This is a genomic window from Pseudomonas sp. AC239 (assembly GCF_979258545.1).
Genome location: NZ_OZ409864.1, coordinates 5,440,997 through 5,551,547 on the forward strand (window position 1 = coordinate 5,440,997; position 110,551 = coordinate 5,551,547).

Here is a 110,551-nt window from a genome sequence, read left to right on the forward strand (position 1 = left end):
GACTGATGAAAAGGACTTCATATGTGCAATTTGACTCATTTCGCCACGTCGGCCGAGGCACACATCAGCACACCTGCGACGGTGCAGGTTGCCAACGTCAGCAATCTTCCGACATCTTCTAACAATCACCAGATCCCGCACTTTCAGGTAGTGCCAGCGGGCATCGCCTTCTTTCACATCAAGGAGATATCCACCGGGCGTGTCAGAGGTTTCCGCGGCAATCATAACGAAGCATGCGCTCTCGCCCGCTCGCTTGAATCAAAAATCGAACTCCGCGCCTCCGGCTGCCTCTGATAAGGGAAGTGAACGAACAAGCCGCAACGGCACCGACCCAGGAGTAGATATGGAACTGCCAACCGAGCTCAACCTGACCACCCTTTTCGACCAGTTGGGCCTGCCGTCCGATGAAGCGTCGATCAATGACTTTGTCGAAGCCCATCCGCTGGACTCTGAGACCAAACTGATCGATGCCGATTTCTGGACGCCCCAACAGGCGCAATTACTCAAAGAGTGGCTGCGTGCTGACGGGGAAGAAGCGCCGATTGTCGATGAGCTGAACGTACGTTTGCATCGCGGTAAGTAAGGGCGTTCAGTGCAGGCTATGGCCGGGCTCGATGTTCAATTGTTCGAGCCAGGCAGCCTTGCACTCCTCCGCCTCATCGCGACTGGCGAAAGCCGTGCCGCGTCGCTCACCATTGAGCAAAACCACCCAGCACACACTGCGCCCCATCGCGCGTAATCCTTCCGGAACGCCGCTGCCGATCATTACTGCCACGTCTACCCTGCACTGCATGTGCCCTCCGAAATAATTAGCTGCCTAACTAAGTCGCCAGGTTAAAGCTTTCTCTCCAGAGGAAACAGCAATTGCCGTGCACAGATTCATTGCGTCAACGGTAACAATCTCAGCGCGGATTCTCTGGTTTGTAACCCAGACGCAAACCGCCCCAGTGTCGGCCGTTGATCAAGATTGGCACCGATAAGTCATGCATCAGCTCACCGGTGTCACGCGTGTAAGTCTGCAACAGCACCGGTTGCTGATGGCTGCCGCAGCGGATACCGGTGCGATCAGTGAATTTGCGTTTGGTGCGGTTGTTCACCGTGTCGACCTGCACATCGCCGGTCAATGGCTGGCTGAATGCCTGGTTATGCGTCGGTACATAGCCCTGCTGCGTGCAGGCGATCGCAAACACCAAACCTTCATGACGAGCTAGCAGAGGCTCTTGAATCGCCGGCAAGACCTGATCGGTGTATCGATCAAACCGGGTCTGAAATTTGGCGGGTTCGGTGCCCGGAATCGGTTCGTAGCTGCGATCAAACAAATCATCCAGGCTGATCCGCCCCTGCTCGACATCCGCCTCGAAGCGCGCCGCGATCTGACTCGCACCTTCGCGGGCCAGGTCATAGATTCGCTGGTGATAGTCATCCAGACCCACTTCGGCCAGGCGCTCGCTGATGGTTTCCGCCTGCCCTTCCATCTGCACCGCTGCGTCGGCGAGGCGACGGGTCTGCTGATCGCTGATCGCCAGGTCGCTACGCATTTGCTCGATAGCATTGAACAATGCGTCGAGCTGCTCTCGATTGGTTTGCGCGCCACGGGCGATTTCACTGACCTGAGTTTCCACCCCGGCCGCGAGTCGCGCGATGTTCTCCAGCTGCTGGCCGGTGTGTTCGACCTGTTCGACGCCGGTGTGCAGATCGCTCGACAACTCACGAATCTGCGCCACCACTTGCGCGGTACGTTGCTGAATGTCAGCGACCATCCCACCGACCTCACCCGTGGCCGCCGCCGTACGCGCGGCCAGTCCGCGCACCTCGTCGGCGACCACTGCGAAACCGCGACCATGCTCACCGGCCCGGGCTGCTTCAATCGCAGCGTTCAACGCCAACAGATTGGTCTGGCTGGCAATCGACTGAATCACCAGCGTCACCCGCTGAATGTCGTCGCTGCGCACACTCAAGGCCTCGATCAATTCGCGACTGGCGTTGGCGCGTTGACTGAGTTGCTGCATGCGCGCAATAGAGTCGAGCAGTTCGCTGCGCCCCGCCGCGCTGCTGTGATGCGCTTGGCTGGCGGCATCCAGTGCGTCGCGACTGAGCTGTGAAGTCGCCTGTTCAGTAGCGATCATCACCTCGGCGTTGCTGACGATCTGCGCCGCCGCGTCGAGTTGCGATTCAAGTTTGCTTGCAAGGGCTTTTACCGAGAACGCGACACTGGCCGCAGAGAGTGCGTTGTGACTGGTGGTATAGGAAAGATCGCGGGTCAGTGCGGACAATGCGCTCGCACTATCGACCGGGGCAGCAGCAGGAGCACTGCGCGAGCGCAGGCGCGGCAGCCAGACAATCAACACCGCCAGCGGCATGCCGATGTACAGCGACCACTCAGCCATAGCCATGCCGGCGAGCAAGAGCATCAGGGCGATGCTTTGCAGGGTCGGCGCGATCCAGCGGTTTTTCGGCAAAAGCACTGGTGCAGGCAGCGCCGCAACCAGAGATCCATCTCTCGTCATCTTGATCACCCCACGTTTGTTCTCATTGTTGTGACTGCATTAAACGCCACTACAACGCCATTATCCATGGTCCGTTAGTCGTGGGGTCTGTGGCAGGTCAATGGAACGACGGGGAAATATCGCAGACGAGCAAAAACAAAGATCGCAGCCTTCGACGACGCCCGAATAGGAGCTGCCGAAGGCTGCGATCTCTTCAAGGTGCCCTGTTGACAGGGTCACCCCACAGAATCAGGCCTGACGCTGGTGCTTGTCGATCTGCTCGTGACGCTCTTGAGCTTCGATGCAGTACTTGGTAGTCGGGCTGATCAGCAGGCGCTTCAGGCCGATGGCCTCACCGCTGTCGTCGCACCAGCCAAAGCTGTCATCCTTGATGCGCTCAAGGGCTTGTTCCAGTTGCGGCAGCATGCGCTGGTCGCGATCGATCGCGTTGACCAGCCAGGTGCGCTCTTCTTCAACCGAAGCCGCGTCCGCCGGGTCAGCCGGAGTGTCCAGGCTTTCGATGGCGATACGATTTTGCTCAATTCGCTCGTGGGTTTCGACTTTCATGTTCTGCAACAGCTCAGTGAAGAAAGCATGTTGCTCTGCATTCATGTAGTCATCTGCCGGCATGGCCAGCAACTTGTCCTTTGTCATTGATATCTCTATAAAAAAACGTGCATTAAGGCGAATAAGGGAGCGTTTCGGCGAACCGTGTCGGCCGTCGAAAAGGCATCGTTTTATTGCAAACGCCACCCGGCACTCAATTTACGAGGGGCGGCAGTCTAAGGCCCGATCAAGACCTCAGCAACTGTAAATACAGGGAATTTGTCCGACAGGACCTGGAAACTGCTCTGACACAGGCTTCACACGGCCATCGGAGTGCGTTTATAGCAAGAAATTCAGTCCAGCGGCTGTATATAGAAGACAAACGGCTAACCACACCCCGACGCACCGCGAAAACTTTTTATCGCAAGGTGCATCGTTTCACCCCGGCAGCTCCCGCACAGCCCTTCTATTATCAGGCCCACCGCGCGATCAACCTGCCTGAAGGACGGATCTATGCCCCGCCTCGATCTGTCGGCCGCCGACGAGCTTTCCCTCGTCAGCCCCCCGATCACTGCCGAGCGCCTGTTGCAGACGATCAGCGAAGAATACGACGCCCTGCCGCGCCAGCTCAAACGCGTCGCCAGTTACATCAGCCAGCAGAGCGAGCGGATCATGGTCGACCGCATCAGCGACATCGCCCGCGAGTGCGAAGTGCCTCCGTCAGCCATTGTGCGTTTCTCGCAACGCTTCGGGTTCAGCGGCTCCAGCGAGATGCAGGCGCTGTCCCGCCAGGCCTGGGCGGACAAAACCACGCCGGTGCAAAATTATCAGCAGCGCACAGCCCCCTCTCGCCACTGGCGAAACTCGCCAACAGTGTATTGCTGGTCAATGAAGGCAGTGCTCTGGCATTTCGTTCGCTGAGTGCAACGCTGTGTTTATGTCAGGCGCTGTTTGTGGCGGTGGCCTTTCGGCTGGGCCTGGACATCGATGAGATTCACGAGCAGCCCGGATTCGACGACTGACAATTGCCTCTCGCTCCGCTAGGTTATGCGTTCCCACCGGTTCGACTTGAAGGAACGCGTCATGAAACTGATCGGCATGCTCGACTCCCCTTACGTGCGCCGCGTAGCGATTTCCGCCAAATGCCTGGGCATTGACCTTGAACACGAGTCGGTCTCGGTGTTCCGCCATTTCGAGCGATTCCAGCAGATCAACCCGGTGGTCAAGGCGCCGACGCTGATCCTCGATGACGGTCTGGTGCTGATGGACTCGACGTTGATTCTCGATTATCTCGAAAGCGCGTCCGGCAAAAGCCTGCTGCCGAAAGAATTGTCACAGCGCGCCCACGCCCTGCGTCTGATCGGCCTCAGCCTCGCCGCCTGCGAAAAAGCCGTGCAGCTCTACTACGAACGCAACCTGCGCCCGGCCGAGATTCAATATCGGCCGTGGGTCGAACGCGTCGAGGGCCAACTCGCCGCCGCGTTTACCGCGCTGGAAAAAGAACTTGAACACAGTGACTTGCCTGTCGACGGCTCCCTCGCCCAGACCGGCATCAGCCTGGCGATTGCCTGGAGCTTCACCGAATTCGTCGTGCCCGATCAGATCGACGCAGCACGATTTGCGCGTATCGCCGAGTACACTGCCTACGCAGAAGGCACCGATGCGTTCATCAGCACACCGATGAACTGATCATGAGCTCCACCGACACCGCCGCCCCGGCGTTAAAGGAAATCTTCAACGCCCAGCGCTTGCAGCACATCGCTGACGAAATGAGCGCGGTGTACCCGGCGTTCAAGGCCAAGGCGTTTCTCAAACACGCCCAAGAGGGACTCGCTGAACTATCGGTGATGCAACGCATGGCGCGTGTCAGCGAAAGCCTGCATGCCGTATTGCCACTGGATTACGAAGATTCCTTACATGTATTACGTGAACTCGCACCAAGGCTGAACAGCGGCTTCGTCAGCATGTCTTTGCCGCACTACGTCGCGAGCTACGGCGCCCACGCGTTCGACACTTCAATGGATGCGCTGAAATACTTCACCACCTTCGGCTCCTCCGAATTCGCCATCCGTTACTTTTTGCGCAGCGACCTCGAACGCTCGCTGGAACGAATGCATGACTGGACCCGAGACGACAACCACCACGTCCGCCGACTAGCCAGCGAAGGCAGCCGCCCTCGCCTGCCATGGTCGTTTCGCCTGGAAGCGATGCAAGCCAATCCGAAATTGGCCGCCGGGATATTGGATCGGTTGAAGGCGGACGAGAGTTTGTACGTGCGCAAGTCCGTGGCCAACCATTTGAATGACGTGACGAAGGTGCATCCAGAGTGGGTGCTGGACACGATTGAAGGTTGGTCTCTGGAGAACAAGCACACCGCCTGGATTGCGAAGCATGCGTTGCGCAGTTTGATCAAACAGGGGGATTTGCGCGCGTTGACGGTGATTGGCGCAGGCGCGAAGGCTGAGGTTGAGTTGTTGGATGTGCGGGTCGAGCCGGCGGTGGTGAGGTTGGGGGAAGCGATTACTTTGTCGTTTACGGTGAAATCCATGGTGGCGCACGAGCAAAGGCTGGTGATTGATTATGCGATTGAGTATGTGAAGGCGAATGGCGGGGTTTCGAGGAAGGTTTTCAAGTTGAAGACTCTGGGATTAGCGGGGTTCGGGACTGAGGTAGTGCGACGGAATCAAGTCATCAAGGATTTTACGACGCGCAAGCATTTTGCCGGGCGACATGGGGTGCAGGTGATGGTTAATGGGGAGGTGTTGGGGAGTGCGGCGTTTGAGGTTTTGATTTGAGGCGTGAGTTATTTATTCACCAAAACAGCCGGTAGAGGATCAGTGCACTGGCAGCCGTGCATCGATATTGAGCGCGGCGGTACAGTGGACGACTCACGGCTTCAGCGCTTACCAACTTCCGTATGGAATGCCGAATTTCTCGATATAGCGCTTGGACTTTTCGCTGACGGGATAGGCGTAGCGACCACCGTTTTTCCCAAGCTCCGGCCCTAGCGGCTCAATCTCGCCTTGCGCTCGAGCAACCTTTATCGGTCGATGACATGAGTCTCTCACCCACACCTGAACAACACCGCCCGGAGCAAGTCCCAAGTAAACAGAGGCCATGAAGCGTGCTGTCCTGTCAGGTCTCTCGGGGCACCGTTGATTGGTGGAAGTCACCATTATCTGCCTGGCATTCTCTGGAATATCCACCCACGCTTGCCACGTTTTCTGTTCAACGATTGATTGCCAGCGAACATAGATACGAATGGGTAGATCGGCCCCCACCACTCTTTTACCGCTGCCCCCCACCCCTGTCCAGCCGCGGGCAGAGTCCGTACCGTCTTCAGGCTCTCCGCCAGCAGCAGTCCCTCCACCGGTTCTAAAGAAAACTCTGCCGGTTATGTCCTGCACCGAACTGTCCTCCACCCATACCTTCATGTAATCCGGCTCAGTGAAAGCCAGCTCCCACCATTTCGATTTTGGATTGCTCTTGGATGAGAGCAGATCAGAAGACTGGCAACCCGTTATGCACACGCCAAGTAGCAGGGCGACAAATAATTTCATTACCAAAGAGTCCAATCAGGCACGTGGGGATGCTGCACGCGAATCGCGTCTGCGGTGGGCGCATTGATATAGACGGCGCGGACTCCACTGCCGTCTCTTCTTCCAAGAGGGTGATTCCAATTTGCGGACATGTGAATGTATTTCAACCTCAGCAGGTTTTCCTCTTGCTGAGTTGTGATGTAGTCACCTGCGACAAATCGATCGCACAACGCCTGAAGCTCTGACGGGACCGCCAAAGCAGCCGTGGCTGGAATATCATCGAAGCGAACCCCCTTCTCTTTTGCCAAGCTATGCATCACCCGAAGATATACCCTCGACAACAACCCGCTTACGGGACGTTTGAGTTGCAGAGCTGCATAGACGCGCTTTCTACGGGGACTGAGCCGATCCTGTTGATCCACGGGCAGGAGAAGCGCGTCCGGCGTAACAATTTCCAGCAGATCTTCGGGCCACCCCCTTGAGATCCACTCATTTTTAATAACCATGGCATCGCGGTAGATCGACGTAGTAGATACATCGGTAAACTTCGAGACTTCAAGCGTTTGCATTGGACTGACGAGTACACACTCTTGAATGTCATCGCGGTAACCGCCGCCGATATCGGAATGCACCCCAGGAAGAACGACTTCCAAGTGGTCGGCTTTAACACGACTCAATGCGAAATTAGCGCGATATTCGTCCCGCGCCGACAGCTGAACGACGTCAGTAAAAAACCGCCGGTCGAGGTAGAGCTTGATACCCGTGGCCACAGGACTTTTAACGTTGCCAAAATTCGACCAGCCAGCGACCGACGGCACGGTGTCGAACAGCCCGATGAATCCCATGTTGATGCTGCCTTGGTACTGATCGATAAAGGTGCGACTAAAGTCGCTCGCATTGTTGCGCAATACATCTCCGAGTGGCCCTTGTTTTCCACGGACGACTGCATTGGCAAAATGCCTCGCGGCAGCTGCGCCTCGACTAAAACCGAACGTATCGAAAGTCAGCGAGGTAATTTCACTGTTTGGATTTTCGTTGATTACATCTTCAATACGCGATTTGATCTCGCTAAATGATTGTTGGACACGACCCGCTATACCCGTGTCTCCGCGGCCCGTGCCTGCTCCGAATGTACTGTCCTCTTCTCCCGATTGAGTGCCAATCCCCTCTATGTACACCCTGCGAAACGCCCGCTTGTGCGAGCAGTCTCCTTCGGCTTTCTGAGGTGCGAAGTACAGTTCGCTCAGTTTGTAAACGTTGGTTGTTTCATTGGCATAGCTACTGTCTGGATTGCGCATATAGGGCTGGCAACTGGCAGGAATATCCTCAGGCGCAATCGGATGCTGAGCACCACACAACAGCCCCGCGGCAGAGTTGTTTGCGTTGTTGCCCGTGCCATCAAAGAACACCCCAATCCTCAATGCAATCCCGATTTTCTCAGGTTCGCGCGCGGGCTCTTTACCGTGTTTCTCATACTCGGCCCAATGCTGGGCGTGGATGTCGACGGGTTTGGCTTCTTCGTAACGATAGTTTTTCGGCGGGTTTGGAACGTAGCCACTCAATCCTTGATTCCTTCTGATCCTTGAAGAACGGCCGGAAGGGTGACAGCCGGAAGGGGACGGTGCAAGCCGTGGCGGTGTGCCAGCCATGGGTGCGTTAGTGCGCGCAGGCTCACTCCCAAAGGGGAATGAGCCTGGCTGGGGATGGCGGGTCAGATCGACCGCTGATTCACCCGCGCCATCAACTGTTCAGCGCTTTCCTTGCGCTCGGAATAGCGGTCCACCAGGTGCGCCTTCTGCCCCCGCAGCAGCACGGTGAACTTGACCAGTTCTTCCATCACATCCACCACACGATCGTAAAACGGCGAAGGTTTCATCCGCCCTTCTTCGTCGAACTCCATATAGGCCTTCGGCACCGAGGATTGGTTGGGGATGGTGAACATGCGCATCCAGCGGCCGAGGACGCGTAGCTGGTTGACCACGTTGAACGACTGCGAGCCGCCGCAGACCTGCATCACCGCCAGGGTTTTGCCTTGGGTCGGGCGTACAGCGCCGAGTTCCAGCGGGATCCAGTCGATCTGCGCTTTGAACACGGCGGACATCGCACCGTGGCGTTCTGGCGAGCACCAGACCTGGCCTTCCGACCACAACACCAGATCGCGCAGTTCCTGGACCTTGGGATGGTCAACCGGGACGTCGTCGGGTAAGGGCAGACCGGATGGGTTGAAGATCCGCGTTTCGGCGCCGAAGTGCTCAAGCAGGCGTGCGGCCTCCTCGACCAGCAAACGGCTGAACGAGCGCTCGCGGGTCGAGCCGTAGAGCAGAAGGATGCGCGGTTTGTGTTCGCCGACATTCGATGGCTTGGCCGCGTCGAACAGACTTGCGTCGAGGTTGGGCAGCTGGTCTGACATGAAGCCTCCTTACAGCGTGCCGATGCGGTCGAGTTCGGCTTTCAGTTGCTCGCGACTGAGCGAGTGAAACGGCAGATCGAGGAAGGCCTGGCAGCGCTGGCCGATGCGCATCAAAGTGGCGTGGAATGCCGCGTCGATTGACGCTTCGTCGCCCTGCACTTCGGACGGATCCTCCAGTCCCCAATGCGTTTTCAGTGCCACACCGAAATACACCGGACAGGTTTCGCCGGCGGCTTTGTCGCAGACAGTGATGACGATATCCGGCGGGTTGTTTGCGAAGGCGTCGTTGCCTTTGCTGTGCAACCCGTCGATGGCGATACCGTGCTTTTGCAAAGTCGACAGGCTACGCGGCAGAACCTGGCCTTTGGGAAAACTGCCGGCACTCACCGCTTGGAAACCAGCGGGGGCCAGGTGATTGAACATGCCTTCGGAAAGAATGCTGCGGCAGCTGTTGGCCGTGCACATGAACAGGACTCGCATCGTTGCGCTCCGTAAAAAGTGGAAGATTCAGCAGCAGGCGCGTTCGCGCACGGGACGGCCATCCATGTTTTGCAGGCGCGCGGCGTTGTCCTTGAGCCAATCGGCATTGGCCTTGACCGTCACCTGGAGTATTTCGCTGATCCATGCCGGCAGCTCCGGGTTCAGGCGGTAATACACCCACTGGCCCTGACGGCGGTCGAGCAGCAAACCATTGCTACGCAGTTGCGCGAGGTGGCGGCTGATTTTCGGCTGGCTGTCGTCCAGCGCGCACATCAGCTCGCAGACACAGAGTTCACCTTGCTCGGCGATGAGCAGGATGGCGCGGACGCGGGTTTCGTCGGCGAGGCTTTTGAAGACTTCGGTGGGGGTGATCATGGTGATTGGCTCGCCATATGCGGGAAATCGAATATACGGATATCCATATATTTATCAACCCGCGAAAGCAGCCACGGTGAATAACCCTGTGGGAGCGAGCCTGCTCGCGAAGGCGGTGGGTCAGGCGAGATTTGAGTATCAGATACACCGCTTTCGCGAGCCTGCTCGCTCCCACAGGGGGATTTGGATGCGGCAGGTTTAACCGCGTAAAAGCCCCTGCTCCGCCTCACACAACCCCACCACATAATCCCAGACCACCCGCAGCCGCACCGATTTGTGCAGCTCTCGCCGCGTGCTGATCCAGTAACTGCGCTCGATGCTTTCATCCGGCAACAGCGCCACCAGATCCGGGTCGGACGCGGCCATGTAACACGGCAGCACGGCGATGCCCAACCCCGAGCGCGCCGCTTCCTGTTGGGCAATGACGCTGGTGCTGTGAAACACCACGCGCGGGCTGCGGCAGAAGCTGTTGAGGAACATCAGTTCCTGGCTGAACAGCAGATCATCCACGTAACCGATCCACGCGTGTCGGCCGAGGTCTTCGCGGCTATGCAGCGGCGGCGATTTGTCGAGGTAACTCTGGCTGGCGTACAACGCAAGCCGATAGTCAGTCAGCTTGCGCGTGACCAGCATGTCGGCGGATGGACGCTCGAGGTGGATGCTGATTTCCGCTTCGCGGTTGAGAATGCTGACGAAGCGCGGCACGGCGACCAGTTCCACCTCGAGGCCTGGGTAACGCTCAAACAAGCCGATCATGCGACTGGCGAGAAACTTGATGCCCAGCCCTTCGGTGACCCCCACACGGATCTTGCCCAGCGGCGCGGTGGACTGCGTGATTTCTTCCTGCGCCAGGAGCGCGACGTTTTCCATCGCTTCGGCGTGCTTGAGCAGCGCCTCCCCCGCCGGAGTCATTTCATAGCCTTGGGCGTGCTGGACGAACAGTGCGGTGCCGAGGCTTTTCTCGATCGATTCGATATGCCGCGCCACGGTCGCGTGGGTGGTATTGAGCCGGCGCGCGGCGGTGAGCAGGCGGCCACTGCGTTGCAGCTCGAGAAAAAAGCGCAGGTCGTTCCAGTCGAACATGGCAGGTCCTTGTCAGCTATCGTCACTTCGGGTTGTTTGAAAACGCACAGCGGCTGCGCAAAAACTAACATTCTTTTAACGAAAGCTAACAACTAGAGTGTCCGACAATAAAAACAAAAAGCGAGGTCAGGGCATGCAGACGTCCCTGGATGAATTCGACTACATCGTGGTCGGCGCCGGCCCTGCCGGTTGCTTGCTGGCCAACCGGCTCTCAGCGGATCCCCAGCAACGGGTGTTGCTGCTCGAAGCCGGCGGACGCGACAACTACGCCTGGATTCATATTCCTGTGGGTTACCTGTTCTGCATCGGTAATCCGCGCACCGACTGGTGCTTCAAAACCGAACAACAACCCGGCCTCAACGGCCGCGCGCTAAGCTATCCGCGCGGCAAGGTGCTGGGCGGCTGTTCGTCGATCAACGGCATGATCTACATGCGCGGCCAGGCCGGCGACTATGACGGCTGGGCGGCCGCAGGCAATCCGGGCTGGGCCTGGAAGGATGTGCTGCCGCTGTTCAAACAGAGCGAAAACCACTTTGCCGGCGGCGCAGAGTTTCATGGTGATCAGGGCGAATGGCGAGTCGAGCAACAGCGCTTGTCGTGGCCGATTCTGGACGCCTTTCGCAGCGCTGCCGAGCAAAGCGGCATTGCCAGCATCAATGACTTCAACCAGGGCGACAACGAGGGCTGCGGCTACTTTCAGGTCAACCAGAAAGCCGGGGTGCGCTGGAACGCGGCCAAGGCATTTTTGAAACCGCTGCGAGGCCGGGCGAACCTGACTGTGCTGACCGGCGTAGAGGTTGATCGTGTGTTGCTGGAGGACGGCCGCGCGACGAAAGTCCGCGCGCAGCATGAAGGCGAGACCAGACAGTTCAAGGCGCGCAAGGAGATTGTTTTGTGCGCCGGCTCGGTCGGTTCACCGAGCATTCTGCAGCGCTCGGGAATCGGTCCGCGCCCGCTGCTCGAACGCTTGGGCATCGGCGTGATTCATGAGTTGCCGGGCGTCGGCAGCAACCTGCAGGATCACCTGCAACTGCGCCTTATCTACAAGCTGGAAAACGCCCGCACCCTGAACCAGATCGCCGGTAGCGTATGGGGCAAGATGGGCATGGGCCTGCGTTATCTGTACGACCGCAGCGGGCCGCTGTCGATGGCGCCGAGTCAGTTGGGCGCGTTCGCCCGATCCGGCCCGGAGCAAACTTCGGCGAACCTGCAATACCACGTGCAGCCGCTGTCGCTGGAGCGCTTTGGCGAGCCACTGCACAGCTTCCCGGCGTTCACCGCCTCGGTGTGCGACCTGCGCCCGCAGAGCCGTGGACGCATTGAAATACGCTCCGCCGATCCGCAAGCGGCACCGCTGATTCAACCCAATTACCTCAGCCATCCAGAAGATCTGCGCGTCGCCGCCGATGCGATTCGCCTGACCCGGCGCATTGTCAGCGCCCCTGCCCTGCAAGCGTTCAAACCGGTCGAATACCTGCCAGGCGACAGCTTGCAAAGCGAAGAACAATTGCATGAAGCGGCGGCAAAGATCGGCACAACGATTTTCCATCCGGTCGGCACTTGCCGCATGGGCAACGACGGAGACGCGGTGGTCGATGCGCAGCTGCGCGTGCACGGCGTGCCGGGGTTGCGCGTTGCCGATGCGTCGGTCATGCCAAGAATTACCTCAGGCAATACGTGTTCGCCTACGCTGATGATTGCCGAGAAGGCGGCACAACTGATTTTGTCCAGATCGGCAGATATTTCCCCTGTGGGAGCGAGCCTGCTCGCGAATGCGGTAGCTCACTCAGCCTAGGAGTTGACTGACAAAAAGCTTTCGCGAGCAGGGTCGCTCCCACAGGAATCATCACCAGACTCAGGCATCGCGCTTCACCCGGACACGCAACACCAGTGGAACAACAAAAACAATCACTGTGAGGGATACCGATATGTCAGAACACGTTCAGCCGCTGGACGCTGCGGGCAGCGCCGAGACCAGCAACGCCACGCAAAAAGTCATCTTCGCCTCGTCACTCGGGACGGTGTTCGAGTGGTATGACTTCTTCCTCTACGGCGCCCTCGCGGCGGTGATCAGCAAGCAGTTCTTCGCCGGGGTCAACGACACCACGGCGTTCATCTTCGCGCTGATGGCGTTCGCCGCCGGCTTTATCGTGCGGCCGTTCGGCGCACTGGTGTTCGGCCGTTTGGGCGACATGATCGGACGCAAATACACCTTTCTTGCAACGATCATTCTGATGGGCGTGGCGACGTTCTGCGTTGGCCTGCTGCCGACCTACGCCAGCATCGGCATCGCCGCGCCGATCATTCTGGTGGTGCTGCGCATGCTTCAGGGCTTGGCGCTCGGTGGCGAATACGGTGGTGCGGCGACTTACGTGGCCGAACACGCGCCGATCGGCAAACGCGGTTTCCACACCAGCTGGATTCAATCCACCGCGACCCTCGGCCTGTTGCTGTCGCTGCTGGTGGTGCTCGGTTGCCGCTACTTCACCGGCGACCAGTTTGAAGTCTGGGGCTGGCGCATTCCGTTCCTGCTGTCGATTGTGCTGCTGGGCATTTCCACCTGGATTCGCCTGAGCCTGCACGAGTCGCCGGCCTATCTGAAAATGAAGGAAGAAGGCAAAACCTCTAAGGCGCCGATTCGCGAATCCTTCGGCAAATGGGAGAACCTTAAAGTCGTGCTGATCGCCCTGTTCAGCATCAACGCCGGGCAGGCGGTGACCTTCTACGCCGCGCAGTTCTACGTACTGTTCTTCCTCACCCAGTTCCTGAAAATGGACCCGGCGGTGGCCAACAGTCTGCTGATCATCAGTGTGGTGATCGGCGCGCCGTTCTTCATCTTTTTCGGCTGGCTGTCGGACAAGGTCGGGCGCAAACCGGTGCTGATGCTCGGCCTGCTGCTGGCGACCGCGCTGTACTTTCCAATCTTCAAATCCTTGGCGCACTACGCCAACCCGGCGATCGATCAGGCCAGCCGTCAGGCGCCGATCACCGTGCTCGCCGACCCGGCCACTTGCACCTTCCAGTTCGATCCGGTGGGCAAGGCCAAATTCGACAGCCCGTGCGACAAGGTCAAGACCTTCCTGGTCAAGCAAGGCCTGCCTTATTCCAGCGTCGCCGCGCCTGCGGGCAGCGCCGTGCAAGTGAGTGTCGGCGATGTAAAACTCGACGGGTTTGATGAGGCGGCATTGCGCGGCGCGATCACTCTCGCCGGTTATCCGCAACAGGCTGATATGCAGCAGATCAACAAACCGATGATCGTTGCTCTGATCGTCGCACTGATCATCATTTCGGCCATGTGCTACGGCCCGCTGGCAGCGCTGATGGTCGAACTGTTCCCGACGCGCATTCGCTACACCTCGATGTCGCTGCCCTATCACATCGGCAACGGCTGGTTTGGCGGGTTCCTGCCGACGGTGTCGTTCGCGCTGGTGGTGTACACCGGGGACATTTTCTACGGGCTGTGGTATCCGGTGCTGATTACCGGGGTGAGCCTGGTGGTGGGGATGATCTGTCTGCGTGAGACGAAGAATATCGATCTCGATAAAAACTGAAAAACCCGCTGACACAATGGCGAGGGAAGCGATTCTCTCGCCCTTTTTTTTGGCTCAGGCGTCCGCCTTGATCACTTCGAATTTAACCTGGTCCGGATAAAAGGCCAGGTAGTCGCGGATCGGTGCGACGGAGACCTTCGGGTTTTCGTACGTCCACACCGCGTTGGCACCCTCATGTCCGGGCACTTGCAGGCTGAAATAGTTGGCGTCGCCCTTGTACGGGCAATAGCTGGTGTGGTCGGTGCGAGCGAAGTATTTTTCGTCGATGTCTTCGCGCGGGATGTAGTAGACCGGCGGGTAGTTGGCCTCATTGAGGATCAGCGCGTGGGAAGACGCGGCGACCTGGATGCCGTGGAATTTCACCAGCAGGCAGCCGCTGAGTTGTTCAACGCTGATCACGGGGCTGGGGCTTTTCATGGAGTTCTCCTGAAGACGGCGAAGAGACCGGTTCAGGTATAGCTGATGGATTCGCAGATCGAGTGGATTACGGCCGAACGGCTAAACCTCCTGCAACGTTTTATCTGTATATCCATACAGATAAAAGTTGCTCCTATCGCGAACTCCCGCCATCCTGTGGCCTCTCCACACACCAACCAGCGATGGTAGCTATGCGGCTGTACCTCTGTGAAAAACCTTCCCAGGCCAAAGACATTGCGGCCGTGCTCGGCGCCAGGCGTCGCGGCGATGGCTGCTGGCTGGGGACGGACGTCACAGTGACTTGGTGCATCGGCCACTTGCTCGAAACCGCGCCGCCGGACGCCTACGACGCGCGCTACAAACGCTGGGTGCTGGCCGATCTTCCGATCATTCCGGACAAGTGGAAAATGACCGTCAAGCCGCGCACTGCCAGTCAGTACAAAGCGGTCAAGCGCCTGCTCGGCGAGGCCAGCGAACTGATCATCGCCACCGACGCCGACCGTGAGGGCGAGATGATCGCCCGGGAACTGGTCGAGCACTGCCGCTATCGCGGGCCGATCCGCCGCTTGTGGCTGTCGGCGCTGGACGAGGCATCGATTTGCAAAGCACTGGCTGCGCTGAAGCCAGGAGCCGAAACATTCAGCCTGTATCACTCGGCGTTGGGTCGTTCGCGGGCCGATTGGCTGATCGGGATGAACATGAGTCGGTTGTTCACCTTGCTGGGCCGGCAGTCGGGTTATCAGGGCGTGTTGCCCGTGGGCCGGGTGCAGACGCCGACCCTGCGACTGGTGGTCGACCGCGACCGCAGCATCGCCGATTTCGTCCCCGTGCCCTTCTGGGCTATCGACGTGGATCTGCTGTACAACGGCACGGCATTTATCGCACAGTGGCGCGCACCATCAGACGTTTGTGATGATCAGGATCGCTGCCTGAATCAGGCGTTGGCGCAGCAAGCGGCAGCGGCGATCAAGAACGCTGACAGCGCTCGAGTGATCAAGCTGAAAACCGAGCGCATGCGCGAAGTCGCGCCCCTGCCCTTCGATCTCGGCACCTTGCAGGAAGTCTGCTCGAAAAAGCTTGGCCTCGGCGCCCAGGAAACCCTCGACATCGCCCAGGCCCTTTACGAAACCTACAAAGTCATCACCTATCCGCGCAGTGATTGCGGCTTTCTGCCGTTGAGCCAACACAGTGAGGCGCCATCGATCCTCACCGCGTTGCGGCAGGCTGATCCAAGCCTTGAAGCCTTGCAGGGTTTTCTCGAACCGCAGCGGCGCTCTCGGGCCTGGAATGACGCCAAGGTCAGCGCTCACCACGGCATCATTCCCACCATTGCCGCGAAAAACCTCGAACGCCTGACCGGCAAGCATCACGCGGTGTACACGCTGATTCGCGCGCGCTACCTGGCGCAGTTCCTGCCAAATCACGAATATGATCGCACCCAGGCCGATTTCGATTGCAACGGGCAGGCGTTGCGCGCGGTCGGCAAGCAGATCATCGAAGCGGGCTGGAAGCGCGCATTGCCCGAAGCGTTAGCCCCGGCCAAAGGCCGCGAAGCCCCCGCGCCGCAAACCTTGCCGACCCTCAGCCAAGGCGTCGAATGCGCTGTGGCGAAGGTGAATCTCAAGGATCTTTGGACGCAACCGCCCAAACCCTACACCGAAGGCGATCTGATCAAGGCAATGAAGAACGTTGCCAAACTGGTCGAGGATCCGTTGCTCAAACAGAAACTCAAAGACACCACCGGCATCGGCACCGAAGCCACCCGCGCGTCGATCATCCAGGGCTTGCTTGATCGCGGTTATCTGGTCAAGAACGGCAAGGCACTGGCGGCGACACCTGCGGCATTCAGCCTGATCGATGCGGTGCCGCGCGCGATCGCCGATCCCGGCACCACGGCGATCTGGGAACAGGCCCTGGACATGGTGCAGAGCGGCGAGATGAGTCTGGAAGAATTCGTCACCAAACAGGCCGCGTGGATGAGCAAGCAAGTCAGCCGCTGTTCCGCCCTCAGCCTGACCATCAGCGGCCCGCCGCCTGCCGGCAAAACCGCAGCGCCGTGGAAGAAAAAGCGCAAGTCGACGGCCAGCAAAACCACCGGTACGCGCAAGCGCACGGTGCGTCCGGCGACTCGCTGAATCCTTCGCGGTTCCCTTGTATACGTTGTCGAAGCGGATCTTTTCTCATTCCAAAACAGCTTTGTCCGACAATATGTAGTGCTTGAAAATAATCACTACAAAACCGTTGACGGCATCGTTTTGCTTTTGCATGATGAAGACGTTCCCCGATCGGGAGCACTGGTAACACGCTTGAGCAAACTCGTCTGACCGCCGAGTTGTTTTTTCCGGATACACGCTGCCCACAAGGCAGATTGAAGAAGCTGACCTGGCCTGAACGTCCAGTACAAGGACGAGAAGCGCTGGCGAAAATTCTCAAGACGCTTGTGGCCGACACTGGATTGTCGTCAAGGAGCCTCCCGGTTTTCGCTGCTTCTCCTCGTTGTGACGCTATTGCGTAGCAGTTATTCAACACGACTACATGCAACAGATGCATGACCCCGTACTTCACACGGGCGAGCGCTGACGTCCTGGTTTCGGTGCCAGGGATCAACTAACCGATGGGCTACCTGTATTAGCGAATCAACTTTGAAAGATCACCAGACTGGTCAAGGAGCATAACAATGAATCTGAACAATCAACCCACCATCGAAGAACTGGCGCGTATGTTCGCGGCGCAGAAAGACAGCCACGACAGCCATATTCTCTGGATCAGCAAGTCGGGCCAGGTACACATCGACTGCCTGTCGCCCCACGCTGGCGAAGAGGAATTCGACCGCAACCACCAGAACCTGCTGGCCCGCCTGAAGATGTACCGCCGCGGCCACGGTTATGTCGGCAAGAAGGCTGCGGCCGACAAGGACTTCATTGGCAGTGTGCTGCAGACGCTGAAACAGGCGTGGGATTCGCTGCAGAATCAGAATGAAGTTCGGGTGATTGATCGGTTGTATTGAATAACGCTTTAGTAAAAAAGGGCCTGCTTCGATAAGAAGCAGGCCCTTTTTACATCCAGAACTCACCCCGCAACTTTGTGGGAGCGAGCCTGCTCGCGAATGCAGTCTTCAGGCGCAAGCATCAGTGTCTGACATGCCACATTCGCGAGCAGGCTCGCTCCCACAGGTCTTGTTCATGTCATATGCGTTTGCAGAACAAGATCAACAAACGCCAACGCCGCCGCGCTGTGATAATTGTTCCTGCGCCGCAACAACGCCGCGCCACGCTGTGGCGCCTCCCCTTCGACCCGCAAGCGGCGCAACGCGCGGTCTTCACTGGCAATCGCCTCGGGCAACATAGTCGCCAGCGGCGCATGCCGCACCACTTCCAGCAACGTACTCACCGAATTCACTTCAATCCGCACCTGCGGCGTAATCCCGTGCTCACGGAAATACTTATCCACCAATAACCGCGTAATGAAGCCCGGCGCCAGCAAGGCGAAATCCATTGAAGCCAATTCCGTCGGCGTCAACACCGAAGGGCTGTCATAGAGCGGATGCCCAGGCCCGACCATGATCCCCAGCGTCTCGGTAAACGCCGGTATGCATTCGATATCGGCATTGCGCACCGGCGTAAACGCGATCGCGACATCCAGCGAGTCATCCGCCAGCCCTGCCTCGATGTCGTCCATCGACAGTTCGAACACTTCCAGATGAATCCCGGGAAACAGTGCCCCATAGTCGCGCACCAGTGGCCCGACCAGATACGCCATGAACGTCGGCGTCATCGCCAGGCGCAGGGTGCCGCGGGACAAGTCCTTCACGTCGTGCAAGGCGCGCTGCCCGGCCTCCAGCTCCACCAGCACGCGCCGCGCGCACTCGATGTAAGCCACGCCGGCATCCGTAAGCTTCACCGTGCGTGAGGTGCGATCGAACAGGCTCACGCCGAGGGTCTCCTCCAGTTGCCGGATCTGTTGCGACAGGGTCGGCTGCGACACGTGCAGCGCTTCGGCGGCGCGGGTGAAGCCACCGTGATCGGCAACGGCGAGCAAATAACGCAAATGTCGCAACAGCATGAGGGCACCATCTATAGGCAGGGCTTATGCGAAGCATTGTATATCGGTCTTGGACGCTATGAATCGACCGGCGCAACATTGCTTCCACACACAGCAAGCCAACCCCTGAAAGGAGTGACACCATGCAACAGTCCCACGTTTACAACGACAACAGCCTGGCCCTGACCACCCGCGTTCTCGACGCCAAGGCGAAAAAAGATCTGTCGTGGCAGGATCTTGCTGACGGCACCGGCCTCAGCCTGGCCTACGTCACCGCCGCCCTGCTCGGCCAGCATCCGCTGCCGGAAAACGCTGCTCGAGTGGTCGGCGACAAGCTTGACCTCAACGCCGATGACGTCGCCGCTCTGCAGATCATTCCTTTGCGTGGCAGCCTCAGCGGCGTGCCGACCGATCCGACCATCTACCGTTTTTACGAAATGATCCAGATCTACGGCACCACGCTGAAAGCACTGGTTCATGAACAGTTCGGTGACGGCATCATCAGCGCGATCAACTTCAAACTGGACATCAAAAAAGTCGAAGACCCGGAAGGCGGCTCCCGCGCCGTGGTGACCCTCGACGGCAAGTTCCTGCCGCTGCGTCCGTTCTGATACGCCCGGCCCGCACCCTGCGTGCGGGCCATCTCATTTCTGCCACGAGGACACGCCCATGAAAGCCCTGATCGACGGCTTCCTGAAATTCCAGAACGAAGCCTTCCCGCAACGCAGCGAACTGTTCAAACATCTGGCCACGACTCAGCAACCCGGCACGCTGTTCATCACCTGTTCCGACAGTCGCGTGGTGCCTGAGCTGCTGACCCAGCAAGAGCCCGGCGAACTGTTCGTGATCCGTAACGCCGGCAATATCGTGCCTTCCTACAGCCCGCATCCGGGCGGGGTATCGGCGACAGTGGAGTATGCGGTGGCGGTACTGGGGGTGACCGATATCGTGATTTGCGGCCACTCCGATTGCGGCGCAATGACGGCGATTGCCCAGTGCAAATGCATGGATCACCTGCCCGCCGTCAGCGGCTGGCTGCAGCATGCCGAGTCGGCGAAGGTGATGAACGAAGCGCGCGTGCATGGCAGCGACGCGGCGAAATTGAGCTCGATGGTGCGCGAGAACGTGATTGCGCAACTGGCAAATATTCAAACTCATCCGAGTGTGCGCCTGGCGCAGGAGCAAGGGCGGCTGAATCTGCATGGCTGGGTGTATGACATCGAGACCGGCTCGATCGACGCGCTGTCGGCCGACCGCCGCACGTTTGTGCCGCTGGTCGAGCAACCTGAGACTTGCGCGATCAGCGCGCAAGCCAGCCACGCTGCCTGACTCCCCACCGTGATCGTTCCCACGCTCTGCGTGGGAATGCCTCAAGGGACGCTCTGCGTCCAGTGACGCGGAGCGTCACGGGCTGCATTCCCACGCGGAGCGTGGGAACGATCAACAGATCAGCGTTTCACCGTGAGATCAACCTGAGTCATCCGGCTACGCACGGTAAACACCCCATCGCCGGAAAGAATGGCACTGCGCGCAAACAGGCGCCCGCTCTCCCAATTCGAAAGGCCCAGTTCCGGCTTGTTCAACGCGTACTGGCCATCGACCCAACGGGTGATGCCGTTGCCCACGAACGGCGCATTCACCGCGTTGTAGAAGCGTTCCTGAACCGCCGCCGCCTCGCTGATCAACGACACGGTGAATTGCGGACTGTAACAGTTGAAGAGCGCAATCGCCTGATCCAGATCGTCGACAATCATCAGGCTGACTTCCGGGGTTTCTTCCCATTCCCACTCGCGGCCCAGCTCCGACTCGGGCAAAGACTCGGCCAGCGCTTCGGTCTGGTAACCCTCGGCGCGATAAACCTCGACCGTTGCGTTCTGCCATTCGCTTGGCAGGCAACTTTCACTGCCCGCGACGATGTGCAATTTGCAGCCTTGGCCGCGTGCAGTACCGGCGTCTTTCAAGGCATCGAGGAACAGCCGCACCAGCTCATCGGCGCGTTCGCGCTGAATCAGGCAGACGTTCAGGGTGTTGCAGACCTTGCGGTCCAGCGAGTTGCGCACCACTGCCGCGAAGCGAGTGGCGTCGGCGTCACGGTCGGCGATCAGCCACGCGCCGCCGGTGCCATGCAGGCTGACGGCCGTGCCGGCCTGCTGGGCGATGCTGCCCAACTGACTGACCGCACGGCCCGAACCGCGCGCCACGGCCAATGACAAACGCCGGTCGGCGAACATCGCCCAACCGGCGGCGTGATTGACGCTTTCGACCAACGACACCGCCCCCACCGGCAAACCGGCTTCGGCCAGCGCCGGGTTCAAGGCGTGAGTGACGATGGCTTGCGCAGTGCCCAACGCATCGCTGCCGATGCGCAGCACAGCCGTATTACCGGTGCGCAACACCCCGGCGGCGTCGGCAAATACGTTGGGTCGGCCTTCGAAGACAAACGCGACGATGCCCAGCGGCGAGACCACTTGCTCAACCTTCCAGCCATCGTGCTCGACACTGCTGATCACTTTGCCCCGGGTCGGTGGCGCATCGCGCCAGGCGCGCAGCCCGGCGATCATGTCGCGGCGCATGCGTTCATCAGCGAGCAAGCGTGTGGTCGAGCGGCCGCGCGCCTTGGCCCGTTCGATGTCGGCGCGGTTGGCGGCTTCGATCTGCGTCCAGCATTCAGGACTTTCCAGGCGCTGAGCAAACAGATCGAAGAACCGGCTGATGGCTTCATCGGACACCGCTGACAACGCTGTGAATGCCGCAGCCGCACGCTCGATTGCCACCGAGGCGGCCTGTTGATCGGCCACGGGGATCAGCAACAACTCGCCACTGACCTGCTCGACCAGCAGATGGTCACCGGGCTGAAACCGCGCGGCCAGTTCGGGGCTGACCACGGTGACGCGGTTACCGGCGAAAGGGATCGGCGTGCCAGCGACTAGACGTTCGAGCGCAAGAGACATGAAGCGGATTCACCATGCAGAGGGCGGCCGGAAAATGTATAGAACACGATCCTGCAAAGCAACACTGCACCCGGAGGGAGCGAGCCTGCTCGCGAAAGCGGCCAGTGAGACGACATCGATGCTGAATGTACCGGCCTCTTCGCGAGCAGGCTCGCTCCCACACTGGAAATCGTGGTGTGTCTTCAGAACACCGACCAGCCAATCCGCGAGCTGAGCAACTCCAGCGCCGCCATCCCCGCCAGCGAGTTGCCGGCCGCATTCAACTCCGGCGACCACACGCACACACTGAACTGCCCCGGCACTACCGCAACGATGCCGCCGCCGACCCCGCTCTTGCCCGGCAGGCCGACGCGATAAGCGAAGTTGCCCGCCTCGTCATACAAACCGCTGGTAGCCATGATCGAGTTGACCTGCTGGGTCTGGCGGCGCGTCAGAATCTGCTCGCCGCTGTGCTTGCAGAACCCGTCATTGGCCAGAAAACAGAACGCCCGGGCCAGATCGATGCAATTCATCCGCAGCGCGCAGTGGCTGAAATAGCTGCGCAACACGGCTTCGACATCGTTGTGAAAGTTGCCGAACGACTGCATCAGATACGCCATCGCCGCATTGCGCGCGCGGTGCTGGTATTCGGAGTCGGCGACCTTGCCGTCAATCATGATCTGCGGGTTGCCGGACAGGCGCCGAACGAAGTCGCGCATCGACAGTGTCGGCGCGGCGAAGCGCGACTGGTTGATGTCGCAGATCACCAGCGCCCCGGCGTTGATGAACGGGTTACGCGGGCGGCCGCGCTCGAATTCCAGTTGCACCAGCGAATTGAACGGCTGGCCGGACGGCTCATGGCCGAGTCGCTCCCAGATCGCTTCGCCGGAGTGATCGATGGCCTGCACCAGGCTGAATACCTTGGAAATACTTTGCACCGAGAACGGCGTTTCAGCGTCGCCGGCGCAATACATTTCACCATCGTTACTGTACACGGCAATGCCCAACTGGTTGGCCGGCACCGTGCCGAGGGCGGGAATATAGTCAGCGACCTTGCCCTGCCCGATCAGGGGCCGGACCGCGTCAAGGATCTCATTCAACAGCGCTTGCATGCCGGGTTCCGAAAGTCTCGCCCCATGGGGATCGCGGGGACACTGGGGCTAGACGCTGCGCCCGCCGGTCGCATCACACCGGCAAGCGCCAAGCAAAATGTTCTAGGCTGAAGCGGACCATTCAGACACGGGAGAGCACCATGCACCTCGAAGGCTCCTGCCATTGCGGCGAAGTCACGTTCAGCCTCGACAGCGCCCATCCTTATCCCTATCAACGCTGCTATTGTTCGATCTGCCGCAAGACCCAGGGCGGCGGCGGTTATGCGATCAATCTTGGCGGCGACGCGACCACTCTCAAGGTTCGCGGACGCAAAAACATCAGCATCTATCACGCAAAAATGAAAGCCGACGGCGAGAAGCGCGCCCATCGCAGCAGCGCCGAGCGTCACTTCTGCTCGTTGTGCGGCAGCGGTTTGTGGCTGTTCAGCCCGGAGTGGCCAGAGCTGATTCATCCATTCGCCTCGGCGATCGACACGCCGCTGCCGGTGCCGTCGGAACACACGCACCTGATGCTCGGGTCAAAAGCGCCGTGGGTTGAGGTCGAGACGAAGCCGAAGGATCAGCAGTTCGATGAGTACCCTGAAGAATCCATCGCCCAATGGCATGAGCGACTCGGTGTAACTCGCTGAACACCGCGCCCTTCGCGAGCAGGCTCGCTCCCACATTTGGATGCGATCACCTGTGGGAGCGAGCCTGCTCGCGAAGGGGCCGGGTCAGGCAATATCAATCAGTCCAGATGTACCCAGGTCATCCTGAACAGCGCCCCACCCCACACCGAATCGCCAACGTCAACCTGCCCGCCATGGGACTGCGACACCCGCCGCACCAGCGCCAGGCCCAACCCGAAACCACCGGTGCGCCGATCACGGCTGGCGTCCAGGCGCGAAAACGGCTCGAAGATTTTCTCCCGTCCCTCCAGCGGCACGCCCGGGCCGTCATCGCAAACCCGCACTTCATAGTCATCACCATTGCGCAGCAGAGACACCTCGACGCGCTGCTCGGCATAACGAATGGCGTTGCGCAAAAGGTTGATCACCGCCCGCGCCATGAAGCGTGGCTCGATGCTCACCGTGTCAACCTGGCAACCGGCGATCAATAATTGCACCCCCGCCGCTTCAGCTTCCAGCGCCACGCTGCCGACGACGCTGTCGAGCCAGTCGACCGCCTGAACATTCTCCCGTTTGATCACTGTCGCGCCGTGCTCGAGGCTGGCGTAGGTCAGCAGCTCCGAGACCATTTCCTCCAGCTCACCGAGGTCGGCGTACATGTCGGCGATCAACTCGCGATTCTGGCCGGCGCCGGGCTGCTGTTTAAGCTGATCGAGTTCGAACGACAGCCGCGCGATCGGTGTGCGCAATTCGTGGGACACCGCGTTGGTCAGCTCGCGCTGATTGGCGATCAAGCCCTCGATGCGCGCCGCCATCAGATTGAAGTGCTCGGCCAGATCGCGGATGTTCGAGCGCCGCGACAACTGGATACGCACAGACAGATCGTTGTCGCCGAAACGCTCGGCCGCCAGGCGCAGTTTTTCCAGATCGCGCCAGTGCGGGCGCACCCAGAAAAACAGAACGATGCCGATCAACACCGCCAACATCATGTACGCCGCGGTGATGTAGAACGGCATCAGGCTTGGCTCCGGCGGCAACTTGATGCTGAGCAGCTGTGAGCCGCCATCGATATTGCTGATGAACTGTGTGTAATCGTCGCGGATCACCAACAGGTTCTGCGCCAGTTCGGCCTTTTCCTGCGGCGTCAGGGCCAGTTGATCGGCCTCCACCAGACTGAGCGACAAACCGTAATGCGCGCGCAATGAATCGAGTTTCTGCTCACGCTCGGCACCCTGGCGGCCTTGCAAATGATCGACCAGTGACCACGCTTGGCCGCGCACGGCTTCACGGTTGTAATCCTGCATCTGACTGTCGAGCAACGCGTTGAAGGTGTGCTCGACCGCCTGCAAGGCCAGCACCAGACCCACTGTCATCACCAGAAACAGCCCGAGAAACAAACGCAGCATCTACAACTCCCACGCGAACGGATTGAACAGATAGCCCTTGCCCCACACGGTCTTGATGCACACCGGCTCGCGGGGATTGTCCTTGAGTTTGTTGCGCAATTTGCTGATGTAGACGTCGACGCTACGGTTGAGGCCGTCGAAGGCAATGCCGCGCATGCGATTGAGAATGTCATCGCGAGAAAGGATTTTGCCCGCCGCGCTGGCGAGCAACCAGAGCAATTCGAACTCCATGGTGGTCAGCTCGATCAGCTCACCGGTCAGGCGCACTTCCCGGCAACTGCGATCGATGCTCAATTGCCCGAACTCAAGGAAACTGACCACGCTGGTGTCCGGCGTCTGCCGCCGTTGCAACGCCCGCAGCCGCGCGAGCAACACCGGCGGTTTGATCGGTTTGATCACGTAATCGTCAGCGCCGGACTCCAGACCGAGGATGTGATCGAGATCGTCTTCCTTGGCGGTGAGGATCACGATCGGCGTGTCCGAGACACTGCGAATTTCCCGACAGACCTGCAAACCGCTCTGCCCCGGCAACATCAGGTCGAGCACCACTACTTTCGGCTTGAATTCAAGAAACGCGGCCACGGCAAGATCACCGCGAAGCACCGTGCGCACCTCGTAGCCGTGTTGTTCAAGAAAGTGTGCGATCAGTGCGGCGAGACGCTCATCGTCTTCGACCAGCAGAACTTTGCCGAAACCCAGGTTATCCATAACAACCGTTGCCAAGCCAAACGTGGAAGGGCCGATATTATGCTGGCATTCATCGAACAGGCGATGACGGCAGACAGCAAAAACCGGCCACTCGGGCCGGTTTTCGGTGATGTTTCATACTCTTAAGAGTTTTTAACAAATTCAGGCGGGCACACCGCTGTGGAAGCGGAATTCCTCGTCCGGCGATTCGATCAGTTCCTGCTCGGCCGCACGGACGCGCTCGATCACCTGCGCGACATCCTTGGCATCACCATACTGATAGGCCAGTTTCAGATAACCCTGAAAGTGCCGCGCCTCGCTTTTCAGCAAACCGAAATAGAACTTGCCCAGTTCTTCGTCCAGATGCGGCACCAATGCTTCAAAGCGTTCGCAACTGCGCGCTTCGATGAAAGCACCAACCACCAGCGTATCCACCAGTTTCACCGGTTCGTGGCTGCGCACCACCTTGCGCAGGCCCGAGGCGTAGCGGCCGGCGTGCAGCTGACGCAGCTCGATCTTGCGCCGTTTCATGATGCGCATGACCTGCTCGTGGTGCACCAGTTCTTCCCGGGCCAGGCGCGACATCATGTTGATCAGGTCGACATGGGCGTGGTACTTGGCAATCAGGCTCAGCGCCGTGCTGGCGGCCTTGAACTCGCAGTTCTTGTGATCGATCAGCAAGGTTTCCTGATCGGCCAGTGCCGCCTGGACCCAGGCGTCGGGCGTGCGGCAGCCAAGGAATTCGTGGATTTCGGGAAGGATCATGGGGCTCACGGTAAAAGGTGTTCGAGCGAAGGGCGCCGATTATACCGGCCTGCCCGCAGACCACCAGCGGCGGCTGTTGATATGCATCAAGTCGCAGACGTTCGGGTAGCAACTATAGTTGTGCAACGCCGTGCCTTTTCTTTGCTGGAGACTCCGCTCATGCAAGCCATTCGCAGCATTCTGGTGGTCATCGAACCTGAACATGCAGAAAGCCTGGCGCTCAAGCGCGCCAAGTTGATCGCCGGTGTCACCCAGGCCCATCTGCATCTGCTGGTGTGTGACAAGAAGCATGACCACGCCGGCCTGCTCAGTGTGCTCAAGGCGGCATTGCTCGCCGAAGGCTACAGCGTGACCACCGAACAGGCGTGGAACGAGAGCCTGCACGAAACCATCATTGATGTGCAGCAGGCCGAGGGTTGCGGGCTGGTGATCAAACAGCACTTTCCCGACAGCTCATTGAAAAAAGCCTTGCTGACCCCGGCAGACTGGAAACTGCTGCGCCAATGCCCTACTCCAGTGCTGCTGGTGAAGACCGCTGGCTCATGGAAGGACAAAGTGATCCTGGCTGCAGTCGACGTTGGCAATGCCGACGGTGAGCACCGGCATTTGCACAGCACCATCATCGATCATGGCTATGACATCGCCAGCCTGGCCAAGGCGCATTTGCATGTGATTGCCGCGCATCCGTCGCCGATGCTGTCGGCGGCGGACCCGACGCTGCAACTGAGCGAAACCATCGCGGCGCGTTATCGCGAGCAATGTCGGGCGTTTCAGGCCGAATTCGATGTCGATGATGAACATCTGCACATCGAAGAAGGCCCGGCAGATGTATTGATCCCGTTCATGGCGCACAAGCTGCAGGCGGCGGTGACGGTGATTGGCACGGTGGCGCGCACCGGGTTGTCAGGCGCGTTGATCGGCAATACCGCTGAAGCGGTGCTGGATACGCTGGAAAGCGATGTGTTGGTGCTCAAGCCGCAGGAGGTTGAGGATCATCTGGTGGAGTTGACGGCAAAACACTGAGGATTGCCATGCCTGACTGGCGCTTTCGCGAGCAGGCTCGCTCCCACATCTGGAATGCATTTCCCTGTGGGAGCGAGCCTGCTCGCGAAGCTTCTAGGCGCCGAAGGCGTCTTTCAGGAAGCCCGGGGCGATGTAGCGTTGATAATGCGCTTCCGACAGCAGGAAGAATTCCCGATCAATGGCATCGCGCAGTTCCGGCAGGTTCCAGTCGCGGAACTCCGGCAGCAATACCATCCCGTACGCCTCAAGATTAATGATCACCCGCGCGCCCCGGGCAATCAGCTGATAGGCCCAGCAATATTCCGACTGATGCGGTACGAAGCGGATCTTGCGCTGTTCCAGTTGCTCGCGCAGGCGCGCCGGATCGAAGATCTCGACTTTGCTCGCCATCACTTGTGACAGCAATTGCTCCAGACGCAGCCACACCGCACGCTTTTCCTCCTCGTTGTACCCATTCCAATGGATCACTTCGTGGTGAAAACGCTTGCAGCCACGGCACACCAAGTCACCGTAAACGGTGGAGCAGAGGCCGACGCAGGGGGTCTTGATGGTCTGATTGGGCATAAATGGGCAAAACACTGAAACGCGGAACAGGCCGGCATGTTAGCCCTTTGTCGGGCATTGATCACCCCTCAAACAGCAAGGTCTCGCCAGCGCCGCAGGTTTGCTCCGGCCGCGCCGATTGCCACGAAAGTCCAATAGAGCGCGACTTACCTTTAAATTTTTTTTGCCGTAGAATCAGCCAGCCTTTTAAGGCGCCAATGTCCGTTAGAAGCTGTTTTCAAAGCGTCACGAGCACAGTCGTTCCTTCAGAGCGGTGTTGGCGAAGGGTTTTTCCAGCGGGGAAAAGCCCTTCGCCAACCCTCATCAGCTCCCCGTTCTGCAGGCGTAAAACTTTGAAAGCAGCTTCTGTAAGGAATTGCCGGTAATTCTGGCCGAACGACCCACAACGTCGTGAGGCGCATGAGTACGGCAATTTCGGGATGAGCGTCCCGGACACCCATTTGGGACCACTGATGAGGGTAATAACTGTGCTTGAAGCCTACCGCAAACATATCGAAGAGCGTGCAGCCCTGGGTATCGTTCCCCAGCCGCTTAACGCCGAACAAACAGCAGGCCTGATCGAGCTGCTGAAGAACCCTCCGGCTGGCGAAGAAGCTTTCCTCGTTGACCTGATCACCAATCGCGTACCACCTGGAGTGGACGAAGCCGCCTACGTCAAGGCCGGTTTCCTGTCTGCCCTGGCCAAGGGCGAAGCCACCTCCCCTCTGCTGGACAAAAAACGCGCTGTAGAACTGCTCGGCACCATGCAGGGCGGCTACAACATCGTCACCCTCGTTGAACTGCTGGACGACGCCGAGCTGGCGCCAGTCGCCGCCGAAGAACTCAAGCACACCCTGCTGATGTTCGACGCCTTCCACGACGTCGCTGAAAAAGCCAAGAACGGCAACGTTCACGCCAAGGCCGTGCTGCAATCCTGGGCTGACGGCGAGTGGTTCAAGAAGCGCCCGGTCCTGGCCGACAAGATCAGCCTGCGTGTATTCAAGGTCACCGGCGAAACCAACACCGACGACCTCTCCCCTGCGCCAGACGCCTGGTCGCGTCCTGACATCCCGCTGCACGCCCTGGCCATGCTGAAAATGGCCCGTGACGGCATCGTTCCGGACGAGCAAGGAAAGACCGGTCCGATGAAGCAGATCGAAGAAATGCGCGGCCAGGGTTTCCCGATCGCCTACGTCGGTGACGTGGTCGGTACCGGTTCCTCGCGTAAATCGGCTACCAACTCGGTGCTGTGGTTCTTCGGCGACGACATCCCGTACGTGCCGAACAAGCGCGCTGGCGGTTTCTGCTTCGGCAGCAAGATCGCTCCGATCTTCTACAACACCATGGAAGATGCCGGCGCCCTGCCGATCGAGTTCGACGTATCGAACATGAACATGGGCGATGTGATCGACCTGTACCCGCACGCTGGCAAAGTCTGCAAGCACGGTACCGACGAAGTCATCACCACTTTCGAAATGAAAACCCCGGTGCTGCTGGACGAAGTCCGTGCCGGCGGTCGTATCCCGCTGATCATCGGCCGTGGCCTGACCGAGAAGGCTCGCGCCGAACTGGGTCTGCCGCCGTTCGACCTGTTCAAGAAGCCGGAAGCTCCGGCTGAAAGCACCAAGGGCTTCACCCTGGCGCAGAAAATGGTCGGCAAGGCTTGCGGTCTGGCAGAAGGCCAAGGCGTGCGTCCTGGCACCTACTGCGAACCGAAGATGACCACCGTGGGTTCTCAGGACACCACAGGTCCGATGACCCGTGACGAACTGAAAGACCTGGCGTGCCTGGGCTTCTCCGCTGATCTGGTGATGCAGTCGTTCTGCCACACCGCGGCTTATCCAAAGCCTATCGACGTGACCACCCACCACACCCTGCCTGACTTCATCATGACCCGCGGCGGCGTTTCCCTGCGTCCGGGTGACGGCATCATCCACTCGTGGCTGAACCGCATGCTGCTGCCGGACACCGTTGGTACCGGTGGTGACTCGCACACCCGTTTCCCGATGGGCATCTCGTTCCCGGCCGGTTCGGGTCTGGTCGCGTTCGCCGCTGCTACCGGCGTAATGCCGCTGGACATGCCGGAATCGATCCTGGTGCGCTTCAAAGGCAAGATGAAACCTGGCATCACCCTGCGTGACCTGGTTCATGCCATTCCGTACTTCGCCATCCAGAACGGTCTGCTGACCGTTGAGAAGAAAGGCAAGAAAAACGCCTTCTCCGGCCGCATCCTGGAAATCGAAGGCCTGGAAGGTCTGACCCTGGAGCAGGCGTTCGAACTGTCCGACGCCTCGGCCGAACGTTCGGCTGCCGGTTGCACCATCAAGCTGTCGAAAGAGTCGATCACCGAGTACCTGCAGTCCAACATCACCCTGCTGCGCTGGATGATCGGCGAAGGCTACGGCGATGCCCGCACTCTGGAACGCCGCGCTCAAGCGATGGAAGCCTGGATCGCCAACCCGGAACTGATGGAAGCCGATGCCGACGCCGAATACGCCGAAGTCATCGAAATCGATCTGGCCGAGATCAACGAGCCTGTGCTCTGTGCGCCAAACGATCCGGACGACGCCCGTCTGCTGTCCAGCGTTGCTGGCGAGAAGATCGACGAAGTGTTCATCGGTTCGTGCATGACCAACATCGGTCACTTCCGCGCTGCCGGTAAACTGCTGGATCAGGTCAAGGGTCAGCTGCCAACCCGTCTGTGGCTGTCGCCGCCGACCAAGATGGATGCTCACCAACTGACCGAAGAAGGCTACTACGGCATCTACGGCAAGGCTGGCGCACGCATGGAAATGCCAGGCTGCTCACTGTGCATGGGTAACCAGGCACGCGTTGAGCCGAACAGCACCGTGGTCTCGACGTCGACCCGTAACTTCCCGAACCGTCTGGGCGACGGCGCGAACGTCTACCTGGCCTCGGCCGAGCTGGCGTCCGTTGCTTCGATCCTGGGTCGCCTGCCGACCGTCGAGGAGTACATGGAATACGCTGGCAAGATCGACAGCATGGCGGCCGATGTCTACCGCTACCTGTCCTTCGACCAGATCGCCGAGTTCCGTGAAGCGGCTGCGAACGCCAAGATCCCGGTCGTTCAAGCCTAACGCTGCAGGCAATAAAAAACGCCGCCCATCGTGAGATGAGCGGCGTTTTTTTTGATCGTTCCCACGCTCCGCGTGGGAATGCAGCCCCGGACGCTCTGCGTCCCCAAGCGTGACGCAGAGCATCACAAGAGGCGTTCCCACGCAGAGCGTGGGAACGATCAGTCGTTACACAGACAGCTTGTAAACCAATGCCGAAATCGCTACCAGCCCAACTGCAGTAACAAACACGTTCGACGCCTGACCGCGATAACGCGCCATCGCTGGCACCTTGCGAATCGCATACATCGGCATCAGGAACAGAATCGCCGCAATCACCGGACCACCGATGGTTTCGATCATGCCGAGGATGCTCGGGTTCAGCGTCGCTACGATCCAGCAGATCACCAGCATCAACGCCGCCACGATGCGATCCAGCGCCTTGGCGCCCGGGCGTTTGCCGCTCTTGACGATCAAGCCCTTGAGGCCTTCGCTGGCCCCGATGTAATGGCCGAGGAACGACTTGGAGATCGCCACGAACGCAATCAACGGCGCCGCGAAGGCGATGGTCGGGTTGCTGAAGTGGTTGGCCAGGTACGACAGGATCGACAGGTTCTGATCTTTGGCCTCAGCCAGTTGCTCCGGCGACAGGGTCAGCACGCAGCTGAATACGAAGAACAGCACCATCAGCACCATCAGTGCGTGAGCGCGGGAGAGAATCTGCGCACTGCGCTCTTCGGCATGCACGCCGTAGCGGCGCTTCTGATCGACCGCAAACGCCGAGATGATCGGCGAATGGTTGAACGAAAACACCATCACCGGAATCGCCAGCCACAGCGTGTGCAACAGCGCTGACGGCGCCGGCACTTGCGAGGCAGTGGCGAGGATGCCGCCGTTCCAGTGCGGAATCAGGTACACGGCGAGGAACAGCAGCGCGACGATGAACGGATAGACCATCAGGCTCATGGCCTTGACGATTGCCTGCTCACCGCAACGCACGACGGCCAGCAGGCCAAGAATCAGCACGAACGACAGCAACGCGCGCGGTGGCGGCGTGATGTGCAGTTGATGTTCGAGGAAACTGGCGACCGTGTTGGTCAGGCCGACGCTGTAGATCAACAGGATCGGGAAGATGGCGAAGAAGTACAACAGCGTAATCAGGGCACCAGCCTTGATGCCGAAATGCTGCTCGACCACTTCGGTGATATCGGCGCCTTCGCGACCGGACAGCACAAAACGGGTCAGGCCACGGTGAGCGTAAAACGTCATCGGGAATGCCAGCAGCGCGAGGATTACGAGCGGCCAGAAGCCACCCAATCCTGCGTTGATCGGCAAAAACAGGGTGCCGGCGCCAATGGCCGTCCCAAACAGTCCCAGCATCCAGGTGGTGTCCTGGCGATTCCAGCTCGAAAGTTCAGCGGGTGCTGCTGCGTCGAAACGCTTTTCGAGGCTATTGGCCTGATCATTCATCCGGTCGGATCTCCGCTTTCCGGTCACTTGCCACTCGGTCAGGATGCGTCGGAAAAAACCGACAGACATGCTCCGGCCGAAACAGGGGCGCGATTCTCCGTGATAAATCAATGCAAGCAAAGACTTAGCTGAGGAATGGTTGTGCGGAGCAGATCCAAGGATGGTCGTTTATGGAAAAAACAAGGTCGTTCACGGATACGTCAGATGCCGCAAACGGATACGTTTTGCACCCACCCATGCGTCATCGAATGCGCCTAGAGCGATATGCCGAGCATGAAACCCAATAAAACGCAGTACAGCCCGAAGCCGAAAAGCAACCAGAGCTTGCCATTTTCGCGCTTGTCCCTATTGCGCACCGCTTCTTCATATTCTGCGAACTCTCGCTCAATTTGCTCCAGTCGTGCCTTACGGTCATATGTGCTCATACTGATTAACCTTTGAATAATGCGCCTGACGGTCGTGTAGCATGAAGACTCACAACTTGAAGAAAAACCCTGCCACTGCGGTGATTGCAGTCAAGACTCCACCAAACACTGCAATTGGATAGAGCTTCGTCTCCCTTGATAACTTTTTCTCTTCAGCCTGAAGCTTTTTCCATTCAGCCACGAGTTTCCTTGATTCGTTTTCCAGCCTGTCGAGCTCCAGATTTTCGCGATCGTTATGGAACATTTGCCCTCCTTGGCTGCTGGCGGATCGGTGTCAGCATTTGCATGCACATCGACGGCTATCGTCATGCCCTTATCATCAAACTGTTCTATTCACGCTAACCAGCAGACGCATCTGCCATTCCCGTAGGGAAAATCCGCGAGTCACGTAAGCCGCCTCATACACGGAATTTGCGATATTCCAGACCAATTACCTGCCAGAACCCTGCCCTTGATCTAGCGTGTGAGGAGCCATAACCCAAGGAGCCTCCCATGCCACTGGTCCGCGTCGACATCCAGCAAAACCCCGACCCTACTTTCGCCAGGCGCATCGGCGAACAAATCTACGCCGCCCTGCGCAGCTGCATCGATGTGCCCGAGCACGACAATTTCCAGATTCTCAACGAGCACGACGGCCAGCACTTCGTATATGACCCGCAATATCTCGGCATCCAGCGCAGCGACGGCGTGGTGTTCATTCAAATCACCATCAGTGAAGGCCGCACTGTGGAGAAGAAACAATTGATGTTCAAAACCATCGCCGAAAGCCTGCATGCGCACGTGGGGATACGCCCGGAGGATGTGTTCATCAATCTCGTGGAGGTGAAAAAAGAGAACTGGTCGTTCGGCAATGGCATTGCGCAATACGTCACCTGATTGGCCGTACGCCATGGGTGCTTGCTTGTTCCACGAACCCGTCCAGAATCAAAGCACCACTGCGTGAATGCAACGATTGCCAAGCCGCTGCGGATTCAGCACTCTGAGTCGACTTTCGCGACCCACCCGCCGCCCATCACAGGAGCCGCGCAATGCCCGCAACCGTTCTGGTACTGGTTGAAACGATCAATGACTATCTGCCGATTCTCGAACACCAGGGATTCCATCTGATCCTTGCACCAACGCCGGCCGAACGTGCGCAAGCCATCATCACCCATGGCAGTCGTATCGATGCCGTGCTGACTCGCGGCCCGCTGGGCCTGACCGCCCAAGAGATCAGCGCCCTGCCCGCCCTGAAAATCATCACGGTGATCGGTGCGGGTTATGAACAAGTCGATCTGCAAGCGGCCAGCGACCGCGGGATCACCGTCACCAATGGTGCCGGGGTCAACGCCTCGTCAGTTGCCGATCATGCGATGGCGCTGTTGCTGGCATTGGTCCGCGACATTCCGCGCTGTGATGCAGCGGTGCGCCGCGGTGAATGGCCGAAAATCATGCGCCCGTCGCTGGCCGGCAAACGCCTGGGAATTCTTGGGCTGGGCGCGGTGGGCATGGCGATTGCCAAGCGCGCGGAATTGGGTTTCGACATGCAGATCAGCTACCACAACCGCCAGGTGCGCAGCGATGTGGCTTACGCGTTCTGCTCGACTCCGACCGATCTGGCGAGAGTTTCGGACTTTCTGGTGGTTGCCACGCCCGGTGGCATTACAACGCAGCATTTGGTCACACGAACAGTGCTTGACGCGCTCGGACCGAATGGATTCATCGTCAATATCGCCAGAGCCAGCGTGATCGCTACGGCGGACCTGATCACTGCATTGGAACAGCGGCGCATCGCTGGTGCCGCGCTGGATGTTTTCGATCACGAACCGGAAGTGCCCGATGCCCTGAAAAGCCTCAGCAATGTTGTGCTGACTCCGCACGTAGCCGGGCTTTCCCCTGAGGCTACACAAGGCACGGTTGAGCTGGTGGGCAAAAATCTGATGGCATTTTTTTCCGGACAACCGGTGCTGACTCCCGTCGCGCTGCCACCGAAACTGATTAACCAGCGTGTGCATTAAGGCGCTCGGGATCCTCGGTCTGCAGCGTTCATCGCCCCCATTCTCAAAGTTGATCATCCAGCAACACGCTAACCTATAAGACCGACCCGCGCTTGTGAGCATTCGAGCGCGCCATTAGATTAGCCAATGATGTCTGGCCTCCAAAATAAGCAGAAGGGATAAGCATGGCGCTTACTGACCAGTCCACCCGGATCCGCGCGGGCGAAGAACTCGATGCCAGCCTGATCGATCCGTACCTCAAGGCGCACATCCCCGGCCTGACCGGCAGCCCGCAGATCAGCCAGTTCCCCGGCGGTGCGTCGAACCTGACCTATTTGCTGGAATACCCGGAACAAGAATTTGTCCTGCGCCGTCCGCCGTTCGGCCACAAGGCCAAATCCGCGCACGACATGGGCCGTGAATTCCGCATCCTTAACCAACTGCGCGACGGCTTCCCGTATTGCCCAAAGGCCTACGTGCACTGCACCGATGAAACGGTGATCGGCGCCGAGTTCTATGTAATGGAACGGGTCAAGGGCATCATCCTGCGCGCCGAGCTGCCACCGGAGCTGGGTCTCGATTCGGCGAAAACCGAAGCACTGTGCAAAAGCTTCATTGACCGTTTCGTTGAACTGCACCGCGTTGATTACAACGCCTGCGGACTTGGCGATCTGGGCAAGCCTGAAGGCTACGTCGCGCGGCAGATCAAAGGCTGGAGCGAGCGTTACGAAAAAGCCCTGACCCCGGACGCGCCGCACTGGGAAGCCGTGAAAGCCTGGCTCAACGACAAGATGCCGGCCGACCACCCGACCTCAAGCATCGTCCACAACGACTATCGCTTCGACAACGTCATCCTCGACCCGGCCAATCCCATGCAGATCATCGGCGTGCTCGACTGGGAACTGACCACCCTCGGCGATCCGCTGATGGATCTGGGCAACACCCTCGCCTATTGGATCGAAGCCGGCGACCCGGCACCGGTGCAACTGATGCGCCGCCAGCCAAGCCACGCGCCGGGCATGCTCACCCGCCGCGAATTCGTCGACTACTACGCCGAGCGCTCGGGCATCCGCATCGACAATTTCGACTTCTACTACACCTACGGCCTGTTCCGCCTGGCCGGCATCGTGCAGCAGATCTACTACCGCTTCTACCATGGCCAGACACAGGACAAACGCTTCGCGCAGTTCATTCACATGAACAAACTGCTCGAGCAGATGAGCCTGCAGGTCATCCAGAAATCCAGCCTCTGATCCGGGCCAATAACAAGACCTTCAACAAGGGAACCCCATGTCCAAGACTCAGTTGTTCGACCTCGACGGCAAAATCGCTTTCGTCTCCGGCGCCAGCCGTGGCATCGGCGAAGCCATCGCCAAACTGCTGGCCCAGCAAGGTGCCCACGTGATCGTCTCAAGCCGCAAGCTCGAAGGCTGCCAGCACGTCGCCGACGCTATCACCGCCGCCGGCGGCAAGGCCACGGCCGTGGCCTGTCACATCGGTGAGATGGAGCAGATCAGCCAAGTGTTTGCCGGGATCAAGGAACAGTTCGGCCGCCTCGACATTCTGGTCAACAACGCCGCGACCAACCCGCAATTCTGCAACGTGCTCGACACCGATCTCGGTGCGTTCCAGAAGACCGTCGACGTGAACATTCGCGGCTACTTCTTCATGTCGGTCGAAGCCGGCAAGCTGATGCGCGAAAACGGTGGCGGCAGCATCATCAACGTCGCCTCGATCAACGGCATCTCGCCGGGGATTTTCCAAGGCATTTATTCGGTGACCAAAGCGGCGGTCATCAACATGACCAAGGTCTTCGCCAAGGAATGCGCGCAATTCGGCATCCGCTGTAACGCCCTGCTCCCCGGCCTGACCGACACCAAATTCGCCTCGGCCCTGGTGAAAAACGACGCGATTCTGAAACAGGCGCTCACGCAGATTCCGCTCAAGCGCGTAGCCGACCCAAGCGAAATGGCTGGAGCAGTGTTGTACCTGGCCAGCGATGCGTCGAGCTACACCACTGGTGTGGCGCTGAATGTGGATGGCGGGTTCCTGTCCTGATTTTCAGGACGGATACCTGACCCTTGTGGGAGCGAGCCTGCTCGCGAAAGCGTTGGGTCAGTCAGCTATGTCTTGACTGATACCACGCCTTCGCGAGCAGGCTCGCTCCCACAGGGTCAGTGCGGGATTCCAGCACCGGAACATCAGCAGCGTTATTGGGTTATGCAACGGGTAGTGGTGATGTGGCGCGTCACCTGCCCATCCACATACATATCCCCGGCAACCTCAGTATTCTCCAGCACCTCACACCGACGTTCCGGCGGTGGTGGCGGCGCGACAGGCGCAGGCGGTGGAGGACTGGCACAACCGGCCAACAACACTGCAAGAAAAGCCAACGGCAATACGCGTTTCCCAGGATTATTCATAGGGCGACCCGCGGTAAAGAGAGACAAACTCCCGCAACCCAACCGGCCGCGGAAGACCTGACCACTCGTTATTTATAGCTGAGCGCCTTGTTAGCGCCAGTGGATTGGGGAGATTGGCTGGGATTGGCTGTCGGTTTTGCGCGAATTTTCCGGCAGTGGGCTGGATTGAGACCATCGTTGCCGGCGAGGGCCTCATCGCGAGCAGGCTCGCTCCCACAGAAACGGAAGAAGCAAAGCTCATCCGCTCTTCACCACTCAAAACAATGAGCGTTAGCTCGAGTACCGCTTTTGATCTTGATCTAAGAGCCCGTCGGCAGGCTGAGTGGAGGGATTGATCCGGGCGTGGGAGCGCAGCGACCGTACGACGCAGTCGTACACAGCGGAAGGAGGTGCAGCGAAGCAAACCGTAGCCGCTGCGCCAGGATCGATCCCGGAGCGAAGGAACCCCGAGCTTCAGCGAGCGGGCCGAACGTCAGGGCGAAGACCTTTTGGTTACTTTGGGCTGGGCCGGCATTCCGGCGTTTGCCAAAAGTGACCCGCCGTAAGGGCGGAACCGTAACCAGTAGCACCCGCAGAAACGGATATACACCCAACCCCCCCACAACATGGCCGGCCCAAAGGCCGCCAAGACCAAAGCGCACTAAGCCAAATCCGGATCCCGCGAAGAACGCAAGGAATTGCTCTCAAGCTCATACCGCAACTCATCCACCAACGCCTCAACCGCCCCAGGCGTACGCAGCGAAGCCAGATCCAGACCGCTGATCACCAGATCCACCTGCCCCGAATCCCGGTGATACAACTTGACCGTCAGCGAATGATCACCATCCACCGAACACTCACAAGCCAGCGGCGCAAAACTGTGCTCGAGCCGAGCGCGCAACTGCGCAAGATTCATCATTGAGGTTGTTCCTATGGCTGTTTCAAAAGGGGCACGATCGCAGGCCGAAATGGCCCACACCGCACCCCACCAGCCTAAGAACACAACGCCCTCGCCAATACATGAATTTGCACCCTTGTAACTAGTGCATTTGCACCCCTTCAACGCTGGCCCTTGGTGCCCCACTCTCCCGAAAACAAGCCTCGCTCCCGAGCCCAGACAATCGCCTCGCTGCGGCTGTGCACATCAATTTTCGAATACACAGTCGCGACATGATTGCGCACGGTGTTCGGCGCCAATTTCAACCGCGCGGCAATCTCCTTGTCCGCCAGACCTTCACAGATCAAACCCAGTACATCCCGCTCACGCGCCGTCAGATCAGTGAACGAAGCGCTGGGCAGTTGCGGCGAGTTGATTTTCTTCACGTTGGCCAGCTTTTCGATCAACGTTCGGCTGAACCACGACGCATCCTTCATCACCTCTTCAATCGCCGCCACCAACTCAAGCTCAGTGCGCTTGCGCTCGGTCATGTCCATCAGCACCAGCAGATAACAGGAAACATCGTGGATATTTACGGTGTCAGCGGAAACTGCACACTCCAGCAACTCCTCATCCTTCTTGCGAACCGGCACGTCGACGCGATCCACCCGACCGTTCTTCGCCAGCGCCGACAACAGCCGCGTGCGCGCGCCGTCATCGTGGATGAAGCTCAATTGCGTCACGGTTTTCCCGAGTACGTCATCGCTGTCATAGGCCAGGGTATCGAGGAATGCCTGATTGACGTCGATGACCTCCTGCTTGTCAGCGGTGCAGATCAGAATCGGTACCGGTGTCAGACGAAACGCCTTTGCAAAGCGCTCCTCGCTCTGACGCAAGGCAACTTCCACGCGGCGCCGGGGCTCCATGTCGACAAAGGAGAACAGCATGCAATTCTCGTCATTGAGCAGCAGCGGCTGCCCGGCAACGATCACCTGCTTGCTGCCCCCATCCGGCAGACGCAATTCCGCCTGCATTTGCGGGATGGTCGCGACATCGCGCAAGCGCTGAACGGCCAGATCGCGCTGATCGGCCTGTTCGAAAATATCGATTTCATAGGCCGAAGTGCCGATCACTTGATCGCGGGTGTAGCCGGTCATTTCCAGAAAGCCCGGATTGACCTTGATGTAACGCAAATCGCTCAGACGACAGATCACTGCCGGCGCAGGGTTGGCATTGAAGGTTTTTTCGAAGCGCAACTCGGCGTTGGCCCAATCGGTGACGTCGCTCATGATCAGCACCAGCGACTCGGGCTGGCCGACGCGGTCGGTCAGCACCATGCTGCGCACGCTGTGCACCCAGATATGCTCGGGGTCATCCACGGAGGAGACTTCGATCAGCACATCACTGAACGCTTCACAGCGCGCCACGCGGCTGATCGGGTAGTTCTCGGGTGGCAAGACATGATTATTGCGATAGCGCAGCGTAAAGCGCTTGGCATACTCGTCAGCGTTGGTGCCCAGATCACCGATGGTGCTGACACCGTGCATGGTCAGCGCCGCTTCGTTGGCCCAGAGAATGCTTTTGTCGAGCTCCAGCAGAATCACCCCGTCCGACAGCCCGGCGATGATCTGCTGCAACTGGCGACGGTTGGTTTCGGTAGTCAGGACTTCCTGGCTCATTGGATCTCCACACTGTGATGCGGCTAGGTGAAAAGTACGACCGCAGCGGCTCAGGATCGTGCGACACCCGGAAAACCACTGCCCCTTGCGGGAGCGAGCCTGCTCGCGAAGCGGTGAGTCGGCTGGAGTATTTGTCACTGATACAAGGGTTTCGCAAGCAGACGTCGCAGCTAATCAGTGATGCTGAGTATCACCCGCTGCAGTATCAATACTGACAACCACTGACATCCCCGGCCTGAGCCGCTCTTCTTCCTGCTGATCCGGGTCAATCGTGATCCGTACCGGCACCCGCTGAGCAATCTTGACGAAGTTGCCGGTGGCGTTGTCGGCCTGCAGCAAGGCAAATTCCGACCCGGTGCCCGGCGAAATATGCTGCACATGGCCGGTGAATCTGCGGTGGTTCAAAGCGTCGACGGTGAAGCGCACCGGTTGCCCGACACGCACATTGGCCATCTGGGTTTCCTTCATGTTGGCGATCACCCATTTCTGATCCGGCACCAATGCCATCAACTGCGCGCCGGAGTTGACATAGGCGCCGAGGCGCACGCCGATCTGCCCGAGCTGGCCATCTCGCGGTGCAACAATCCGCGTGTTCGACAGATCGATCCGCGCCAGTTGCACCGCCGCTTCGGCACTGGCCACGGCGGCTTCCAGCGAGCCCCGATTGACGATCACCGTTTGCAGATCCTGGCGGGCGATTTCCAGATTGGCCTTGGCCTGCGCTACCGCCGCGGTGCTCTGCGCGTTGGCGGCGAGGGTCACGTCGAATTCACGTTTGGACACCGAGCCGTCACGCACCAGTTCCTGATTGCGGCGCAGATCAGCCTCGCTCTTGCGCAACTGCGCCTGGCTGTCGGCGAGCACTGCCTGACGCAATTTGATCGTCGCCTCGGCGCTGTTGCGCTGCTGCACGACATTGGCCAATCCGGCTTTCTGCACCGCCAGTTGTGCCAGCGACTGGTCGAGGCGTTGCTGATAAATGCGGTCGTCCAGACGCACCAGCAGGTCCCCAGCCTTGACGTACTGGAAGTCCTGCACCGGCACTTCGAACACATAGCCGCTGAGCTGCGGGCCGATGATCGTCACCTGCCCGCGGATCAAGGCGTTTTCGGTGGTTTCGACCGCACTGCTGAATGGCGGCAGTTGCCACGCATACAGCACGATCAGTACGCCGACGATGGCGATTGCGGCAAAGCCCAGTGAAGAAATGATCCGCACCCGCAGCGAACGCGGCGCAGTGTTGGGTGATGACGGCGGCGCCTCCCCTTCAGGCGTGGCGGCGATGGCGTTGGTGGTTGTGGTGGTCGGTTCGGTCATGAAGAAGTGGCACCGCTGGGTGGTACGGAAGGTGTCGGTTCAATGGCTTTGGTGGTGCTCATCAGCCACAACGCGCGAATCGAAAGCCAGATCATGGTCAGGACGGCAATGACCGCGATCAGCATGAAGACATCGTTATAGGCCAGCACGTTCGCTTCGCGTGTCGCCGCATTGGCGAGGCTGCGAATGCCGGCCAGATTGCGCAGGCTCGGGTCGGCGAGCAAACCGCCGAACGCCGAGCCGCCGCTCTGCACTCGCGCCGCGACCAACGGATCGGACATCACCAGATGATCGACGATGTGGCTGGAATGGTACTTCTCCCGCACGATCTGAAAAGTGCCGAGCAACGCCGCGCCGAGCAATCCGCCGAGGTTGTTGCAGATCCCGAACAGCACGGAAAAGCTCACCAGATTGCGCGGATTGGTCAGCACGTTGCGCGTACCGAAGACCATGGTCGGGCCGAGAAAAAACGTACTGCCGAACGCCAGCAGGAACTGGCTGAAATACAGGTTTGCGGGGCGGGTCAGGTTATTCGAGAAGCTGTCCATCACCGAACCGGTGGCCATTAGTGCCAGCGAGATGATCAATGGCATCAGCAGGTGTTTGGGGTCGATGGTCAACGCGCTGGTGGCAAGGCCGGCGATGCTGCCGATCAGCATCACCACGTACAGACTGTGCAGTTGTTCATAGCCCATGTTGAGGTTCTGCATGAACCCGACCGCGCCGGTGGATTGCTCCGAAGTGACCATGCGAATCAGGGTTACCGCCAGCGCCAGGCGAATCATCGTTCCGCTGCCGAGCCAGCGGGTCATCAGCATCGGGTTGCTGCGGTTGTGCTCGATGGCCAGGCCCATGATGATCAGCGCAATCGAGCATGCGAGCGCCACACCGATCCAGTCTGCTTCCAGCCACCAGTCGATGCGCCCGAGCGACAGCACCGCGCACAACAACGCCACACCGGTGGCGAGGATGGCGAAGGTCAGGAAGTCGAGTTTTTCAAAGGTTTTGAAGCGGTCGCCGGGTGGCAGTTTGAGCAGCAATACACAGCCAAGTGACAGCAGCGCCATGCCCAATTCGAACAGATAGAGGCCGCGCCATTCGGCAATCTGCAACAGGTCTTCGGAAAACAGCCGCGCCAGCGGTAATGCCAGTTGTGAAGTGCCGAGGCCGAGCACCAGCGCCTTCAGCCGCCACTTCGCCGGAAACGCCTGGACCATGTAATACAGGCCCAGCGAGCTCAGCGCTGCACCGACCATGCCGTGGGCAGCACGCACCGCCACCGCCGAATTCAGATCGTTGACGAACAAATGGCCGAAGGTCACCAGCGCATACAGCACCAGAAACACCTCGGTGAACGCGCGCAAGCCAAACTGCTGGCGAAACTTGACCAGCAGCAGGTTCATCGACACGTTGGTCATCACGTACGCCGCCGGCAGCCAGGCCATCTCCGCCGTGGTCGCGCCGAGCGAACCTTGCAGATAAGGCAGGTTGGCCACCACCAATGAATTCCCCAGCCCACCGGTCACCGCGACCAGCACACCGACCGCCGCGTATGCCAAGCGCTTGGGCGTGGAGTGCAATGGAGTCGAGGGGGATCCGGGCAGGCTGGGTTTTTCGTGGGGCTGCCAGTTGCGCGGGGCGTATTTATCCATGGATCGGCCTGGTGCTGGGGGTGAAGGAAGTTTGCCGCAATTTGACGGGCAATACACGGCTCGACAGACACCAAGGAACCCTGTGGGAGCGAGCCTGCTCGCGAAAGCGCTGTGTCAGTCGACAACTTCATTGAAGGAAAGTCCGCATTCGCGAGCAGGCTCGCTCCCACAGGGGTTCTGCGTCGCATGGAGGGTCATCGTATAACTTCCAGTTGACAAGCTCCGAAAATCTGGGAAATATCCGCCTCAATGTTGTACGACGACGTATGACAAATAATAAAAACAACAAACGATTCAGGGAGCGTCACAGTGAGCCCACTCGCCCGCAATTCCGTCCGCCCTTCACGTGTTGCCCATTTCAAACCGCGTTCGACCCTGAGCCTGATCGGCTGCAGTAGCCTCGCCCTGGCGTTGCCGATGAGCGCCGATGCCGAAGGCTTCCTGGAAGACAGCAAAGCCACGCTGAACCTGCGCAACGCCTACTTCAACCGCAACTTCGTCAACCCGGCCAACCCGCAAGGCAAGGCTGAAGAGTGGACGCAGAACTTCATCCTCGACGCCAAATCCGGCTTCACCCAAGGCACCGTCGGCTTCGGTCTCGACATCCTTGGCCTGTACTCGCAGAAGCTCGATGGCGGCAAAGGTACCGGTGGCACGCAGTTGCTGCCGATCCATGATGACGGCCGCCCCGCCGACAACTTCGGCCGCCTCGGCGTGGCGCTGAAAGCCAAAGTCTCGAAGACCGAACTGAAGGTCGGCGAATGGATGCCGGTGCTGCCGATCCTGCGCTCCGATGACGGCCGTTCCCTGCCGCAGACCTTTCGCGGCGGCCAGATCACCTCCACCGAGATCAACGGCCTGACTGTCTACGGCGGCCAGTTCCGTGGCAACAGTCCGCGCAACGACGCGAGCATGGAAGACATGTCGATGAACGGCCGCGGTGCATTCACCTCCGATCGCTTCAACTTCGGCGGCGGCGAATACACCTTCAACGAAAAACGCACCATGGTCGGCGTGTGGTACGCCGAGCTCACTGACATCTATCAGCAGCAGTATTTCAACCTCAGCCACAGCCAGCCGATGGGCGACTGGACGCTGGGCGCCAACCTCGGTTTCTTCACCGGCAAGGAAGACGGCAGCGCCCAGGCCGGCGACCTCGACAACAAGACCGCGTTCGCCCTGCTCTCGGCCAAGTATGGCGGCAACACCTTTTACGTCGGCCTGCAGAAACTTACTGGCGACGATGCGTGGATGCGCGTCAACGGCACCAGCGGCGGCACCCTGGCCAACGACAGTTACAACGCCAGTTATGACAACGCCAAAGAGCGCTCCTGGCAGGTGCGTCACGACTACAACTTCGTTGCGCTGGGCGTGCCTGGCCTGACCCTGATGAACCGCTACATCAGCGGCGATAACGTGCACACCGCCAGCACCAACGATGGCAAGGAATGGGGCCGCGAGTCGGAACTGGCCTACACCGTGCAGAGCGGCCCGCTGAAAAACCTCAACGTAAAATGGCGCAACGCGACCATTCGCCGGGACTTCAGCACCAATGAGTTCGACGAAAACCGGATATTCATCAGCTATCCGATTTCGTTGTTGTAACGGTTGGCGGTTTGCCCTGTGGGAGCGAGCCTGCTCGCGAAAGCGCCGGACCAGTCGATTTGTTCTGACTGGCACACCGCATTCGCGAGCAGGCTCGCTCCCACAAGGGGATTGCATTGCAAGTCAGGTATAGGGTGTTGAGAAAATGAATCGCCCCTTCCGTCATCTACACCAAAAGTCGCGTTGACAAGAGCCGGAAACCCTACCGATACTTCAGCGCAGTCATACGACAACCTACAACAAACCTAATAACAATGTGTTCATGGATTGCCATGACGTCTACCTCTACCCCCCGCGCTCCTTTCAACCGCCTGCTGCTGACCGGTGCCGCCGGAGGCCTGGGCAAAGTCCTGCGCGAACGCCTGCGCCCTTACGCCAATGTGCTGCGCCTGTCCGACATCGCCGCCCTCGCCCCGGCCGTCGATGAACACGAAGAAGTCGTGCTCTGCGACCTCGCCGACAAGCAAGCGGTGCATCAACTGGTCGAAGGCGTCGATGCGATTCTGCATTTCGGCGGCGTTTCGGTTGAGCGGCCGTTCGAAGAAATCCTCGGCGCCAACATCTGCGGTGTCTTTCACATTTACGAAGCGGCGCGCAAGCACGGCGTGAAGCGGGTGATCTTCGCCAGTTCGAACCACGTGATCGGCTTCTACAAGCAGGACGAAAAACTCGACGCCACCTCCCCGCGCCGTCCTGACGGTTACTACGGCCTCTCCAAGTCCTACGGCGAAGACATGGCCAGTTTCTACTTCGATCGCTACGGCATCGAAACCGTCAGCATCCGCATCGGTTCCTCGTTCCCCGAGCCGCAGAACCGCCGGATGATGCACACCTGGCTGAGCTTCGACGATCTCACGCAACTGCTCGAACGCTCGCTGTACACGCCGAACGTCGGTCACACCGTGGTCTACGGCATGTCCGCCAACAAAGACGTCTGGTGGGACAACCGCTACGCCAGCCACCTCGGCTTCGAAGCCAGGGACAGCTCGGAAGTGTTCCGCGACAAGGTCGAAGCGCAGCCGATGCCGGCCGACGATGATCCGGCGCGGATCTATCAGGGCGGCGCCTTCGTCGCAGCAGGCCCGTTCGGCGACTGATCGCTCGACTTGATCCCCCTCCAATAAAAACCAAGGGAATGAGTATGCAAGCCGAATTGATCGTCGACGCCCGCAACGCGGTCGGTGAAAGCCCGGTCTGGGTGGCGCAGGAAAACGCGCTGTACTGGGTCGATATTCCCAACGGCGGGCTGCAACGCTGGAGTGCCGACACTGGCCATGTTGCCTCGTGGACAACCCCGGAAATGCTCGCCTGCATCACCCGCCACCGCAGTGGCGGCTGGGTCGCCGGCATGGAAAGCGGTTTCTTTCGCCTGCACCCGCACACCGACGGCAGCCTCGACAGCGAATTGCTCGCCACCGTCGAGCACAGCCGCCCCGACATGCGCCTCAACGACGGTCGCTGCGATCGCCAAGGGCGTTTCTGGGCAGGGAGCATGGTCTTGAACATGGGCCTGAACGCCCCTGAAGGCCGACTCTATCGCTACAGCGCCGGGCAGACTGGCGTGATCGAAGCGCAACTGAATGGCTTCATCGTGCCCAACGGCCTCGCCTTCAGCCCTGACGGCAAAACCATGTACCTGTCGGACTCGCACCCCAACGTGCAGCTGATCTGGGCCTTCGATTACGACATCGAAACCGGTACGCCGTCGAATCGCCGAATCTTCGTCGACATGAATCACTTCCCCGGCCGCCCCGACGGCGCCGCCGTGGATGCCGAAGGTTGCTACTGGATCTGTGCCAACGACGCCGGCCTGATTCACCGCTTCGCGCCGGATGGCCGCCTCGACTTCTCACTGGAAGTGCCGGTGAAAAAACCGACCATGTGCGCTTTCGGCGGCAGCAACTTCGACACTCTTTTTGTCGCCTCGATTCGCCCCGGCGACGACCTCGACCCGCAATCCCTGGCCGGCGGCTTATTCGCTTTGAAGCCGGGCGTCAAAGGCCTCGCCGAACCTGAATTCAACGATCTGCTTTAGCCCCTCTGCTGCACCGCTGCGCCTTGAACACAAAAATAACAAGACTGGAGACTCACCCCCATGAACTTCAAACGCACCTTGCTCGCCGCTGCACTTCCGCTGATGTTCACCTTCGCTGGTGCCGCTCAGGCAGAAATCAAACTCAAATTCGCTGACATCCACCCCGCCGGTTATCCAACCGTGGTCGCCGAAGAAAACATGGGCAAGACCCTGACCAAGGAAACCAACGGCGAACTGACCTTCCAATATTTCCCGGGTGGCGTGCTCGGTTCCGAGAAGGAAGTCATCGAGCAGATGCAGGTCGGCGCGGTGCAGCTGTCGCGCGTCAGCCTGGGTATCGTCGGCCCCGTGGTGCCGGACGTGAACGTGTTCAACATGCCGTTCATTTTCCGCGACCATCAGCACATGCGTAACGTCATCGATGGCGCGGTGGGCGATGAGATTCTCGACAAGATCACCAACTCCGAATTCGGCCTGGTAGCGTTGGCGTGGATGGACGGCGGCACGCGCAACATCTACACCAAGAAACCCGTGCGCAAACTCGAAGACCTCAAGGGCATGAAGATCCGCGTGCAAGGCAACCCGATGTTCATCGACATGATGAATGCCATGGGCGGTAACGGCATCGCCATGGACACCGGCGAGATCTTCAGCGCCCTGCAGACCGGCGTGATCGACGGCGCGGAAAACAACCCGCCGACCCTGCTCGAACACAACCACTTCCAGAACGCCAAGTTCTACAGCCTGACCGGTCACCTGATCCTGCCAGAGCCGATCGTGATGTCGAAAATCACTTGGGAGAAACTCACTCCGGATCAACAGGAACTGGTGAAGAAAGCCGCCAAGGCTGCTCAGGCTGAAGAACGCGTGCTGTGGGACAAGAAGTCCGCCGCCAGTGAAGAAAAACTCAAGGCCGCCGGCGTCGAGTTCATCGAAGTCGACAAGAAACCCTTCTACGACGCCACCGCTTCGGTACGGGAAAAGTACGGCGCGAAGTACGCCGACCTGATCAAGAAAATCGAAGCCGTTCAGTAACGCCTCCCGCTCCGTACTCATGAACAAGGCCCGGCGCGCCTGATGACTCAGGCGCGCCCGGTTACGGTGGAACCCGATGAAGAATCTGCTGCTGCGTATCAACGACAAGATCTACATGACATGCATCTGGGTCGCCGGCGTTTCCGTCCTGGCGATTTCCCTGATGATTCCCTGGGGCGTATTCGCCCGCTACGTACTTGGCACCGGCTCAAGCTGGCCAGAGCCGACGGCGATCCTGCTGATGATGGTGTTCACTTTCATCGGTGCCGCCGCCAGTTACCGCGCCGGCGCGCACATGGCCGTGGCCATGCTCACCGATCGCATGTCACCGCAGTTGAGATCAGCGGCGGCGATTTTTTCGCAACTGCTGATGGCGGCGATCTGCATCTTCATGACCATCTGGGGCGCCAAGCTGTGCATGTCGACCTGGAACCAGTTCATGGCCGCCCTGCCCGATCTGCGCGTTGGCGTGACCTACCTGCCGATTCCGGTGGGCGGCTTGCTGACGCTGATTTTTGTCCTGGAAAAACTCTTGCTCGGTGACCAGAGCAAACGGCGGGTCGTGCAGTTCGACCTGGTGGAAGAAAGTGAAGGTGCCGCTTAATGGACGCTCTGATACTGCTGGGCAGTTTTATCGCTTTGATCCTGATCGGCATGCCGGTCGCCTACGCGCTGGGCGCCGCCGCGCTGATCGGCGCATGGTGGATCGACATTCCGTTCCAGGCGGTGATGATCCAGGTCGCCTCGGGCGTGAACAAATTCTCGCTGCTGGCCATTCCGTTCTTCGTCCTCGCCGGTGCGATCATGGCCGAGGGCGGCATGTCCCGGCGATTGGTGGCGTGTGCCGGCGTGCTGGTGGGTTTCGTGCGCGGTGGCCTGTCACTGGTCAACATCGTCGCTTCGACCTTCTTCGGCGCGATCTCCGGCTCGTCGGTAGCGGACACCGCCTCGGTGGGTTCGGTGCTGATTCCGGAAATGGAACGCAAGGGCTATCCACGGGACTTCTCCACCGCCGTCACCGTCAGCGGTTCGGTGCAGGCCCTGCTGACCCCGCCAAGCCATAACTCGGTGCTCTACTCGCTGGCCGCCGGTGGTACCGTTTCGATCGCCTCGCTGTTCATGGCCGGCATCGTTCCGGGCCTGCTGATGAGCGCCTGCCTGATGGTGCTGTGTCTGATCTTCGCGAAAAAGCGCAACTACCCGAAGGGCGAAGTCATCCCGATGCGCCAGGCGCTGAAAATCGTCGGCGAGGCCCTCTGGGGCCTGATGGCGATGGTGATCATTCTCGGTGGCATCCTCTCGGGGATTTTCACCGCGACGGAATCGGCGGCGATCGCAGTGCTGTGGTCGTTCTTCGTGACCATGTTCATCTATCGCGACTACAAGTGGCGTGAGCTGCCCAAGCTGATGCACCGCACCGTGCGGACGATCTCGATTGTGATGATTCTGATCGGCTTCGCCGCGAGCTTCGGCTACATCATGACGCTGATGCAGATCCCGGCGAAGATCACCACGATGTTCCTGACCCTGTCGGACAACCGTTACGTGATCCTGATGTGCATCAACGTCATGTTGCTGCTGTTGGGCACGGTGATGGACATGGCGCCGCTGATCCTGATCCTCACGCCGATCCTGATGCCAGTGATTCTCGGTATCGGTGTCGACCCGGTGCAGTTCGGCATGATCATGCTGGTCAACCTGGGGATCGGATTGATAACACCGCCGGTGGGCGCCGTGCTCTTCGTGGGCTCGGCGGTGGGCAAGGTCAGTATCGAAAGCACCGTTAAAGCCCTGCTGCCGTTCTATGCGGTGCTGTTCCTGGTGTTGATGCTGGTCACCTACGTGCCCGCCCTTTCGCTCTGGCTGCCGCACCTGGTGTTGTAACCGTCTGAAAAGATCGCAGCCTTCGGCAGCTCCTACAGGACCGCACTCTCTGGTAGGAGCTGTCGAGTGCTACGAGGCTGCGATCTTTTGATCCTCAAGCCCGCAACAACATGTACCCCGCCACCACCAGACAGACACTGGCAAACCCCACCTGCAACGCCCGCGCCGGCACCCGTGCGCACAGACTGCGACCGATGATCATGCCAACGATGCTGGCGACAATGAACGCCGCGCCCTGGCTGTCGATACGCACCCCCGCATGAAACGCGCCGATCACCCCGATCGCGGAAATCAGACTGATCACCATCAACGACGTCGCAACGATGCCGCGCATCTGCACATCGGTCAGTTGCTTGAACGCCGGCACGATCAGAAAACCGCCGCCGACGCCAAGTAAACCCGACACCACGCCAGTAACCGCTCCCAGTGCAGCCAGGGTGGCGGTGCATTTGGCGGTCCAGTCGAAGCGCCCGGTCTGCTCGTTGAGCATGCAGTTTTTCTGGCCCCAACTGGCGTGGCCGTGATCGCTCGGCCCCGCTTGCTGACGGTCTTTTCTGAACATTCGCCAGGCAACCAGCACCATCAGCAGGCTGAACAGAATCATCAGAACCCTTTCCGGCAACTGATGCGCGAAGTAGATCCCCAGCGGCGAAAACACCGCGCCCAGTGCCGCAATCAACAGCGCCGCGCGATAACGCACCAGGCCGTGGCGCAAACCATCGATCGCCCCGACCGCTGCCGCGCTGCCGACCGAAAACAACGCCACAGGCGCCGCTTGCGTCATTGTCCAGCCGAGCCCGAGCACCAGCGCCGGCACCGCGAGGATCCCGCCGCCCGCACCGGTCAGGCCGAGCACCAACCCCATCACCACACCAAACAGACTTGCCAGCAACATAGGTTTTTCTCAGTCGACCTTGGACAGGCGCGTCAGCCACTCGCGGCCCTTGAGCATGCCGTGCCAGTAAAACCACGGCAGCAGCGTCGCCTTCAGCCACCATGCCGAACGCCGGGGCACGGTCGGGTCCAGCGGGAAGGTCGGCAGCAGTTTGCCGCCATAGCCGAACTCGGCGAGGATGACCTTGCCCTTCTCCACCGTCAGCGGGCACGAGCCGTAGCCGTCGTACTTGAGCGGCAGCGGCTGTTGCTTGCGCGCGGCCAAGAGGTTTTGCGCAACCACGACAACCTGCTTGCGCACCGCCGCCGCCGTTTTCGCGTTGCTGGTGCCGCAGATATCGCCCAGTGCGAACACGTCGGGATAGCGCGGATGCTGCAGGCTGTGCGGATCGACTTCACACCAACCGCCGGCATCGGCCAGTAGGCTTTGCGCGATGAAATCCGGCGAGACTTGTGGCGGCACGACGTGGAGCAGATCGAAAGTTTTCGCCACGCGGTTGACGTTGCCGTCGGCGTCCTTGACTTCGAACCACGCGGTTTTCGTCGGGCCGTCGACCTTGACCAGATTCGAGTTGAACGCCAGTTGCGCGTCGTACTGTTCGATGTACTTCATCAGCGGCGGCACGAACGTCGGCACGCCAAACAGCACGGCGCCGGCCAGATTGAACTCAACGTTGATGTTGCGCAGTACTCCGGATTTGCGCCAATGGTCGCAAGACAGGTACAAGGCTTTTTGCGGCGCGCCGGCGCATTTGATCGGCATCGCTGGCTGGGTGAACAGCGCCCGGCCGTCGCGCAGTTTCTGCACTTGATCCCAAGTGTACTGGGCGTGTTGATAGCTGTAGTTGGAGGTGACGCCGTGCTGGCCGAGGCTTTCCTGCAAGCCTTCGATTTTCTCCCAGGCCAGGCGCAGGCCGGGGCAGACGATCAGGTTCTGATAGCTGACGGTGCGCTGGTCGTCGAGGGTGAGTTGGTGGTGATCCGGATCGATGGCGCTGACGCTGGCCTGAATCCACGTTGCCTGACGCGGCATGACTTTGCTCATCGGTCTGACCGTGTCTTTCACGTCAAACGCGCCACCGCCGACCAGCGTCCACGCCGGTTGATAGTAATGCTCTGAACTCGGTTCGATTACGGTGATGTTGAGATGCGGGTCACGCTTGAGCAGGCTGGCGACAAAAGCGATGCCGGCCGTCCCGCCGCCGATGACCACGATGTCCGCACTGATGGATGGGCCCCAGTGTTGATCGTTCATTGCTTGTTCCTTTTGCTGCACGCAAGGATTTGTTCGGGTCAAACCAAAGAACCTGTGGGAGCTGGCTTGCCAGCGAAAGCGGTGTGTCAGTCACATAAATATTGGCTGATAAGTCCTCATCGCTGGCAAGCCAGCTCCCACAGGGTAAGTAAGTGTGAGGGCTGGCATTTATGACTGTTCCCAGCTCTTGAGCACCGCTCCGCAATACAGCCCCGACAGAGTTTTCATCACCTGGATCACTTCGTGACTGGCCAGGCCGTAGAAAATGTATTTGCCTTCGCGGCGGGTCGCGACCAGCCCTTCGTCGCGGAGGATGCCGAGTTGCTGGGACAGCGTCGGCTGGCGTACACCGGTCATGGTTTCCAGCTCGCCGACGTTGCGTTCGCCTTGCGTCAGTTGGCAGAGAATCAACAGGCGATCCTCATTGGCCAGAGCCTTGAGCAGCGCGCAGGCTTTGGACGCCGAGGCGCGCAGTTGGGCGACTTCACATTCGGTCAGACTGGATTGCATTTGCACGAGGCCTTGAAGGTCACTTAAGCTGCGAACATTATGTTTTTACATAAAGTGTTGCAACCCGAAATTCCCCAGCACAGGTTTTAGCCATGCCCGCCCTGATTGAAGCGTTCCTCGACCCCGCCTCCTCGACCTACAGCTACGTGGTCTATGAAGCCGACGGTGGCCAGTGCGCAATCGTCGACCCGGTGCTCGATTACGACGGCGCCGCCGGACGCACCGGCACGGCACAGGCGGACAAGATCATCGCCTTCGTACGTGCGCATCGCTTGCAAGTGCAATGGTTGCTGGAAACCCATGCACACGCCGATCACCTGTCCGCCGCGCCTTATCTGCGTCGTCAATTGGGCGGCAAGATCGCCATCGGCGAATCGATCAGTAAAGTGCAGAACGTGTTCAAGGCGCTGTTCAACCTTGAGCCGGAATTTCGCGTCGATGGCTCGCAGTTCGATCACCTGTTCGCGCCGGACGAGGCGTTCATGATCGGCAATCTCAAGGCCACCGCCCTGCACGTCCCTGGCCATACGCCAGCGGACATGGCCTACCTGATCGACGCCGAACAGATCCTCGTCGGCGACACGCTGTTCATGCCCGACGTCGGCACCGCGCGCTGCGATTTCCCCGGCGGCAATGCGCAGCAATTATTCAAGTCGATCCAGAAGCTGTTGGCGTTTCCGGCCAGCGTGAGGCTCTACGTTTGCCACGATTACCCGCCCGAGGGCCGCGCCTCGCACTGCCAGACCACCGTTGGCGAACAGCGCAAAAGCAATATCCACGTGCACGACGGAATCGATGAAGCGGCGTTCGTCGAAATGCGCACTCAGCGTGATGCCGGGCTGGGCATGCCGACGTTGTTGCTGCCGGCCATACAAGTGAATGTGCGGGCGGGAAATCTGCCGGCGGCGGAAGACAATGGCGTGGTCTACCTGAAAATCCCCCTCAACAAACTCTGACAGACAATTCACAGCCAGCGCGCATCATCGCCCGCGTGTCACCAGTTTTCGATGGCAATGGGCCGGAGTCAGCAGCGCGCCGGCGGTCGAACGGACGACGATAGTCTCAACAGGCTCGGCCCGCTCATTGTCGAGCAATACCGAATGCTCCTCGCCTTGCGCGAACAGAAAGCGCTCGCCCCACTGGCGCAGACTGACAACGATGGGAAACACCGCGCGGCCCATGTCAGTGAGCACGTATTCCTTGTAGGCACTGCCGTCGGACGCCGGTTGAATCTCCAGCACACCGAGTTCGACCAGCCTTTTCAGTTTGGCCGAGAGTATGTTCTTCGCCAGCCCCAGCCGTTTCTGGAATTCGCTGAAACGGCGCACGTCATCGAATGCATCGCGAATAATCATCAAGGCCCAGCGATCGCCAATGGCCTCAAGGGTCCGCGCCACCGGGCATTCGCTCTGGGCCAATAATTGCTGTCGGGCCATGTTGTTCCTGAACTGTATCAGCGGCTGAATGTGGTTGCATTTAACAACCTGAATAGACAAAGATCAATGCCAAGGTTTCAATTCAAAACCACAATACGAGGACGCAAGGATGCCCTGCCCCACGCAAACCCTGCTCGATCCAGACGATGCGGCTCACACCTCGTCGGCTGGTTTGAGTCGCTTACAGACTTTCCTTTTTGCGATCACCTGCGCCATGGCGGTGGCCAACGTTTACTTCGCCCAGCCGTTGCTCGAATCCATGGCGGTCAGCCTGGGCGTTTCGTCTGGTGCCATCGGCGTTGTAGTGACCGCCACCCAAGCCGGGTATGCCGTCGGCCTGTTGTTCATCGTGCCGCTGGGTGATTTGCTCGATCGCAAGAAGCTCATCATCAGCCAGTTGCTTTTGTCGGCGGTGGCGCTGTGCGCAGTCGGCTTCGCCGAAAGCTGGGGCATGCTGCTCGCAGCCATGGTGTTGGTAGGCTTGTTAGCGGTTGTCGTGCAAGTGGTGGTCGCCTGCACCGCCAGCCTCGCGAGCCCGGATCAGCGCGGTGCAGCCGTGGGCACCGTCACCAGCGGCGTGGTGCTTGGCATCCTGCTGGCGCGTTTCGTCTCCGGCGTAGTTGCCGACGTGGCGGGCTGGCGCAGCGTCTATTTCGTCTCGGCAATGATGATGATCGGTGTTGCGATCATGTTGTCGCGCACCCTGCCCGCTTCGGCGAAACCGCCCGCACAGGGCAATTACTGGCAATTGCTGCGTTCGGTCTTCCAGTTGTTTATGACTGAGCGCGTATTGCGGATCCGAGGCATGTTCGCGCTGCTCGTCTTTGCTGCATTCAGCGTGTTGTGGACGTCTATGGTGCTGCCGCTCAGCGCGCCGCCACTGTCGCTCTCGCATACGCAGATCGGCCTGTTCGGCCTGGCCGGGGTGGCGGGCGCACTTGCCGCCGCACGGGCCGGACGCCTTGCCGATCGCGGTTTGGGCAATCGCACTACCGGCATCGCCTTGGCACTGTTGACCCTGTCGTGGTTGCCCATCGCGTTTGTCGAGCGCTCGCTGTTGGCGATGGCTGTGGGCGTAGTCCTGCTCGACTTCGCCGTCCAAGCGGTGCAGGTCACCAATCAAAGTCTGATCTTTGCCGCACGACCCGATGCGCAAAGCCGACTGGTCGGTGCGTATATGTGTTTTTACTCGATGGGCAGTGGCCTGGGCGCGATCGCGGCGACGTACACCTATGCGCACTTTGGCTGGGTTGGCGTTTGTCTGCTGGGTGCGACTATCAGTGCTGCGGCTATGGCTTATTGGGCATGGCTGGAATGGACTGACGCGTGAGGCGCTGGCTGTTCACTATCGAAAGCCTTCGCGAGCAGGCTCGCTCCCACAGGATTTGCGAAAGGTGGAAGCGAGTCTGTTCGAAGAAAAGCGGCGCCGTGTGCCAATAACCCTGGGAACCTTACCGGGCTAATCTGCCTTCTTCTGCTGCATTTGCACCGATGCCTTGCTCTTGTCTTCGTCCTGGCTGGTCGCCTTGTTCGAATCGAAACAGCCATGCAACAGAAACATCGAGCAGAAGCCCAGGCATACACATATTTTTTTCATGACGATCTCCTTAAACAGTGGTCAGGTTGCATCAATGCTCAGCCCTTGCTGTGCTCTGGCGACGAAGGCCCTTCCTTGACACCGCGCGGGCCGGCGATGCCCCACACGATCAGGCCGAGCACCGGGAACACGATCAGACCGATCGCCCAAGCGGCTTTGACGCCAACACTCTTGTTGCTGCGAAACACGCTGACAATCGCCCACAGGTCGACCAGCAGAATGATCACCGCCACGGCGATGGAAAAATAACTCGCTGCCTCGTTCATTTCGCAATCCTCCAATGACTGGTAAGCATTGGGCTACGCGGGATTTTCAGCGTTCAAAAAAATTGCCCGCGACCGGCGCCAAGGGTTCAGCCACCTTCCGGATCCTGGCGGATCACGGAAATCTTGCCGTTGCGCTCAATGATCGCGAATTTGATCTGGTCGATGGTTTCAATGCCTTGGCTGGAGCGCGCCGCCTCCATGACATCCGCCTCGACCAGGCGCGCATGACGCAGACGTCGATGCAGCAGCTTGCCGTTCTCGACGATGATTGTCGGCTCGCCATCGATCAATCGCGAGACCCACCCGGAACGCTGCTTGAGCAAGGAAAACCCAACGTCGATGGCGATCAGGGTGATGATCACCAGAAACGCATTGGTCAGGGAGAAATCGTCGCCCAGCAAGGCCTGCTGGGTGGCTTCACCGATGATCATCAGCAGCACGAAATCAAACGTCGTCAGCTCGGCCAGCGACCGCCGGCCGGCAATTTTGAACAGCACCATCAGTGCCAGATACATCGCGAGTGCGCGCAACACCGAGTCCATGGGTCACCTATGGATAAATGAATTGAGTGAGCCTGACTTCGCTCGAGCCCGGCGCGCGGATATGGCTGCGAAACAGGCCCAATCCGTCGCCGCGCAGGGTCAGGTACAGCGTCGCCTGGCCCTGCGCGTCCGCCTGCAACCACAAGCGCATGCCCTGCGCTGAGCTGCGCATACGCACCGGCGCCGGCTGCATCGTTTCAATGCTGAAGCCATCGAGCAGCTCGCCGCCGATGTCCAGTTCGACAGTGGCTTCAGGCGTCGTGTGCACGCTGAGTTTCAATGGGTTGGTCGAGCCGTTGCGATGGAACATCTCGTATTCAACCTGGACTTTGCCGTCGTCGCTGCGGGCGTCCTGCGAACTGAGCACGCCACGGGAAAACAGGCCCAACAGGCCGAGCAGCATGCACGCAACCAGCAGATACCAACCGATGTGCTCAAAGCGCCAGACCTTCAACTGATAGGCCATGTCCTCCTGCACCGGGAATTGTCGGCTCTTTAAATCGGGATGCTCAGCGTCAGGCTTCATCGGCTCCACCGCCCTTCACCCTGCAAAGCGCGACGATGGAAAACCGCCATCTGCTGCAAGGCGAACTCCGAAGCGCGGGTCTGCACTTCGCTGCGCGAGCCGGGAAACCACTGCTGAGTGCTGAACAGAAAATGTCCGTCATCGAACTGGAACGCCCAGGCGAAACACACGGTTCCGGCTTTTATCCCATCCATGTCGTCGGGGCCGAGAATGCCGGTGGTGGCGACCGCGACGTTGGCGGTGCTGTCGCGCAGAGCGCCGATCGCCATTTCACTGGCGACTTCGACGCTGGTCAGATTGAAGGTTTCCATGGTCGCCGGGCTGACGTGGAGCAAGCGCTGCTTGGCCTGCGGCGAGTAGACCACATAGCCGCATTCGATCAACTCGCCGCTGCCGGGCACTTCCGATAAAAGCATGACGATTTCTCCCGCCGTACAGGACTCAGCGGTGGTGATCATCAGTGAATGGTGACGCAGATATTCAATCGTTTCCTTGGCAATGGACATGGTGTGCTCTCGAAGCCTTTGTTGCCGGTTGACCATGCGTTGCGCTGATCATTCCGCTGGATCTGCTGAGCGTGCCAAAGGCCTTTTCCCGGAAAGTTTTCCGCCCCATTCGGCGCGATCACCTACCCTCATAGACTGTGCGATCAACTCGAGCCTGCCGCCCCCATGCGCTGTTCATCCAAGTCGTTGTTTTTGATTCTGTTGCTGCTGCTGATGCCGGGCAGCGCTGCACTGTGGGCGGCCGACCTTGCGGCGCCGGCGAACTCAAGCGCAGCGCCGCTGCCGGTGATTTCGCAAAGCGATCTGCAAGCCCTGCAACAACGCCTCGACGGGCTCAAGCAGCAGATTTCGGCAGCGAACAATTACAACCAGCTCGAAGGCCCGCAGGACCGGGTGCAGGCGTTCATTCTCGATGTCGACCGATTGTCGGCGGCGCTGTTGCCACAACAGGCGCAACTGGCAGTGCAACTGGGTGTGCTCGGCACAGCGCCCGACGCGGAGGTGGCCGCCGAGCAAGCCGATATCGTCGCGCAGCGGGCGACGCTGGCGGAGCAGAAAAGCAAAGTCGACGGCACGCTGAAAAGCCTCGCCGCACTGAAACAGAATGCCGCCGACCTGATCACGCAGATCGCCGGCATCCGCCGCACCCTGCTGGAAAGTGAACTGACCCTGAGCACCCGTAGCGTATTGAGTCCGCACTTCTGGGCGCCGCTGGTCAGTCCAAGCGAGGACGACCGCCAGCGGCTACGCCTGTTCGTGGCACAGGTCGGTGACGTCTGGGCCACGGTCTGGGCGCCGGGCGAGCGTTTCTTCACCTGCGTGCTGGTGCTGCTGGCCCTGCTGATCTGGACGTTCGGCCGGCGTCTGGCTGAGCGCGGGCTGACCTGGTTCTGCATTCATCGCGTGGCGGAGGGCCGACTGCGGCGCAGTGCCTTGGCCTTCGCGTCAGCCATCGCGACGTTCATAACCACCGCCATCGCCCTGAAACTGCTGTTCTACGCCTGTACCCGCCACGACGCCCTGCCGCCAGTGCTGGAGACGTTTTCCGAAGAGTTCGAAAAAGTCGTGTACGCCTGCGTGCTGATCACCGGGCTCAGCCGCGCATTGCTGTCGACCGAACATCCGTCGTGGCGCCTGCCGGCGATTGCCGATCCGGTGGCGATGGCGCTCAAGCCTTATCCGCGGATTCTTGCCTGTACCTTGCTGGTGCTGGTGACGCTGGTGCAAGTCGCCAATGCCACAGGCATGAGCAGCAATATCGTTATGGCCGGGCGCGGGGTGATTTCGCTGGTGGTACTGGCGATCATCGGCACGATGCTGTTGCGCGTCGGCAAAGTGCGCAAGGCGCTGGTCGCGGCCAATGACCCCTCGGCGACGAACAGCGTGTTCGCCGGGCTGATCTACAGCGTCGCCAGCCTCTCGATGTTTGCCTCGGCCATCGCCTTGCTGGCGGGATATGTATCGTTGGCGCGGTTCATCAGTTATGAGCTGGTGTGGGGCTATATCGTGTTGTCGGGGTTTTACTTGCTGATTCAGTTGGTCAAGGACGCCTGTGAGCACCTGTTTTCGCCGAAGCACGCGAGCGGCCAGGCGCTCAAGCAATTGCTCGGCGTCAGCGATCGGCGCCTTGAGCAGACGTCGATCCTGTTGTCCGGCTTCAGCCGCGCCGGATTGATGTTGATGGCGCTGATTTCATTGTTTGTCGGCGGCATCGGCACCACGTTCGGCCAACTGATCACCAATATCATGTCGACCCTCGGCGGCGCCGGTTTGCGCAAGCTGAATATCGTCCCGGCGCATCTGCTCAACGCGCTGCTGGCACTGCTGATTGGCATCTGGCTGATCCGTGCATTGAGCCGCTGGCTCGACAACGAGTTCCTGCCCAAGACCGACATGGACCCGGGCATGTGCGCATCGCTGAGCACGCTGTTTTCCAATATCGGCTACGCCTTTGTGATTCTGCTGACACTGTCGTCGCTGGGTGTGCAGTGGACGAACCTGGCGTGGATCGTCAGTGCGCTGTCGGTGGGCATTGGCTTTGGTTTGCAGGAGATCGTCAAGAATTTCGTCTCCGGCCTGATCCTGCTCACCGAGCGCCCGGTGAAGGTCGGCGACCTGATCAGCATCAGCGGCGTCGAGGGCGACATCCGCCGCATCAACGTGCGCGCCACGGAAATCCAGCTCAGCGACCGCTCGATCGTGATCGTGCCCAACTCGCAGCTGATCTCGCAAAACCTGCGCAACGTTACCCTCGGCGGCAGTGCTCAGGGCGTGGCATCGCTGGAGCTGGTGTTTCCGCTGGATATCGATCCTGAGCAGGTCAAACAGCTGCTGCTGGATGCGTATCACGAGAACGAAACCATCCTCGATAAACCGGCGCCGTTCGTGCGCTTCAGCAAGTTGTCGCCGGACGGAATAACCCTCACGGTCACCGGTTATGTCGGTAGCCCGAGGATCGTAGGACTGACCAAAAGTGATCTGTTGTTCGAAGTGCTCAAGCGCTTGGGCGCGGCGGGCATTGCGCTGGCGAAACCGCCAGCGGCGTGATTCGGCTACCGCTTGCCCGAGTTGTCGACGCTGGCCGTACTGCTGCGTGGCGTCAGCTCGAACGGCAGAACGACATGCCTTTCTGACAGCGGCTGTTTTTCGATCAGGGCAATCAGCATCTCGACCGCTTTGGTCCCGAAGACTTCGGCCGGTTGCGAAATAGTAGTCAGCGGCGGATCGCAGTAGGCAGCCATGGGAATGTCGTCGAAACCGACCAGTGAAATGTCCTCGGGCACACGCAGTCCCGCTTGGCGGATGCGCTTGAGCGCACCGATGGCCATTTCATCGTTTTCACAGAACAGCGCGCTCGGCCGCTCGGCCAATGCGAGCATCTTTTCCGCGCCTGCAAAGCCAGCCTCAAGGCTGAAATTGCCATGGCAGATAAGTGTTTCGTCGAAAGCAATCCCGGCCTCGCGCAATGCCGCTTCGTAGCCTGCCAAGCGATCGCGGGTCAGCGGGCTGTTTTTCGAGCCTTTGATCAGGCCGATGCGTCTGTGTCCCAATGCAATCAGGTGATCGGTCATGGCTTTGGCAGCGCCGACGTTGTCGAGGCTGATGGTCGGATAACGCCCGGCCTTGATCACTTCGCAGGCGTTGACGATGGGCGGTAGATCGGCTTCGACCGGAGCGTGTTCGAACGGGTCGTAGGCGCGCAATTGGATCACCCCGTCGGCCTGATAGGCGTACACCAGTTCGGCAAATTGCCGCTCCAGTTCTTCCCGGCCCTGGGTGTCGCAGAGCAGCAAGCGATAGCCGGCGGCCTGCGCCGCTTGCTGGGCGCCGCTGATGACCCGGGCAAAAAAGGTGTTGGCGATGGTCGGCACCAGAATCACCAGATTGCCGGTACGCCGCGAGCGGAACTGCACGGCCATCAGATTCGGCCGATAGCCGGCCTGCTCCACGGCGGCCATGACGCGCTCACGGGTTGGCGCGAGGACGCGCTCGGGCGATTTCAACGTACGAGACACCGTCGCCACGGAAACGCCGGCCAGCCGAGCCACTTCGCGGATATTGGACAAAACCACCTCGTTGATTCATGCCGATCAGGCGCGGAGCTTACCGCAGGCGACGAGCGATCGAAACGCTGTCGATCATCCGTTGGCATTTGACACTCGGCTAATTCAGGCCTAGATTTCGCCCACGATGTAACCGGTTACATCATTATCAAACTTGCATCAAGCTACCGAGACGACTGCCATGTACGCTGCCGCAAAAAAAATAAGAATGGGTTTCGTCGGCGGCGGTGAAGGCTCCTTCATCGCCCGTGCCCACCGGCAAGCCGCCGGCCTCGACGGACGCTTCGAACTGGTCTGTGGCGCGTTTAGCCGGGACTTGGAGAATAATCAGCGCACCGCTGCGGCCTTGGGTGTTGCTGCCGAGCGTTGTTATGACGACTGGCAAACCCTGCTCGCCCGCGAGGCCGCCCTGCCCGCCGAGCAGCGCATGCAACTGCTGGTCATCGTCACCCCCAATCATCTGCACGCACCGATTGCCCGCGAAGCGTTGAGTACCGGTTTTCATGTGTTCAGCGAGAAGCCCGCGGCGCTGAACCTCGCCGAGGTACAGGCGCTGCACTCGGTGGTCATCAACAGCCAGCGAATTTACGGGCTGGCACACACCTACCTCGGCTACGCGATGGTCTGGCAGGCTCGCGAAATGGTCGCCAGCGGCGTGCTCGGGCGCGTGCGCAAAGTCCTCGTCGAATACCCGCAAGGCTGGCTCAGCAGCGACGTCGCCGGGCAAGGCAACAAGCAGGCCGGCTGGCGCGACGACCCGACACAATCCGGGATCGGCGGCTGCATCGGCGATATCGGCACTCATGCGTTTTCTCTGGCGGAGTTCGTTGCCGGCCAATCGATCCAGTTCATCAGCGCGATGCTCGGCTCGCATGTCGAGGGTCGGCAACTGGATGACGATGTGGCGATGCTATTCAAAATGAGCGACGGCGCCAGTGGTGTATTGCTTGCCAGCCAGGTCTGCGCCGGTGAAGAGAACCCGCTGAAGATTCGCGTCTACGGGGACAAGGGTGGACTTGAATGGCGGCAGGAAGAACCGGCCAGCCTGATTCATCGACCATTGGACGAGCCGATGCGCGTTCTGCGTTCCGGCGTCGGACAACCGTGGCTGTGCGCCGCCGCAACCCAGCGCATGCGCCTGCCCGCCGGGCATCCCGAAGGTTATCTGGAAGCCATGGCCAATCTGTACGGCGCCCTCGCCGAAGCGATTCTACAAGGCACTGAGGGACATCAAGCGCCGGGCGTTCCGGGCATTGAAACCGGCCTGCGCGGCATGGCGTTTATCGAAACCGCCATCGCCAATCATCTTGGCAACGAGAAGTGGAGCGAGATCCCCGGCCAACTGACAGGAGCCCCGCACAATGAACAGTAATCAGCAGAACGCCGCAGGTTTGAAAGGCCCCGGTATCTTCCTCGCGCAGTTCATCGCTGACGAAGCGCCTTTCGACTCGCTCGCCAACATCGCCGAATGGGCGGCCTCGCAAGGCTACAAAGCCATCCAGGTACCGACCCTCGGCACACGCTTCATCGATCTGCAGCGCGCCGCTGAGAGCCAGGATTACTGCGACGAGCTGATCGCTGTCTGCGCCCGCGCCGGCGTGGTAATCAGTGAGCTGTCGACGCACCTGCAAGGACAATTGGTCGCGGTGCATCCGGCGTTTGACAGCTTGTTCGACGACTTCGCCCCGCCAGTACTGCGCGGCAAGCCGCAGGAGCGCACCGAGTGGGCCATCGAACAGTTGAAACTGGCCGCCCGTGCCAGCCAGCGTTTGGGACTTACAGCCCACGCGACCTTCTCCGGCGCCCTGCTCTGGCCCTACGTCTACCCATGGCCGCAACGTCCGGCTGGCTTGGTCGAGCAAGGTTTCGCCGAACTGGGCAAGCGCTGGCTGCCGATTCTCGACTGCTTCGAAGAGGCAGGCGTTGATCTGTGCTACGAAATCCATCCCGGCGAAGACTTGCATGACGGCGCGTCGTTCGAGCAGTTTCTCGAAGCGGTGAACCACCACCCTCGTGCCGCAATTCTGTATGACCCGAGTCATCTGCTGCTGCAGCAAATGGACTACCTCGGCTTCATCGATCGTTACCACCAACGCATCCGCATGTTCCACGTCAAGGATGCCGAGTTCCGCCCCGATGCGCGCTCCGGCGTCTACGGCGGTTATCAGGGTTGGGTCGAGCGTCCCGGACGCTTTCGCTCGCTGGGCGACGGCCAGATCGATTTCAAATCGATCTTCAGCAAATTGTGCCAATACGACTTCAACGGCTGGGCCGTGCTGGAGTGGGAGTGCTGCCTGAAAGACTCCGCACAGGGCGCGGCGGAAGGCGCGGCGTTCATCGAGCGGCACATGATCCGCAAGACCGCCAAGGCTTTCGACGATTTCGCCGGGGTCAGCGCTGACGCCGCTTCCAACCGGCGCTTGCTCGGCCTGACTGACGACTGATTCATCCGCGTTACCGACATAAAAACAATACGGTGATCTGAAATGAACGTAATGAATGCGCGACTCAGCGTGATGATGTTTTTGCAGTTTTTCATCTGGGGTGGCTGGTTCGTCACCCTCGGTACTTTTCTCGCGACAACGCTGGCCGCCAGTGGTGGTCAGGTCGGCATGGCCTTCGCCACGCAGTCCTGGGGCGCGATTCTGGCACCCTTTGTCATTGGGCTGATCGCCGACCGTTTCTTCAATGCCGAACGTATTCTGGCGGTGCTGCATCTGCTCGGCGCGGTGTTGCTCTATCAGCTTTATCGCGCGGCGGATTTCAGCGCGTTCTATCCCTACGTGCTTGCCTACATGATGGTCTACATGCCGACACTGGCACTGGTCAACGCCGTGGCGTTCCGCCAGATCAAAGACCCGGCCCTGGAGTTCTCACGCATTCGCGTGTGGGGCACGGTGGGCTGGATTGTCGCTGGCGTGGTGATCAGCTTCGTGTTCGCCTGGGATTCGCAGCAAAGCATCGCGGCCGGAGGCTTGCGCAATACGTTCCTGATGTCCGCCGTCGCGTCGCTGCTGTTGGGGCTTTACAGCTTCAGTCTGCCGAACACTGCGCCGCTGAAAACCGCAGCGGGCTCATCAAGCCTCAAGCAGATGCTCGGCGTGGATGCGTTTGGTTTGCTCAAGGATCGCAGCTATCTGGTGTTCTTCCTTGCCTCGATCCTGATCTGCATTCCGCTGGCGTTCTATTACCAGAATGCCAATCCGTTTCTGGCCGAGATCGGCGTGACCAACCCGACGGCGAAGATGGCGATCGGTCAGGTGTCGGAAGTGCTGTTCATGTTGCTGTTGCCGCTGTTCATCCATCGCTTCGGCATCAAGATCGCACTCCTGGTCGGCATGGCTGCCTGGGCGTTGCGCTACGTGCTGTTTGCCTTCGGCAATAACGACGATCAGGCATTCATGTTGCTGATCGGCATTGCCCTGCATGGCGTGTGCTATGACTTCTTCTTCGTGTCCGGGCAAATCTACACCGATGCCAAGGCACCGGAACGCTTCCGCAGCTCGGCGCAAGGTTTGATCACCTTGGCCACATACGGGTTGGGCATGTTGATTGGGTTCTGGATTGCGGGACGGATTACCGATCACTTCACATCAAGCGCGGGGCATGACTGGAGAAGCATCTGGCTGTTCCCCGCCGGTTTTTCCGTGGTGGTATTGCTGTGCTTCTGGGCGACATTCAAGAGCCGCGATCGCGACAAGGCCGTGCTGCCGAGTGCGGTTTAGAGCAGAGTTGTAAAGCGTGAATAGAACGAATGCCGCCTGTGGTTGAGGCGGCATTCGTTATCGATGATCATCGTTGCGCTCAAGCGGTGCGACGTTCGAGCAGACGGTCAGCGCCACCTTCGGCGACCCGATTGCCTTGCAGATGATCGGAGCCATCAGAGGCTACTGCATCGCTGAACAGTGGGTCAGTTTCGGTCGCAGCGACTGCATCGCTGAACAGCGGGTCGGTTTCGGTGGCGGCTACCGCGTCGCTGAACAAGCGGTCTGTTTGAGTGGCGGCCGCGACCGCATCACTGAACAGCGGGTCGGTTTCGGTGGCGGCGAAGGCATTCAGTGCAAAAACCGAGAAAGCGATACCGAGGATAGTCTGGCGTTTCATGATGATGTGCTCCGAGTTGCAGTAGTTGGGTATGGAGCCGATCTTACGCCGCACCATGGATATGAGAACTTCATTGACTTAATGGTTGTTATTGACGCAATCAATAGATGGTCGAGCATGAGCCGCTATTGGATTGATCTTTATGCTATTGCTTACGTCACCAAGCGAAACGCCCTACAAAGTGGAAAGCATAAAACTGACAATCTCATTTTTGACAGTATTATTCACACAAAAAAAAAGACCCGTATCAGTCGAAACCGAAACGGGTCTTTTCCCACTTAGACGACCTTATTTCAAGTCGTCAAAGTGATCTCGCAGGAACTCGTAAAAGCGCAAGGCTTTCAACAATCTCCATACAAGGCTCAGCGTACGCAGCAAAAGCTTCATACGTTTTGGCCTCCAGGGCTGGCGGCCAAACCTCCAGCAAACTTACCGGACCATGCGTGCCTTCAGCCTACATGTTGGTGTAGCTAGCGAGGCGGCCGGTTGAAATCCCTCCGAGACATCATTCCGGCGCGGGTGCGAATCCGCGTCAGAGGGCGTAAAACCTTTTGCGCCCCCAGCCAAACCTCACTGCTCTACCAACAAGATGAGCGCGGGCATCTTAACGCAGAAATCAGAAGAGAAAACCCGAGTAGCCAAGGTTATTCTGCGGCTACGACAGAACCTTTGTAAAATCGTATTTCTGACAATGTTTATTGACAGACCTGAATTCAGTTTCATGCGCTGGACGTTCCGAAAAAACCTCGCACACCACGCTAAACCTTCGTTGCACTGACGGGAGAAACTCAATACCATGCGCGGACATGTTGGTGTGGCTAGTGATGCACACGGCCTCGGTTCCAAACCGAGGCATGAAAAACCGCCCCGCGAAGGCGGTTTTTTTTCGTCTGCGTTTTCTGGTCCCATCCAAGGCACATTGCCTGACGCGATCCCTCCTGCGCACCTGCACAAATCTTCTAAACACTCTCCTCCTCCACGCGGTATTTTGGAAACGCCCCTGCTCAACCGCCCTATGGAGTCCTCCCATGGACAAACGCAACTGGATCTCTCTCTCCCAGGATGTCGATACCGGGATCGAGTCGATTCGTGCGCATTTCCGTGGGCATGCCTACGATCCACACTGGCATGACAGTTTTCTCGTCGGAGTGACCGAGCAAGGCGTCCAGCAATTCAACTGCCGCCGGGTGCGTCATCGCAGTACGCCGGGGCACGTGTTTCTGCTCGAGCCGGGTGAAATCCACGACGGCCATGCGCCGACGGAGGATGGCTTTACCTACTCCATGCTGTATCTCGATCCGCACTGGCTGGAGCGCGAACTGCACGCGCTGTTCGAAGAGGCGCCCGCCGACAGTCAGCCAGGCTTTGCCGACACCCTGAGCCACGATCCGCGCCTGTCGGCGGCGATCGTGCAAGCCTTCCACGCGTTACATGACGGCGATCTGCGCATCGTCCGGCAGACTGCGCTGGATGGCCTGCTGGCGTCCCTCACCCGCCATCTCGACTGGCGCAAGCGTCAGGACTTCGATCCGCGCCTGCCACTGGTTGCGCAGGTCGCGCGGGACTATCTGCATGCCCACACCTATGAAGACATCGGCCTCGACGACCTTGCGCAAGCCTGTGGCGTCGATCGTTTTCGCCTGACCCGCGCCTTCAAAGCCGCTTTCGGTCTCGCTCCCCACGCCTACCTGATCCAACTGCGCCTGGCCAAGGCGCGGCAATTGCTCGCGCGCGGCGAGACGCCAGCGCAGGTGGCCAGCGTGCTTGGTTTCGCCGACCAGAGTCACCTCGGTCGCTGGTTCCGCCGCGCCTATCAACTGACCCCGGCGGACTACCGCAGACGCTGCTCAAATCTTCCAGACTGAGGCCCGCCCGCTGACGATCATGGTGTCCTGTTTCGACTTTCAGGAATTTGCACCATGGCTTCTTTACTGCCCTTTCTGCTGTTTGCTTTCGTCGCCTCGATCACGCCGGGGCCGACCAATATTCTGGTGCTGAGCCACAGTTCCCGGCGCGGATTGATTGCCACATTGCCGATCATTTTTGGCGCCTGTGCGGCGGCGGCGCTGATTGTGCTGGTGGTCGGGCTCGGTGCTGGCGAAACCCTGTTGCGCTTTCCGCGCGTGCAACAAGCGATGGCTTGGGGCGGTGTGCTCTGGCTGAGTTGGCTGGCGTGGCAGATCTTTCGCAGCCCGCCGCCATCGCTGGACCCGAATGCCGCGCAGGAACAAGGTTTGAGCGTATTCGGCGCGGCGCTGCTGCAACTGGTCAACCCGAAGGTGTGGATGATGGCTGTGGCCGTGGTCAGCGTATTTGTTGGCGGCGGCGACAAGACGCTGCGCCTGCTGGTGTTGGCGCTGGCGTTTCTGCTGGTATCGCTGCCGTGTATGACGCTCTGGGCATTGCTCGGCGTTGGCAGCGCACGGTTGCTCAGCTCACCGCAAGCGTTCAAACGAATGAACGCGGCGCTGGCCCTCCTTCTGCTGCTCTCGGCGTGGCTGGCCGTGTTGGTCTAAAGCCCGGTCGCCTGCCGGTATTCGCGTGGTGTAAACCCGGTCGAGGCCTTGAACTGACGGGTGAAAGCGCTGTGATCGGTGTAGCCGCATTGCAGCGCAACCTCGGTGATCGGCAAGTCGCTGTGCAGCAATCGATGCGCGTGTTCCAGGCGGACTTTCTGAATCATCTGCCGTGGTGTCAGGTGAAAAACGCGTTTGCAATAGCGCTCAAGTTGCGCCACGGAAATCCCGGCGATCCGTGTCAGTTCACTCAGCGGTACCCGCCGGTTGAAGTTGCCGCGAATGTATTCATCGACCGCCGCCAAACGCTCGAACGCCGGATGGGTTTCACTGGCTGATTGCAGATCCACCGAGATCCCCACCAGGCCGATGATCGTCCCGTCACGGTTGTAGATCGGCCGCTTGTGGGTCAGGCACCAACCTGGTTCGCGACTGCCATACAGGTGCAGTTCGAGCTGATCCTCCAACACGAAACCTTCCTCCAGCACCTTGCGATCCTGCTCGGTATAACCCGGGCCCAACTGCGCCGGGAACACCTGCGCACTGGTTTTGCCGAGCAACGGGCGCAAATCCTTCAAACCACAACGTTGCACCAGCGTGCGGTTGGCCAGCACATAGCGCGCTTGCAGGTCCTTGATGAAGATCGCCGCATTGGGGATCACATCGAGTATCGGCAACAGCTGGGCGGCACTGGCGACCATCTCTTCGAGGGTCTGCGCACGCAAGCCGTCAGTGCCCTGGCACAGGATCGAAAACGCTGACTGCATCAAAGACTTCCCCTCGAGCTGAACCACCATAAATGCCACTCGCGAGCAGATTGCAGCAACGTCGCGGCCCTGTCGAGGCCGCGCATTCATCGGCGCCATTGTGCTGAATTCGTCATCGATCCCGGCATAAAACATCAATCGCCGCCACTGCCGAGCGGTGCAAAGTCTGCTCGTCCCCGTGACACAACTGCCTATCCAATAACTCACAAGAAGGCGATGCCATGTCAGGCCAAGGCAAGTTCAAAAAACAGCTTTCATTGATCGACCTCACCTTTATCGGACTCGGAGCGATCTTCGGTTCCGGCTGGTTGTTTGCCGCCAGCCATGTCTCGGCGATTGCCGGGCCGGCGGGGATATTCTCTTGGTTGCTGGGCGGTTTCGCCGTGTTGCTGCTGGGTATCGTCTACTGCGAACTGGGCGCCGCATTGCCCCGTGCCGGCGGCGTGGTGCGCTATCCGGTTTATTCCCACGGTCCGCTGCTCGGCTACCTGATGGGCTTCATCACATTGATTGCGTTTTCCAGTCTGGTGGCGATCGAAGTGGTCGCCTCGCGCCAATACGCGGCGGCGTGGTTTCCCGGCCTGACCAAGGCTGGCAGTGGCGATCCGACGATCCTCGGCTGGCTGGTGCAGTTCGGCCTGCTCTGCGTGTTTTTCCTGCTCAACTACCGCAGCGTGAAGACCTTCGCCAAGGCCAACAATCTGGTCAGCGTGTTCAAATTCATCGTGCCGTTGCTGGTGATCGGCGTGCTGTTCACCTTTTTCAAACCGGAGAACTTCCAGGTTCAGGGATTCGCCCCGTTCGGCTTGTCGGGCGTGGAGATGGCGGTCTCTGCCGGGGGGATCATCTTTGCCTACCTGGGCCTGACGCCGATCATTTCCGTGGCCAGCGAAGTGAAGAATCCACAGCGCACCATTCCCATCGCGCTGATTCTCTCGGTGCTGCTGTCGACTCTGATCTACGTGCTGCTGCAAATGGCCTTTCTCGGCAGCATCCCGACTGAGATGCTCGCCAACGGCTGGGCCGGTATCAGCAAGGAATTCGCCCTGCCCTATCGCGACATCGCCCTGGCGCTCGGTGTCGGCTGGCTGGCGTATCTGGTGGTTGCCGATGCGGTGATCTCGCCGAGCGGCTGCGGCAACATCTACATGAACGCCACGCCGCGCGTGATCTACGGCTGGGCGCAGACCGGCACCTTCTTCAAGGTCTTCACCCACATCGATGAAAAGTCCGGCATCCCGCGTCCGGCGCTGTGGCTGACTTTCGCCCTGTCGGTGTTCTGGACCCTGCCATTCCCGTCGTGGGAAGCGCTGATCAACGTGGTCTCCGCCGCGCTGGTGTTGAGCTATGCGGTGGCGCCTGTATCGGTTGCGGCGCTGCGGCGCAATGCGCCGGACATGCCGCGCCCGTTCCGGGTCAAGAGCATGGGCCTGCTCGGGCCGGTGTCGTTCATCATCGCCGCGCTGATCGTCTACTGGTCGGGCTGGAACACCGTGTCATGGCTGCTCGGCCTGCAAATCCTGATGTTTGTCATCTACCTGTTCTGCGGTCGCTTTGTGCCGACCGCACACCTGAGTCTGGCGCGTCAGGTGCGCTCATCGGCGTGGCTGATCGCCTTCTACGCGGTGACCATCGTGCTGTCGAAACTCGGCACCTTCGGTGGCCTGGGCATCCTCACCCATCCGTTCGACACGATCGTCGTCGCCGCTTGCGCCACCGGTATTTACTACTGGGGCGCAGCGACCGGCGTGCCTGCCCATCTGCTGCGCCTGGACGACGAGGACGAAGAAAGCGACAGCCCTGCGCCCTCGTCCACCGTCAGCGCCCGCCCTGCCGGCGCCTACTGAAATCATCCAACGGGATCTCTTCATGAAACGAGTACACGTCATTGATTCCCACACCGGCGGCGAGCCGACACGGCTGGTGATGAGCGGCTTCCCCGAGCTGTCCGGCAACAGCATGGTCGAGAAACGCGACGCCCTGCGCAGCCAGCACGACCAGTGGCGCCGCGCCTGTCTGCTCGAGCCACGCGGCAACGATGTGCTGGTCGGCGCGCTCTATTGCCAACCGGTGTCGCCTGATGCCACCTGCGGGGTGATCTTCTTCAACAACGCCGGATACCTGGGCATGTGCGGCCACGGCACCATCGGCCTGATCAATTCGTTGCAGCATCTGGGGAAAATCCAGCCGGGCGTGCACAAGATCGACACGCCGGTGGGGCAAGTCAGCGCGACTTTGCATGACGATGGCTCGGTCACCCTGGGCAACGTGCCCGCCTACCGCTATCGCAAACAGGTACCGGTGGAGGTGCCGGGTTATGGCCGCGTGGTCGGCGATATCGCCTATGGCGGCAACTGGTTTTATCTGGTCTCCGAGCATGGCCAGAGGTTAACGATGGACAACGTCGAACACCTGACTGCGTACACCTGGGCGATGCTCAAGGCGCTGGAAGACCAAGGCATTTGTGGCGAAGACGGCGCGGTCATCGACCACATCGAACTGTTCGCCGATGACGATCAGGCTGACAGCCGCAACTTCGTCATGTGCCCCGGCAAAGCCTATGACCGCTCACCATGCGGCACCGGCACCAGCGCCAAACTTGCCTGCCTGGCCGCCGACGACAAGCTGCAACCGGGCGCACCGTGGATCCAGGCGAGCATCACCGGCAGCCAGTTCGAAGGCCGCTTCGAATGGGAAGGCGAACGCATTCGCCCGTTCATCACCGGCCGCGCCTACATGACCGCCGACAGCACGTTGCTGATCGACGACAGCGACCCGTTCGCGTGGGGCATCTGAGCCGCCACGCCGTTTTTTCACTACGAATCAAACGAAATGTCAAGGAGTTGAATCATGAGCGACAACATCTTCACCGGTTGCATGCCGGCCCTGATGACCCCGTGCACCGCCCAGCGCAAACCTGATTTCGATGCGCTGGTGGCCAAGGGACGCGAGCTGATCGATGTCGGCATGAGCGCCGTGGTCTACTGCGGCTCGATGGGCGACTGGCCGCTGCTGACTGAAGCCGAGCGCCAGGAAGGCGTGGCGCGGCTGGTCGCTGCCGGGGTGCCGACCATCGTCGGCACTGGCGCGGTGAACACCCGAGAAGCGGTTTCCCACGCAGCGCATGCGGCGAAAGTCGGCGCGCAAGGCTTGATGGTCATTCCGCGCGTGCTGTCCCGTGGTGCTTCCGCAACAGCGCAAAAAGCCCACTTCGCCGCGATCCTGCAAGCCGCACCGAACTTGCCGGCGGTGATCTACAACAGCCCTTATTACGGCTTCGCCACCCGCGCCGATCTGTTTTTCGAACTACGCCGCGAGTACCCGAACCTGATCGGTTTCAAGGAATTCGGCGGCGGCGCGGACCTGCGCTACGCGGCCGAGAACATCACCTCCAAGGATGACGACGTGACGCTGATGGTCGGCGTCGACACGCAAGTGGTGCACGGCTTCGTCAACTGCAACGCCACCGGCGCCATCACCGGCATCGGCAACGCCCTGCCCCGCGAAGTGCTGCAACTGGTAGCGCTGAGCAAGCAGGCCGCGCAAGGCAATGCCAAGGCCCGGCGCCAGGCGCGGGAGCTGGAGTCGGCGCTGGCGGTGCTGTCCTCGTTCGACGAAGGTTGCGATCTGGTGCTGTATTACAAGCATCTGATGGTGCTCAACGGAGACAAGGAATACACCCTGCACTTCAATGAAACTGATGTGCTGAGCGACTCGCAACGGCGCTATGCCGAGAAGCAGTATTCGCTGTTCCGTCACTGGTACGAAAACTGGTCCGCCGAGCAGAACTTCGCCTGACCACCACCTGCCGCGAGTCATCACGATTCGCGGCAGGCCTCGCTCATTTCACAGGAAGACACCATGACTCTGACGGGCAACATGCTGATCGGCCAACAATCGGTGACGGGCCATCGTCCAGCCTTTCGCGGGATTGATCCGGCGACCAACCAGGCACTTGAACCGCAGTACGCCGGGGCGTCAGCCGAACAGGTGGAACAGGCGTGCGCCCTGGCCTGGGCGGCGCAAGACGCGTACCGCGAAACCAGCCTGAGCGCCCGTGCGGCATTTCTCGAAAGCATTGCCGAGCACATCGACAACCTTGGCGATGAACTGATCGAACGCGCCCACGCCGAAACCGGTTTGCCGCGCGCGCGCCTTGAGGGTGAACGCGGGCGCACCTGCCAGCAATTGCGCCTGTTCGCCCGCACGGTGCGCGCCGGTGAATGGCTGGACGTGCGCGTCGACCATGCGCAACCACAACGCCAGCCACTGCCGCGCTCCGACCTGCGGCAACGACAGATTGCCTTGGGGCCGGTCGCGGTGTTTGGTGCGAGCAACTTTCCGCTGGCATTTTCCGTGGCCGGTGGCGACACCGCTGCCGCATTGGCGGCTGGTTGCCCGGTGATCGTCAAGGCGCACAGCGCGCATCCGGGCACCAGCGAACTGGTCGGCCGCGCAGTCGCGCAAGCGGTCAAAGCCTGCGCTCTGCCCGAGGGCGTGTTTTCCTTATTGTTCGATTCAGGGTACGAAGTCGGTATCGCACTGGTCAGCGACTGGCGCATCAAAGCCGCTGGTTTCACTGGCTCGCGCACTGGCGGGCTGGCCTTGATGAAAGCCGCGCAAGCGCGGCCGGAGCCGATTCCGGTGTATGCGGAAATGAGCTCGATCAACCCGGTTTTGCTGTTTCCCGCCGCGCTGGAAAATCGCGCGCAGGCGCTGGCCGAAGGGTTTGTCGCGTCGCTGACACTGGGCGCCGGGCAATTCTGCACCAACCCGGGATTGCTGATTGCCCGCAAAAGTCCGGCGCTCGACGGGTTTCTCAGCGCAGTGGCTGAACTGATCCCGCGCAGCGCGGCGCAAACCATGCTCACGCCCGGCATCTTCGGCGCCTATCAAGCAGGCGTGACGGCTTTGCAGGACAATCCCCGTGCACGCGCGGTAGCGGTTGGCCAAGTCGGCAGCGGCGCGAATCAGTGTCAGACGCATGTCTTCAATACCGAGGCGGCGGATTTTCTTGCCGATCAGCGTTTGCAAGCTGAGGTCTTCGGCGCGACATCGCTTGTCGTGCATTGCAGCAGTGACGAAGAAATCCGTCAGGTCTGCGAATATCTGGAAGGCCAACTCACCGCGACCCTGCACTTGGATGACGCCGACCTTGCACTGGCGCGTACGTTGCTGCCAACCCTGGAACGCAAGGCCGGGCGCCTGCTGGTCAACGGCTGGCCGACCGGCGTGGAAGTCTGCGATGCAATGGTGCATGGCGGGCCTTACCCGGCGACCTCGGACGCGCGCTGCACCTCGGTGGGCACTGCGGCGATCCTGCGTTTCATGCGGCCGGTGTGCTATCAGGATTTCCCCGACAGCTTGCTGCCGACGGCGCTGCAACAGACCAATCCGCTCAACCTTCGGCGCTTGCTCGATGGCCACCGGGAAGCGACACGCCATGGCGAATAATCCTTCGCACGACATCGCCGTGGTCGGCGCCGGGATCATTGGCGTAGCTTGCGCACTGCGCCTGGCGCGCCAGGGTTTGCGCGTGGTGGTCATCGATCAGCAGGAACCGGGGCATGGCGCTTCGTTCGGTAATGCCGGACATCTGGCCACTGAGCAAGTGTTTCCGATTGCTGACGTATCGATCCTCAAGCGTTTGCCGGCCATGCTCATGGATCCGATGGGGCCGCTGCGCCTGGACTGGAAATACCTGCCGCGCGCCCTGCCGTGGTTCACCCGCTTGCTGCTGAATCTGCGGCCTGAGCCTTTTCAGAAAACCGTCGCGGGCTTGCGTGCGCTGAATGAAAGCAGTCTCGACGCCTGGCAGCGCTTGCTCAGCGATATCCAGCGCACCGATCTGCTCAAGGTTGACGGCTCGTTACTGGTCTTCGAAAAAACCGAATCGCAGCAGGCAATCGAAGCCTTGCAGGCACGCCTGAATCAGCAGCAGGTGCCGGTGGATTACTGGCAGGCCGGGGCGATCCGCGAAACGGCGCCGCAACTCAGCGAACAGATTCAGGGCGGACTGTTTTTCCCGCGCACCGGGCATTTCCTTGATCCCTATCGGGTGGTCTGCGCACTGGTCGAAGCGGCTCGCAGCAGCGGTGTGAGTTTTCTCCAGCAGCAGGTTCAGGGCGGCTACGTGCAGGAAAACGGCGTCTTATTGATAACGGGCAGCGGCGGTGTGACGGCCAGCCGCGTGTTACTGGCCTGCGGTGCGCATTCGGCAAAACTCACCGCCGCTCTGACCGGCAAGCAAGTACCGTTGGACACCGAACGTGGCTATCACCTGATGCTGCCCCACGAGCATGATCGCCTGCCCTTCCCCGTCACCTCGCTGGAACGCAAATTCATCATGACGCCGATGCGTGAAGGCCTGCGCCTAGCCGGCACGGTCGAGTTCGCCGGACTGGAGCGAGCAGCCAACATGGCGCGCGCCTGGCAGTTGCAGCGCTTGAGCCAAGGCCTGTTTCGCCATGACCTGAACGCTGATGGCGCGACATCGTGGATGGGCTTTCGCCCGTCGCTGCCGGATTCGCTGCCAGTGATCGATCAGGTTTGCGCCGGCAAGGTCTTGCTTGCCTTCGGTCATCAGCATCTGGGACTGACGCAGGCGGCGGTGACGGCGGAGATGATCGGGCAGATGGTCTCAGGCGCGGCCGGCGAGTTGCCGAATGCCGACGCCTACCGACTGGCGCGTTTCTAAGCGTGCTTCAGCGCGTCGCCGTGATGCATGGCCCGGTGGCCGGTCTTGTCGCTCTTGACCTCGTATTGCGGCGCGTCTTTCGAGGCTGGCCGGTGGCGGCCCATGAACTCGGTGTCGCGGGTGTGCACCTTGACCACTTTGCCGTGAATCTCGCCGGCCTCGGAATTCCAGCGCACCGCATCGCCGACCTTGAATGAACTGCTCATCATTGCCTCCTCGCCTCTGGCTGTTGGTTTATGGAGCCGCGCGCGTCGGAGAAATTCCGCTTTTTTGCGAGGCGACCGAAGGCAGGCAAAAAAATCGAACGGCGAAAATCACCCGCACCTCCAACCTGCACAAGCCGTAGAAAACGGCCATGACGAGGTGTGAGATGAATAACGATCAAGGCAAGCAAGGTGACGATCTGCTCCCAACCACGCCCGACCCGCTGAGTCCGGGGCGTACCGAGGTCGATCCGATGAAGGAACGCGGCATCGACGAACTGCCCGACAACGAAGGCGAAATCCCGCTGGATGATGACGATACCGGTCTGGATCCGGAGCGCGTACGTCAGGAAACCGATAACGCCGAGATGGACGACCAGCCCAATCCACGTTGAGCCTGAAACGGCAGCCATACGGCTGCCTTTCGGTTGCGCAATCAACAGCAGAATCAGGCAAGCATTTCACAGAAATGCACTACCTCGCGCTCCGACCCAGGCGCAACAATGGGCGTCCGACAACCCCATGGAGGATGCTCACATGCTCGTACAAGCCTACGGCGCCCACGCTGGCGACAAACCCCTTGAGCCGATGCAGATCAACCGCCGTGCCCCGGCGGCGCACGACGTGCAGATCGATATCGCCTTCTGTGGCATCTGCCATTCCGACCTGCATCAGGTGCGCGCCGAATGGGCTGGCACGCAATTCCCTTGCGTGCCCGGCCATGAAATCGTCGGCCGCGTCTCGGCGGTCGGCGATCACGTCAAAGCTTACAAGGTCGGCGATCTGGTCGGTGTCGGTTGCATCGTCGACAGCTGCCAGCACTGCGATGACTGCGAATCCGGTCTGGAAAATTACTGCGACGGCATGATCGGCACCTACAATTTCCCGACCCCGGACGCACCGGGCTGGACCCTCGGCGGTTACTCGCAAAACATCGTCGTGCACGAGCGCTATGTGTTGCGGATTCGTCATCCCGAGGCGCAACTGGCCGCCGTCGCGCCGCTGCTCTGCGCCGGCATTACCACCTACTCGCCGCTGCGTCAGTGGCGCGCTGGCCCTGGCAAGAAAGTCGGCGTGGTCGGCATCGGTGGCCTGGGCCACATGGGCATCAAACTGGCCCACGCCATGGGCGCCCATGTCGTCGCATTCACCACTTCCGAATCCAAGCGTGAAGCGGCTAAGGCACTGGGCGCGGACGAAGTGGTGGTGTCACGCAATGCCGAGGAAATGGCGGCACACACCAAGAGCTTCGACTTCATCCTCAATACCGTCGCAGCGCCGCACGATCTCGACGCGTTCCTGGTTCTGCTCAAGCGCGACGGCGCGTTGACCCTGGTCGGAGCGCCCGCATCGCCGCATCCGTCGCCGAACGTGTTCAACCTGATCACCAAGCGGCGGACCATTGCCGGCTCAATGATCGGCGGCATTCCCGAGACTCAGGAGATGCTGGATTTCTGCGCCGAGCACGGCATCGTTTCCGACATCGAATTGATCCGTGCCGACCAGATCAATGAGTCCTACGAGCGCATGCTCAAGGGCGATGTGAAATACCGCTTCGTCATCGACAACGCAACCCTCGCCGGCTAAGCGCCAACGTCCATCGGCAGCGCCGTGCTGCCGATGGCTTGAGGGATTCCATCGGCGCGATTTGACAGCGCCCGCGTTGCTCGCCAGAGTCGCACCCCTTTTTCCACCGCTGGGTGAACAGGGGTCGCCGTTGAACCAACAGACATTGTCCATGCGCCTGGAGCGCGTCGCTGCCCATGTGCCGCTTGGCGCGCGGCTGGCGGATATCGGCTCGGATCACGCCTATTTGCCGGTTGCCCTGATGCGCCGAGGCCTGATTACAGCGGCGGTGGCTGGCGAGGTCGCGCGCACGCCGTTCCACGCGGCGCAACGCACTGTCAATGACAACGACCTGCACGGCCAGATCAGCGTGCGCCTGGCGGATGGTCTGGCGGCAATCAAACCTGACGACGCCATCAGCGCCATCACCCTGTGCGGCATGGGTGGCGAAACCATTCGCGATATTTTCGACAGTGGCAAAGCCCATCTCAGCGGCCACGAACGATTGATCCTGCAACCCAACGGCGGCGAGCAAGCGCTGCGCCAGTGGTTGATGGATAACGGCTACCGCATCGTCTGTGAAGAGGTGCTGCATGAGAACCGCTTCGACTATGAAATCATCGTTGCCGAGCGCGGCTCTGATCCGGTGACTTACGATGCCAGGGAACTGTTTTTCGGACCGCTGCATCTGCAGGCGCGCTGCCCGGCATTTCTGCACAAATGGCAACGCAGGCTGAGTCAGCGGCAGAAGACGTTGGGGCAGTTTACGCGAGCGCAACAAGCGCTGCCGGAGGACAAAATTCTTGCGCTGAAGCAAGAGATGCAGTGGATCAGTGAATTGCTCGGGTGACTGTGCCACCGTCTTCGCGAGCAGGCTCGCTCCCACAGGAAATTGCATTTCTCCTGAGGGAACACGGTCAACTGTGGGAGCGAGCCTGCTCGCGAAAGCGGTGGGTCAAGCTACACAGCAACCAAGTTGGCCGCAGCCGTCGGAAAAACAAAAAGCCTGCTGTTAAAAGCAGGCTTTTTCGTGGGTGGTGAACTTACTTCTGCTGCGTCAGCGCCGAGTAGCTGTTCATCAGGTTGCGGTAGTTGGGAATGCGCTGCGACAGCAGGTTACCCAGGCCTTCAATGTCGTTGCGCCAGTCGCGGTGCAGCTCACAGGCCACCGAGAACCAGTTCATCATCTGCGCGCCGGCCTGAGTCATGCGGCTCCACGCGGCTTGCTGCACGGTGGTGTTGAAGGTGCCGGACGCATCGGTGACCACGAACACATCAAACCCTTCCGCCAGCGCCGACAGGGTCGGGAACGCTACACAGACATCCGTTACGACACCGGCAATGATGATCTGCTTGCGCCCGGTAGCCTTGATTGCCTTGACGAAATCTTCGTTATCCCAAGCGTTGATCTGACCTGGGCGAGCGATGTACGGCGCGTCCGGGAACATCTCTTTCAGCTCCGGCACCAGCGGGCCGTTCGGGCCTTGTTCGAAGCTGGTGGTAAGGATGGTTGGCAGGTCGAAGAATTTGGCCAGATCCGCCAGCGCCAGCACGTTGTTCTTGAACTCGTTCGGCGAGAAGTCCTGCACCAGCGAGATCAAACCGGTCTGGTGGTCAACCAGCAGCACGATAGCGTCGTCTTTGTTCAGGCGGTTGTAGGTTGGAGTGGTCATGGTGTGCGTCCCTTTTCAAGTTTTGAAGTTTGTTGTTGCGTTCAAGTTGGGTACAGATTACTGACGCACAGCAAAGGGATAAATCGGCTGAAAAGCGTTTCACCGTCCACTCAAACGGGACAATCATTCGAGGCCCGCTCTGATTAGATACACCACAGTACAAATGATGTACCTCAGCCCCCATTTATCAACTCGGCACAACTTCCTAAAGTCTCCTCCAACAGCCACCCGCCATCCCGACGGGCCAGCGACAGAGGAAATCATCATGAGCACATCGAAAAAAGTAGTTGTCATCACCGGCGCTTCGCAAGGCATTGGTGCAGGTCTGGTCGAAGGCTTTCGCGCCCTTGGCCATCAAGTGGTCGCTACCTCGCGCTCGATCAAAGCGTCGAGCGACCCGGATGTACTGACCGTCGCTGGCGACATCGCCGATCCGCAAACCGCTGAGCGAGTGATTCGCGCTGCAGTAGCCCGGTTCGGTCGCGTCGATACGCTGGTCAACAATGCCGGGATCTTTCTGGCCAAGCCGTTCACCGCGTACAGCCAGGCGGACTACGCCCAGGTCGTGGCGACCAACATGAGCGGCTTCTTCTACATCTCGCAACTGGCCATCGCCGAGATGGAAAAACACGGCAGCGGCCACGTGGTCAGCGTGACCACCAGCCTGGTCGATCATGCAATCGATGGCGTGCCTTCGGTATTGGCGTCGCTGACGAAGGGCGGCATCAACGCCGCGACCAAATCCCTGGCGATCGAGTACGCCAAGCGCGGCATTCGGGTCAACGCCGTGTCGCCGGGCATCATCAAAACGCCGATGCACGCCGAGGAAACCCATCAGGCTTTGGGCAGCCTGCACCCGGTCGGCCACATGGGGGAAATCGACGACATCGTGCAAGCGATCCTCTACCTCGACAGCGCGAACTTCGTCACTGGCGAGATCCTGCATGTCGACGGTGGCCAGAGCGCCGGCCATTGATCGAAACCCTGCAACGCCGCCGGTGGATACCGGCGGCGTCGTTGGTTGTGGTACACAGAGGATGAACGTCCGTCGATCCTCGGTGCGAGCCACAATGAAACGCCATTTTGAAGATTTGCAGTTAGGCAGTATCGAACTGTTCTGCCTGGCCGCCGAAGCCGGCAGCTTCACCGCCGCCGCGCAACTGGCCGGGGTCACGCCCGCTGCGGTGAGCCGGTCGATTCTGCGTCTGGAGCAACGCCTGGGTTCGCGACTGTTTGCCCGCACCACGCGCAGCATTCGCCTCACCGACGCCGGACGGAGCTTCTTCGAACAATGCAGCCAGGCGCTGACGCAACTGGTTGAAGCGCAGCAGGAAGTCATGGGCGCGCAGACTTCGCCATCGGGTCGACTGCGCATCAGCCTGCCAACCACCTACGGGCATCACCGCATCCTGCCGCTGCTACCGAAATTTCGCGCGTTGTACCCCGAGGTCACGGTCGACGTGCACTTGGGCAACCGCAATATCGACTTCGTTGAAGAGGGCTACGACCTGGCGATACGCGTGCGCGCGCAACCGGACTCGACCCTGATCGCGCGCTTGCTGGAAGACGCCGCCCTGGTGGTGGTCGCCGCACCCGAATATCTGCATAGAGCCGGCACGCCGCAGACGCTGGACGATCTCATCGCGCATGAGTGCATCCAGTTCGAATTGCCCAGCAGCGGGCGGCGGATTTCCTGGCTGTTTCAGGAAAACGGCCGGGACCTGGAAGTGATTTCCGACGGTGGCTATTCCTGTTCCGACGATGTGCTCGGCGGTGTGACACTGGCCAAGCACGGCGCCGGGCTGTTTCAGACTTACCGCTTCATCGTCGAGCAGGAACTGGCGGATGGACGCCTGATTGAAGTGCTGCAACCGTACGCCGGACGTTCGCGCCCCTACACCCTGCTCTACCCGCACGGCCGCTATGTGCCGCAGCGGGTGCGGGCGTTTGTGGATTTTCTGTTGGGGTTTCGTGAGGAATGGGCGGGACCACCGCGGTAATCAACCGGTCTGGCGCAGGCGGCTGAGTTCCTTCGAAGGCGGGCAGCCGAACTGGCGGTTGTATTCGCGGCTGAACTGCGAAGCGCTTTCGTAGCCGACGCGGTAACAGGCGCTGGACACGTCCAGCCCTTCATTGATGATCAGCCGCCGCGCCTCTTGCAGGCGCAGCTGTTTTTGATATTGCAGCGGGCTCATCGCGGTGACGGCTTTGAAGCGGTGATGCAGCGCCGAATTGCTCAGATTGGCCACCTGCGCCAACGCGTCGATGCGCAATGGCTCGGTGAAATTGCTGTTCAGCCAGTCGATGGCGCGCGTGACCCGGTGGGTCTGCGAATCGCTGACGGCGATCTCATACAGCAGATGCCCGTGCTGGCCGCGCAGCAGACGGTAATACAGCTCGCGCAACGCCATCGGCGCGAGCATGCCGATGTCGCGCGGGCTATCCAGCAGACGCACCAGACGCAGCATGGTGTCGAGCAGGGTCACGTCGATCTTGTCGAGAAACATGCCGCGCCCGGTTTCCTGCGGCATGCCGGTCAGCGGCGACTCGGCAATCAGTTGCGTTAGTTGTGCCGGGTCGAAATCCAGCCGTACGCAAAAATACGGCGCCTCGGGCGAGGCTTCGATCACCCGTCCAGACACCGGCAACGTCACTGACACCACCAGATAATTCAGCGGGTCGTAGATGAAGCGTTCGTCACCCAGCCCGACTTCCTTGCGCCCCTGCACGATCAGGCACAGCGCCGGCCGATGCACGACGTGGATCAGCTCGGACGGTCCATCGAGACGGATCACGTGCAGCGGCGCAATCGCGGTTTCGTAGGTGCCCGGCGCATCGAAGCGCTGGGTGAGCAAGCGCACCAGCTCGGCGCGATACACCGCCGTGTCGTGGAGGATGGAAGCATCGTGGTTATCCATTCAAAGGGCCTCGAAAGCAGACGAAGGTCGGTCAACTGCGGAGGAAGATTAGCCAGTTTTACCCAGCGGCGACTAGATCAAAGATGCTGCAGATTTGCCTGATTCTGCGTCGCTTGGACCGGAGTAAAACCATGGACGCGCGATCGCGCGCGCCCATGGCTGTACCGTTATCAGCCCGCTGTTACCGTCATGCCGCCATCGGCCATGACCACCGAGCCGACCATGAAACTGGCGCGCTCGGAGGCCAGGAAGGTCACGATCTCGGCGATCTCTTCCGGCTGCGCCGCCCGACCGATTGGCGCCGCTTCGCCGTGCTGCGCGAGGAAGCCCGGGCCGTCCTCGACCACGTCATTGAGGATATTAGTCACCACATCGCCGACGCCGATGGCGTTGACGCGAATGCCGTGCTCGATGACTTCCAGGGCCAGCGTACGGGTCAGTTGTGCCAGCGCGCCTTTGGAAGCGGTATAGGCGGCAATGGTCGGAAAGGCAAAGTACGACGCATAGGAAGCGATATTGACGATCGCGCCGGACTTGTTCGGGATCATCGCCTTGACCGCTTCGCGGCAGTGCAGGAAGGCGGCCGTGGCATTCACCGCCTGGATCTTTTCCCAGTCGTCGCGGCTCATGTCGATCACTGCTTTGTTGATAATGATCCCGGCGTTGTTGACCAGAATATCCAAGCGCCCGAACTGCTCGACGGCAAGGCCGACTGCGCGTTCGGCGGCGCCGTCCTTGGTGATGTCCGCCACCAGCGGCACCAGATCGGGACGAGCCAGTTCTTCGACAGCCGGGTTGAGGTCTTCGGCAATCACCTTGGCGCCGCGAGCGTGCAGCATCAGCGCAATCGCCTTGCCGATGCCACTGGCCGCGCCAGTGACCAGTGCAACTTTACCGGCGACTTCTTGTGGCAGGGTGTGGTTGAAATCAGTCATGGTTTTAACTCCTCGATAGCGAATCGGTGTTGCGCCTGATGGCGCGGTCGTAAACACGGCTTCACTGTCGCGCACTCTCCGCCGCCGGGCTTTCGGGCGATTGCCGGGACTGTCGGAGTTTTGCGCTGGAATTTCCTGCCCGCCCGCCCTAACCTGCAAAATCATTCACAGCCGAAGCTTTTGATGGAGCGTCCTGTGCCCTCTACCAGCCCCGCTACACCGACAATCAGCCAGCCCGCGCGCATCGCCGCCGAAGCCATGCCGGAGCATCTGCCCGGTGTTGCGGAAACGACCACGCCGCGGCCGCAGACCAAGGATGCGGTGGTGCAGCTCTTCCGCCATCAAACCCTGCTTGAGCCGATCCGCGTGCCGTGCGTGGCCGAACCGCTGCTGGTGCTGGTATTGGCCGGCACTGCCCGGGTCGAAGAACGTTCGTTGGGCGGAGAATGGCAGGCGAGCCAGGTCACGGCGGGCGATTTCTTCCTGACCAACACCCGCGAACCTTATGAAATGCGCTGGCAAACCGAAGGTTGCGAGGTCTTCGAAGTCATGCACCTCTACCTCGGTCTGGGCCTGATCGAACAAGCGGCGCGCGAAGCGTTCGGCGAACAGGCCGGTGCAGTGACGTTTGTCGATGTGTCCGGTGCGCGTGACGAGCAGGTCAGCTTCATCCTTGAGCAACTGCGCATCGAACTGACCGAACAGCGCCAGCCCAGTGCACTGCTGGTACACAGCCTGGCTCAGGCGTTGGCGATCCATTTGCTGCGGCACTATCTCGACCCGGACAGCAACCCGCGCCGCGACAACGCCCTGCCCGCCTACAAACTGCGCCGGGTGATCGAAGCCATGAATGCGAATCTGGCGGAGGATTTCAGCCTCAGTCATCTGGCCGCCATCGCCGGGCTGAGCGACTACCACTTCAGCCGCACCTTCAAGCGCGCCACCGGTTTATCGCCCTCGCAATACTTCATCCGCCTGCGCATGAGCCGCGCGCGTCATCTGTTGCTGGAGACCGCACGCAGCGTGATCGACATTGGCCTGGAGGTTGGCTATTCCAGCCCCAGCCACTTTTCCCAGGTGTTCCGCCGTGAAGTCGGCGTCACGCCTAGTGCCTACCGCGATGCGCCACGTGGGGCCTGAAACCTGTCGAAAAGCGATGCAGCAGAATTGGGCAAATCCCGTGGAGGAATCGATTAATAACCCATGAGCCCCCGCACTTAATCTTCTTCCAAGCCCACTCACGGGCACACAGAAGAGGACGACATCATGCTGAACATTCAAGACAAAGTGATCGTGATTACCGGCGCCAGCAGCGGCATCGGCGAAGCCACCGCACGCCTGCTCGCCGAACGTGGCGCCAAAGTGGTGTTGGGCGCACGGCGCACCGAGCGTCTGGCCGTGATTGCCGAAGAGATCAACGGCGCCGGTGGCCACGCGCAGTTCCGCGCACTGGACGTCACCGATCAGCAGGATGTGCAGCGCTTCGTCGATTTTGCCGTGGAGCACTACGGCCGCGTCGATGTGCTGGTCAACAACGCCGGGGTCATGCCGTTGTCGCGGCTGGACGCGCTGAAGGTCGATGAGTGGAACCGCATGATCGACGTCAACATCCGTGGCGTACTCCACGGCATCGCCGCCAGCCTGCCGTTGATGCAGCGCCAGCGCGCCGGGCAGATCATCAACATCGCCTCGATCGGCGCCTACGCCGTCAGCCCCACCGCAGCGGTGTACTGCGCGACCAAATACGCCGTACGGGCGATTTCCGAAGGCTTGCGCCAGGAAGTCGGCGGCGATATCCGCGTTACCGTCATCGCACCGGGCGTGACCGAATCGGAACTGGCCGACAGCATCTCCGATGAAGGTGGCCGCGCCGAGATGAAATCCTTCCGCAAAATCGCCATCCCCGCCGAAGCCATCGCCCGTGCAATTGCCTACGCCGTTGAACAACCGGCAGATGTCGACGTCAGCGAATTGATCGTACGTCCTACCGCCAGCCCCTACTGAGACCAGAAGTCAATCTGTGGGAACGAGCTTGCTCGCGAAAGCGGTGGATCAGTCGGCAAAGATGTTGGATGTGCCGCCGTCTTCGCGAGCAAGCCCGCTCCCACTGGGGGTTTGTGGTAGCACCAAACCAATGGTCAACGCAGAACATTGCAGGAGTGAGCTTGCTCGCGAAAGCGGTGGATCAGTTGGCAAAGATGTTGGATGTGCCGCCGCCTTCGCGAGCAAGCTCGGTCCCAATGGGGATTTGTGGCGCCACCAAATCAATGGTCAGCACGAAAATTGTGGGAGCGAGCTTGCTCGCGAAAGCGGTGGATCAGTCGGCAAAGATGTTGGGATGTGCCGACGCCTTCGCGAGCAAGCCCGCTCCTACAGGGGGTTTGTGGCAGCACAAACCACTGGTCAACACAGAGCATTGTGGGAGCGAGCTTGCTCGCGAAAGCGGTGGATCAGTCGGCAAAGATGTTGGGATGTGCCGACGCCTTCGCGAGCAAGCCCGCTCCTACAGGGGGTTTGTGGCAGCACCAAACCACTGGTCAACACAGAGCATTGTGGGAGCGAGCTTGCTCGCGAAAGCGGTGGATCAGTCGGTAAAGATGTTGGATGTGCCGCCGTCTTCGCGAGCAAGCCCGCTCCCACTGGGGGTTTGTGGCAGCACCAAACCAATGGTCAACGCAGAACATTGCAGGAGTGAGCTTGCTCGCGAAAGCGGTGGATCAGTCGGCAAAGATGTTGGATTTGCCGCCGCCTTCGCGAGCAAGCCCGCTCCCACTGGGGGTTTGTGGCAGCACCAAACCAATGGTCAACGCAGCACATTGCAGGAGTGAGCTTGCTCGCGAAAGCGGTGGATCAGTCGGTAAAGATGTTGGATGTGCCGCCGTCTTCGCGAGCAAGCTCGCTCTCACAGGGGGTTTGTGGCAGCACCAAACCAATGGTCAACGCAGAACATTGCAGGAGTGAGCCTGCTCGCGAAAGCGGTGAATCAGTCGGTAAAGATGTTGGATGTGCCGCCGTCTTCGCGAGCAAGCCCGCTCCCACAGGGGGTTTGTGGCAGCACCAAACCAATGGTCAACACAGAGCATTGTGGGAGCGAGCCTGCTCGCGAAAGCGGTGGATCAGTCGGCAAAGATTTTGGATGTGCCGCCGCCTTCGCGAGCAAGCTCGCTCTCACAGGGGGTTTGTGGCAGCACCAAACCAATGGTCAACGCAGAACATTGCAGGAGTGAGCTTGCTCGCGAAAGCGGTGGATCAGTCGGTAAAGATGTTGGATGTGCCGCCGTCTTCGCGAGCAAGCCCGCTCCCACAAGGAATCGCGGTGCTGCTGACTACCGCGCGCCCGGGCCGATCAACATGCTTTCAATCTCGGCGCCGGGCATCATTTGCTGCAGGCCTTCGATGAGCTTGTCGCCGGCCTCGGTCAGCGCTTCCAGCGGCATGGCCGGCAGGCTTTCAAGGATGAACCACATGTGCTGCGCCTGCGCATCGAGGCGGGTTCGCACGCCTTGGCGCCAGTTCCAGCGCCGGCAGGTCACGCCCTGATCGTCGCGCCAGACCACTTCGCCAGCGTCCGGAAATTCATGCGCGGGCTGACCTTCTTTCATCGTATCGAACAGCTCGCTGCCATCAGCCACGACCAGACGCGGTGAACCGACGTAGGCCTCGGCATTTTCGCCGCCGACGGGAATCGCATATTCGAGGCTGATGGCGTTGTACAGATCGACCACCGGATCGATGCTCGGCAACTCGCCGTCGCGCAACACGCGTTTGCGCAGAGCCTCGGCGGAGCACGGCGTGCGCTGCGGCTTGGCGCCGAACTGGCGAAACACGTCCGCCCAGGCCTGCAAGTGCGCGGGCGCCCACTGCGGACCACCGGCGGCGACGACCTGACAGGCTTTGGCCAAGGCTTCACCGGCCACATAGGCCTGAGTAATCGGCGCCGCTTGCACGACAATACTCAGCGCTCTGAAGCCCGGCGCGAGTTGCGCAACAGCCGGATCGATTGACGGCACGACAGACAGCATCCCAGAATCCCCCCCATACCTGAATTTCAAACGATGCTAGCGATCAATGACCAAGAAAGTCAATATATCGACCGAAGCCGGCGCCGATGTCCAGACCGTCAGCGCAGCGGTTTCGCGCACGCTCAATCAGGCGCGCAAACAGCAGGACATCACCCTGGACGAACTGTCGCGACGCTCCGGCGTGAGCAAAGGCATGGTGGTCGAGATCGAGAAAGGCTCGGCCAATCCGAGCATTGCGACCCTGTGCAAGATCGCCGCAGCGCTGGGCTTGTCCGTGGCCGACTTCGTCAATGTCGCCGACACTCCAACGGCGCACCTGATCGACAGCCACGACATCCCAACGCTGTGGAGCGGTGAGCTGGGTGGATCGGCGCGACTGCTGGCCGGCACCAGCGGCCCGAACATGCTCGAGTTGTGGCGCTGGGAACTGTTTCCCGGCGAGTCGTTTTCTTCCGCCGGACACCCGAATGGCACCACCGAGCTTTTTCATGTCGAGAAAGGCACGTTGCATCTCAAGGTTGGCGATGCCGAGCTGCTTGTCGGGCCTGGCTGTTCGGCGGTAGCGCGGACGGATGTGGCGCATGAGTACGCCAACCGTGGGCGGTCGAAACTGGTGTTCACCATGTCGGTAACTGAACTGCATCAGGGCGCTCGCGAGAGCCCCTCACTCTAGTTTCGGAGCAAGAGGCATCGATTCACAGCTCGCAATCAGCGTGACGGCGGGTGCTCCGTCGAAACCGAGTTCGTCGCATCGACATCCGACATGTCTTCCTCAACCGGTGCCTCATCGTCCGGCGGCAAAGGCACTTCTGGATTTCCACGCTTGGGATCGTGGCCGGTCTCGTTGTCGGTGGTGCGCGTCACGGCTTGTTGCGAGTGGTTGCCCGGTGCCTTTTCATCAATGTCCATGTCGGTCTCCGATGTGATTCAGCGAGATGTACCTGAGCGTGTGAAATGCCCAAGCGTGACAAGTGCCCGGCACTGGACGAACGGCTTTCTGTAGAGAACGCAAAAAGCCTGCTTTCGAGGCAGGCTTTTGCTTTGGATTTAACGCTTACTTCTGCTGCGTCAACGCCGAGTAGCTGTTCATCAGGTTGCGGTAGTTGGGAATCCGCTGCGACAGCAGGTTACCCAGGCCTTCGATGTCGTTGCGCCAGTCGCGGTGCAGCTCGCAGGCCACCGAGAACCAGTTCATCATTTGTGCGCCAGCCTGAGTCATGCGGCTCCACGCGGCTTGCTGCACGGTGGTGTTGAAGGTGCCGGAGGCATCAGTGACCACGAACACATCAAAGCCTTCCGCCAGCGCCGACAGGGTCGGGAACGCTACACACACATCCGTCACGACACCGGCAATGATGATCTGCTTGCGCCCGGTGGCCTTGATTGCCTTGACGAAGTCTTCGTTGTCCCAGGCGTTGATCTGACCTGGGCGAGCGATGTACGGCGCGTCCGGGAACATCTCTTTCAGCTCTGGCACCAGCGGACCGTTCGGGCCTTGTTCGAAGCTGGTGGTGAGGATGGTTGGCAGGTCAAAGAACTTGGCCAGATCCGCCAGCGCCAGCACGTTGTTCTTGAACTCGTTCGGCGAGAAGTCCTGCACCAGCGAGATCAAACCGGTCTGATGGTCAACCAGCAGCACGATAGCGTCATCTTTGTTCAGGCGGTTGTAGGTTGGAGTGGTCATGGTGTGCGTCCCTTTTCAAGTTTGAAGTTTGTTGTTGCGTTCAAGTGGGTACAGATTACTGACGCACAGCAAAGGGATAAATCGGCTGAAAAGCGTTTCACCGTCCACTCAGACCGGACAATCCAACTCAATCGTAAAACGGCTCGACCAACGCGCGGCTGCCAACAAAGAAACTGTCCGCCACCAGGCGCAACGGTTGCAGGTCGAGGTCGCTGGCCTTGTCGCCGATCAATTGCTGGAAGTGGCGATAGACCGCTGCGTATTCGCCCTCCTCAGACACGCTTTGGCGCTCGCCGTCGATGCTCAGCACCGCGCCGCCGGTGTCCAGGCGCAGGACGCCTTCGACGCAGCGAATTTCGATGCTCCACAGTTCGTCGTGGCCATGGTCGAAATCGAACTCGGCGCGTACGTCGAGCTGATGCGCATCAGACATTTTGATCGAGGCGGCAATCGGCGACTGGCAGTTGCTCGGCACGCGCAGCTCGGCGGCTTCGACAAACAGCGGCAGTGCCAGCAGGTGGGTGATGATCGACAAGGCGTTGATGCCCGGATCGAACACACCCAGGCCACCCGGTTGCCAGATCCACGCCTGGCCCGGATGCCATTTGCGCACGTCTTCCTTCCAGTCAATCTGTACGCTTTGCAGGGTGCGGCTGGCCAGCCAGTCGCGGGCGGCGGCGATGCCCGGTGCGTAGCGTGAATGCCAGGCGAACAGAGCACTGACGCCTTGTTCAGCGACCTGATCGACCAGGGCCATGGCCTCGCCCAACGTTGCACAGGGCGGTTTTTCCACCAGCACGTGCTTGCCGGCCGCCAACGCCTGTTGCACCAGGGTAAAACGCCCTTGCGGCGGCGTGCAGAAGGCAATCGCATCGACGGCCGGGCCGTTTTCAAGCAGTTCGCCCAGCGACTGGAAGTTTTCCACCCCGGCGCAAGGTTTGCCCTGGGTGGCGACCGCTACCAACTGGAACGCGGGGTTGGCGAGGATGGCGGGAACGTGTTGATCCTGGGCGATCTTGCCGTAGCCCACCAGGCCGAGACGAATCGGTTGCATTACAGACTCCTGTTGTTGTTTTGGTCTTTGCAGCGCAGCGGCAAGAGTACGTGTTTCTACGCCCGCCTCCAATCGTCATACTATTTAAATCGATTCTGATCACAACGAACGAATGGGCGTATCCGTCATTTCTTCTTACACCTTTTGTCGTCCGATCCCGCACCGCGCGGCGATCGGCAGCCGGCGAACAGCCTCAGTTTGCTATCATGCGGCGCTTTTACGGTTAACCCCCCGCCAGTCCTGCCGACTCGCGGGCTGCAAAAGGCGGTATTAGATGACGGCTTTGTTGACTCGCCGCAAGGTACTTGCGGGAATGGGCGTGCTCGGGCTCGGCCTGCTCGCCGGTTGCGATACCCGTGGCCAACTGTCGTACAAGTACGGCAAGGATCTGAGCGACAAGATCCTCGGACGCACCTTCAAGCTCAAGAACCCCGAAGGCGAGGCCATGTCGCTGTCGAGCTTTCGCGGGATGATGCCGATGATCTTCTTCGGCTTCACCCAATGCCCGGCCGTTTGCCCCACCACTCTGGCCCGCGCCGCACAGATCAAAAAACTGATGGGCCGCGACGGCGATCGCCTGCAAGTGGTGTTCATCACCCTCGACCCCGAACGCGACACGCCGCAGATCCTCGACGCCTATGTCAAAGCCTTCGACCCGAGCTTCGTCGCGTTGTACGGCACGCTTGAGGAAACCAAGGCGACCGCCAAGGAATTCGACGTGTTTTACGAGAAAGTCCCGGCCGGCGACACCTACACCATCTCCCATACGTCCACCAGCTACGTCTACGACTCGCGTGGTGAGTTGCGCCTGGGCCTGTCCACTTCGCTGACAGCCCAAGAGTGCACGGAAGATTTGCTTACTGTTATGGAGGTCTGCTGATGCATCCCGTTCTGAATCACCTCAAACGCACCGTATGTGCACTGTCCCTGCTCGGCCTGGCCTTCCAGGTCTCGGCACAGACCAAAGTCGACGACGCCTGGGTCCGTGCCACCGTGCCGACCCAGTCCGCCAGCGGCGCGTTCATGACCGTCACTGCCGACAGCGACAGCAAGCTGCTCAGCGTTGCCTCGCCAGCGGCCAAGGACGTACAGATTCATGAAATGAGCATGAAGAACGACGTCATGACCATGGGCCCGGTGAAGTCGGTTGAGTTGCCTGCCGGCAAAGCCGTGAGCTTCGACCCGAACGGCTACCACGTCATGCTGATGGGCCTGACCGGTCAGTTGAAGGAAGGCGACAGCGTGCCGCTGACCCTGACCGTGGAAAACGCCAAGGGCGAGAAAGAAACCATCGAAGTCAAGGCACCGGTTCGCGCGCTGACCAACATGGGCGGCCACGATCACAGCAAGATGCATTGATCGCTGACTGAAAGACTGTTCGCCCGACAGATAAGCGGGGCGGCTTGATCGATGATCGTGCCGCCCCGTTTTTTATGGAAACGATGCTCTGACCGCATGGAAAGCTTGCTTTACATAAGCAAAGATTTCGATGAGGATGTAAAGGGTCTTTTACAGGGAGTTGAACATGAATCGCTATCACCTCGAAATGGGCGCCGCATTGACGCTGTACACGCTCGTGCTGATCGCCTCGGTAGTTGCCAGCCAACATTTTCTGGACGCCCATCTGCTGTTGCGTTCAGCCGTCGCGCTGGCGCCGATGATCCCCGCCGGATTGATGTGCTGGGCTATCGTGCGCAACCTGCGGCGCCTGGATGAAATGCACCTGCGCATCCAGTTTGAAGCGCTGGGCTTTGCCTTCGCCGCTTCCGCGTTACTGACGTTCAGCTATGGCTTTCTCGAAAATATCGGCGCCCCGCACATACCGTGGACCTGCGTATGGCCGGTGATGGCCGCGATGTGGATCCTCGGTCTGCAAATCGCCCGACGTCGCTATCAATGAAAAATCACCTCAAGGCGCTGCGCGCCGAGCGCAAGTGGTCACAGGTCGATCTGGCGCAGCGCTTGAAGGTCTCCCGTCAGACCATCAATGCCATCGAAAATGAACGCTATGACCCAAGCCTGCCGCTGGCCTTCCAGATCGCGCGAGCGTTCGGGTTGCCGATTGAAAGCATTTTCGAGGATGGGGAAACGTCCATTTCCGACTCGCTGTGAGCGCTGCCACTGACGAGTATTAGCGGCAGACCACAGGAGCCTGCCGCACTCCCCTCCCCTCAACTCCCCGCACCACCATGCGCTTCTTCAAAGAAGTAATCCTTCCAGCTCCCCGCCTTGTTTTTCAACACACCCAGTTCCTGCAATTTCTCGGCGTAGATGAACGTGCGTTGCGGTACAACGGTGAAGTCGATTTCCGGGTCTTTGACGATTTGCTCGACCAGGGCCAGCGGCAGTTTCGATTGCTCTACACGGATGTAGGCCTGGGCGGCGGCGGGTTTGTCGGCTTTGATGATGTTCTCCGCTTCCGCCAGTGCGTCATAGAAAGCTTTGTAGGTTTTCGGGTTTTCGTCGTGGAATTTTTCCGTGGTGTAGAGCACGTTGAACGTCGCCGGGCCGCCGAGGATGTCGTAGGAGCTCAGCACTTTATGCACGTTGGGGTTTTGCAGCGCCTGGTACTGGAACGGTGGGCTGGAGAAATGCGAGTTGATTTCCGAGCCGCCGGCAATCAGCGCAGCGGTGGCATCCGGGTGCGGCAGGCTGACCGAAATGTTGTCGAACTTCTTGAACTGGTCATCACCGAATTCCCTGGCGGTTTCTATCTGCAGGGTACGCGACTGGAAGCCTACGCCTGCGGCCGGCACGGCGATACGGTCCTTGTCGCTGAAGTCCTTGAGGGTTTTGATGTTCGGGTTGTTGGTCAGCAGGTAATTGGGCATCGACCCCAGCGCGGCGATGGCTTTGACGTTCTGCTTGCCCTTGGTGCGATCCCACACGGTGAGCATCGGCGGCACGCCGGCCGAGACGACGTCCAGCGCTCCGGTGAGCAGCGCCTCATTCATGGCCGTGGCGCCGGAAATGCTGTTCCAGTCGACCTTGATCTCCAGGCCCTGGGCCTTGCCGTGTTTCTCGATCAGTTGTTGATCGCGCACGACGTCGAGAATCAGGTAACCAATGCCGAATTGCTGGGCGATGCTGATCTTGCCCTCGGCCCGGGCGCCGCTACTGAACAGCGCACCCGCTGCCAGAGTAGCGGCCAACAGAGTCAGCGCAGAACGTTTGAACGGTGTGGCCATGACAACCTCGCAGCATGGGGGTGGGCTGAAAGGCATGACTTTATAGCTATAAAAAACGTAAATTAAATATCTTTATCGAATATCGATAGCACTCCGCGATTTAGCGTCTGCTGCTGAAATTCAGGAGCAGTGGATGGACCTACAACAGTCTGAAACAAAAAACTGCCCCTCCGAAAAACAGCCATACGTCCCACAACCCACGCCCGCTATGGGCACGCGCCGTTTCAGCGATCGCCAGCCGCAGGTTTTAAAAGCCGATCAGCCTTTCTGCCCTTGGTATCATCACCCACACTTTTTTGACCCTTTGATGACAAGCAGGCCTTTTTTGTGAGCGCTCTTTTCAACTGGCTGCGGCGGCCGAATGCCCGCCTTCTTTCTCTCATCGTTCTGGTATTGGTCGTGCCGGTGTGCCTGCGGGCGGCGCTGGGCTGGTCAAACCCGCTGGGCTTTTTGTCGGATCTGGCCGTCGGCAGTTTGCTGGTGGTAACGCTGCATCGCCGCGCATGGTGGCTGGCCTTGCCGGTGCTGATGTTCTGGGCGCTGCTGGCGATCGCCACGACAGAATTGGTCAGCGCCGTCGGCCGCCTGCCGACGCCTTCGGATATTCACTACCTGATCGACCCGCAATTCGTCGAAAACTCCACTGGCGGCGGACTTGCGCACCCTGCCCTGGCCATGGCGTTGCTGGGTGCCCTGGCGTTCTGGCTGCTGACTCAGTTTGTTGGTCGCGGCTTGTCTCGCCCTGCTCTCCCTCGCTCCGTCTGGGCCGCGCCTATTGTGTTGTTCGCCGCCCATTGGGGTGCGCAGAACCTGTGGCCGAATGACGGCGACGCCTGGCGCCTGTACAACCTGCCGCATCAGTTGCTCGCCAGTGAAGTCGCCGACCTGCAGATCCAGGCCGAGGAATGGCTCGACGGCGACGTTGAAGAACCCACACCGGCGATGGCCGGGCTCACCGACGTCGATCTCAATGGCCAGAAGCTGCTCGCCGCGCCGGGCCAGGCGCGCAATGTATTGATCATCGCGCTCGAAGGCATCCCCGGCGCCTACATCCGTGCCAACCGTGAGGCGATCGGCAGTCATTATCAGGAAGACCTGATGCCCAACCTCAGCCGCTGGGCCGAGCGCGGCATGAACACCCCGGATTACGTGCTGCACACCCATCAGACCATTCGCGGTCTGTACGCCATGCTGTGCGGTGACTACGACAAGCTCAACAATGGCACGCCCAAAGGCGTGGAAATGCTCACCCTCAACGAACGCAATCAGGCCTGCCTGCCGGCACAATTGCGCGAGCACGGCTTCAGCACGCATTACTTGCAGGGCGCGGGCCTGCGCTTCATGGCCAAAGACAAGATCATGCCGCACATCGGTTTCGATGCGACCCATGGCCTGGAATGGTTCAGCAACAGCAACTATCTGGAGTTCCCGTGGGGCAAGGATGACAGGGCATTTTTCGAAGGCGCGCTGGATTACGTCGGCCAACTGAAGAAGCAAAAACAGCCGTGGATGCTCACGCTGCTGACGGTCGGCACCCATCAGCCCTACTCGGCACCGGACGATTATCTGCAGCGTTATGAGACGCCCAAGCAGGCTGCCGTCGGTTATCTCGACGATGCGCTGGATCAGTTTCTTGCCGGACTTGAGCGCCAGGGCGTTCTCAAGGACACGCTGGTAGTGATCACCTCGGATGAATCCCACGGCATCGACGGCGTGCGGCTGGCCTCCTCATGGGGTTTCAACCTGACGCTGGCGCCGGAACAGGCGCAACTGCCGCGTCTGAATGCCGGGGTCTACGGCCACGTCGATCTGAGCACCTCGATCCTCGACTATTTCGACCTGCCGGTGCCGACTGCGCTGAGCGGCCGCTCGCTGTTTCGCGATTACGATTCGGGGCGCGAAATCATGTCGTTCACCAACGGCAAGCTGCGCTACCACAACGGCCAAGGCATCTTCTCCGAATGCGACCTGCCGCGCCGCTGCCGCTACTACCAAAGCACCGGTTTCATCGCCGAAAGCGCTACTTACAAAGGCACCTACAGCGGCCATCCGGCCCGGCAGATCGCCGCGCGCGCCGATGCGCTGGACCTGTCTTTGCTGCGCACACCGCTCAATCATCGCTACCAGTTCGGCAGCAACAACATCATCCCACTGCAAGCGCAGATCAAGGATGACTGGGCCGACAACCTGATCGGCGCGCAATACCTGGAAATGCCCAAAGGCTCGCACACCCGCGTGCGCCTGACCGTGCGCTCGGTTGATCCGCAGCAGGCGGCGTACATTCAGCTCAAGGCCAAGCAATTCGAACAGGACGTGCAACTGGGCCTGCCTACGGAAATGGTCGCCACGGCGGACCAGCCACTGGAGTTGGACTTCAGCTTTGAAAACCCGCAGCCGCGCAAGGCCTTCTCGTTTCATTTGCTGGGCTATGGCAATGGCGCGGTTGAAGTGTCGGACTTCAGCGTCATCACCGAATTGCCCGGCCAGGAAGATATTCTTGATGACGTTCCTGATGACGAAACCGCGCAATCCAGCTAATCCCTGTAGGAGTTGCGGTGAAAGAGTTTGCCTATCGGCCTCCAACAGTCGGGCTATTAGCCGACTTGCCAACTCGGGTCTAGCCTTACCAGTCCGAAGTCGGCACGAGCCGGCCGCAGACCTGATAGGGATACGAACATGGCAAACGAATCGAAATGCCCGTTCAACCACGCCGCCGGCGGCGGTACGACGAACCGTGACTGGTGGCCGAATCAACTCAATCTGAAAATCCTCAGCCAGCACTCACCCAAGTCCGATCCGCTGGGCCAGGACTTCGACTACGCCAAAGCCTTCAAAAGCCTCGACTTTCAAGCCCTGAAACAAGACATCAAAGCGCTGATGACTGACTCTCAGGACTGGTGGCCGGCCGACTTCGGCCATTACGGCCCGTTGTTCGTGCGCATGGCCTGGCACAGCGCCGGGACCTATCGCACCGCCGATGGCCGTGGCGGCGCCGGCTCCGGTCAGCAACGCTTTGCGCCGCTCAACAGCTGGCCAGATAACGTCAGCCTCGACAAAGCCCGCCGCCTGCTGTGGCCGATCAAGCAGAAATACGGACGCAATATTTCCTGGGCCGACCTGATCGTGCTCACCGGCAACGTCGCGTTGGAGTCGATGGGCTTCAAGACCTTCGGTTTTTCCGGTGGCCGTGCCGATGTCTGGGAACCGGATGAAGATGTGTACTGGGGTTCGGAAACCGAATGGCTGGGCGGCGACAACCGTTACGGCAAGAGCAATGGTCCGGTGCAGGAGCCCGGCGACGGCACGCTGGTGGCTGAGCCCGATCTGCATGGCCGCGAAGAAAGCCGTACCGATCAGGGCGAACGCAATCTGGAAAATCCCCTCGCAGCCGTGCAGATGGGCCTGATCTATGTGAACCCGGAAGGCCCGGAAGGCAACCCGGATCCGGTGGCCTCGGCCAAGGACATTCGCGAAACCTTCGGTCGCATGGCCATGAACGATGAAGAAACCGTAGCGCTGATCGCCGGTGGCCATGCTTTCGGAAAGACCCACGGCGCCGGCCCTGCCGACAATGTCGGTCCAGAGCCGGAAGCGGCCGGTCTGGAGCAGCAAGGTCTGGGCTGGAAAAATGCCTTCGGCACCGGCAAAGGCGCCGACACCATCACCAGTGGCCTGGAAGTCACCTGGACCACGACGCCCACGCAGTGGAGCAACAATTATCTGGAAAACCTGTTCGGCTTCGAATGGGAGCTGAGCAAAAGTCCGGCGGGCGCCAATCAGTGGCAACCGAAAAACGGCGCCGGTGCGGGCACCGTTCCCCACGCTCACGATCCGAACAAGAAGCTCTCGCCGACCATGCTGACCTCCGATCTGGCGCTGCGTTTCGATCCTGCCTATGAACAGATCTCCCGGCGCTTCCTGGCCAATCCTGATCAACTCGCCGACGCGTTCGCCCGCGCCTGGTACAAGCTGATCCATCGCGACATGGGTCCGCTCTCTCGCTACCTCGGCCCCGAATTGCCGCAAGAGGAATTGCTCTGGCAAGACCCGCTGCCCGACGTGACGCACGCGCTGATCGATGACAGCGACGCCACGGCGCTGAAAAACAAGGTGCTGGCTTCGGGATTGTCGGTGTCACAACTGGTCTCGACGGCGTGGGCGGCAGCGTCGACCTTTCGCGGCTCGGACAAGCGCGGCGGCGCCAACGGTGGTCGCTTGCGTCTGGCCCCGCAGAAGTTCTGGCAGGCCAACCAGCCCGAGCAATTGGACAAGGTGCTGAGCACGCTGGAAGGCATCCAGAACGAGTTCAACGGTTCGGCTGCCAACGGCAAGAAGATCTCGCTGGCAGACCTGATCGTCCTGGCCGGCAATGCCGGGGTGGAAAAAGCCGCGCAGAACGCCGGGCACTCAGTGTCGGTGCCGTTCTCACCGGGCCGCGTCGATGCTTCGCAGGAGCAAACCGATGTCGAATCGTTCGGCTTCCTCGAACCGATCGCCGATGGCTTCCGCAATTACAGCAAAGGCAAATACACGGTTGCGGCGGAAACTCTGCTGATCGACAAGGCGCAATTGCTGACTCTCACGGCACCGGAAATGACCGTGCTGTTGGGTGGTCTGCGGGTGTTGAACACCAACGTCGGGCAGACGCGGCATGGCGTGTTCACCGATAAAACCGATACGCTGAGCAATGACTTCTTCACTCACCTGCTGGACATGGGCGTGGAATGGACGCCGACGTCACGGGATGCCGATGAGTTTGAAGGCCGTGACCGCAAGACCGGGGCGCCAAAGTGGACGGCGACACGAGTGGATCTGGTGTTCGGCTCAAATGCGCAATTGCGCGCGTTGGCCGAGGTGTATGCCAGCGCCGATGCGAAGACGCAGTTCGTCAATGATTTCGTCAAGGCATGGACGAAGGTGATGAATCTGGATCGGTTTGATCTGCGTAAATAGCTGTTTCTTGTACTAATGAAAATGCCGCTCGTTGAGCGGCATTTTTTTTGTTGATCGTTCCCACGCGCAGCAAAGGAATGCAGCAAGGGACGCTCTGCGTCCCAAAGCCGACGCAGAGCGTCGGGAGAGGCATTCCCACGCAGAGCATGGGAACGATCAATCAAACGCCCAGGAGTTGATCGGCGTTACGCCAGGCTTTTGCTTACCACTTCATACACGTCGCTGGACAACGCTCCGGACGCCAGAATCCGCTCCAGCTCAGCCTTCATCAGCGCCTGACGCGCGCTGTCGTATTTGCGCCAGCGGGTCAGCGGGGCCAGTTGGCGCGAGGCGATCTGTGGGTTGAAGCCGTTCAACTCGATCACCAGATCGGCGAGGAAGCGATAACCGGACCCGTCCGCCGCGTGGAAGTTGATCAGGTTCTGCCCGGCGAACGCGCCGATCAATGCCCGCACCTTGTTCGGGTTCTTGATGTTGAACGCCGGGTGCTGCATCAACGCCTTCACCCGCTCCAGCCCGCCCGGCAAGGTGCTGCCGGCCTGCACGCTGAACCATTGATCCATGACCAGCGGATTGTCCTTGAAGTGCTCAGCGAAACTGGCGAGCGCCAGTGCCTTCTGCTCCTCGAACGGTGAGTTGACCAGCACCGCCAGCGCATTCAGGCGCTCGGTCATGTTGTCGGCGGTCTCGAACTGCTCCAGCGCCGCCGCCAGCACTTCCGGCTTGCCGCTGAGCATCAGGTACGACAGGGCAATGTTCTGCAAGGCGCGCCGGGCGAAGTGCTCGGCCTCGGCGACGTACGGAGTCTTTTTCGACAGGTCGCGGTTGGCCTGATAACGCAGCCACAGCGCTTCGAACAAGCCTTCGGCGAGTTGCTTGCGGGCAAACTCGCGAGCGACATGAATCGCCTCGACGTCAGCCACCTCGTTGATCTCGGTGAGATAGGCCTCCCCCGGCAGCGAGAGCATTTCGGCAACCATCGCCTGATCCAGCGAGTCGTCGGACAGCACCGTGCGCAGCGCCGACACCAGACGCGGATCGAGCTTCAGACTCTCGCCTTTCTGATGCTGGCCAATCAACTCTTGTAGCACTTGCACCGACAACTGCTGACCGGCATCCCAGCGGTTGAAGCCGTCGCTGTCGTGCTGCATCAGGAACATCAGTTGATCGCGGTTGTACGGGAAGCTCAGTTTCACCGGCGCCGAGAAGCCGCGCAGCAGCGATGGCAGCGGTTGCTCGTTAATGTCGACGAAAGTGAAGGTCTGCTCGGCTTCGGTCACCGAGATCACTCGGGTGGTGCCTTGCGCCGAGGCTTCACCGGCCAGACGTAGAGCAATTTCGTTGCCCTGGCTGTCGAGCAGGCCGAGCTCGACCGGAATCACGAATGGCAGTTTTTCTACTTTGTCCGGGGTCGGCGGGCAGCTCTGGCGGAAGGTCAGGCTGTAGGTTTTTGCGGCAGCGTCGTAGGACTCGCTGACGGCCAGACGCGGTGTGCCGGCCTGACTGTACCAGCGCTTGAACTGACTGAGGTCGACGCCATTGGCATCTTCCATGGCCTTGACGAAATCGTCACAGGTCACGGCCTGGCCGTCGTGGCGTTGGAAGTACAGATCGCTGCCCTTGCGGAAGCCTTCGGCGCCCAGCAAGGTGTGGATCATGCCGACCACTTCCGAGCCCTTTTCGTACACGGTCAGGGTGTAGAAGTTGGAAATCTCGATGAAGCTGTCCGGGCGCACGGCATGGGCCATCGGGCCGGCATCTTCGGCGAACTGGTGGGTACGCAGGTACGCCACGTCCTGAATGCGCTTGACCGTCGCCGAGTTCATGTCCGAGGAGAAACCGGCATCGCGGAACACCGTGAAACCTTCCTTGAGCGACAGCTGGAACCAGTCGCGGCAGGTCACGCGGTTGCCCGACCAGTTGTGGAAGTATTCGTGGGCGACGATCGCCTCGACCCGCTGGTGCGCGGCGTCGGTGGCGGTTTCGGCGCGGGCCAGCACGGCGCTGGAGTTGAAGATGTTGAGGCCCTTGTTCTCCATCGCGCCCATGTTGAAATCGTTGACGGCGACGATCATGAAGATGTCCAGATCGTATTCGCGACCGTAGACCTCTTCGTCCCAGCGCATGGATTTCTTCAGGCTGTTCATCGCGTGCTGGCACTTGTCGATGTTTTCCGGCTCGACATAAATGCGCAGCGCGACGTTGCGCTGGTTCATGGTGGTGAAGGTGTCTTCGACGCACCACAAGTCACCGGCGACCAGCGCGAACAGGTACGCCGGTTTCTTGAACGGGTCTTCCCAGGTCGCCCAGTGCCGGCCGTCTTCGCCGGGGCCGGAAGCGATCGGGTTACCGTTGGAGAGCAGCACCGGGTAGCTGTGCTGTTCGGCCACGACGGTGGTGGTGAACTTGCTCATCACGTCCGGGCGGTCGAGGTAATAGGTGATCTTGCGAAAGCCTTCGGCCTCGCACTGGGTGCAGAACATCGTGCCGGACTTGTACAGGCCTTCCAGCGCGGTGTTGGTTTCCGGGTGGATGCGCACGCTGGTGTCGAGGGTGAAGGTTTCACTGGTCGGCTGCAGGGTGAGGTGACTGTCCGAGACTTGATAGTCAGCAGCGCTCAGCTCCTGGTCCGCCAGCGTTACCGACAGCAGCTCCAGTTGCTGGCCGTCGAGCACCAGCGGCGGCAGGCCTGCGCCGCGCTCGGGGTTGCGGCGCATCACCAGTTGCGCGTGAACCAGGCTGTGGTCCTCGAACAACTCGAAGGTCAGGTGCGTTTCGTCAATCAGGTACTCGGGCGCCTGATAGTCCTTGAGGTAAATCATCTTCGGTTGTTCGGTGCGCATGCTGGAATCCTTATTGATGCACGGCGAGCTGATAGGCCGTGTATTTACGAATGTTGATCACGCCGGTGTCGAAGATCAGGTACTGGCCCTTGATCCCCAGCAGCGTGCCTTCGGCAATCGGGTTCTTGTCCAGGTTGAAGCTGACGATTTTCGCCGGGTATTGCTCGACGGGATAGCGGATTTCCAGCGGTTCGACATCGGCAATCGTCTGAATTGCCTGTAGGCCGAATCGCTCCTGCAAGCCTTGCAGGCCTTCGGCGCAGCTTTCGAACAACTGATCGCGCACCTGCGCCAGATCCACCGCTGCAGCATCGCCCTTGAGCAGGGCGCGCCAGTTGGTCTTGTCCGCCACCTGACTGCGGAACAGGTCCTCGACAAACCCCGATTGCTGACGTGTGGATACGCGCATGATCGGCAGCGCCTGACTTGCGCCCTGATCCAGCCAGCGGGTCGGCAACTGCGTGGCACGGGTGATGCCGACCTTGATCCCCGACGAGTTGGCCAGGTAGACCACATGATCAGTCATGCAGAACTGCTGGCCCCACACCGGATCACGGCAGGTGCCGGCGTCGAAGTGGCAACGCTCCGGACTCATGATGCACAGGTCGCACTGCGCCAGTCTGGTCATGCACGGGTAGCAATAACCCTGACTGAAACTGGTTTTGGTCCTGCGCCCGCAATGGGTGCAGTGGATCGCACCCAGGAATTCCAGACGCAACGTGCTGCCGATCAACGGATTGACCGGCACCTCGACGTCATCCAGACGAAACGCGTACTGCACGTTCGACCCGTCCAGACGCGCCGACATTTTGCTGATTGCACCGCGGCCAATCTCGATCAATGGATGGCATCCGACTTGAACAGGATGTTCGGCACTTCGATCGACTTCGACGCACATTCTTGCGGGCCCATGTAACCGGTGCGCTGGTCTTCAGGCAGGTTCTGGATTTCCCAGGCGATCATCGCCTGCAACGACAGCTCGCGCTGTTCGGCAGTGAGTTTGTTGCCGTCGGACCATTTACCGATCTCCACGGCCAGTTTCAGGCTTTCGTAGATGTCCGGGGTGATGTTGTTGATCATGTCGTTGAAAGAGGACATCAGGGTCTCCGTGCTCTTTACTGAAACAAAAATGTTAGACGGCCAGTTTACGGCGGTTATACAAACCGCCCAACAAACCGGTGAGGCATCCGATGAGTAACCCGCTCAGGTGCGCGGCATTGGCGATCTGGCCGAAACCGATCAGCGAGATCAGCCCGGACATGCACACCACCAGCCACACCAGCATCATTACCAGCACGCCGCGCGGCAGGCGATAGGCCGGATTCGGTGCCAGCAGCTGGAAGATCCAGCAATGCCCGAGCAAGCCGTAAAGCACGCCGGACAGCCCACCAAACAGGCTCGGGCCGCTCCAGACGAACTGCGCGTAGTTGGACACCAGACTGAACAGCAGCGTCAGGCCAATCAGGTTGATGCTGCCCTGACGCGACTCGATGCGCCGCCCCAGTTCCCAGTACCACATGCCGTTCATGGCCAGATGGAGAATGCCGAAGTGGATCAGCATCGGCGTGACCAGCCGCCACCACTGCCCTGCCGCCAGACTGTCGGCCAGCGGCGTGAAGTGGATGTATTCGCCGATCACGCGGAAATCGAGGAAGGTCAGCCAGCGCAGTGTCTCGAGGTTTTCGCCGAGAAAGGTCAGGCCAGCGACGATCAGGCTCAACAGCAGAATGAACCCGGTGGCTTTGGCGTGTTTCAGCTGTTCGCCGAAGCCTGGCCGTTTGAAGGTCTGGCCTACAGGAATATCCAGTTGCTGTTCCGGGTCGCCAGCCGGGAAGCGCTCGTACAGCGAACGCACGTCCTCGCTGATTTCCTCCGGCGCCCACAACACCTGCTCGCCCGCCTCTTCGCTGACCCGATGGGGCACTTGCATGCGCTGCAACAGTTTGACGAAACCGCTCAAATCCACCGCCAACGGCAGGCGCAATACCGCTACCGCACTCATTGCAGCACCTCCGGCCGCTCGACATCGACCCAGACGAATTTTTGCGGATCCAGGCGCGCTTCCTGGTCCAGACGATAGGCCACCAGTTTGCCGTAGAGCACCGCGCTGTAATCCAGGCACGCGAGGTTCGGGCGGATCGGCGCCGGTTTGCCGCTGCGCCAGTAGTGGCCGACGAACAGCAACGGCTCGTCGACGCCATAGCGCAGCAAAGAATTCTTTTCGCTTGAAGTCAGCGGCGTCTGCGCGACAGGTTCTGGCAACGCATCGGGCTGGAAGACGATGTCGCCGTAGGTTTTCGGGTCGTCTTCCCAGAATTTGGTGCGAAAGAATGAACGCACCAGACCGTCGCCGCTGGTCATGGTCAAGCCACCGGGCAGGCGCATGTCGGTGCCGCGCAGCAGGCGATCGAACACGGTGCAGGCGAAGCTGCCGGGAACGGCCGAGGCCTGGAGGAAATGCTCATCGACGCAGCCATTGGGGAACAACGCCCGCAGCGGCTCGATCAGTCCGGCGTCCCAGCAAGCGTGGACGACGCGGAAGCGCCCGGCATCGACGAACAGCGGCAGCTCGTAGAACCACTGCTGAAAATCATGCCAGTCACCCGGATGGTTTTCGAATTGAGTGAGGGTTTCCTGCAGCAGCCGCGCGTGGCGCTTGGTGTGCTCACGCACGAACTGCTTGCCGCTGCCCGGTGGTGCCGGGGTGACCCAGCCGAGCGCGTTGAATTCGTGGTTGCCCATGATGCACAGCGCCTGCCCCGCCTCGACCATGTCGTGGACGATGTGCAACGCCTCGCGAATGCGCGGGCCGCGGTCAATGATGTCGCCGACGAACACCGCCATGCGTGACGGATGGCGCCAGACCCCGGCCTGCTTGTGATAACCGAGACGGTCCAGCAAGTGTTCGAGGGTCAGAGCGCATCCGTGCACGTCACCGATCAGGTCGTAACTGCGCGCGGGATCGAGCATCAGTCGCCTCCGCCCCCCAGCTTGCTGCCCCAGCCAAGCTTGGTGCGGCACACCTCGTAGTAATTGTGATCGAGCGGATGAATCAGGCGCAGCTTCTGCGCTTTCTTGCTCACGGTAATGGTGTCGCCCGGTGCGCAGGTGAAATGGTTCTGGCCGTCGCAGGAAACCTGCGGGTAGATCTGCATATCTTTGGACACGACGATTTTCAGCTCACTGTTGCCATCGACCACGATCGGCCGTCCCGACAAGGTATGGGGGTACATCGGCACAATCACAATAGCGTCGAGCTTGGGATGCATGATCGGCCCGCCGGCAGACAAGGCGTAGGCAGTGGAGCCGGTGGGTGTGGCGACGATCAGGCCGTCGGCCTTCTGGCTGCAGACAAACTGGCCATCGATGTACAGTTCGAACTCGATCATCCGCGTCGATTTGCCCGGGTGCAGCACCACGTCGTTGAGCGCATCGCCCTGGCCGATGGCCTCGCCATGGCGACGCACTTCGGCTTGCAGCAGGAAGCGGTTTTCCACCAGATAGTGGCCATCGAGCACTTCGGCGACCTTGATTTCCAGCTCGTCCGGGCGAATATCGGTGAGGAAGCCGAGGCTGCCACGGTTGATGCCCAGCACCGGAATATTGTGTTTGGCCAGCGCCCGCGCGGCGCCGAGCAGGCTGCCGTCACCACCGACGACTATGACCATGTCGCAGACTTCGCCGAGCATCTTGCGCGACGAGGTTTGCAGGCCGTGGCCGGGCAGGACTTCAGCGATGGTGTCTTCGAGGATCACATGCAGGTGACGGTCGAGCAGAAAGCGTTTCAGTCGGCGGACGGTATCCAGCACCTGGGAACTGCCCAGGCGACCGATGATGCCGATATTACGAAATTGCTCCATGGGACCTCTGCGGACAATCGAAAACGCGAAAACCCGATTATGGGCGAAAGCGCCAGATAGACAAAATCCTTTCAGCCTCAAGGGCGGGCTCAGGTTTAAGGCTATGCTCGCAAGATGATCCTCTTTCCCGACCTGTTGCAGTTGCCTCATCAATTACGCCATCCCGAAGTGCGGGACCTGGCGTGGGTCATCCTCGCACCGCCGATGCTCGCCGCCACGCCGTGGCCGCAGCGCCATCCGCTGGCCGGCAGCGATTGGGTACATGACCCGCAGCGTCTCGAACACTGGCTGCGCCAGCTCGACCACGACAGTTACGGCCTGCTGCAATGGCTGGCGCAGGCGCGCACCCGGCGTCTGGGCCTGTATTACGAGCGTCTGTGGCAGTTCGCCGTGGAGCACGCGCCGGGCATCGAACTCATCGCCGCCAACCTGCCGATCCGCCGCGCCGGGCACACCCTCGGCGAACTCGACATGCTGCTGCGTGACCGCGACGGCGTGCATCACCTGGAATTGGCGATCAAGCTCTACCTTGGCCCGCAGGCTGGCGATGGCCGCGATCCGGCGCAGTGGCTGGGGCCGGGTTGTCATGACCGGCTGGATCGCAAACTGGCGCATCTGGCCGAGCATCAATTGCCGATCTCGGCGCGCCCGGAAAGCCGCGAAGTGCTCGCCGCGCTGGATATCGAGACGTTCAGCGCGCAATTGTGGCTGGGCGGTTATCTGCTGTATCCGTGGCCCGGGCAAGCCGATTCACCCCACGGCGCGCATCCGCAACATTTGCGTGGCAGTTGGCTGCATCAGAAAGACTGGCCGGCGTTTGTCGCGCAGCGCCCGCCGGGCCGCTGGCAACCCCTGCCCCGCCACGCCTGGCTGGCGCCGGCGCATTATCCGGCGGATCAGGTCTGGGCGGATGAGCATCTGCGTTTGTGGCTCGAAGACCTGCCAGCGTTGGCCCCGGCGCAGTTGATGGTGCGCCTGACCGAGAATGCCCAGGGCGAATGGGAAGAGGCGGAGCGCCTGTTTCTGGTGGCGGATCTTTGGCCGAATGTGCCCGGCCAAACCTGAGATTTGTGGTGTCTGACCCAATTCGCGAGCAGGCTCGCTCCCACAGAGAATCCATTTCAAATGTGGAATGCGATCCCTGTGGGAGCGAGCCTGCTCGCGAAAAGAGCAACTCGGTCTATAGGGATAGCCGCACCGCCAAAGCCGCCAACGTCACCAGCAACACCGGCACCGTCAGCACAATCCCGACGCGGAAGTAATAGCCCCAGCCGATGTGAATGCCCTTGCGCTCCAGCACATGCAACCACAACAAGGTCGCCAGACTGCCGATCGGAGTGATCTTCGGCCCCAGGTCGCTACCGATGACGTTGGCGTAGATCATCGCTTCCTTGATCACGCCGCTGGCCTGACTGGCGTCGATCGACAGCAAGCCGATCAACACCGTCGGCAAGTTGTTCATGATCGACGACAGCAGCGCCGTCAGCACCCCAGTGCCCATGGCCGCGCCCCACACCCCGTGACCGGCGAACACGTCCAGCCACCCGGCGAGGTAACCGGTGAGCCCGGCGTTGCGCAGGCCGTACACCACCAGGTACATGCCCAGCGAGAAAATCACGATCTGCCACGGCGCTTCTTTCATCACTTTGCGTGTGGAGATCTTGTGACCGCGCGCAGCGATGCCCAGCAGCAGCGCGGCACACACCGCCGAAATTGCGCTGATTGGAATGCCCAGCGGTTCGAGGGCGAAGCAGCCAATCAACAGGATCACCAGCACCGCCCAACCGGCATAGAACGTCGCTTTGTCGTGGATCGCGGTTTGCGGATTTTCCAATTGTTCCGGGTCGTAAGCCGCTGGAATATCGCGGCGAAAGAACCACATCAACATGCCCAGCGTCGCCGCCACGCTGACGAAGTTGACCGGCACCATCACCGCGGCATAGCGGTTGAAGCCGATGTGGAAAAAGTCCGCCGAAACGATGTTGACCAGGTTTGACACCACCAGCGGCAGGCTCGCCGTGTCGGCAATGAACCCGGCGCCCATGACGAATGCCAGCGTCGCCGCCGGTGAAAAGCGCAACGCCAACAGCATCGAAATCACGATCGGCGTGAGAATCAGCGCCGCGCCGTCATTGGCGAACAACGCAGACACCAGCGCACCAAGCAGCACCATGAAGGCAAACAGTTTGCGCCCACTGCCCTGCCCCCAACGCGCCACGTGCAGCGCCGCCCAGTTGAAAAAGCCAGCCTCGTCGAGCAACAGGCTGATGATGATCAGCGCCACGAAGGTGCCGGTGGCGTTCCAGATGATCTGCCAGACCAGCGGGATATCCGTGAGGTGGACGACGCCGAAAATCAACGCCAGCACGGCGCCCAACGTTGCACTCCAGCCGACGCCGAGCCCCTTGGGTTGCCAGATGACGAGGGTGATGGTCAGCAGGAAAATCAGTGACGCAGCGAGCATTCGCAGAAGCCTTCAAATAGCGAAACGGGTGGAAATCGAACAAATGTGGGAGCGAGCCTGCTCGCGAAGGCGGAGTGTCAGAGATGAAATGATTATCTGACACACAGCCTTCGCGAGCAGGCTCGCTCCCACAGTGAGTTTCGGTGAGCTTATTTCTTGTGTTGCTCGACGAACTGGCCGTACGCATCGATGAATTTCTGCAGGAACGGTTTCACCGAGTCGCTCAGCTTGCCCGCTTCATCAAACGCGTTGCCTGCACCGCCCAGATACGCTTCCGGCTGTTGCAGGCAGTGAATATCGAGGAAAACGAAGGTCTGGCGCAGGTGCTGGTTAGCGCCGAAACCGCCGATGGCGCCTGGGGATACGCTGATCACCGCGCCAGGCTTGCCGCTCCACGCGCTCTGGCCATAAGGGCGCGAACCGACGTCGATGGCGTTCTTCAACGGTGCCGGGATCGAACGGTTGTACTCGGGGGTAACAAACAGCACCGCGTCGGATGACGCCACTTTCTGACGGAAAGTGCTGTAGGCTGCGGGCGGAGAATCGCCGTCGATGTCTTCGTTGTACAGCGGCAGTTCACCGATTTCGACAATCTCGAGCTTGAGATTGGCCGGTGCCAGTTCGGCGAGGGCCAGTGCAACTTTGCGATTGATCGATGCTTTACGCAGGCTACCGACCACTACGGCGACGTTGTAGACATTGCTCATGGAAGACTCTCGATGGTCCGTGGGAAGAGTCGCTAGTTATAGATGATCCAGTGACGCTTTCACCAGTGGTCATTGGTTTTTCCTGCCCGGGGAATATTTTTTTCCTGCAGGAAAACTTACCAAGCTTGATGACGGTCTACAAAGCCGCAAATCAAGCGTTTTATCTCCAGAGGTTCTAAGCAGATGGCAGCAGTACTCGTCGGTCAGTTTCATGCAAGAGATGCGGAAGGTCGCGTTTATTCCGTGCATGAATTCCAGGAATCGAACCCGTCTGCAGACGGATCCACTGGCTCGGAGCCCATTTACAGACTGGCCATTGGCGATCGGGTCAATAAGGTCAGTGACAGCGAGTTTCTCCTGGTTCAATCAGGCATTACCCTGATCCGTGAACCTGAGCCAACTGTCGCTCAATAACCCGGCGTTATGAGCAGAAGTCATGCGAGCGGACTTGGGGTAGGATTCAGCGTCTGACCCCACTTGCTGAACATGGACTTCACGCATGCGTTTACGCCACATCGAAGTGATTCAGGCGCTCTTGCAGACCGGTCACCTGGGCACCGCCGCCGAATGGCTGCAATTGCCGGTGACCGAGGTCGAAGAGCGTTTGCGCGAAGCCGAGAGTCAGCTGGGATTCATGCTGTTTGCCAGCGTCCGCGGGCGCTTGCAATCGACCCCCGAAGCGCGCGCCCTGCAGGTGGAAATCGCGCACGTTTATGAGGCGCTGGAGCCAGTGCAGCGGCTGGCCAGCAGCCTCAAGCAGTACCTCGCCCCGCCCTTGCGCATCATCGGCACCCCGCCGCTGGCCCAGCAATTACTGCCACAAAGCCTTGCGACCCTGCGTCGGCGCTTGCCCGACGCACCTTGCAGCCTGCTCAGCGCGCCGACTCGCGACATCGTCCGCAGCCTGTTATTGCGTGAAAGCGATCTGGGCCTGAGCCTGCACGACCCCGAACACCCCGATATCCACTGCCAATCGCTGGCCCAGGGCAAGCTGCAATTGCTCGCTCCGCACGGCTGGCTGCAACCCAAGCAGAAATACATATCCCTGGCAGACCTCGCCGGTCAGGCCATGGTCGGTCTCGAAGGTCAGGACCCGCTCAGCCCGGCGCTGGAAAACAAGCTCCAGGCCTTGCGTCCGGCGCCAAGCATTCAGACCCGCGTGCAGACCCATCAGATGATGCGCAGCATGGTCGAGGCTGGCGAAGGTCTGGCCATCGTCGACCCCTTCACCGCGTTGGGCGCTCGCACCAGTGGGCTTGACGCCTGCCCGCTCTCACCGGCAGTGCCGATCAACCTCTACGCCCTGACCTTCAAACATGCCACGCCGTCGGCGGCAATTCAGGCACTGCTGGCCATCGTCACGGAACAAGCCGAGGCGATGTTGTCGAGCTGAGTGGTTTTTCCAGCGGATTGTCGAACAGGCGATACCAGAACAGGGCGACCTCGGCGGTGTGCGCATCAATGCCGCGATAGCGCAACTGGTCGATACCGCCGATCACATAACCACAACGTTCATACAGACGACAGGCGCCGAGGTTGTTGTTCTGGGTTTCGAGCATGATGCCCGGCAGCTTTTTCTTGCGACTCCAGAACTGCGCCACATCGAGCAACGCCTTGGCCACGCCGTGGCGACGGGCCGGGGCATGCACAGCCAGTTCATCGATGTGGGCAAAGCCGTTCCAGTTGGTGCTGATCACCAGGTGGCCGACCGGCTCGTCGTCCAGATACGCCATGAAAATCGCGCTGTCGGGCGCGTTGTGAAAGGCGCTGAACTCTTCCGGATCGATGCCATAGCACTTGCGGTACGGCACGATCGGCGTCACCGGCCACTGCTCGACCGGTTTGCCGATCGCGGCAGCACCATAGGCGGCGACCTCGAAACTGAAGTCACTGCCCCAGATATACGGCGCGAAACCTTCATCGGCGACGCGCACCGACAACCCTGGGTATTTCGGATTCATGACCGGTTGCATACTGGGAAAAGTCCTCATTCCTTGACGCAGCCGACAGTGTCGACCTTGTTGTCGCGATGGATGATCGCCAGCGTGAATTTCAACTCTTTATACATGAGGCTCAGTGTCCTGAGGCGGCAGGTTTGCACCTGACCAGTGCACTCAGGGTAGTGGGTTGCAGCGAATGTGGCGAGAGTGGCAACTTGGCTCCATGTCGCCAAACGCAAAAAATCGCTGCCTTCCTGGTCCCTACTATGGAATGCAATCCCCGTAGGAGCTGCCGAAGGCTGCGATCTTTTGATCTTGATCTTTAGACCTTTCAGACCTGCGCATCAGCCTCGGCAATCTGCGTCCACAACGCCGGCGCCCCCGCCGATTTGGCGATGATCTCCAGCCGCACCAGATGCGCCGCCAGTTCTTCTTCGGTCGCACGGATGATGCGCGCTGGCTGGCGATCGACCGGCAGACGACGGATTTCCGTGGCTGAGTTGTCCGCGCCCTCGCCCGTACCATTGCCGTCGGAGGCGTTGCCGGCCAGCGACAGGCTGGTCTGGCCGCCGGTCATGGTCAGGTAGACGTCGGCAAGGATCTCCGAGTCGAGCAAGGCGCCGTGCAGTTCACGGCCGGAGTTGTCGACGCCGTAGCGCTTGCACAACGCATCGAGGCTGTTGCGCTGCCCCGGGTGACGTTCCCGGGCCATCATCAGGGTGTCGAGGATGGTGCAGTGCTGGGTGATGTCGGCGCGATCGTGCTGGCCCATCAAAGCGAATTCGTTGTTGATGAAGCCAACGTCGAACGCCGCGTTATGGATGATCAGCTGCGCGCCTTTGATGAATTCGAAGAACTCATCGGCGACTTCGGCAAAGCGCGGTTTGCCGACCAGGAATTCGTTAGTGATGCCGTGTACACCGATCGCACCCTCGTCGCTTTCGCGATCCGGTTGCAGGTAAACGTGGAAATGCCGGCCCGTCAGGCGCCGACCGATCAGTTCGACGCAACCGATTTCAATGATCCGGTGACCATCGGTCACCGGCATGCCGGTGGTTTCGGTATCGAGTACAACGGATCTGGTGGCCATCAGTGCTCAGCTCTCCACGGGTCAATCGGGCAAAGGCGCGGATGTTAACACGCTCGGCGGGGTGTTTCAGTCAGGCCGTGGCGGGTCCTTCGCGAGCAGGCTCGCTCCCACACTGAGTGCATTCCAATTCAAGGCCTGGAATACATTTCCCTGTGGGAGCGAGCCTGCTCGCGAACGGTCACGCCACGGTTAGAAGCGAAATCAGCTCTGCTTGTAACCGCGAACCTCATCCACCCCACGATTGGCCAACTGGTCAGCCCGCTCGTTACCGTGATGGCCAATGTGCCCGCGCACCCACTTCCAGGTGACTTTGTGCCGATTGACCTGCTCGTCCAGCTCTTTCCACAGGTCGGCATTCTTTACCGGCTCTTTCGCAGCGGTTTTCCAACCGCGCTTCTTCCAGTTGGCCATCCACTCGTTGATGCCTTTCATCACGTATTGCGAGTCGGTGACCAGCAGCACTTCGCAGGGGCGCTTGAGCGCTTCGAGGCCACGAATCGCGCCGAGCAGTTCCATGCGGTTGTTGGTGGTGTTGGCTTCGCCGCCCCACAGTTCCTTTTCGACACCCTTGCACACCAGCAACGCGCCCCAGCCGCCGGGGCCGGGGTTGCCCTTGCAGGCGCCGTCGGTGAACAGTTCTACGGTGTCGACGCTTTCCACGCTTTCGCTCATGCCAGTCTTTCCAGAAAAATGCCTGTCCTGCCAATCACGGATCGACAATGACCGCGGCCGGGACAAGCCCGGCCACAAATAAAAGAGGGTTTACGGTTCGATGCGGCGGCGGTTGACCTTGGCCATCGGCAGCGGAATCAGCTTGCCCATCGGCTCGCGGCGTTCCT

110 protein-coding genes and 1 pseudogene (1 of these 111 only partly in view) are annotated in these 110,551 nt (G+C 60.1%); 54 read left to right on the plus strand and 57 right to left on the minus strand.

The features are described 5' to 3' along the window. Positions 1–21 precede the first annotated feature (21 nt). A complete protein-coding gene (locus ACZ0AZ_RS24655; RefSeq protein ID WP_039763129.1) occupies positions 22–294 on the plus strand; it encodes a hypothetical protein in 273 nt (90 codons plus the stop codon). Between the two features lie 49 nt (positions 295–343). Continuing rightward, positions 344–583, plus strand: a complete 240-nt coding sequence (locus tag ACZ0AZ_RS24660) for a DUF2789 family protein (protein ID WP_039763130.1) — start codon at positions 344–346, stop codon at positions 581–583. Positions 584–589: 6 nt separating this feature from the next. On the opposite strand, the gene ACZ0AZ_RS24665 is transcribed toward ACZ0AZ_RS24660, so the two are convergent. The 3 genes from ACZ0AZ_RS24665 to ACZ0AZ_RS24675 all read right to left on the minus strand — a co-directional run bounded on the left by ACZ0AZ_RS24665 (position 590) and on the right by ACZ0AZ_RS24675 (position 3,140). After that, positions 590–793, minus strand: a complete 204-nt coding sequence (locus tag ACZ0AZ_RS24665; RefSeq protein WP_129999984.1) for a hypothetical protein — start codon at positions 791–793, stop codon at positions 590–592. 109 nt (positions 794–902) lie between these two features. Continuing rightward, positions 903–2,507, minus strand: coding sequence for a methyl-accepting chemotaxis protein (locus tag ACZ0AZ_RS24670; RefSeq protein WP_463538360.1), 1,605 nt, complete (start codon positions 2,505–2,507; stop codon positions 903–905). A gap of 228 nt (positions 2,508–2,735) precedes the next feature. Beyond that, positions 2,736–3,140 carry a TraR/DksA family transcriptional regulator gene (locus ACZ0AZ_RS24675; protein WP_016775095.1) on the minus strand — a complete coding sequence of 135 codons (405 nt, stop codon included), beginning with the start codon at positions 3,138–3,140 and terminating at the stop codon, positions 2,736–2,738. Positions 3,141–3,545: 405 nt separating this feature from the next. Here ACZ0AZ_RS24675 and ACZ0AZ_RS24680 point away from each other — a divergent pair. The 3 genes and pseudogenes from ACZ0AZ_RS24680 (at position 3,546) to ACZ0AZ_RS24690 (ending at position 5,827) form a co-directional block, all read left to right on the plus strand. Then, positions 3,546–4,054, plus strand: a pseudogene (locus ACZ0AZ_RS24680) (MurR/RpiR family transcriptional regulator). A gap of 61 nt (positions 4,055–4,115) precedes the next feature. Beyond that, the gene (locus ACZ0AZ_RS24685; RefSeq protein WP_463538361.1) at positions 4,116–4,721 is read left to right on the plus strand and encodes a glutathione S-transferase; all 606 of its coding nucleotides are present in this window, start codon (positions 4,116–4,118) and stop codon (positions 4,719–4,721) included. Between the two features lie 2 nt (positions 4,722–4,723). Continuing rightward, positions 4,724–5,827 carry a DNA alkylation repair protein gene (locus ACZ0AZ_RS24690; RefSeq protein WP_463538362.1) on the plus strand — a complete coding sequence of 368 codons (1,104 nt, stop codon included), beginning with the start codon at positions 4,724–4,726 and terminating at the stop codon, positions 5,825–5,827. 108 nt (positions 5,828–5,935) lie between these two features. On the opposite strand, the gene ACZ0AZ_RS24695 is transcribed toward ACZ0AZ_RS24690, so the two are convergent. The 6 genes from ACZ0AZ_RS24695 to ACZ0AZ_RS24720 all read right to left on the minus strand — a co-directional run bounded on the left by ACZ0AZ_RS24695 (position 5,936) and on the right by ACZ0AZ_RS24720 (position 10,919). Next, positions 5,936–6,592, minus strand: coding sequence for a DUF2931 family protein (locus ACZ0AZ_RS24695; RefSeq protein WP_463538363.1), 657 nt, complete (start codon positions 6,590–6,592; stop codon positions 5,936–5,938). Then, on the minus strand, positions 6,592–8,133 hold the full coding sequence (locus tag ACZ0AZ_RS24700) for a phospholipase effector Tle1 domain-containing protein (protein ID WP_463570637.1): 1,542 nt from the start codon (positions 8,131–8,133) through the stop codon (positions 6,592–6,594). Before ACZ0AZ_RS24700 ends, ACZ0AZ_RS24695 begins: the two co-directional genes overlap by 1 nt. A gap of 149 nt (positions 8,134–8,282) precedes the next feature. Further along, complete coding sequence (gene arsH, locus ACZ0AZ_RS24705) at positions 8,283–8,981, minus strand: arsenical resistance protein ArsH (protein ID WP_463538364.1); 699 nt, start codon at positions 8,979–8,981, stop codon at positions 8,283–8,285. Between the two features lie 9 nt (positions 8,982–8,990). Then, positions 8,991–9,461 carry an arsenate reductase ArsC gene (locus ACZ0AZ_RS24710; protein WP_463538365.1) on the minus strand — a complete coding sequence of 157 codons (471 nt, stop codon included), beginning with the start codon at positions 9,459–9,461 and terminating at the stop codon, positions 8,991–8,993. A 27-nt stretch (positions 9,462–9,488) separates the two neighbouring features. Then, positions 9,489–9,836 (minus strand): metalloregulator ArsR/SmtB family transcription factor, encoded by a 348-nt coding sequence (locus ACZ0AZ_RS24715; protein WP_463538366.1) that lies wholly within the window; start codon positions 9,834–9,836, stop codon positions 9,489–9,491. A gap of 198 nt (positions 9,837–10,034) precedes the next feature. After that, positions 10,035–10,919, minus strand: coding sequence for a LysR family transcriptional regulator (locus ACZ0AZ_RS24720; RefSeq protein WP_039763138.1), 885 nt, complete (start codon positions 10,917–10,919; stop codon positions 10,035–10,037). 133 nt (positions 10,920–11,052) lie between these two features. Here ACZ0AZ_RS24720 and ACZ0AZ_RS24725 point away from each other — a divergent pair, with 133 nt between their 5' ends. Together ACZ0AZ_RS24725 and ACZ0AZ_RS24730 are read left to right on the plus strand one after the other, a co-directional pair. Then, positions 11,053–12,714: a GMC family oxidoreductase gene (locus tag ACZ0AZ_RS24725; protein ID WP_463538367.1), complete on the plus strand. Its 1,662-nt coding sequence runs from the start codon at positions 11,053–11,055 to the stop codon at positions 12,712–12,714. 133 nt (positions 12,715–12,847) lie between these two features. Continuing rightward, positions 12,848–14,470 carry an MFS transporter gene (locus tag ACZ0AZ_RS24730; RefSeq protein WP_024013261.1) on the plus strand — a complete coding sequence of 541 codons (1,623 nt, stop codon included), beginning with the start codon at positions 12,848–12,850 and terminating at the stop codon, positions 14,468–14,470. A gap of 54 nt (positions 14,471–14,524) precedes the next feature. Here ACZ0AZ_RS24730 and ACZ0AZ_RS24735 read toward each other — a convergent pair whose 3' ends face one another. Next, on the minus strand, positions 14,525–14,887 hold the full coding sequence (locus ACZ0AZ_RS24735) for a DUF427 domain-containing protein (protein WP_463538368.1): 363 nt from the start codon (positions 14,885–14,887) through the stop codon (positions 14,525–14,527). 191 nt (positions 14,888–15,078) lie between these two features. Between ACZ0AZ_RS24735 and ACZ0AZ_RS24740 the strand changes: the two genes are divergently transcribed. Further along, positions 15,079–17,022 (plus strand): DNA topoisomerase III, encoded by a 1,944-nt coding sequence (locus ACZ0AZ_RS24740; RefSeq protein ID WP_463570635.1) that lies wholly within the window; start codon positions 15,079–15,081, stop codon positions 17,020–17,022. Positions 17,023–17,564: 542 nt separating this feature from the next. After that, entirely contained in the window at positions 17,565–17,894 is a 330-nt protein-coding gene (locus tag ACZ0AZ_RS24745) for a hypothetical protein (RefSeq protein ID WP_129999998.1), read from the plus strand. Between the two features lie 173 nt (positions 17,895–18,067). Here the strand turns inward: ACZ0AZ_RS24745 and cynR are convergent, their stop codons facing one another. Beyond that, positions 18,068–18,949, minus strand: a complete 882-nt coding sequence (gene cynR, locus ACZ0AZ_RS24750) for a transcriptional regulator CynR (protein WP_463538369.1) — start codon at positions 18,947–18,949, stop codon at positions 18,068–18,070. A gap of 122 nt (positions 18,950–19,071) precedes the next feature. On the opposite strand from cynR, the gene cynS reads away from it, so the two are divergent. Then, positions 19,072–19,539, plus strand: coding sequence for a cyanase (cynS, locus tag ACZ0AZ_RS24755; RefSeq protein WP_463538370.1), 468 nt, complete (start codon positions 19,072–19,074; stop codon positions 19,537–19,539). A 58-nt stretch (positions 19,540–19,597) separates the two neighbouring features. Then, positions 19,598–20,257, plus strand: coding sequence for a carbonic anhydrase (locus tag ACZ0AZ_RS24760; RefSeq protein ID WP_206421991.1), 660 nt, complete (start codon positions 19,598–19,600; stop codon positions 20,255–20,257). A gap of 119 nt (positions 20,258–20,376) precedes the next feature. Here the strand turns inward: ACZ0AZ_RS24760 and ACZ0AZ_RS24765 are convergent, their stop codons facing one another. Continuing rightward, entirely contained in the window at positions 20,377–21,879 is a 1,503-nt protein-coding gene (locus tag ACZ0AZ_RS24765) for an aldehyde dehydrogenase family protein (protein ID WP_463538371.1), read from the minus strand. A gap of 182 nt (positions 21,880–22,061) precedes the next feature. Next, positions 22,062–22,970, minus strand: a complete 909-nt coding sequence (gene glsB, locus ACZ0AZ_RS24770; RefSeq protein WP_024013269.1) for a glutaminase B — start codon at positions 22,968–22,970, stop codon at positions 22,062–22,064. Between the two features lie 140 nt (positions 22,971–23,110). Between glsB and ACZ0AZ_RS24775 the strand changes: the two genes are divergently transcribed. Continuing rightward, a complete protein-coding gene (locus ACZ0AZ_RS24775) occupies positions 23,111–23,599 on the plus strand; it encodes a GFA family protein (protein ID WP_463538372.1) in 489 nt (162 codons plus the stop codon). A gap of 98 nt (positions 23,600–23,697) precedes the next feature. Here ACZ0AZ_RS24775 and ACZ0AZ_RS24780 read toward each other — a convergent pair whose 3' ends face one another. The 3 genes from ACZ0AZ_RS24780 to ACZ0AZ_RS24790 form a co-directional block, all read right to left on the minus strand. Further along, positions 23,698–24,984, minus strand: a complete 1,287-nt coding sequence (locus ACZ0AZ_RS24780; RefSeq protein WP_463538373.1) for an ATP-binding protein — start codon at positions 24,982–24,984, stop codon at positions 23,698–23,700. Further along, positions 24,985–25,692, minus strand: coding sequence for a winged helix-turn-helix domain-containing protein (locus ACZ0AZ_RS24785; protein ID WP_463538374.1), 708 nt, complete (start codon positions 25,690–25,692; stop codon positions 24,985–24,987). A 141-nt stretch (positions 25,693–25,833) separates the two neighbouring features. Beyond that, a complete protein-coding gene (locus tag ACZ0AZ_RS24790; protein ID WP_016775115.1) occupies positions 25,834–26,436 on the minus strand; it encodes a MiaE family protein in 603 nt (200 codons plus the stop codon). A 159-nt stretch (positions 26,437–26,595) separates the two neighbouring features. Between ACZ0AZ_RS24790 and ACZ0AZ_RS24795 the strand changes: the two genes are divergently transcribed. Beyond that, complete coding sequence (locus ACZ0AZ_RS24795) at positions 26,596–27,459, plus strand: universal stress protein (RefSeq protein WP_130000006.1); 864 nt, start codon at positions 26,596–26,598, stop codon at positions 27,457–27,459. Between the two features lie 93 nt (positions 27,460–27,552). Here ACZ0AZ_RS24795 and ACZ0AZ_RS24800 read toward each other — a convergent pair whose 3' ends face one another. Then, entirely contained in the window at positions 27,553–28,023 is a 471-nt protein-coding gene (locus tag ACZ0AZ_RS24800) for a DUF1289 domain-containing protein (protein ID WP_024013275.1), read from the minus strand. 467 nt (positions 28,024–28,490) lie between these two features. Here ACZ0AZ_RS24800 and acnB point away from each other — a divergent pair, with 467 nt between their 5' ends. Further along, positions 28,491–31,100: a bifunctional aconitate hydratase 2/2-methylisocitrate dehydratase gene (gene acnB, locus ACZ0AZ_RS24805; RefSeq protein WP_039763151.1), complete on the plus strand. Its 2,610-nt coding sequence runs from the start codon at positions 28,491–28,493 to the stop codon at positions 31,098–31,100. 165 nt (positions 31,101–31,265) lie between these two features. Here the strand turns inward: acnB and ACZ0AZ_RS24810 are convergent, their stop codons facing one another. The 3 genes from ACZ0AZ_RS24810 to ACZ0AZ_RS24820 all read right to left on the minus strand — a co-directional run bounded on the left by ACZ0AZ_RS24810 (position 31,266) and on the right by ACZ0AZ_RS24820 (position 33,215). Beyond that, entirely contained in the window at positions 31,266–32,546 is a 1,281-nt protein-coding gene (locus ACZ0AZ_RS24810; protein WP_130000007.1) for an HAAAP family serine/threonine permease, read from the minus strand. A 254-nt stretch (positions 32,547–32,800) separates the two neighbouring features. After that, positions 32,801–32,971 (minus strand): hypothetical protein, encoded by a 171-nt coding sequence (locus ACZ0AZ_RS24815; protein ID WP_463538375.1) that lies wholly within the window; start codon positions 32,969–32,971, stop codon positions 32,801–32,803. A 49-nt stretch (positions 32,972–33,020) separates the two neighbouring features. After that, the gene (locus ACZ0AZ_RS24820) at positions 33,021–33,215 is read right to left on the minus strand and encodes an FtsB/FtsL family cell division protein (protein ID WP_056789207.1); all 195 of its coding nucleotides are present in this window, start codon (positions 33,213–33,215) and stop codon (positions 33,021–33,023) included. Between the two features lie 248 nt (positions 33,216–33,463). Here ACZ0AZ_RS24820 and ACZ0AZ_RS24825 point away from each other — a divergent pair, with 248 nt between their 5' ends. The 4 genes from ACZ0AZ_RS24825 to ACZ0AZ_RS24840 all read left to right on the plus strand — a co-directional run bounded on the left by ACZ0AZ_RS24825 (position 33,464) and on the right by ACZ0AZ_RS24840 (position 37,005). Continuing rightward, a complete protein-coding gene (locus tag ACZ0AZ_RS24825; RefSeq protein ID WP_130000008.1) occupies positions 33,464–33,847 on the plus strand; it encodes a tautomerase family protein in 384 nt (127 codons plus the stop codon). A 152-nt stretch (positions 33,848–33,999) separates the two neighbouring features. Then, positions 34,000–34,968, plus strand: a complete 969-nt coding sequence (locus ACZ0AZ_RS24830) for a 2-hydroxyacid dehydrogenase (RefSeq protein ID WP_463538376.1) — start codon at positions 34,000–34,002, stop codon at positions 34,966–34,968. A gap of 164 nt (positions 34,969–35,132) precedes the next feature. Further along, entirely contained in the window at positions 35,133–36,200 is a 1,068-nt protein-coding gene (locus ACZ0AZ_RS24835; protein ID WP_415762164.1) for a phosphotransferase family protein, read from the plus strand. 37 nt (positions 36,201–36,237) lie between these two features. Beyond that, positions 36,238–37,005 (plus strand): SDR family oxidoreductase, encoded by a 768-nt coding sequence (locus tag ACZ0AZ_RS24840; protein ID WP_024013283.1) that lies wholly within the window; start codon positions 36,238–36,240, stop codon positions 37,003–37,005. Positions 37,006–38,010: 1,005 nt separating this feature from the next. On the opposite strand, the gene ACZ0AZ_RS24845 is transcribed toward ACZ0AZ_RS24840, so the two are convergent. From ACZ0AZ_RS24845 to ACZ0AZ_RS24860, 4 genes are all read right to left on the minus strand, one after another. After that, a complete protein-coding gene (locus tag ACZ0AZ_RS24845; protein ID WP_024013284.1) occupies positions 38,011–38,268 on the minus strand; it encodes a DUF1652 domain-containing protein in 258 nt (85 codons plus the stop codon). A 140-nt stretch (positions 38,269–38,408) separates the two neighbouring features. Beyond that, positions 38,409–39,905, minus strand: a complete 1,497-nt coding sequence (locus ACZ0AZ_RS24850) for a helix-turn-helix transcriptional regulator (protein ID WP_039763159.1) — start codon at positions 39,903–39,905, stop codon at positions 38,409–38,411. A gap of 174 nt (positions 39,906–40,079) precedes the next feature. Continuing rightward, positions 40,080–41,222 (minus strand): HlyD family secretion protein, encoded by a 1,143-nt coding sequence (locus ACZ0AZ_RS24855; RefSeq protein WP_039763160.1) that lies wholly within the window; start codon positions 41,220–41,222, stop codon positions 40,080–40,082. Next, positions 41,219–42,874: an MFS transporter gene (locus ACZ0AZ_RS24860; RefSeq protein WP_463538377.1), complete on the minus strand. Its 1,656-nt coding sequence runs from the start codon at positions 42,872–42,874 to the stop codon at positions 41,219–41,221. Before ACZ0AZ_RS24860 ends, ACZ0AZ_RS24855 begins: the two co-directional genes overlap by 4 nt. A 309-nt stretch (positions 42,875–43,183) precedes the next feature. On the opposite strand from ACZ0AZ_RS24860, the gene ACZ0AZ_RS24865 reads away from it, so the two are divergent. The 6 genes from ACZ0AZ_RS24865 to ACZ0AZ_RS24890 all read left to right on the plus strand — a co-directional run bounded on the left by ACZ0AZ_RS24865 (position 43,184) and on the right by ACZ0AZ_RS24890 (position 49,433). After that, the gene (locus ACZ0AZ_RS24865) at positions 43,184–44,479 is read left to right on the plus strand and encodes an OprD family porin (RefSeq protein ID WP_130000012.1); all 1,296 of its coding nucleotides are present in this window, start codon (positions 43,184–43,186) and stop codon (positions 44,477–44,479) included. 272 nt (positions 44,480–44,751) lie between these two features. Beyond that, on the plus strand, positions 44,752–45,576 hold the full coding sequence (locus ACZ0AZ_RS24870; RefSeq protein WP_463570633.1) for an NAD-dependent epimerase/dehydratase family protein: 825 nt from the start codon (positions 44,752–44,754) through the stop codon (positions 45,574–45,576). A 44-nt stretch (positions 45,577–45,620) separates the two neighbouring features. Further along, complete coding sequence (locus ACZ0AZ_RS24875; protein ID WP_130000014.1) at positions 45,621–46,514, plus strand: SMP-30/gluconolactonase/LRE family protein; 894 nt, start codon at positions 45,621–45,623, stop codon at positions 46,512–46,514. 60 nt (positions 46,515–46,574) lie between these two features. Next, positions 46,575–47,549, plus strand: coding sequence for a TRAP transporter substrate-binding protein (locus ACZ0AZ_RS24880; protein ID WP_039763165.1), 975 nt, complete (start codon positions 46,575–46,577; stop codon positions 47,547–47,549). Between the two features lie 76 nt (positions 47,550–47,625). After that, entirely contained in the window at positions 47,626–48,153 is a 528-nt protein-coding gene (locus tag ACZ0AZ_RS24885) for a TRAP transporter small permease (RefSeq protein ID WP_039763166.1), read from the plus strand. After that, the gene (locus tag ACZ0AZ_RS24890) at positions 48,153–49,433 is read left to right on the plus strand and encodes a TRAP transporter large permease (RefSeq protein ID WP_039763167.1); all 1,281 of its coding nucleotides are present in this window, start codon (positions 48,153–48,155) and stop codon (positions 49,431–49,433) included. The genes ACZ0AZ_RS24885 and ACZ0AZ_RS24890 overlap by 1 nt, the downstream gene beginning before the upstream one ends. A 94-nt stretch (positions 49,434–49,527) precedes the next feature. Here the strand turns inward: ACZ0AZ_RS24890 and ACZ0AZ_RS24895 are convergent, their stop codons facing one another. From ACZ0AZ_RS24895 to ACZ0AZ_RS24905, 3 genes are all read right to left on the minus strand, one after another. Next, a complete protein-coding gene (locus tag ACZ0AZ_RS24895; RefSeq protein WP_463538379.1) occupies positions 49,528–50,328 on the minus strand; it encodes a sulfite exporter TauE/SafE family protein in 801 nt (266 codons plus the stop codon). Positions 50,329–50,337: 9 nt separating this feature from the next. After that, positions 50,338–51,582 (minus strand): NAD(P)/FAD-dependent oxidoreductase, encoded by a 1,245-nt coding sequence (locus ACZ0AZ_RS24900; RefSeq protein WP_463538380.1) that lies wholly within the window; start codon positions 51,580–51,582, stop codon positions 50,338–50,340. 168 nt (positions 51,583–51,750) lie between these two features. Beyond that, positions 51,751–52,092, minus strand: coding sequence for an ArsR/SmtB family transcription factor (locus ACZ0AZ_RS24905; RefSeq protein WP_039763171.1), 342 nt, complete (start codon positions 52,090–52,092; stop codon positions 51,751–51,753). 92 nt (positions 52,093–52,184) lie between these two features. Between ACZ0AZ_RS24905 and ACZ0AZ_RS24910 the strand changes: the two genes are divergently transcribed. Then, positions 52,185–53,048, plus strand: coding sequence for an MBL fold metallo-hydrolase (locus ACZ0AZ_RS24910; RefSeq protein ID WP_039763173.1), 864 nt, complete (start codon positions 52,185–52,187; stop codon positions 53,046–53,048). A gap of 24 nt (positions 53,049–53,072) precedes the next feature. Here the strand turns inward: ACZ0AZ_RS24910 and ACZ0AZ_RS24915 are convergent, their stop codons facing one another. After that, positions 53,073–53,528 carry a winged helix-turn-helix transcriptional regulator gene (locus ACZ0AZ_RS24915; RefSeq protein WP_463538381.1) on the minus strand — a complete coding sequence of 152 codons (456 nt, stop codon included), beginning with the start codon at positions 53,526–53,528 and terminating at the stop codon, positions 53,073–53,075. A 109-nt stretch (positions 53,529–53,637) separates the two neighbouring features. Here ACZ0AZ_RS24915 and ACZ0AZ_RS24920 point away from each other — a divergent pair, with 109 nt between their 5' ends. Continuing rightward, positions 53,638–54,858: an MFS transporter gene (locus ACZ0AZ_RS24920; RefSeq protein ID WP_039763177.1), complete on the plus strand. Its 1,221-nt coding sequence runs from the start codon at positions 53,638–53,640 to the stop codon at positions 54,856–54,858. Positions 54,859–54,987: 129 nt separating this feature from the next. On the opposite strand, the gene ACZ0AZ_RS24925 is transcribed toward ACZ0AZ_RS24920, so the two are convergent. The 5 genes from ACZ0AZ_RS24925 to ACZ0AZ_RS24945 all read right to left on the minus strand — a co-directional run bounded on the left by ACZ0AZ_RS24925 (position 54,988) and on the right by ACZ0AZ_RS24945 (position 56,965). Next, a complete protein-coding gene (locus ACZ0AZ_RS24925) occupies positions 54,988–55,125 on the minus strand; it encodes a hypothetical protein (protein WP_165368439.1) in 138 nt (45 codons plus the stop codon). 38 nt (positions 55,126–55,163) lie between these two features. Beyond that, positions 55,164–55,391, minus strand: a complete 228-nt coding sequence (locus ACZ0AZ_RS24930) for a PLD nuclease N-terminal domain-containing protein (RefSeq protein ID WP_024012535.1) — start codon at positions 55,389–55,391, stop codon at positions 55,164–55,166. Positions 55,392–55,477: 86 nt separating this feature from the next. After that, entirely contained in the window at positions 55,478–55,933 is a 456-nt protein-coding gene (locus ACZ0AZ_RS24935) for a DUF421 domain-containing protein (protein ID WP_039763179.1), read from the minus strand. 7 nt (positions 55,934–55,940) lie between these two features. Then, positions 55,941–56,459: a hypothetical protein gene (locus ACZ0AZ_RS24940; RefSeq protein WP_039763181.1), complete on the minus strand. Its 519-nt coding sequence runs from the start codon at positions 56,457–56,459 to the stop codon at positions 55,941–55,943. After that, a complete protein-coding gene (locus ACZ0AZ_RS24945; RefSeq protein WP_310408501.1) occupies positions 56,456–56,965 on the minus strand; it encodes a CinA family protein in 510 nt (169 codons plus the stop codon). The genes ACZ0AZ_RS24940 and ACZ0AZ_RS24945 overlap by 4 nt, the downstream gene beginning before the upstream one ends. Before the next feature lie 165 nt (positions 56,966–57,130). On the opposite strand from ACZ0AZ_RS24945, the gene ACZ0AZ_RS24950 reads away from it, so the two are divergent. Next, positions 57,131–59,512: a DUF3772 domain-containing protein gene (locus ACZ0AZ_RS24950; protein WP_463538382.1), complete on the plus strand. Its 2,382-nt coding sequence runs from the start codon at positions 57,131–57,133 to the stop codon at positions 59,510–59,512. Positions 59,513–59,517: 5 nt separating this feature from the next. Here ACZ0AZ_RS24950 and ACZ0AZ_RS24955 read toward each other — a convergent pair whose 3' ends face one another. Further along, a complete protein-coding gene (locus ACZ0AZ_RS24955) occupies positions 59,518–60,531 on the minus strand; it encodes a LacI family DNA-binding transcriptional regulator (RefSeq protein ID WP_463538383.1) in 1,014 nt (337 codons plus the stop codon). 178 nt (positions 60,532–60,709) lie between these two features. Here ACZ0AZ_RS24955 and ACZ0AZ_RS24960 point away from each other — a divergent pair, with 178 nt between their 5' ends. From ACZ0AZ_RS24960 to ACZ0AZ_RS24970, 3 genes are read left to right on the plus strand one after another with little or no spacing between them, the layout of a single operon-like run. Beyond that, positions 60,710–61,900, plus strand: coding sequence for a Gfo/Idh/MocA family protein (locus ACZ0AZ_RS24960; protein ID WP_463570630.1), 1,191 nt, complete (start codon positions 60,710–60,712; stop codon positions 61,898–61,900). Continuing rightward, entirely contained in the window at positions 61,890–62,972 is a 1,083-nt protein-coding gene (locus tag ACZ0AZ_RS24965; protein ID WP_463538385.1) for a sugar phosphate isomerase/epimerase family protein, read from the plus strand. The genes ACZ0AZ_RS24960 and ACZ0AZ_RS24965 overlap by 11 nt, the downstream gene beginning before the upstream one ends. Before the next feature lie 42 nt (positions 62,973–63,014). Beyond that, complete coding sequence (locus ACZ0AZ_RS24970; protein ID WP_130000025.1) at positions 63,015–64,253, plus strand: nucleoside permease; 1,239 nt, start codon at positions 63,015–63,017, stop codon at positions 64,251–64,253. Positions 64,254–64,332: 79 nt separating this feature from the next. On the opposite strand, the gene ACZ0AZ_RS24975 is transcribed toward ACZ0AZ_RS24970, so the two are convergent. Next, positions 64,333–64,632 (minus strand): hypothetical protein, encoded by a 300-nt coding sequence (locus tag ACZ0AZ_RS24975; RefSeq protein ID WP_039763483.1) that lies wholly within the window; start codon positions 64,630–64,632, stop codon positions 64,333–64,335. Between the two features lie 1,028 nt (positions 64,633–65,660). Between ACZ0AZ_RS24975 and ACZ0AZ_RS24980 the strand changes: the two genes are divergently transcribed. Together ACZ0AZ_RS24980 and ACZ0AZ_RS24985 are read left to right on the plus strand one after the other, a co-directional pair. Continuing rightward, positions 65,661–66,497, plus strand: a complete 837-nt coding sequence (locus ACZ0AZ_RS24980) for an AraC family transcriptional regulator (protein WP_039763191.1) — start codon at positions 65,661–65,663, stop codon at positions 66,495–66,497. A 54-nt stretch (positions 66,498–66,551) separates the two neighbouring features. Next, positions 66,552–67,148, plus strand: coding sequence for a LysE family translocator (locus ACZ0AZ_RS24985; protein ID WP_039763192.1), 597 nt, complete (start codon positions 66,552–66,554; stop codon positions 67,146–67,148). On the opposite strand, the gene ACZ0AZ_RS24990 is transcribed toward ACZ0AZ_RS24985, so the two are convergent. Then, positions 67,145–67,915, minus strand: coding sequence for an AraC family transcriptional regulator (locus tag ACZ0AZ_RS24990; RefSeq protein ID WP_415762142.1), 771 nt, complete (start codon positions 67,913–67,915; stop codon positions 67,145–67,147). The two genes, ACZ0AZ_RS24985 and ACZ0AZ_RS24990, sit on opposite strands and share 4 nt — an antisense overlap. 221 nt (positions 67,916–68,136) lie before the next feature. Here ACZ0AZ_RS24990 and ACZ0AZ_RS24995 point away from each other — a divergent pair, with 221 nt between their 5' ends. From ACZ0AZ_RS24995 to ACZ0AZ_RS25015, 5 genes are all read left to right on the plus strand, one after another. Then, on the plus strand, positions 68,137–69,762 hold the full coding sequence (locus ACZ0AZ_RS24995) for an APC family permease (RefSeq protein ID WP_130000026.1): 1,626 nt from the start codon (positions 68,137–68,139) through the stop codon (positions 69,760–69,762). A 22-nt stretch (positions 69,763–69,784) separates the two neighbouring features. Then, positions 69,785–70,711, plus strand: a complete 927-nt coding sequence (locus ACZ0AZ_RS25000; RefSeq protein ID WP_039763195.1) for a 4-hydroxyproline epimerase — start codon at positions 69,785–69,787, stop codon at positions 70,709–70,711. Between the two features lie 54 nt (positions 70,712–70,765). Next, positions 70,766–71,713 (plus strand): dihydrodipicolinate synthase family protein, encoded by a 948-nt coding sequence (locus ACZ0AZ_RS25005; protein ID WP_125926054.1) that lies wholly within the window; start codon positions 70,766–70,768, stop codon positions 71,711–71,713. A 63-nt stretch (positions 71,714–71,776) separates the two neighbouring features. Beyond that, on the plus strand, positions 71,777–73,369 hold the full coding sequence (locus tag ACZ0AZ_RS25010) for an aldehyde dehydrogenase (NADP(+)) (RefSeq protein ID WP_130000029.1): 1,593 nt from the start codon (positions 71,777–71,779) through the stop codon (positions 73,367–73,369). Continuing rightward, positions 73,359–74,612 (plus strand): NAD(P)/FAD-dependent oxidoreductase, encoded by a 1,254-nt coding sequence (locus ACZ0AZ_RS25015; protein WP_130000030.1) that lies wholly within the window; start codon positions 73,359–73,361, stop codon positions 74,610–74,612. Before ACZ0AZ_RS25010 ends, ACZ0AZ_RS25015 begins: the two co-directional genes overlap by 11 nt. On the opposite strand, the gene ACZ0AZ_RS25020 is transcribed toward ACZ0AZ_RS25015, so the two are convergent. Next, on the minus strand, positions 74,609–74,818 hold the full coding sequence (locus ACZ0AZ_RS25020) for a hypervirulence associated TUDOR domain-containing protein (protein WP_130000031.1): 210 nt from the start codon (positions 74,816–74,818) through the stop codon (positions 74,609–74,611). The two genes, ACZ0AZ_RS25015 and ACZ0AZ_RS25020, sit on opposite strands and share 4 nt — an antisense overlap. A 164-nt stretch (positions 74,819–74,982) precedes the next feature. On the opposite strand from ACZ0AZ_RS25020, the gene ACZ0AZ_RS25025 reads away from it, so the two are divergent. From ACZ0AZ_RS25025 to ACZ0AZ_RS25035, 3 genes are all read left to right on the plus strand, one after another. After that, the gene (locus tag ACZ0AZ_RS25025; RefSeq protein WP_463538386.1) at positions 74,983–75,210 is read left to right on the plus strand and encodes a hypothetical protein; all 228 of its coding nucleotides are present in this window, start codon (positions 74,983–74,985) and stop codon (positions 75,208–75,210) included. 142 nt (positions 75,211–75,352) lie between these two features. Continuing rightward, positions 75,353–76,402 carry an NAD(P)-dependent alcohol dehydrogenase gene (locus ACZ0AZ_RS25030; protein WP_039763204.1) on the plus strand — a complete coding sequence of 350 codons (1,050 nt, stop codon included), beginning with the start codon at positions 75,353–75,355 and terminating at the stop codon, positions 76,400–76,402. 130 nt (positions 76,403–76,532) lie between these two features. Further along, the gene (locus ACZ0AZ_RS25035) at positions 76,533–77,231 is read left to right on the plus strand and encodes a tRNA (adenine(22)-N(1))-methyltransferase (protein ID WP_289532373.1); all 699 of its coding nucleotides are present in this window, start codon (positions 76,533–76,535) and stop codon (positions 77,229–77,231) included. 193 nt (positions 77,232–77,424) lie between these two features. Here the strand turns inward: ACZ0AZ_RS25035 and ycaC (ACZ0AZ_RS25040) are convergent, their stop codons facing one another. Beyond that, positions 77,425–78,054, minus strand: a complete 630-nt coding sequence (gene ycaC, locus ACZ0AZ_RS25040; RefSeq protein ID WP_016774235.1) for an isochorismate family cysteine hydrolase YcaC — start codon at positions 78,052–78,054, stop codon at positions 77,425–77,427. A 265-nt stretch (positions 78,055–78,319) separates the two neighbouring features. On the opposite strand from ycaC (ACZ0AZ_RS25040), the gene ACZ0AZ_RS25045 reads away from it, so the two are divergent. After that, the gene (locus ACZ0AZ_RS25045; protein WP_130000032.1) at positions 78,320–79,030 is read left to right on the plus strand and encodes an SDR family NAD(P)-dependent oxidoreductase; all 711 of its coding nucleotides are present in this window, start codon (positions 78,320–78,322) and stop codon (positions 79,028–79,030) included. A gap of 94 nt (positions 79,031–79,124) precedes the next feature. Beyond that, entirely contained in the window at positions 79,125–80,054 is a 930-nt protein-coding gene (locus ACZ0AZ_RS25050; RefSeq protein WP_039763207.1) for a LysR family transcriptional regulator, read from the plus strand. Here the strand turns inward: ACZ0AZ_RS25050 and ACZ0AZ_RS25055 are convergent, their stop codons facing one another. Both ACZ0AZ_RS25055 and ACZ0AZ_RS25060 read right to left on the minus strand, forming a co-directional pair. After that, complete coding sequence (locus tag ACZ0AZ_RS25055; protein WP_130000033.1) at positions 80,055–80,972, minus strand: AraC family transcriptional regulator; 918 nt, start codon at positions 80,970–80,972, stop codon at positions 80,055–80,057. Positions 80,973–81,142: 170 nt separating this feature from the next. Beyond that, positions 81,143–81,907, minus strand: coding sequence for an SDR family NAD(P)-dependent oxidoreductase (locus ACZ0AZ_RS25060; RefSeq protein ID WP_039763211.1), 765 nt, complete (start codon positions 81,905–81,907; stop codon positions 81,143–81,145). A 258-nt stretch (positions 81,908–82,165) separates the two neighbouring features. Here ACZ0AZ_RS25060 and ACZ0AZ_RS25065 point away from each other — a divergent pair, with 258 nt between their 5' ends. Continuing rightward, positions 82,166–83,047: a helix-turn-helix domain-containing protein gene (locus ACZ0AZ_RS25065; RefSeq protein ID WP_130000069.1), complete on the plus strand. Its 882-nt coding sequence runs from the start codon at positions 82,166–82,168 to the stop codon at positions 83,045–83,047. A gap of 126 nt (positions 83,048–83,173) precedes the next feature. Then, positions 83,174–83,911, plus strand: a complete 738-nt coding sequence (locus ACZ0AZ_RS25070) for an SDR family oxidoreductase (RefSeq protein ID WP_039763213.1) — start codon at positions 83,174–83,176, stop codon at positions 83,909–83,911. A gap of 1,322 nt (positions 83,912–85,233) precedes the next feature. Here ACZ0AZ_RS25070 and ACZ0AZ_RS25075 read toward each other — a convergent pair. Beyond that, on the minus strand, positions 85,234–85,929 hold the full coding sequence (locus ACZ0AZ_RS25075) for a B3/B4 domain-containing protein (protein WP_039763216.1): 696 nt from the start codon (positions 85,927–85,929) through the stop codon (positions 85,234–85,236). Between the two features lie 46 nt (positions 85,930–85,975). Between ACZ0AZ_RS25075 and ACZ0AZ_RS25080 the strand changes: the two genes are divergently transcribed. Further along, positions 85,976–86,602 carry a helix-turn-helix domain-containing protein gene (locus ACZ0AZ_RS25080; RefSeq protein ID WP_463570628.1) on the plus strand — a complete coding sequence of 209 codons (627 nt, stop codon included), beginning with the start codon at positions 85,976–85,978 and terminating at the stop codon, positions 86,600–86,602. Positions 86,603–86,637: 35 nt separating this feature from the next. Here ACZ0AZ_RS25080 and ACZ0AZ_RS25085 read toward each other — a convergent pair whose 3' ends face one another. The 3 genes from ACZ0AZ_RS25085 to ACZ0AZ_RS25095 all read right to left on the minus strand — a co-directional run bounded on the left by ACZ0AZ_RS25085 (position 86,638) and on the right by ACZ0AZ_RS25095 (position 88,667). Beyond that, positions 86,638–86,838, minus strand: a complete 201-nt coding sequence (locus ACZ0AZ_RS25085) for a hypothetical protein (RefSeq protein ID WP_039763219.1) — start codon at positions 86,836–86,838, stop codon at positions 86,638–86,640. Positions 86,839–86,983: 145 nt separating this feature from the next. Beyond that, positions 86,984–87,613, minus strand: coding sequence for an isochorismate family cysteine hydrolase YcaC (ycaC, locus tag ACZ0AZ_RS25090; protein ID WP_016774235.1), 630 nt, complete (start codon positions 87,611–87,613; stop codon positions 86,984–86,986). 127 nt (positions 87,614–87,740) lie between these two features. Further along, positions 87,741–88,667, minus strand: a complete 927-nt coding sequence (locus ACZ0AZ_RS25095; RefSeq protein ID WP_463538387.1) for a Gfo/Idh/MocA family protein — start codon at positions 88,665–88,667, stop codon at positions 87,741–87,743. Positions 88,668–88,941: 274 nt separating this feature from the next. On the opposite strand from ACZ0AZ_RS25095, the gene ACZ0AZ_RS25100 reads away from it, so the two are divergent. The 4 genes from ACZ0AZ_RS25100 (at position 88,942) to ACZ0AZ_RS25115 (ending at position 90,779) form a co-directional block, all read left to right on the plus strand. Then, entirely contained in the window at positions 88,942–89,547 is a 606-nt protein-coding gene (locus tag ACZ0AZ_RS25100; protein WP_463538388.1) for an SCO family protein, read from the plus strand. Beyond that, positions 89,547–90,026 carry a copper chaperone PCu(A)C gene (locus ACZ0AZ_RS25105; RefSeq protein WP_039763221.1) on the plus strand — a complete coding sequence of 160 codons (480 nt, stop codon included), beginning with the start codon at positions 89,547–89,549 and terminating at the stop codon, positions 90,024–90,026. Before ACZ0AZ_RS25100 ends, ACZ0AZ_RS25105 begins: the two co-directional genes overlap by 1 nt. 166 nt (positions 90,027–90,192) lie before the next feature. Further along, positions 90,193–90,567: a hypothetical protein gene (locus ACZ0AZ_RS25110; RefSeq protein WP_122880091.1), complete on the plus strand. Its 375-nt coding sequence runs from the start codon at positions 90,193–90,195 to the stop codon at positions 90,565–90,567. Continuing rightward, complete coding sequence (locus tag ACZ0AZ_RS25115; RefSeq protein ID WP_073475280.1) at positions 90,564–90,779, plus strand: helix-turn-helix transcriptional regulator; 216 nt, start codon at positions 90,564–90,566, stop codon at positions 90,777–90,779. Before ACZ0AZ_RS25110 ends, ACZ0AZ_RS25115 begins: the two co-directional genes overlap by 4 nt. 59 nt (positions 90,780–90,838) lie before the next feature. On the opposite strand, the gene ACZ0AZ_RS25120 is transcribed toward ACZ0AZ_RS25115, so the two are convergent. Continuing rightward, positions 90,839–91,855 carry an ABC transporter substrate-binding protein gene (locus tag ACZ0AZ_RS25120; protein ID WP_123441675.1) on the minus strand — a complete coding sequence of 339 codons (1,017 nt, stop codon included), beginning with the start codon at positions 91,853–91,855 and terminating at the stop codon, positions 90,839–90,841. 327 nt (positions 91,856–92,182) lie between these two features. On the opposite strand from ACZ0AZ_RS25120, the gene ACZ0AZ_RS25125 reads away from it, so the two are divergent. Then, the gene (locus tag ACZ0AZ_RS25125) at positions 92,183–94,393 is read left to right on the plus strand and encodes an LTA synthase family protein (protein ID WP_463538389.1); all 2,211 of its coding nucleotides are present in this window, start codon (positions 92,183–92,185) and stop codon (positions 94,391–94,393) included. A 138-nt stretch (positions 94,394–94,531) separates the two neighbouring features. Further along, positions 94,532–96,808, plus strand: a complete 2,277-nt coding sequence (gene katG / locus ACZ0AZ_RS25130; protein ID WP_310409456.1) for a catalase/peroxidase HPI — start codon at positions 94,532–94,534, stop codon at positions 96,806–96,808. A 185-nt stretch (positions 96,809–96,993) separates the two neighbouring features. On the opposite strand, the gene pepN is transcribed toward katG, so the two are convergent. From pepN to ACZ0AZ_RS25160, 6 genes are read right to left on the minus strand one after another with little or no spacing between them, the layout of a single operon-like run. Then, positions 96,994–99,651, minus strand: coding sequence for an aminopeptidase N (pepN, locus tag ACZ0AZ_RS25135; protein ID WP_463538390.1), 2,658 nt, complete (start codon positions 99,649–99,651; stop codon positions 96,994–96,996). A gap of 10 nt (positions 99,652–99,661) precedes the next feature. Beyond that, entirely contained in the window at positions 99,662–100,492 is an 831-nt protein-coding gene (locus ACZ0AZ_RS25140; RefSeq protein ID WP_039763226.1) for a DUF2797 domain-containing protein, read from the minus strand. Next, on the minus strand, positions 100,489–100,749 hold the full coding sequence (locus ACZ0AZ_RS25145) for a YeaC family protein (protein WP_016774215.1): 261 nt from the start codon (positions 100,747–100,749) through the stop codon (positions 100,489–100,491). Before ACZ0AZ_RS25145 ends, ACZ0AZ_RS25140 begins: the two co-directional genes overlap by 4 nt. A 34-nt stretch (positions 100,750–100,783) precedes the next feature. Next, the gene (locus ACZ0AZ_RS25150; RefSeq protein ID WP_415762121.1) at positions 100,784–101,653 is read right to left on the minus strand and encodes a rhomboid family intramembrane serine protease; all 870 of its coding nucleotides are present in this window, start codon (positions 101,651–101,653) and stop codon (positions 100,784–100,786) included. Further along, the gene (locus ACZ0AZ_RS25155; protein ID WP_463538391.1) at positions 101,650–102,621 is read right to left on the minus strand and encodes a metallophosphoesterase; all 972 of its coding nucleotides are present in this window, start codon (positions 102,619–102,621) and stop codon (positions 101,650–101,652) included. The genes ACZ0AZ_RS25150 and ACZ0AZ_RS25155 overlap by 4 nt, the downstream gene beginning before the upstream one ends. Beyond that, positions 102,621–103,511, minus strand: coding sequence for an NAD(+) kinase (locus tag ACZ0AZ_RS25160; RefSeq protein WP_016774212.1), 891 nt, complete (start codon positions 103,509–103,511; stop codon positions 102,621–102,623). The genes ACZ0AZ_RS25155 and ACZ0AZ_RS25160 overlap by 1 nt, the downstream gene beginning before the upstream one ends. A gap of 114 nt (positions 103,512–103,625) precedes the next feature. On the opposite strand from ACZ0AZ_RS25160, the gene ACZ0AZ_RS25165 reads away from it, so the two are divergent. Further along, positions 103,626–104,576 (plus strand): DUF1853 family protein, encoded by a 951-nt coding sequence (locus tag ACZ0AZ_RS25165; protein ID WP_463538393.1) that lies wholly within the window; start codon positions 103,626–103,628, stop codon positions 104,574–104,576. Between the two features lie 115 nt (positions 104,577–104,691). Here the strand turns inward: ACZ0AZ_RS25165 and ACZ0AZ_RS25170 are convergent, their stop codons facing one another. Both ACZ0AZ_RS25170 and ACZ0AZ_RS25175 read right to left on the minus strand, forming a co-directional pair. Continuing rightward, on the minus strand, positions 104,692–105,975 hold the full coding sequence (locus ACZ0AZ_RS25170) for an arsenic transporter (protein ID WP_463538394.1): 1,284 nt from the start codon (positions 105,973–105,975) through the stop codon (positions 104,692–104,694). A 149-nt stretch (positions 105,976–106,124) separates the two neighbouring features. Continuing rightward, positions 106,125–106,682, minus strand: coding sequence for an NADPH-dependent FMN reductase (locus ACZ0AZ_RS25175; protein ID WP_039763234.1), 558 nt, complete (start codon positions 106,680–106,682; stop codon positions 106,125–106,127). 183 nt (positions 106,683–106,865) lie between these two features. Between ACZ0AZ_RS25175 and ACZ0AZ_RS25180 the strand changes: the two genes are divergently transcribed. Continuing rightward, a complete protein-coding gene (locus tag ACZ0AZ_RS25180; RefSeq protein ID WP_016774209.1) occupies positions 106,866–107,096 on the plus strand; it encodes a hypothetical protein in 231 nt (76 codons plus the stop codon). A gap of 85 nt (positions 107,097–107,181) precedes the next feature. Next, complete coding sequence (locus ACZ0AZ_RS25185; RefSeq protein ID WP_130000049.1) at positions 107,182–108,075, plus strand: LysR substrate-binding domain-containing protein; 894 nt, start codon at positions 107,182–107,184, stop codon at positions 108,073–108,075. On the opposite strand, the gene ACZ0AZ_RS25190 is transcribed toward ACZ0AZ_RS25185, so the two are convergent. The 4 genes from ACZ0AZ_RS25190 to ACZ0AZ_RS25205 all read right to left on the minus strand — a co-directional run. Further along, a complete protein-coding gene (locus ACZ0AZ_RS25190; RefSeq protein WP_039763237.1) occupies positions 108,041–108,655 on the minus strand; it encodes a GNAT family N-acetyltransferase in 615 nt (204 codons plus the stop codon). The two genes, ACZ0AZ_RS25185 and ACZ0AZ_RS25190, sit on opposite strands and share 35 nt — an antisense overlap. Before the next feature lie 298 nt (positions 108,656–108,953). Continuing rightward, a complete protein-coding gene (dnaQ, locus tag ACZ0AZ_RS25195) occupies positions 108,954–109,712 on the minus strand; it encodes a DNA polymerase III subunit epsilon (RefSeq protein WP_039763238.1) in 759 nt (252 codons plus the stop codon). 201 nt (positions 109,713–109,913) lie between these two features. Beyond that, positions 109,914–110,384: a ribonuclease HI gene (gene rnhA, locus ACZ0AZ_RS25200; protein ID WP_007910572.1), complete on the minus strand. Its 471-nt coding sequence runs from the start codon at positions 110,382–110,384 to the stop codon at positions 109,914–109,916. 90 nt (positions 110,385–110,474) lie between these two features. Further along, positions 110,475–110,551, minus strand: the 3' portion of a protein-coding gene (locus ACZ0AZ_RS25205; protein ID WP_041480625.1) for a class I SAM-dependent methyltransferase. The gene runs 682 nt beyond the window's last position; only the last 77 of its 759 coding nucleotides appear in the window; its start codon lies beyond the right edge, outside the window — the gene reads right to left on this strand; it ends in the stop codon at positions 110,475–110,477.

Bases quoted from the DNA above. Each gene is read 5' to 3' on its own strand.
- ACZ0AZ_RS24920 (WP_039763177.1), top strand. From the start codon at position 53,638: ATGCCCTGCCCCACGCAAACCCTGCTCGATCCAGACGATGCGGCTCAC.
- ACZ0AZ_RS25165 (WP_463538393.1), top strand. From the start codon at position 103,626: ATGATCCTCTTTCCCGACCTGTTGCAGTTGCCTCATCAATTACGCCAT.
- ACZ0AZ_RS24760 (WP_206421991.1), top strand. From the start codon at position 19,598: ATGAAAGCCCTGATCGACGGCTTCCTGAAATTCCAGAACGAAGCCTTC.
- ACZ0AZ_RS25115 (WP_073475280.1), top strand. From the start codon at position 90,564: ATGAAAAATCACCTCAAGGCGCTGCGCGCCGAGCGCAAGTGGTCACAG.
- ACZ0AZ_RS25145 (WP_016774215.1), bottom strand. From the start codon at position 100,749: ATGTCCTCTTTCAACGACATGATCAACAACATCACCCCGGACATCTAC.
- ACZ0AZ_RS25065 (WP_130000069.1), top strand. From the start codon at position 82,166: ATGCCGGAGCATCTGCCCGGTGTTGCGGAAACGACCACGCCGCGGCCG.
- ACZ0AZ_RS25055 (WP_130000033.1), bottom strand. From the start codon at position 80,972: ATGGATAACCACGATGCTTCCATCCTCCACGACACGGCGGTGTATCGC.
- ACZ0AZ_RS24715 (WP_463538366.1), bottom strand. From the start codon at position 9,836: ATGATCACCCCCACCGAAGTCTTCAAAAGCCTCGCCGACGAAACCCGC.
- ACZ0AZ_RS24820 (WP_056789207.1), bottom strand. From the start codon at position 33,215: ATGTTCCATAACGATCGCGAAAATCTGGAGCTCGACAGGCTGGAAAAC.
- ACZ0AZ_RS25075 (WP_039763216.1), bottom strand. From the start codon at position 85,929: ATGCTGTCTGTCGTGCCGTCAATCGATCCGGCTGTTGCGCAACTCGCG.
- rnhA (WP_007910572.1), bottom strand. From the start codon at position 110,384: ATGAGCGAAAGCGTGGAAAGCGTCGACACCGTAGAACTGTTCACCGAC.
- ACZ0AZ_RS24845 (WP_024013284.1), bottom strand. From the start codon at position 38,268: ATGATGAATCTTGCGCAGTTGCGCGCTCGGCTCGAGCACAGTTTTGCG.
- ACZ0AZ_RS25000 (WP_039763195.1), top strand. From the start codon at position 69,785: ATGAAACGAGTACACGTCATTGATTCCCACACCGGCGGCGAGCCGACA.
- ACZ0AZ_RS24860 (WP_463538377.1), bottom strand. From the start codon at position 42,874: ATGGATAAATACGCCCCGCGCAACTGGCAGCCCCACGAAAAACCCAGC.
- ACZ0AZ_RS25060 (WP_039763211.1), bottom strand. From the start codon at position 81,907: ATGACTGATTTCAACCACACCCTGCCACAAGAAGTCGCCGGTAAAGTT.
- ACZ0AZ_RS25175 (WP_039763234.1), bottom strand. From the start codon at position 106,682: ATGAGCAATGTCTACAACGTCGCCGTAGTGGTCGGTAGCCTGCGTAAA.
- dnaQ (WP_039763238.1), bottom strand. From the start codon at position 109,712: ATGGCCACCAGATCCGTTGTACTCGATACCGAAACCACCGGCATGCCG.
- ACZ0AZ_RS24950 (WP_463538382.1), top strand. From the start codon at position 57,131: ATGCGCTGTTCATCCAAGTCGTTGTTTTTGATTCTGTTGCTGCTGCTG.
- ycaC (WP_016774235.1), bottom strand. From the start codon at position 78,054: ATGACCACTCCAACCTACAACCGCCTGAACAAAGACGACGCTATCGTG.
- ACZ0AZ_RS24915 (WP_463538381.1), bottom strand. From the start codon at position 53,528: ATGGCCCGACAGCAATTATTGGCCCAGAGCGAATGCCCGGTGGCGCGG.
- ACZ0AZ_RS25190 (WP_039763237.1), bottom strand. From the start codon at position 108,655: ATGCAACCGGTCATGAATCCGAAATACCCAGGGTTGTCGGTGCGCGTC.
- ACZ0AZ_RS24960 (WP_463570630.1), top strand. From the start codon at position 60,710: ATGTACGCTGCCGCAAAAAAAATAAGAATGGGTTTCGTCGGCGGCGGT.
- ACZ0AZ_RS24660 (WP_039763130.1), top strand. From the start codon at position 344: ATGGAACTGCCAACCGAGCTCAACCTGACCACCCTTTTCGACCAGTTG.
- ACZ0AZ_RS24685 (WP_463538361.1), top strand. From the start codon at position 4,116: ATGAAACTGATCGGCATGCTCGACTCCCCTTACGTGCGCCGCGTAGCG.
- ACZ0AZ_RS25095 (WP_463538387.1), bottom strand. From the start codon at position 88,667: ATGCAACCGATTCGTCTCGGCCTGGTGGGCTACGGCAAGATCGCCCAG.
- pepN (WP_463538390.1), bottom strand. From the start codon at position 99,651: ATGCGCACCGAACAACCGAAGATGATTTACCTCAAGGACTATCAGGCG.
- ACZ0AZ_RS25120 (WP_123441675.1), bottom strand. From the start codon at position 91,855: ATGGCCACACCGTTCAAACGTTCTGCGCTGACTCTGTTGGCCGCTACT.
- ACZ0AZ_RS25015 (WP_130000030.1), top strand. From the start codon at position 73,359: ATGGCGAATAATCCTTCGCACGACATCGCCGTGGTCGGCGCCGGGATC.
- ACZ0AZ_RS24925 (WP_165368439.1), bottom strand. From the start codon at position 55,125: ATGAAAAAAATATGTGTATGCCTGGGCTTCTGCTCGATGTTTCTGTTG.
- arsH (WP_463538364.1), bottom strand. From the start codon at position 8,981: ATGTCAGACCAGCTGCCCAACCTCGACGCAAGTCTGTTCGACGCGGCC.
- cynS (WP_463538370.1), top strand. From the start codon at position 19,072: ATGCAACAGTCCCACGTTTACAACGACAACAGCCTGGCCCTGACCACC.
- ACZ0AZ_RS24885 (WP_039763166.1), top strand. From the start codon at position 47,626: ATGAAGAATCTGCTGCTGCGTATCAACGACAAGATCTACATGACATGC.
- ACZ0AZ_RS24990 (WP_415762142.1), bottom strand. From the start codon at position 67,915: ATGCAGTCAGCGTTTTCGATCCTGTGCCAGGGCACTGACGGCTTGCGT.
- ACZ0AZ_RS25070 (WP_039763213.1), top strand. From the start codon at position 83,174: ATGCTGAACATTCAAGACAAAGTGATCGTGATTACCGGCGCCAGCAGC.
- ACZ0AZ_RS24850 (WP_039763159.1), bottom strand. From the start codon at position 39,905: ATGAGCCAGGAAGTCCTGACTACCGAAACCAACCGTCGCCAGTTGCAG.
- ACZ0AZ_RS24900 (WP_463538380.1), bottom strand. From the start codon at position 51,582: ATGAACGATCAACACTGGGGCCCATCCATCAGTGCGGACATCGTGGTC.
- ACZ0AZ_RS24945 (WP_310408501.1), bottom strand. From the start codon at position 56,965: ATGTCCATTGCCAAGGAAACGATTGAATATCTGCGTCACCATTCACTG.
- ACZ0AZ_RS25100 (WP_463538388.1), top strand. From the start codon at position 88,942: ATGACGGCTTTGTTGACTCGCCGCAAGGTACTTGCGGGAATGGGCGTG.
- ACZ0AZ_RS24970 (WP_130000025.1), top strand. From the start codon at position 63,015: ATGAACGTAATGAATGCGCGACTCAGCGTGATGATGTTTTTGCAGTTT.
- ACZ0AZ_RS24870 (WP_463570633.1), top strand. From the start codon at position 44,752: ATGACGTCTACCTCTACCCCCCGCGCTCCTTTCAACCGCCTGCTGCTG.
- ACZ0AZ_RS24665 (WP_129999984.1), bottom strand. From the start codon at position 793: ATGCAGTGCAGGGTAGACGTGGCAGTAATGATCGGCAGCGGCGTTCCG.
- ACZ0AZ_RS25110 (WP_122880091.1), top strand. From the start codon at position 90,193: ATGAATCGCTATCACCTCGAAATGGGCGCCGCATTGACGCTGTACACG.
- ACZ0AZ_RS25180 (WP_016774209.1), top strand. From the start codon at position 106,866: ATGGCAGCAGTACTCGTCGGTCAGTTTCATGCAAGAGATGCGGAAGGT.
- ACZ0AZ_RS25085 (WP_039763219.1), bottom strand. From the start codon at position 86,838: ATGGACATTGATGAAAAGGCACCGGGCAACCACTCGCAACAAGCCGTG.
- ACZ0AZ_RS25105 (WP_039763221.1), top strand. From the start codon at position 89,547: ATGCATCCCGTTCTGAATCACCTCAAACGCACCGTATGTGCACTGTCC.
- ACZ0AZ_RS24930 (WP_024012535.1), bottom strand. From the start codon at position 55,391: ATGAACGAGGCAGCGAGTTATTTTTCCATCGCCGTGGCGGTGATCATT.
- ACZ0AZ_RS24745 (WP_129999998.1), top strand. From the start codon at position 17,565: ATGAATCTGAACAATCAACCCACCATCGAAGAACTGGCGCGTATGTTC.
- ACZ0AZ_RS24830 (WP_463538376.1), top strand. From the start codon at position 34,000: ATGCCCGCAACCGTTCTGGTACTGGTTGAAACGATCAATGACTATCTG.
- ACZ0AZ_RS24975 (WP_039763483.1), bottom strand. From the start codon at position 64,632: ATGAAACGCCAGACTATCCTCGGTATCGCTTTCTCGGTTTTTGCACTG.
- ACZ0AZ_RS24785 (WP_463538374.1), bottom strand. From the start codon at position 25,692: ATGGATAACCTGGGTTTCGGCAAAGTTCTGCTGGTCGAAGACGATGAG.
- ACZ0AZ_RS24800 (WP_024013275.1), bottom strand. From the start codon at position 28,023: ATGCCCAATCAGACCATCAAGACCCCCTGCGTCGGCCTCTGCTCCACC.
- ACZ0AZ_RS24655 (WP_039763129.1), top strand. From the start codon at position 22: ATGTGCAATTTGACTCATTTCGCCACGTCGGCCGAGGCACACATCAGC.
- ACZ0AZ_RS24775 (WP_463538372.1), top strand. From the start codon at position 23,111: ATGCACCTCGAAGGCTCCTGCCATTGCGGCGAAGTCACGTTCAGCCTC.
- ACZ0AZ_RS24995 (WP_130000026.1), top strand. From the start codon at position 68,137: ATGTCAGGCCAAGGCAAGTTCAAAAAACAGCTTTCATTGATCGACCTC.
- ACZ0AZ_RS24730 (WP_024013261.1), top strand. From the start codon at position 12,848: ATGTCAGAACACGTTCAGCCGCTGGACGCTGCGGGCAGCGCCGAGACC.
- ACZ0AZ_RS25045 (WP_130000032.1), top strand. From the start codon at position 78,320: ATGAGCACATCGAAAAAAGTAGTTGTCATCACCGGCGCTTCGCAAGGC.
- ACZ0AZ_RS25155 (WP_463538391.1), bottom strand. From the start codon at position 102,621: ATGCTCGATCCCGCGCGCAGTTACGACCTGATCGGTGACGTGCACGGA.
- ACZ0AZ_RS24890 (WP_039763167.1), top strand. From the start codon at position 48,153: ATGGACGCTCTGATACTGCTGGGCAGTTTTATCGCTTTGATCCTGATC.
- ACZ0AZ_RS24735 (WP_463538368.1), bottom strand. From the start codon at position 14,887: ATGAAAAGCCCCAGCCCCGTGATCAGCGTTGAACAACTCAGCGGCTGC.
- ACZ0AZ_RS24935 (WP_039763179.1), bottom strand. From the start codon at position 55,933: ATGGACTCGGTGTTGCGCGCACTCGCGATGTATCTGGCACTGATGGTG.
- ACZ0AZ_RS25050 (WP_039763207.1), top strand. From the start codon at position 79,125: ATGAAACGCCATTTTGAAGATTTGCAGTTAGGCAGTATCGAACTGTTC.
- ACZ0AZ_RS25010 (WP_130000029.1), top strand. From the start codon at position 71,777: ATGACTCTGACGGGCAACATGCTGATCGGCCAACAATCGGTGACGGGC.
- ACZ0AZ_RS24980 (WP_039763191.1), top strand. From the start codon at position 65,661: ATGGACAAACGCAACTGGATCTCTCTCTCCCAGGATGTCGATACCGGG.
- ACZ0AZ_RS24905 (WP_039763171.1), bottom strand. From the start codon at position 52,092: ATGCAATCCAGTCTGACCGAATGTGAAGTCGCCCAACTGCGCGCCTCG.
- ACZ0AZ_RS25080 (WP_463570628.1), top strand. From the start codon at position 85,976: ATGACCAAGAAAGTCAATATATCGACCGAAGCCGGCGCCGATGTCCAG.
- ACZ0AZ_RS25160 (WP_016774212.1), bottom strand. From the start codon at position 103,511: ATGGAGCAATTTCGTAATATCGGCATCATCGGTCGCCTGGGCAGTTCC.
- ACZ0AZ_RS24710 (WP_463538365.1), bottom strand. From the start codon at position 9,461: ATGCGAGTCCTGTTCATGTGCACGGCCAACAGCTGCCGCAGCATTCTT.
- ACZ0AZ_RS25185 (WP_130000049.1), top strand. From the start codon at position 107,182: ATGCGTTTACGCCACATCGAAGTGATTCAGGCGCTCTTGCAGACCGGT.
- ACZ0AZ_RS24670 (WP_463538360.1), bottom strand. From the start codon at position 2,507: ATGACGAGAGATGGATCTCTGGTTGCGGCGCTGCCTGCACCAGTGCTT.
- ACZ0AZ_RS24965 (WP_463538385.1), top strand. From the start codon at position 61,890: ATGAACAGTAATCAGCAGAACGCCGCAGGTTTGAAAGGCCCCGGTATC.
- ACZ0AZ_RS25030 (WP_039763204.1), top strand. From the start codon at position 75,353: ATGCTCGTACAAGCCTACGGCGCCCACGCTGGCGACAAACCCCTTGAG.
- ACZ0AZ_RS24895 (WP_463538379.1), bottom strand. From the start codon at position 50,328: ATGTTGCTGGCAAGTCTGTTTGGTGTGGTGATGGGGTTGGTGCTCGGC.
- ACZ0AZ_RS25170 (WP_463538394.1), bottom strand. From the start codon at position 105,975: ATGCTCGCTGCGTCACTGATTTTCCTGCTGACCATCACCCTCGTCATC.
- glsB (WP_024013269.1), bottom strand. From the start codon at position 22,970: ATGCAAGCGCTGTTGAATGAGATCCTTGACGCGGTCCGGCCCCTGATC.
- ACZ0AZ_RS24720 (WP_039763138.1), bottom strand. From the start codon at position 10,919: ATGTTCGACTGGAACGACCTGCGCTTTTTTCTCGAGCTGCAACGCAGT.
- ACZ0AZ_RS24675 (WP_016775095.1), bottom strand. From the start codon at position 3,140: ATGACAAAGGACAAGTTGCTGGCCATGCCGGCAGATGACTACATGAAT.
- ACZ0AZ_RS24855 (WP_039763160.1), bottom strand. From the start codon at position 41,222: ATGACCGAACCGACCACCACAACCACCAACGCCATCGCCGCCACGCCT.
- ACZ0AZ_RS24985 (WP_039763192.1), top strand. From the start codon at position 66,552: ATGGCTTCTTTACTGCCCTTTCTGCTGTTTGCTTTCGTCGCCTCGATC.
- ACZ0AZ_RS25020 (WP_130000031.1), bottom strand. From the start codon at position 74,818: ATGAGCAGTTCATTCAAGGTCGGCGATGCGGTGCGCTGGAATTCCGAG.
- ACZ0AZ_RS24690 (WP_463538362.1), top strand. From the start codon at position 4,724: ATGAGCTCCACCGACACCGCCGCCCCGGCGTTAAAGGAAATCTTCAAC.
- ACZ0AZ_RS25025 (WP_463538386.1), top strand. From the start codon at position 74,983: ATGAATAACGATCAAGGCAAGCAAGGTGACGATCTGCTCCCAACCACG.
- ACZ0AZ_RS24765 (WP_463538371.1), bottom strand. From the start codon at position 21,879: ATGTCTCTTGCGCTCGAACGTCTAGTCGCTGGCACGCCGATCCCTTTC.
- ACZ0AZ_RS24695 (WP_463538363.1), bottom strand. From the start codon at position 6,592: ATGAAATTATTTGTCGCCCTGCTACTTGGCGTGTGCATAACGGGTTGC.
- ACZ0AZ_RS24740 (WP_463570635.1), top strand. From the start codon at position 15,079: ATGCGGCTGTACCTCTGTGAAAAACCTTCCCAGGCCAAAGACATTGCG.
- ACZ0AZ_RS24725 (WP_463538367.1), top strand. From the start codon at position 11,053: ATGCAGACGTCCCTGGATGAATTCGACTACATCGTGGTCGGCGCCGGC.
- ACZ0AZ_RS24810 (WP_130000007.1), bottom strand. From the start codon at position 32,546: ATGAATGATCAGGCCAATAGCCTCGAAAAGCGTTTCGACGCAGCAGCA.
- ACZ0AZ_RS24875 (WP_130000014.1), top strand. From the start codon at position 45,621: ATGCAAGCCGAATTGATCGTCGACGCCCGCAACGCGGTCGGTGAAAGC.
- ACZ0AZ_RS24940 (WP_039763181.1), bottom strand. From the start codon at position 56,459: ATGAAGCCTGACGCTGAGCATCCCGATTTAAAGAGCCGACAATTCCCG.
- ACZ0AZ_RS24910 (WP_039763173.1), top strand. From the start codon at position 52,185: ATGCCCGCCCTGATTGAAGCGTTCCTCGACCCCGCCTCCTCGACCTAC.
- ACZ0AZ_RS24815 (WP_463538375.1), bottom strand. From the start codon at position 32,971: ATGAGCACATATGACCGTAAGGCACGACTGGAGCAAATTGAGCGAGAG.
- ACZ0AZ_RS24880 (WP_039763165.1), top strand. From the start codon at position 46,575: ATGAACTTCAAACGCACCTTGCTCGCCGCTGCACTTCCGCTGATGTTC.
- ACZ0AZ_RS25150 (WP_415762121.1), bottom strand. From the start codon at position 101,653: ATGAGTGCGGTAGCGGTATTGCGCCTGCCGTTGGCGGTGGATTTGAGC.
- ACZ0AZ_RS24780 (WP_463538373.1), bottom strand. From the start codon at position 24,984: ATGCTGCGTTTGTTTCTCGGGCTGTTTCTGGTGATGACAGTGGGTCTG.
- ACZ0AZ_RS24840 (WP_024013283.1), top strand. From the start codon at position 36,238: ATGTCCAAGACTCAGTTGTTCGACCTCGACGGCAAAATCGCTTTCGTC.
- katG (WP_310409456.1), top strand. From the start codon at position 94,532: ATGGCAAACGAATCGAAATGCCCGTTCAACCACGCCGCCGGCGGCGGT.
- cynR (WP_463538369.1), bottom strand. From the start codon at position 18,949: ATGCTGTTGCGACATTTGCGTTATTTGCTCGCCGTTGCCGATCACGGT.
- ACZ0AZ_RS25005 (WP_125926054.1), top strand. From the start codon at position 70,766: ATGAGCGACAACATCTTCACCGGTTGCATGCCGGCCCTGATGACCCCG.
- ACZ0AZ_RS24790 (WP_016775115.1), bottom strand. From the start codon at position 26,436: ATGATCCTTCCCGAAATCCACGAATTCCTTGGCTGCCGCACGCCCGAC.
- ACZ0AZ_RS24825 (WP_130000008.1), top strand. From the start codon at position 33,464: ATGCCACTGGTCCGCGTCGACATCCAGCAAAACCCCGACCCTACTTTC.
- ycaC (WP_016774235.1), bottom strand. From the start codon at position 87,613: ATGACCACTCCAACCTACAACCGCCTGAACAAAGATGACGCTATCGTG.
- ACZ0AZ_RS24795 (WP_130000006.1), top strand. From the start codon at position 26,596: ATGCAAGCCATTCGCAGCATTCTGGTGGTCATCGAACCTGAACATGCA.
- ACZ0AZ_RS24835 (WP_415762164.1), top strand. From the start codon at position 35,133: ATGGCGCTTACTGACCAGTCCACCCGGATCCGCGCGGGCGAAGAACTC.